General features: G+C 43.6%; 103 protein-coding genes and 2 riboswitches (2 of these 105 cut by a window edge). Of the genes, 26 read left to right on the top strand and 77 right to left on the bottom strand.

The window, feature by feature from the left end; all coding sequences use genetic code 11:
* The 4 genes from AB4Z45_RS10315 to AB4Z45_RS10300 all read right to left on the bottom strand — a co-directional run.
* On the bottom strand, positions 1 to 1,795 hold the 5' end (the start) of the coding sequence (locus AB4Z45_RS10315; protein WP_441909069.1) for a carbohydrate binding domain-containing protein. Its footprint begins 6,767 nt before the window's first position; 1,795 of the gene's 8,562 nt are visible here — the first part of the coding sequence; the start codon lies at positions 1,793 to 1,795; its stop codon lies beyond the left edge, outside the window.
* A gap of 164 nt (positions 1,796 to 1,959) precedes the next feature.
* A complete protein-coding gene (locus tag AB4Z45_RS10310) occupies positions 1,960 to 3,693 on the bottom strand; it encodes an extracellular solute-binding protein (RefSeq protein WP_441909068.1) in 1,734 nt (577 codons plus the stop codon).
* A 127-nt stretch (positions 3,694 to 3,820) separates the two neighbouring features.
* Positions 3,821 to 4,699 carry a carbohydrate ABC transporter permease gene (locus AB4Z45_RS10305; RefSeq protein ID WP_441909067.1) on the bottom strand — a complete coding sequence of 293 codons (879 nt, stop codon included), beginning with the start codon at positions 4,697 to 4,699 and terminating at the stop codon, positions 3,821 to 3,823.
* Between the two features lie 23 nt (positions 4,700 to 4,722).
* Entirely contained in the window at positions 4,723 to 5,577 is an 855-nt protein-coding gene (locus AB4Z45_RS10300; RefSeq protein ID WP_076268055.1) for an ABC transporter permease, read from the bottom strand.
* Between the two features lie 268 nt (positions 5,578 to 5,845).
* On the opposite strand from AB4Z45_RS10300, the gene AB4Z45_RS10295 reads away from it, so the two are divergent.
* The gene (locus tag AB4Z45_RS10295) at positions 5,846 to 7,579 is read left to right on the top strand and encodes a sensor histidine kinase (protein ID WP_441909066.1); all 1,734 of its coding nucleotides are present in this window, start codon (positions 5,846 to 5,848) and stop codon (positions 7,577 to 7,579) included.
* A gap of 186 nt (positions 7,580 to 7,765) precedes the next feature.
* The gene (locus AB4Z45_RS10290; protein WP_441909064.1) at positions 7,766 to 9,379 is read left to right on the top strand and encodes a response regulator transcription factor; all 1,614 of its coding nucleotides are present in this window, start codon (positions 7,766 to 7,768) and stop codon (positions 9,377 to 9,379) included.
* Here AB4Z45_RS10290 and AB4Z45_RS10285 read toward each other — a convergent pair.
* Together AB4Z45_RS10285 and AB4Z45_RS10280 are read right to left on the bottom strand one after the other, a co-directional pair.
* The gene (locus AB4Z45_RS10285) at positions 9,376 to 10,416 is read right to left on the bottom strand and encodes an MBL fold metallo-hydrolase (protein WP_441909063.1); all 1,041 of its coding nucleotides are present in this window, start codon (positions 10,414 to 10,416) and stop codon (positions 9,376 to 9,378) included. The two genes, AB4Z45_RS10290 and AB4Z45_RS10285, sit on opposite strands and share 4 nt — an antisense overlap.
* Positions 10,413 to 11,162, bottom strand: a complete 750-nt coding sequence (locus AB4Z45_RS10280) for a class I SAM-dependent methyltransferase (protein WP_441909061.1) — start codon at positions 11,160 to 11,162, stop codon at positions 10,413 to 10,415. The genes AB4Z45_RS10285 and AB4Z45_RS10280 overlap by 4 nt, the downstream gene beginning before the upstream one ends.
* Before the next feature lie 185 nt (positions 11,163 to 11,347).
* On the opposite strand from AB4Z45_RS10280, the gene AB4Z45_RS10275 reads away from it, so the two are divergent.
* The 3 genes from AB4Z45_RS10275 to AB4Z45_RS10265 are packed head-to-tail and all read left to right on the top strand — an operon-like array spanning position 11,348 to position 14,864.
* The gene (locus tag AB4Z45_RS10275; RefSeq protein ID WP_441909059.1) at positions 11,348 to 12,679 is read left to right on the top strand and encodes a spore germination protein; all 1,332 of its coding nucleotides are present in this window, start codon (positions 11,348 to 11,350) and stop codon (positions 12,677 to 12,679) included.
* Entirely contained in the window at positions 12,676 to 13,776 is a 1,101-nt protein-coding gene (locus tag AB4Z45_RS10270) for a GerAB/ArcD/ProY family transporter (protein WP_441909058.1), read from the top strand. Before AB4Z45_RS10275 ends, AB4Z45_RS10270 begins: the two co-directional genes overlap by 4 nt.
* Complete coding sequence (locus AB4Z45_RS10265) at positions 13,773 to 14,864, top strand: Ger(x)C family spore germination protein (RefSeq protein WP_441909056.1); 1,092 nt, start codon at positions 13,773 to 13,775, stop codon at positions 14,862 to 14,864. Before AB4Z45_RS10270 ends, AB4Z45_RS10265 begins: the two co-directional genes overlap by 4 nt.
* Before the next feature lie 73 nt (positions 14,865 to 14,937).
* Here the strand turns inward: AB4Z45_RS10265 and fni are convergent, their stop codons facing one another.
* Positions 14,938 to 15,993: a type 2 isopentenyl-diphosphate Delta-isomerase gene (fni, locus tag AB4Z45_RS10260; RefSeq protein WP_339207812.1), complete on the bottom strand. Its 1,056-nt coding sequence runs from the start codon at positions 15,991 to 15,993 to the stop codon at positions 14,938 to 14,940.
* Positions 15,994 to 16,485: 492 nt separating this feature from the next.
* Between fni and nagB the strand changes: the two genes are divergently transcribed.
* On the top strand, positions 16,486 to 17,211 hold the full coding sequence (nagB, locus tag AB4Z45_RS10255) for a glucosamine-6-phosphate deaminase (RefSeq protein ID WP_076267784.1): 726 nt from the start codon (positions 16,486 to 16,488) through the stop codon (positions 17,209 to 17,211).
* Positions 17,212 to 18,408: an N-acetylglucosamine-6-phosphate deacetylase gene (gene nagA, locus AB4Z45_RS10250; protein WP_441909054.1), complete on the top strand. Its 1,197-nt coding sequence runs from the start codon at positions 17,212 to 17,214 to the stop codon at positions 18,406 to 18,408.
* 68 nt (positions 18,409 to 18,476) lie between these two features.
* Here the strand turns inward: nagA and AB4Z45_RS10245 are convergent, their stop codons facing one another.
* The 7 genes from AB4Z45_RS10245 to citZ form a co-directional block, all read right to left on the bottom strand.
* Positions 18,477 to 19,259, bottom strand: coding sequence for a DeoR/GlpR family DNA-binding transcription regulator (locus AB4Z45_RS10245; RefSeq protein ID WP_441909106.1), 783 nt, complete (start codon positions 19,257 to 19,259; stop codon positions 18,477 to 18,479).
* A 2-nt stretch (positions 19,260 to 19,261) separates the two neighbouring features.
* On the bottom strand, positions 19,262 to 20,218 hold the full coding sequence (locus AB4Z45_RS10240; RefSeq protein WP_441909053.1) for a sugar kinase: 957 nt from the start codon (positions 20,216 to 20,218) through the stop codon (positions 19,262 to 19,264).
* A 49-nt stretch (positions 20,219 to 20,267) separates the two neighbouring features.
* Positions 20,268 to 20,690, bottom strand: a complete 423-nt coding sequence (locus tag AB4Z45_RS10235; protein WP_076267788.1) for a hypothetical protein — start codon at positions 20,688 to 20,690, stop codon at positions 20,268 to 20,270.
* Positions 20,691 to 20,910: 220 nt separating this feature from the next.
* Entirely contained in the window at positions 20,911 to 23,064 is a 2,154-nt protein-coding gene (recQ, locus tag AB4Z45_RS10230; RefSeq protein ID WP_441909052.1) for a DNA helicase RecQ, read from the bottom strand.
* A gap of 126 nt (positions 23,065 to 23,190) precedes the next feature.
* A complete protein-coding gene (gene mdh, locus AB4Z45_RS10225; protein WP_076267790.1) occupies positions 23,191 to 24,132 on the bottom strand; it encodes a malate dehydrogenase in 942 nt (313 codons plus the stop codon).
* 137 nt (positions 24,133 to 24,269) lie between these two features.
* Positions 24,270 to 25,565: an NADP-dependent isocitrate dehydrogenase gene (gene icd, locus AB4Z45_RS10220; protein WP_076267791.1), complete on the bottom strand. Its 1,296-nt coding sequence runs from the start codon at positions 25,563 to 25,565 to the stop codon at positions 24,270 to 24,272.
* A 124-nt stretch (positions 25,566 to 25,689) separates the two neighbouring features.
* Entirely contained in the window at positions 25,690 to 26,802 is a 1,113-nt protein-coding gene (citZ, locus tag AB4Z45_RS10215) for a citrate synthase (protein ID WP_076267792.1), read from the bottom strand.
* Positions 26,803 to 27,108: 306 nt separating this feature from the next.
* Between citZ and AB4Z45_RS10210 the strand changes: the two genes are divergently transcribed.
* Complete coding sequence (locus AB4Z45_RS10210) at positions 27,109 to 28,656, top strand: Ppx/GppA phosphatase family protein (RefSeq protein WP_441909051.1); 1,548 nt, start codon at positions 27,109 to 27,111, stop codon at positions 28,654 to 28,656.
* On the opposite strand, the gene ppk1 is transcribed toward AB4Z45_RS10210, so the two are convergent.
* The 9 genes from ppk1 to AB4Z45_RS10165 form a co-directional block, all read right to left on the bottom strand.
* On the bottom strand, positions 28,628 to 30,694 hold the full coding sequence (gene ppk1 / locus AB4Z45_RS10205) for a polyphosphate kinase 1 (protein ID WP_441909050.1): 2,067 nt from the start codon (positions 30,692 to 30,694) through the stop codon (positions 28,628 to 28,630). The genes AB4Z45_RS10210 and ppk1 overlap by 29 nt on opposite strands.
* A 168-nt stretch (positions 30,695 to 30,862) precedes the next feature.
* A complete protein-coding gene (locus tag AB4Z45_RS10200; protein ID WP_076267795.1) occupies positions 30,863 to 31,255 on the bottom strand; it encodes an FxsA family protein in 393 nt (130 codons plus the stop codon).
* A 97-nt stretch (positions 31,256 to 31,352) separates the two neighbouring features.
* Positions 31,353 to 31,820, bottom strand: coding sequence for an acyl-CoA thioesterase (locus AB4Z45_RS10195; RefSeq protein ID WP_441909049.1), 468 nt, complete (start codon positions 31,818 to 31,820; stop codon positions 31,353 to 31,355).
* 127 nt (positions 31,821 to 31,947) lie between these two features.
* Complete coding sequence (pyk, locus tag AB4Z45_RS10190) at positions 31,948 to 33,702, bottom strand: pyruvate kinase (RefSeq protein ID WP_076267797.1); 1,755 nt, start codon at positions 33,700 to 33,702, stop codon at positions 31,948 to 31,950.
* Between the two features lie 97 nt (positions 33,703 to 33,799).
* The gene (locus tag AB4Z45_RS10185; RefSeq protein ID WP_441909047.1) at positions 33,800 to 34,870 is read right to left on the bottom strand and encodes an acetyl-CoA carboxylase carboxyltransferase subunit alpha; all 1,071 of its coding nucleotides are present in this window, start codon (positions 34,868 to 34,870) and stop codon (positions 33,800 to 33,802) included.
* Positions 34,860 to 35,729, bottom strand: a complete 870-nt coding sequence (gene accD, locus AB4Z45_RS10180) for an acetyl-CoA carboxylase, carboxyltransferase subunit beta (RefSeq protein WP_076267799.1) — start codon at positions 35,727 to 35,729, stop codon at positions 34,860 to 34,862. Before accD ends, AB4Z45_RS10185 begins: the two co-directional genes overlap by 11 nt.
* 40 nt (positions 35,730 to 35,769) lie before the next feature.
* The gene (locus AB4Z45_RS10175; protein WP_076267800.1) at positions 35,770 to 35,961 is read right to left on the bottom strand and encodes a glutamate decarboxylase; all 192 of its coding nucleotides are present in this window, start codon (positions 35,959 to 35,961) and stop codon (positions 35,770 to 35,772) included.
* 95 nt (positions 35,962 to 36,056) lie between these two features.
* Positions 36,057 to 36,548: a phosphatidylglycerophosphatase A family protein gene (locus tag AB4Z45_RS10170; RefSeq protein ID WP_076267801.1), complete on the bottom strand. Its 492-nt coding sequence runs from the start codon at positions 36,546 to 36,548 to the stop codon at positions 36,057 to 36,059.
* A gap of 419 nt (positions 36,549 to 36,967) precedes the next feature.
* Entirely contained in the window at positions 36,968 to 40,639 is a 3,672-nt protein-coding gene (locus AB4Z45_RS10165) for a DNA polymerase III subunit alpha (protein ID WP_441909046.1), read from the bottom strand.
* Between the two features lie 141 nt (positions 40,640 to 40,780).
* Between AB4Z45_RS10165 and AB4Z45_RS10160 the strand changes: the two genes are divergently transcribed.
* The 3 genes from AB4Z45_RS10160 to AB4Z45_RS10150 all read left to right on the top strand — a co-directional run bounded on the left by AB4Z45_RS10160 (position 40,781) and on the right by AB4Z45_RS10150 (position 42,012).
* Positions 40,781 to 41,107: a YtrH family sporulation protein gene (locus AB4Z45_RS10160; RefSeq protein WP_076267803.1), complete on the top strand. Its 327-nt coding sequence runs from the start codon at positions 40,781 to 40,783 to the stop codon at positions 41,105 to 41,107.
* 3 nt (positions 41,108 to 41,110) lie between these two features.
* Positions 41,111 to 41,626: a hypothetical protein gene (locus AB4Z45_RS10155; RefSeq protein ID WP_441909045.1), complete on the top strand. Its 516-nt coding sequence runs from the start codon at positions 41,111 to 41,113 to the stop codon at positions 41,624 to 41,626.
* An 89-nt stretch (positions 41,627 to 41,715) separates the two neighbouring features.
* On the top strand, positions 41,716 to 42,012 hold the full coding sequence (locus AB4Z45_RS10150; protein ID WP_076267805.1) for a YtpI family protein: 297 nt from the start codon (positions 41,716 to 41,718) through the stop codon (positions 42,010 to 42,012).
* 8 nt (positions 42,013 to 42,020) lie between these two features.
* On the opposite strand, the gene AB4Z45_RS10145 is transcribed toward AB4Z45_RS10150, so the two are convergent.
* Positions 42,021 to 43,400, bottom strand: coding sequence for a DRTGG domain-containing protein (locus AB4Z45_RS10145; RefSeq protein ID WP_441909044.1), 1,380 nt, complete (start codon positions 43,398 to 43,400; stop codon positions 42,021 to 42,023).
* Between the two features lie 71 nt (positions 43,401 to 43,471).
* Positions 43,472 to 43,945, bottom strand: a complete 474-nt coding sequence (locus AB4Z45_RS10140) for a hypothetical protein (protein WP_076267806.1) — start codon at positions 43,943 to 43,945, stop codon at positions 43,472 to 43,474.
* Positions 43,946 to 44,176: 231 nt separating this feature from the next.
* Between AB4Z45_RS10140 and AB4Z45_RS10135 the strand changes: the two genes are divergently transcribed.
* Positions 44,177 to 44,530 carry a helix-turn-helix domain-containing protein gene (locus AB4Z45_RS10135; RefSeq protein WP_339207801.1) on the top strand — a complete coding sequence of 118 codons (354 nt, stop codon included), beginning with the start codon at positions 44,177 to 44,179 and terminating at the stop codon, positions 44,528 to 44,530.
* Between the two features lie 79 nt (positions 44,531 to 44,609).
* Here AB4Z45_RS10135 and AB4Z45_RS10130 read toward each other — a convergent pair whose 3' ends face one another.
* Both AB4Z45_RS10130 and AB4Z45_RS10125 read right to left on the bottom strand, forming a co-directional pair.
* Positions 44,610 to 44,894, bottom strand: coding sequence for a hypothetical protein (locus AB4Z45_RS10130; protein ID WP_339207799.1), 285 nt, complete (start codon positions 44,892 to 44,894; stop codon positions 44,610 to 44,612).
* Between the two features lie 90 nt (positions 44,895 to 44,984).
* Positions 44,985 to 45,320: a YlbF family regulator gene (locus AB4Z45_RS10125; RefSeq protein ID WP_441909043.1), complete on the bottom strand. Its 336-nt coding sequence runs from the start codon at positions 45,318 to 45,320 to the stop codon at positions 44,985 to 44,987.
* A gap of 236 nt (positions 45,321 to 45,556) precedes the next feature.
* Between AB4Z45_RS10125 and AB4Z45_RS10120 the strand changes: the two genes are divergently transcribed.
* Genes AB4Z45_RS10120 through AB4Z45_RS10095 form a run of 6 tightly spaced genes read left to right on the top strand, consistent with a single transcriptional unit; the run spans position 45,557 to position 52,323 of the window.
* Positions 45,557 to 46,927: a YheC/YheD family endospore coat-associated protein gene (locus AB4Z45_RS10120; RefSeq protein ID WP_441909104.1), complete on the top strand. Its 1,371-nt coding sequence runs from the start codon at positions 45,557 to 45,559 to the stop codon at positions 46,925 to 46,927.
* 11 nt (positions 46,928 to 46,938) lie between these two features.
* Positions 46,939 to 48,162, top strand: coding sequence for a YheC/YheD family endospore coat-associated protein (locus AB4Z45_RS10115; RefSeq protein WP_441909042.1), 1,224 nt, complete (start codon positions 46,939 to 46,941; stop codon positions 48,160 to 48,162).
* Positions 48,159 to 49,538 (top strand): YheC/YheD family endospore coat-associated protein, encoded by a 1,380-nt coding sequence (locus tag AB4Z45_RS10110; RefSeq protein WP_441909041.1) that lies wholly within the window; start codon positions 48,159 to 48,161, stop codon positions 49,536 to 49,538. The genes AB4Z45_RS10115 and AB4Z45_RS10110 overlap by 4 nt, the downstream gene beginning before the upstream one ends.
* Positions 49,538 to 50,692, top strand: coding sequence for a YheC/YheD family endospore coat-associated protein (locus AB4Z45_RS10105; protein ID WP_441909040.1), 1,155 nt, complete (start codon positions 49,538 to 49,540; stop codon positions 50,690 to 50,692). Before AB4Z45_RS10110 ends, AB4Z45_RS10105 begins: the two co-directional genes overlap by 1 nt.
* A 1-nt stretch (position 50,693) precedes the next feature.
* A complete protein-coding gene (locus AB4Z45_RS10100; RefSeq protein WP_441909039.1) occupies positions 50,694 to 51,191 on the top strand; it encodes a GNAT family N-acetyltransferase in 498 nt (165 codons plus the stop codon).
* On the top strand, positions 51,148 to 52,323 hold the full coding sequence (locus tag AB4Z45_RS10095) for a YheC/YheD family endospore coat-associated protein (protein ID WP_441909037.1): 1,176 nt from the start codon (positions 51,148 to 51,150) through the stop codon (positions 52,321 to 52,323). The genes AB4Z45_RS10100 and AB4Z45_RS10095 overlap by 44 nt, the downstream gene beginning before the upstream one ends.
* Positions 52,324 to 52,435: 112 nt before the next feature.
* On the opposite strand, the gene AB4Z45_RS10090 is transcribed toward AB4Z45_RS10095, so the two are convergent.
* Together AB4Z45_RS10090 and AB4Z45_RS10085 are read right to left on the bottom strand one after the other, a co-directional pair.
* Positions 52,436 to 53,113, bottom strand: a complete 678-nt coding sequence (locus AB4Z45_RS10090; protein WP_441909036.1) for an HAD family hydrolase — start codon at positions 53,111 to 53,113, stop codon at positions 52,436 to 52,438.
* A 116-nt stretch (positions 53,114 to 53,229) separates the two neighbouring features.
* A complete protein-coding gene (locus AB4Z45_RS10085; protein WP_441909034.1) occupies positions 53,230 to 53,526 on the bottom strand; it encodes a transposase in 297 nt (98 codons plus the stop codon).
* Positions 53,527 to 53,679: 153 nt separating this feature from the next.
* Here AB4Z45_RS10085 and AB4Z45_RS10080 point away from each other — a divergent pair, with 153 nt between their 5' ends.
* Both AB4Z45_RS10080 and asd read left to right on the top strand, forming a co-directional pair.
* Positions 53,680 to 54,450: a tryptophan-rich sensory protein gene (locus AB4Z45_RS10080; RefSeq protein ID WP_441909033.1), complete on the top strand. Its 771-nt coding sequence runs from the start codon at positions 53,680 to 53,682 to the stop codon at positions 54,448 to 54,450.
* 75 nt (positions 54,451 to 54,525) lie between these two features.
* Positions 54,526 to 55,314: an archaetidylserine decarboxylase gene (asd, locus tag AB4Z45_RS10075; protein WP_076267818.1), complete on the top strand. Its 789-nt coding sequence runs from the start codon at positions 54,526 to 54,528 to the stop codon at positions 55,312 to 55,314.
* 78 nt (positions 55,315 to 55,392) lie between these two features.
* Here asd and AB4Z45_RS10070 read toward each other — a convergent pair whose 3' ends face one another.
* Positions 55,393 to 56,178 carry a helix-turn-helix domain-containing protein gene (locus tag AB4Z45_RS10070; protein WP_076267819.1) on the bottom strand — a complete coding sequence of 262 codons (786 nt, stop codon included), beginning with the start codon at positions 56,176 to 56,178 and terminating at the stop codon, positions 55,393 to 55,395.
* 205 nt (positions 56,179 to 56,383) lie between these two features.
* On the opposite strand from AB4Z45_RS10070, the gene AB4Z45_RS10065 reads away from it, so the two are divergent.
* Complete coding sequence (locus tag AB4Z45_RS10065) at positions 56,384 to 57,688, top strand: aminotransferase class I/II-fold pyridoxal phosphate-dependent enzyme (protein WP_441909032.1); 1,305 nt, start codon at positions 56,384 to 56,386, stop codon at positions 57,686 to 57,688.
* A 106-nt stretch (positions 57,689 to 57,794) separates the two neighbouring features.
* On the opposite strand, the gene AB4Z45_RS10060 is transcribed toward AB4Z45_RS10065, so the two are convergent.
* The 9 genes from AB4Z45_RS10060 to AB4Z45_RS10020 form a co-directional block, all read right to left on the bottom strand.
* Positions 57,795 to 59,045: an ABC transporter permease gene (locus AB4Z45_RS10060; protein ID WP_441909030.1), complete on the bottom strand. Its 1,251-nt coding sequence runs from the start codon at positions 59,043 to 59,045 to the stop codon at positions 57,795 to 57,797.
* Positions 59,045 to 59,794: an ABC transporter ATP-binding protein gene (locus AB4Z45_RS10055; RefSeq protein WP_441909028.1), complete on the bottom strand. Its 750-nt coding sequence runs from the start codon at positions 59,792 to 59,794 to the stop codon at positions 59,045 to 59,047. Before AB4Z45_RS10055 ends, AB4Z45_RS10060 begins: the two co-directional genes overlap by 1 nt.
* A gap of 180 nt (positions 59,795 to 59,974) precedes the next feature.
* Positions 59,975 to 63,649: an S-layer homology domain-containing protein gene (locus tag AB4Z45_RS10050; RefSeq protein WP_441909027.1), complete on the bottom strand. Its 3,675-nt coding sequence runs from the start codon at positions 63,647 to 63,649 to the stop codon at positions 59,975 to 59,977.
* 163 nt (positions 63,650 to 63,812) lie between these two features.
* Positions 63,813 to 64,544, bottom strand: a complete 732-nt coding sequence (locus AB4Z45_RS10045; protein ID WP_441909025.1) for a hypothetical protein — start codon at positions 64,542 to 64,544, stop codon at positions 63,813 to 63,815.
* A 254-nt stretch (positions 64,545 to 64,798) separates the two neighbouring features.
* Positions 64,799 to 65,512, bottom strand: a complete 714-nt coding sequence (locus AB4Z45_RS10040) for an IMP cyclohydrolase (protein ID WP_441909024.1) — start codon at positions 65,510 to 65,512, stop codon at positions 64,799 to 64,801.
* A gap of 59 nt (positions 65,513 to 65,571) precedes the next feature.
* Positions 65,572 to 65,651: riboswitch (ZMP/ZTP riboswitch) on the bottom strand.
* A 196-nt stretch (positions 65,652 to 65,847) separates the two neighbouring features.
* Complete coding sequence (locus tag AB4Z45_RS10035; RefSeq protein ID WP_441909102.1) at positions 65,848 to 67,086, bottom strand: S-layer homology domain-containing protein; 1,239 nt, start codon at positions 67,084 to 67,086, stop codon at positions 65,848 to 65,850.
* Between the two features lie 112 nt (positions 67,087 to 67,198).
* Positions 67,199 to 68,617: a DEAD/DEAH box helicase gene (locus AB4Z45_RS10030; protein WP_441878912.1), complete on the bottom strand. Its 1,419-nt coding sequence runs from the start codon at positions 68,615 to 68,617 to the stop codon at positions 67,199 to 67,201.
* Between the two features lie 25 nt (positions 68,618 to 68,642).
* The gene (locus AB4Z45_RS10025; protein ID WP_441909022.1) at positions 68,643 to 69,416 is read right to left on the bottom strand and encodes an SDR family NAD(P)-dependent oxidoreductase; all 774 of its coding nucleotides are present in this window, start codon (positions 69,414 to 69,416) and stop codon (positions 68,643 to 68,645) included.
* 77 nt (positions 69,417 to 69,493) lie between these two features.
* Positions 69,494 to 69,955, bottom strand: coding sequence for a chemotaxis protein CheX (locus AB4Z45_RS10020; protein ID WP_054028542.1), 462 nt, complete (start codon positions 69,953 to 69,955; stop codon positions 69,494 to 69,496).
* A 166-nt stretch (positions 69,956 to 70,121) separates the two neighbouring features.
* On the opposite strand from AB4Z45_RS10020, the gene AB4Z45_RS10015 reads away from it, so the two are divergent.
* Entirely contained in the window at positions 70,122 to 71,132 is a 1,011-nt protein-coding gene (locus tag AB4Z45_RS10015) for a zinc dependent phospholipase C family protein (protein WP_441909020.1), read from the top strand.
* Positions 71,133 to 71,174: 42 nt separating this feature from the next.
* On the opposite strand, the gene AB4Z45_RS10010 is transcribed toward AB4Z45_RS10015, so the two are convergent.
* The 8 genes from AB4Z45_RS10010 to AB4Z45_RS09975 all read right to left on the bottom strand — a co-directional run bounded on the left by AB4Z45_RS10010 (position 71,175) and on the right by AB4Z45_RS09975 (position 80,971).
* Positions 71,175 to 72,173 (bottom strand): HRDC domain-containing protein, encoded by a 999-nt coding sequence (locus tag AB4Z45_RS10010; protein ID WP_441909019.1) that lies wholly within the window; start codon positions 72,171 to 72,173, stop codon positions 71,175 to 71,177.
* Between the two features lie 531 nt (positions 72,174 to 72,704).
* Positions 72,705 to 74,291, bottom strand: coding sequence for an extracellular solute-binding protein (locus AB4Z45_RS10005; RefSeq protein WP_441909100.1), 1,587 nt, complete (start codon positions 74,289 to 74,291; stop codon positions 72,705 to 72,707).
* Between the two features lie 124 nt (positions 74,292 to 74,415).
* A complete protein-coding gene (locus AB4Z45_RS10000) occupies positions 74,416 to 75,288 on the bottom strand; it encodes a carbohydrate ABC transporter permease (protein ID WP_441909017.1) in 873 nt (290 codons plus the stop codon).
* A gap of 10 nt (positions 75,289 to 75,298) precedes the next feature.
* Complete coding sequence (locus AB4Z45_RS09995) at positions 75,299 to 76,246, bottom strand: ABC transporter permease (RefSeq protein WP_441909016.1); 948 nt, start codon at positions 76,244 to 76,246, stop codon at positions 75,299 to 75,301.
* A 208-nt stretch (positions 76,247 to 76,454) separates the two neighbouring features.
* The gene (locus tag AB4Z45_RS09990) at positions 76,455 to 78,671 is read right to left on the bottom strand and encodes a helix-turn-helix domain-containing protein (protein WP_441909098.1); all 2,217 of its coding nucleotides are present in this window, start codon (positions 78,669 to 78,671) and stop codon (positions 76,455 to 76,457) included.
* A gap of 58 nt (positions 78,672 to 78,729) precedes the next feature.
* Positions 78,730 to 78,960: a hypothetical protein gene (locus AB4Z45_RS09985; RefSeq protein ID WP_441909014.1), complete on the bottom strand. Its 231-nt coding sequence runs from the start codon at positions 78,958 to 78,960 to the stop codon at positions 78,730 to 78,732.
* Positions 78,961 to 78,973: 13 nt separating this feature from the next.
* Positions 78,974 to 80,128 (bottom strand): Gfo/Idh/MocA family protein, encoded by a 1,155-nt coding sequence (locus tag AB4Z45_RS09980; protein ID WP_441909013.1) that lies wholly within the window; start codon positions 80,126 to 80,128, stop codon positions 78,974 to 78,976.
* A 156-nt stretch (positions 80,129 to 80,284) separates the two neighbouring features.
* A complete protein-coding gene (locus AB4Z45_RS09975; RefSeq protein WP_441909012.1) occupies positions 80,285 to 80,971 on the bottom strand; it encodes a GntR family transcriptional regulator in 687 nt (228 codons plus the stop codon).
* A gap of 125 nt (positions 80,972 to 81,096) precedes the next feature.
* Between AB4Z45_RS09975 and AB4Z45_RS09970 the strand changes: the two genes are divergently transcribed.
* Positions 81,097 to 81,393 carry a DUF3055 domain-containing protein gene (locus AB4Z45_RS09970; protein WP_179089790.1) on the top strand — a complete coding sequence of 99 codons (297 nt, stop codon included), beginning with the start codon at positions 81,097 to 81,099 and terminating at the stop codon, positions 81,391 to 81,393.
* A 50-nt stretch (positions 81,394 to 81,443) separates the two neighbouring features.
* On the top strand, positions 81,444 to 81,722 hold the full coding sequence (locus tag AB4Z45_RS09965; protein WP_076267837.1) for a hypothetical protein: 279 nt from the start codon (positions 81,444 to 81,446) through the stop codon (positions 81,720 to 81,722).
* 171 nt (positions 81,723 to 81,893) lie between these two features.
* Here AB4Z45_RS09965 and AB4Z45_RS09960 read toward each other — a convergent pair whose 3' ends face one another.
* Positions 81,894 to 83,249 carry a dicarboxylate/amino acid:cation symporter gene (locus tag AB4Z45_RS09960; RefSeq protein WP_076267838.1) on the bottom strand — a complete coding sequence of 452 codons (1,356 nt, stop codon included), beginning with the start codon at positions 83,247 to 83,249 and terminating at the stop codon, positions 81,894 to 81,896.
* 309 nt (positions 83,250 to 83,558) lie between these two features.
* A complete protein-coding gene (locus AB4Z45_RS09955; protein ID WP_441878929.1) occupies positions 83,559 to 84,335 on the bottom strand; it encodes a phytanoyl-CoA dioxygenase family protein in 777 nt (258 codons plus the stop codon).
* Positions 84,336 to 84,460: 125 nt separating this feature from the next.
* On the opposite strand from AB4Z45_RS09955, the gene AB4Z45_RS09950 reads away from it, so the two are divergent.
* Positions 84,461 to 85,348 (top strand): helix-turn-helix domain-containing protein, encoded by an 888-nt coding sequence (locus AB4Z45_RS09950; RefSeq protein WP_441909011.1) that lies wholly within the window; start codon positions 84,461 to 84,463, stop codon positions 85,346 to 85,348.
* 20 nt (positions 85,349 to 85,368) lie between these two features.
* Here AB4Z45_RS09950 and AB4Z45_RS09945 read toward each other — a convergent pair whose 3' ends face one another.
* The 7 genes from AB4Z45_RS09945 to AB4Z45_RS09915 all read right to left on the bottom strand — a co-directional run bounded on the left by AB4Z45_RS09945 (position 85,369) and on the right by AB4Z45_RS09915 (position 91,990).
* Positions 85,369 to 86,133, bottom strand: a complete 765-nt coding sequence (locus AB4Z45_RS09945) for a metallophosphoesterase (RefSeq protein WP_441909010.1) — start codon at positions 86,131 to 86,133, stop codon at positions 85,369 to 85,371.
* Between the two features lie 109 nt (positions 86,134 to 86,242).
* On the bottom strand, positions 86,243 to 88,048 hold the full coding sequence (locus AB4Z45_RS09940) for an ABC transporter ATP-binding protein (RefSeq protein WP_441909009.1): 1,806 nt from the start codon (positions 88,046 to 88,048) through the stop codon (positions 86,243 to 86,245).
* 24 nt (positions 88,049 to 88,072) lie between these two features.
* Positions 88,073 to 88,528, bottom strand: coding sequence for a lasso peptide biosynthesis B2 protein (locus AB4Z45_RS09935; protein ID WP_441909008.1), 456 nt, complete (start codon positions 88,526 to 88,528; stop codon positions 88,073 to 88,075).
* 15 nt (positions 88,529 to 88,543) lie between these two features.
* Positions 88,544 to 88,870 carry a lasso peptide biosynthesis PqqD family chaperone gene (locus AB4Z45_RS09930; protein ID WP_441909007.1) on the bottom strand — a complete coding sequence of 109 codons (327 nt, stop codon included), beginning with the start codon at positions 88,868 to 88,870 and terminating at the stop codon, positions 88,544 to 88,546.
* Entirely contained in the window at positions 88,871 to 89,806 is a 936-nt protein-coding gene (locus AB4Z45_RS09925) for an aldolase (RefSeq protein ID WP_441909006.1), read from the bottom strand.
* A 90-nt stretch (positions 89,807 to 89,896) separates the two neighbouring features.
* Positions 89,897 to 90,037, bottom strand: a complete 141-nt coding sequence (locus AB4Z45_RS09920) for a paeninodin family lasso peptide (RefSeq protein WP_441909005.1) — start codon at positions 90,035 to 90,037, stop codon at positions 89,897 to 89,899.
* Positions 90,038 to 90,052: 15 nt separating this feature from the next.
* Complete coding sequence (locus tag AB4Z45_RS09915; protein WP_441909004.1) at positions 90,053 to 91,990, bottom strand: asparagine synthase-related protein; 1,938 nt, start codon at positions 91,988 to 91,990, stop codon at positions 90,053 to 90,055.
* A gap of 330 nt (positions 91,991 to 92,320) precedes the next feature.
* Here AB4Z45_RS09915 and AB4Z45_RS09910 point away from each other — a divergent pair, with 330 nt between their 5' ends.
* Positions 92,321 to 92,653: a helix-turn-helix domain-containing protein gene (locus AB4Z45_RS09910; RefSeq protein WP_441909003.1), complete on the top strand. Its 333-nt coding sequence runs from the start codon at positions 92,321 to 92,323 to the stop codon at positions 92,651 to 92,653.
* A gap of 14 nt (positions 92,654 to 92,667) precedes the next feature.
* On the opposite strand, the gene AB4Z45_RS09905 is transcribed toward AB4Z45_RS09910, so the two are convergent.
* The 21 genes from AB4Z45_RS09905 to AB4Z45_RS09805 form a co-directional block, all read right to left on the bottom strand.
* Positions 92,668 to 92,829, bottom strand: coding sequence for an anti-repressor SinI family protein (locus AB4Z45_RS09905; protein WP_339207751.1), 162 nt, complete (start codon positions 92,827 to 92,829; stop codon positions 92,668 to 92,670).
* A gap of 18 nt (positions 92,830 to 92,847) precedes the next feature.
* Positions 92,848 to 92,929: riboswitch (cyclic di-GMP riboswitch) on the bottom strand.
* 198 nt (positions 92,930 to 93,127) lie between these two features.
* Positions 93,128 to 94,174 (bottom strand): UDP-glucose 4-epimerase GalE, encoded by a 1,047-nt coding sequence (gene galE / locus AB4Z45_RS09900; RefSeq protein ID WP_441909002.1) that lies wholly within the window; start codon positions 94,172 to 94,174, stop codon positions 93,128 to 93,130.
* A gap of 72 nt (positions 94,175 to 94,246) precedes the next feature.
* Positions 94,247 to 95,149, bottom strand: a complete 903-nt coding sequence (locus AB4Z45_RS09895; RefSeq protein WP_441909001.1) for a beta-1,6-N-acetylglucosaminyltransferase — start codon at positions 95,147 to 95,149, stop codon at positions 94,247 to 94,249.
* Positions 95,150 to 95,252: 103 nt separating this feature from the next.
* Positions 95,253 to 97,559, bottom strand: coding sequence for a right-handed parallel beta-helix repeat-containing protein (locus tag AB4Z45_RS09890; RefSeq protein ID WP_441908999.1), 2,307 nt, complete (start codon positions 97,557 to 97,559; stop codon positions 95,253 to 95,255).
* A gap of 50 nt (positions 97,560 to 97,609) precedes the next feature.
* Positions 97,610 to 99,190, bottom strand: a complete 1,581-nt coding sequence (locus tag AB4Z45_RS09885; protein ID WP_441908998.1) for a lipopolysaccharide biosynthesis protein — start codon at positions 99,188 to 99,190, stop codon at positions 97,610 to 97,612.
* A 109-nt stretch (positions 99,191 to 99,299) separates the two neighbouring features.
* Positions 99,300 to 100,487 carry a glycoside hydrolase family 88 protein gene (locus AB4Z45_RS09880; RefSeq protein ID WP_441908996.1) on the bottom strand — a complete coding sequence of 396 codons (1,188 nt, stop codon included), beginning with the start codon at positions 100,485 to 100,487 and terminating at the stop codon, positions 99,300 to 99,302.
* A gap of 20 nt (positions 100,488 to 100,507) precedes the next feature.
* Positions 100,508 to 101,689 (bottom strand): glycosyltransferase, encoded by a 1,182-nt coding sequence (locus AB4Z45_RS09875; RefSeq protein WP_441908995.1) that lies wholly within the window; start codon positions 101,687 to 101,689, stop codon positions 100,508 to 100,510.
* A gap of 9 nt (positions 101,690 to 101,698) precedes the next feature.
* On the bottom strand, positions 101,699 to 102,892 hold the full coding sequence (locus AB4Z45_RS09870) for a glycosyltransferase (protein ID WP_441908994.1): 1,194 nt from the start codon (positions 102,890 to 102,892) through the stop codon (positions 101,699 to 101,701).
* A 7-nt stretch (positions 102,893 to 102,899) separates the two neighbouring features.
* Positions 102,900 to 104,057 carry a polysaccharide pyruvyl transferase family protein gene (locus tag AB4Z45_RS09865; RefSeq protein WP_441908993.1) on the bottom strand — a complete coding sequence of 386 codons (1,158 nt, stop codon included), beginning with the start codon at positions 104,055 to 104,057 and terminating at the stop codon, positions 102,900 to 102,902.
* Positions 104,058 to 104,070: 13 nt separating this feature from the next.
* Entirely contained in the window at positions 104,071 to 105,105 is a 1,035-nt protein-coding gene (locus AB4Z45_RS09860) for a glycosyltransferase (RefSeq protein WP_441908992.1), read from the bottom strand.
* Positions 105,102 to 106,319 carry a glycosyltransferase gene (locus AB4Z45_RS09855; RefSeq protein ID WP_441908990.1) on the bottom strand — a complete coding sequence of 406 codons (1,218 nt, stop codon included), beginning with the start codon at positions 106,317 to 106,319 and terminating at the stop codon, positions 105,102 to 105,104. Before AB4Z45_RS09855 ends, AB4Z45_RS09860 begins: the two co-directional genes overlap by 4 nt.
* A 30-nt stretch (positions 106,320 to 106,349) precedes the next feature.
* Entirely contained in the window at positions 106,350 to 107,537 is a 1,188-nt protein-coding gene (locus tag AB4Z45_RS09850; protein WP_441908989.1) for a nucleotidyltransferase domain-containing protein, read from the bottom strand.
* Positions 107,538 to 107,667: 130 nt separating this feature from the next.
* Entirely contained in the window at positions 107,668 to 108,858 is a 1,191-nt protein-coding gene (locus AB4Z45_RS09845; RefSeq protein ID WP_441908988.1) for a DegT/DnrJ/EryC1/StrS family aminotransferase, read from the bottom strand.
* A complete protein-coding gene (locus AB4Z45_RS09840) occupies positions 108,848 to 109,564 on the bottom strand; it encodes an HAD family hydrolase (RefSeq protein ID WP_441908986.1) in 717 nt (238 codons plus the stop codon). Before AB4Z45_RS09840 ends, AB4Z45_RS09845 begins: the two co-directional genes overlap by 11 nt.
* Positions 109,554 to 110,546: an ATP-grasp domain-containing protein gene (locus tag AB4Z45_RS09835; RefSeq protein ID WP_339207729.1), complete on the bottom strand. Its 993-nt coding sequence runs from the start codon at positions 110,544 to 110,546 to the stop codon at positions 109,554 to 109,556. The genes AB4Z45_RS09840 and AB4Z45_RS09835 overlap by 11 nt, the downstream gene beginning before the upstream one ends.
* A complete protein-coding gene (locus AB4Z45_RS09830) occupies positions 110,536 to 111,144 on the bottom strand; it encodes a sugar transferase (RefSeq protein WP_441908984.1) in 609 nt (202 codons plus the stop codon). Before AB4Z45_RS09830 ends, AB4Z45_RS09835 begins: the two co-directional genes overlap by 11 nt.
* 33 nt (positions 111,145 to 111,177) lie before the next feature.
* Positions 111,178 to 111,918, bottom strand: a complete 741-nt coding sequence (locus tag AB4Z45_RS09825) for a glycosyltransferase family 32 protein (protein ID WP_441908982.1) — start codon at positions 111,916 to 111,918, stop codon at positions 111,178 to 111,180.
* A gap of 13 nt (positions 111,919 to 111,931) precedes the next feature.
* Positions 111,932 to 113,005, bottom strand: coding sequence for an EpsG family protein (locus AB4Z45_RS09820; RefSeq protein ID WP_441908981.1), 1,074 nt, complete (start codon positions 113,003 to 113,005; stop codon positions 111,932 to 111,934).
* Positions 113,006 to 113,025: 20 nt separating this feature from the next.
* Complete coding sequence (locus AB4Z45_RS09815) at positions 113,026 to 113,922, bottom strand: glycosyltransferase family 2 protein (protein WP_441909096.1); 897 nt, start codon at positions 113,920 to 113,922, stop codon at positions 113,026 to 113,028.
* A 16-nt stretch (positions 113,923 to 113,938) separates the two neighbouring features.
* The gene (locus tag AB4Z45_RS09810) at positions 113,939 to 115,036 is read right to left on the bottom strand and encodes a glycosyltransferase (RefSeq protein WP_441908980.1); all 1,098 of its coding nucleotides are present in this window, start codon (positions 115,034 to 115,036) and stop codon (positions 113,939 to 113,941) included.
* On the bottom strand, positions 114,999 to 115,343 hold the 3' portion of the coding sequence (locus AB4Z45_RS09805; RefSeq protein WP_441908978.1) for a glycosyltransferase family 4 protein. It continues 822 nt past the right edge of the window; 345 of the gene's 1,167 nt are visible here — the last part of the coding sequence; its start codon lies beyond the right edge, outside the window; its stop codon occupies positions 114,999 to 115,001. The genes AB4Z45_RS09810 and AB4Z45_RS09805 overlap by 38 nt, the downstream gene beginning before the upstream one ends.

The raw sequence follows: 115,343 nt of genomic DNA, 5'->3' as shown, positions 1-115,343 counted from the left end.
TTTCACCAGGCTCCCACTCTACACCGTAGGTGTGATAGTCAGTAATATCCGTTTCTTCTCCAAAAATGTAATCTGCACTTTTTGACTTGTTTGCCGGCCAGTTTTTACCGTAATGAATGGCTCCGCCGACTTTGTTCGGTAAGCGGCCGCGCGCTTCCATAATATCGAGTTCTCCAGATGAAGCCCAAACCCCATACTCGCTATCCTTCGGCATCATCCAGAAGGCAGGCCAAATGCCGTTGCCTACCGGCAGCTTCATGCGAGCTTCAAATTTTCCATACGTTTTATTGAAGGTAGGCTCCGTATAGAGTCTGCCTGATGTATATTTCTTGCCGCCAAAACCATCATCGTCAGCGGTGATCGTTAATTTCCCATCCGCTACTTTAATATTTTCGGAGCGATAATACTGTTCTTCATTGTTCCCCCAGCCATCAAGACCATATTGAGAGCCTGTGCCTAACTGATAACCCCATTTGTCGAGGTTAACGCCGTTTGTATCAACGTTGTCGCCACTTCCATCAAATTCATCATTCCATACAAGCTTCCATTCATCCACAGGTGTTGTTGTTGGTGTCGCCGACGGCGCTGTCGTTGGCGAAGATGTCGGTGAGTTTGTCGGTGCTGCTGTTGGAGTTGGTTGCGGAGTCGTTTGACCGCCACCACCGCTTTGACCTGAGCCAGTCAGTTGTCCTGTTTTTACAATTCCGTTCTGAACAGTGACATCACTGCTTTTGCCTAAGCTATTTCCATTTAATGTCGTGCTTGAACCTGTATTAATTATTTGATTTACAGTACCATTTACCTGAATTGTCGTTCCTTCAGCTGTATCCGAAATCGTAAGTAATTGACTGCTTGCTCCAGCATCAATTTGAATATCAGATCCCGTTTCCACGATGAGCTGCTGCACCTGCGAAGAGCCTGTGAGTACGACGCGTACTTTTCCAGCAGGTTTATTCACAATAAGCTTATTCAGCTTCGAATTTATAAAATGAATGCTGTTGATTCCGCCCCCATTGATGTAGACCGTTCCTTTCACATCCACATCCGTTAAAAAGACATCGCCTTCGCCAATTCCCTGCGTTAAGAACAAATCCTTATCGATAACAGTTTTGTTGATCTTTACTCCCGCTGTATTTACGACAGCATTTCCGGCTATTTTCAAATCCTCGTAGGTGCCGGCTGCATTAATGATTTCACCAGCAATTCGGTCAAGCAATGTGATGGCTTCTGCACGAGTAATCGGTTTTTTCGGCCGAATGGTTTGATCCGGATAACCCGTTATGTATCCTCCTTCCAGCAGCTGCTCCAACGGTACTTTTGCATAAGCTTGTACTTGATTATAATCCGTAAAGCTAGATAGCTGATTCCCATCTGCCGCAGCCTGCTTAAACAGTTCGGCTGTTATTTTCACAGCCTCCTGCCTCGTAAGTGGTGCGTCAGGCTTAAAGCTGCCATCCGGGTAACCGGCAATCACTCCAGCTTCCAACGCAGCAGCAACCTGCTTGCTGTACCATGCGTCAGCGGCTACATCTGTAAAGGTATTCGAGCCTTTAGCTTCAAACTGAAAGATCGCATGGACCAGCTTTGTAAATTCAGCTCTCGTTACTTGACGATCAGGCTGCAAGCTCCCATCCGGATATCCGCTAAGCATCCCCTTAGAAATCCATTTTTCCAACACTTTCTCGCCCCAATGCGCCGTTCCCTTCCCATCTGTAGCTGTCGCCGCACTGACAGCCGGCAAGCTGCTTGTGAGCATCATGAACACCAATATTATGGAGATAAACCGTTTATTCATGCTTCTCCTACATCCTTTCCGGATTATGAAATAAAATGATAACGCTTACTTGTCTTTTCAAGGAAACAGCCTGCCCCTTACAGCTAAATGATAAACTGCAACGTGACAGACTGTTTTCTCTATCTATTAAACTTTTACATGATGCCTCAGTTGAAAATAACTCCTTATTTTACGCTGTTGTACCAATCGTTAACTTCTTTTGTAATTTGTTCGCCGCCTGATTTTTTCCAGTTTTCAACCATCGTGTCGAACGAATCTACCGGTTGTTGCCCATATACGATTTTGCTGAACGTTTCATTAAGCAGCTTGTTCAGAAGCTCGTTTTTGCTTTGCATCGTTTCCGTCAAAGGACCCATGTAGTAGTTTTTCATACGGATCGAATTTTGGTCCATAACCACTTTCATCGCATCTGTATTCTCTTTTAGACGTGTATTAAACTCTTGTTTCTCGTATGGCGTTACCGGCTCTGCGCCGGCAGCAAGCTTAACATGCGTTTCTGCATAAAGAGTAGGAATACGAGCGCCTTCAAAAGTGAGCGTGTAGTAGAGCGGTGGTGCTGTTTGATCCTTCAAACCAGGGAATAGGTCTGGGTATTTTGCAATATCCGCAGTAATAGAGCCGTCTGGAAGTGTTGCATAATCATAACCTTCTGCGAAGCCCTTCTCGAACTCGCTGCCCGGCTGCGGGTTAGCCATATTATCGAAGAACCAGTTATAGTAGTGCAAAATAGCTTCAGGATTTTTAGCTTTTTTGTTTACGAATACATAACCGTTTGCTGGCGGGTTGCCGCCTGCGGAACCAATTTTGCCGTCTGGACCAGCAGGAATTGGATACGCTTTATATTTTGCGCCAGGAACGTTGTTCAGAAGATCTGGGAAAGGCCATGCTGGAAGCCAGTTTGGTCCAAAAATAATTCCCGCTTCGCCTTTCGTAAACAATTCCGAGCCCGTTGATTCATCAAGCAATGCTGAATCTTGTGAAATGTAGCCTTTGTCTAACCATTCTTTTAATTTTGTTAATGCATCTTTAGCTGCTGGATTGATCGAACCATGCGCCAAAGATCCATCCGCTGCTTGATTCCATTGACCAGGCATTGTGCCATAAGCACCAAACACGAAGCCGATATCAGTCATCCAGTTAGCGAAACCATTTTTGAAGCCCGTTGCAAGGCCAATTGTATCCGCTTTGCTGTCTCCGTCTGGATCATTCTTAACGAATGCTTCCATAACCGTTTCCATTTCTGCAAGCGTTGTTGGAGCCTTAAGGTTAAGCTTTGTCAGCCAATCCTCACGAATCCACATGACATGATCTGCATTGTAGGCATAATCAAGAATAGGCAAGGCCATTTTGTCAGCGCCCCGGCTAATTGGCAGCCAGATGGTTGGATCAAGATCAAGGCCTGCTTTGTAAGTATCATTCGCGTATTTGTCGACCAAATCGCCTACCGGCATAAATTGACCGGAGTCGATCAACATATTAACCGTTTCCATATCTCCGCGGTAAGTGACAACATCCGGCATTTCCTCACCTGATGACAGCATAAGGCGAAGCTTTGTTTTGTATGCATCATTCGTATTCGTTACAACCCAGTTGTATTTAATGTCAATGCCAAGTCTTTCTTTGATAAGACGAGTATGAACATTATCCTCAATGGACTCGCCTTCTTTGAAGATTGAACCATTTTGGTTAAGACCCCATACTGTCGTTAGCGTAATTGGTGTCGTATACTTGCCATCCGCAAAGCCTTCAGTGCTTCCTTCTTCAACCTTGGCTGGTTCGTTGCTCGCTTTGTTTGTTGCTGCCGGACTGTTAGTCCCCTTGTTCGTGTTGTTTCCAGAACAAGCTGCGATTGCGAGCATAAATGATAGTACCAATAAGACCGAAAGCGACTTCTTCATGCCTTTACCCCCGTAAGTTAATTTTTGTTATTATTAACGATATTTGTAATATCGCTTGTTACCAATATACAGCTCTCTTTACAGCTCCGAAAGACCATAATTTTGTTATTGATGCCTTTTTCTTGCACTATTCTTTGACAGCCCCCATGATGATGCCTTTCACGAAATATCGCTGTAAAAAGGGGTATACAAGCAGTATCGGCAATGTACCAATGAAGATTTGCGCGGATTTAACGGTACGCTGCGAGATATGCTTAAGCTCGTTGACATCGGGATTTATTTTATTAAAATCCTGCTGTACAATAATCGTTTGCAAGAAGGTTGCTAATGGATATTTTCTATAATCTGTAATATATAACAATCCATCAAACCATGAATTCCAATGTGTAACCATGGTAAACAATGAAATTGTAGCTAAAGCCGGCATTGAAATGGGTAAAAATATACTCCAAAGCGTTCGGAACTGTCCTGCTCCATCCATGAGCGAAGCTTCCTCCAGCTCCTTTGGTACTGCCCGGAAAAAGTTCATTAGAAGCACCATATTAAATACGTTGATCGCCCCTGGCAGAACAAGCGCCCAAATCGAGTTCATTAAATCCAAGTTGCGAATAAGCATGTACGAAGGAACAATACCACCACTGAATAACATCGTAAAGAGAAAATACCACGTATAGACCGAACGGCTCTTAAATGTCCGTCCATCTTTGGATAATGCATAACCTGCTAGAATCATCAAAGTCATGCCGACGAGCGTGCCGAGTGCCGTACGCTTAAAACCTACAAAAAGAGCATTGTGAAAATTATCGTTATTCAGCGTTTTGGAATAGGCTTCAAAGTTGAAGCCGATCGGCCATAGCTTGACCAGATTCGCGTTGGCTGGCGAGCTGGCGCTTAAGCTTACAGCTAAAATATGAACGAGCGGAATAATACAAGAAATACAAATGATCGCGAGCAAAATATAGTTAAATACTGAAAAAGCTTTATAACCTGTTGTTTTGTGATACATACTTTTTCTCGCCCCTCTCTTTCCTAGAAAATTCGATAACCTGCATATTTGTATGCCATTCGGTAAGAGAAGACGATCATGATCAAACCGATTAGAGATTTAAACAAACCAACAGCTGTTCCAAAGCTGTATTGACCATTCAATATCGCTGTCCGATAGACGAACGTATCGATAATGTCTCCCTTATCGTATACAAGCGAATTGTATAGATTGAAAATTTGATCGAAGCCCCCGTTCAAAATATTGCCGAGGGACAACGTGCCTACGACAACCGCGATTGGAATCATCGACGGAACCGTGATGTGCAGCGTCTGCTTCCAGCGCGTGGCGCCATCCACCTCAGCCGCTTCGTACAATGAAGGATTTACACCCGCCAGTGCCGCAAGAAACACGATGGTGTTAAAACCGAAGTTTTGCCAAATATCGCTTACGATAACGGTAAAACGGAACCAATCCCCGTTGCCAAGCCAAAATACGGAATCTATGCCGAGACTGTTGAGCGTCTGATTCACGATTCCTTTACTGCCCAGCATGTCAGTAAGGATCGCACCTAAAATTACCCATGATATAAAATGCGGCAAGTACACCAAAGTTTGTACCACTCGCTTAAACAGCATTTTTCGAACCTCATTAAGCAGAATCGCGAACGTGAACGGCACGATTAAGCCAAAAACGATCTTTAAGCCCGAAATGATTAACGTGTTCCAAATGACCTGTTTGCTATCTGGATACTCAAACATAAAGCGGAAGTGCTCCAGTCCAACAAGCTTCGAATGAAACATGCCGTTATAAGGTTTAAAATCCTGAAAGGCCATAATTAGCCCGCTCATTGGTACATAAGCAAATATAAAGGTAACAATAGCCGCCGGAAGCAGCATGAGATGCAAGGGCCAAGTACGGCTAAATAGTTCTCTCGCTCTTTTATCCTTTTGTTGTCTTTGTTTTTTTTCTTGCTGCAGCGGTTTGTTTAGCGCACTTTCCACTGTTCTGCCCCTTTCCAAACAAAATTTGATTTGAGTTTTTTCATCTCTCCTGTATGATTAATTTTACCAGCAGTCTCTCCTGTTCTATAGACCACGATCTTTGGAAGCATGCCATTTTGTTTACTTATGTATCATTATTTTCATAAAAAGAGAGGACTCCAGCATGCGTTTAAGAGAAAACACATTTGCCAAAATGATTACATTGATCGTCCTTTTGCTTATCCCGATCATTATTTTGTATACGCTTTCTATACGAACAAGCATCGGAGTTATCACGGAAGAAATGAAATCGTTGAAGCAGAAGGACATTACATTTCTAGCGAGCGAGGTTGATAAAAGCGTAACAACGCTATCGACGCTTGGCTTTCTGCTCAGCGAAGATATCCATATCCAGCAGCTGCAAAATTTACATTTAATTGAAAGCACATACCAGCGAAACGATGAGAAGCTGCGCATTCTCGAGAGGCTTCGCCTGCTCAATGTCGCACAGCGCTGGGATACGCAATACAGCATTACAGCGCCGGCAAGCAAGCAGCTCGTCTCAACAAATACGTATCTCTCGTATGATCTCGAATCGATCAAAAAAATATTGACCCCGACCTGGAAGTACGAGGAAATGACGATTCAAAACATAAAGCAAAATCGTTTCGTACGCCATATCGTCAAGCCAAAAAGCAAAATCACCGATATCGAGAAAGCCGGTATTATCGTTGAGATTTCTTTTCCAGAGGAGCATCTCATTAAAGATTTGGATACTTTCAAGCTGGCAGGCAAAGGCGATCCGTTTCTTGTCCATTCCGATGGGCGCATGATAAAAAATAAAACGGCTGATAAAGAAATGACCAAGAGCATTCAAGCGCTGCTCAAAAAAATGACCGTCCCAGAAGCGTCCAATCAAATTATGACGATAAATGGGGATGATTTTCTCGTCACCTCTGCGCATGTAAAAACGTTGGATTGGTATTTGATTGACTACGTACCGCTCGCAAATGTTTTGAAACCAATCGTCAAAAGCCAAAATTTATTTTACGGCTCCGTCGGTTTGCTGCTCATTATGAGCTTGCTCGCAGGTTATTTGCTTTATCGAAATGTACAGCGCCCAATCGGTTTGCTTATTCGGAGTGTGAAACGGCTGCAGGAAGGCAACTATTCCGCAAGAATAACGGTAAACCCCAAAAATGAATTTACTTATTTATTTCAAAGATTTAACGATATGGCTGCGAATACGGAACAGCTCATTCAGAAGGTTTATGTGGAGGAGCTTCGCAGGCGTGAAGCTAATGTAAAGCAGTTGCAATCCCAGATTAATCCGCATTTTTTATACAATTGTTTCGCGCTCATACGCAGCCTTGCTAGGCTGGATAAGAAGGAATCTGTCATGCGGCTTGCCATGCACTTGTCTACCTATTATCGCTATACGACACGGGTCGAGAAGCTGACCGCAACGCTGAGGGAAGAGCTGCAGCTTGTTGAGAGCTATCTGGAAATTCAACAATTTCATATCCAGCACCTGTCCTATCGCATCGAGGTGCCTGATTCGATGCTTGGTGCTCAGATTCCGCGTCTGCTCCTGCAGCCTGTCGTTGAAAACGCGGTGCTGCACGGGATTGAACGATTTGACGGTGATGGGCTCATCACCATTTCAGGTGTTAGCAATGATCGCTATCATACGATTATTGTGGAAGATAACGGGATGGGGATGACGGACGAAGCCCTTCGAAAGCTTGAGAAAAAAATTATCAATCCGCCTGATGATACGAGCGGCTGCGCGCTGTGGAATGTTAGGCAGCGGATGCTGTTCCAATTTGGATCTGAGGCTTCAATCAGCTTCCGAATTCGCGAAGAAGGCGGCGTTGCTGTGTACCTGTCTTGGCCGCATGAAAACTATGCCAACTAGGCGTGTCTGAAAACCCGTTCAGTGGCACCTTTCACCGCCTTTTCGCCCCCTGCTTCGTTCCGTTTGCTTGAAGTACCCCCGGTACGCCTTCACAAACGCGCCTTGCATGGAACGAAAATTCGGCAAAATTTGCTCTCCTCAGAACTCTCAGACACGCCTTAGATGAATGAATAGGAGCTGTTCACCATGTATCAACTTTTAATTGTCGATGACCAGCCTGATCTCGTAGAGGATTTAGCCAGTAATTTGCCATGGAGCTCAGTTGGCATTGATTCCGTCTACCTTGCACACTCTGGGCGGGAAGCGCTTGATATTATGCAGGCTACGCCTATTGATATCGTCATTACAGATATTCACATGCCCGGCCTCTCCGGCCTTGATTTAATCGAGCTAATCAAAGCTTCTTGGAGCAATGTGAAATGTATTTTATTGTCCGGCTATAATGATTTTGAGTATGCACAAAAAGCGCTTCAGTTCCAAGCAAGCGACTATTTGCTGAAGCCTGCTGAAGACGAAGAGCTGCTGCAAGCTGTTCGGAAAGCCGCTTCCCAGCTGGAAGAACATTGGAAGGAGGTCAGCTCGCATCAAAGCGCGCTAACCTCTTTGAAAGAAAATGTCCCTATTTTACGAAATCATCTTCTGCTCTCTCTTCTGAAGGGACAGGCCTACAGCGACGAAAAATTAAAAGAAAAGCTCGACATTCTGAACCTAACTTTTCATCCAAAAGAGCCATATTGTATGATGCTTATGCGAATGGAGGACTACTTCTATGAGCAAAGCGAACGTGACAGCTCGCTGCTTGAATACGCCGTGTGCAACATCGCGGAGGAAATATTTACAGAGGAATATAGGTTATGGCATACGAAGGACGAGCATGGCTACTTTGTATTTCTCATTATGGGCAAAGAAAATCAGCGCCAAGAACAAGCTTCCATGCTGCATCTCATTGAGCAAAAAGCAGCACAGCTTCAGCATTATGTGAAATTGTATTTAAAGGGGACCGTATCGTTAGTCATTACGAAGCAGGATGTATTTCCGCATGAGCTGCGCGAAACCTATGATTTCTCGCTTATCAACTTTAGACAGCGCATTGGCAGTGAACGCGGATTTCTCCTCACACTGACAGAGGAATCACAGCAAGGAGAAGCAAATTCTCTCTCTCATTTATACAATCCGCCGCTGCTTATTCATTTGCTTGAGGCAGGACAATGGGACGCGATCGAGGAGAAACTAAATCTTGCCTTTGAGGAGCTGGAGCTTAAATGGGGCGAGTCGCATGAGCATATTTTGGAAACCTATTTCATGATTGCAAGCTCGTTAAGTTTCTCCATTCATAAAAACAAGCTGTGGATGTCCGACATTATGGGATCTGAGTTCAATCAACTGCTTAGCGGTCCCCACTTTCATACGATTAAACAGCTTCGCACTTGGACGTCTGGCATACTTGATAACTATAGAAGCCATATGACTAGCAAAGTACAGCATTCTCGTTCCAGTACGATTCAGAAGGTTCAAGAATATGTTTCAAGCCATTTAGAAGACGCTTCACTGCAATCGATTGCTTCCCATGTTTTTCTGAATCCGTCCTACTTGTCAAAAATATATAAGCTGGAAACCGGCGAAGGCATAAGCGACTACTTATCCAGATTAAAAATGGAAACGGCAGCCCATATGCTTCGCACGACAACAGACAAAATTTACGAGATAGCAGCTAAAGTCGGTTATTTGAAAACGAGTTATTTCATAAAGGTGTTCAAAGATCGATACGGTATTACCCCGCAAGAATTCCGTGATCGTTAAGCGGTGATCGCAAAATAATTATAAATGCCATCTTTTTCAGTAGAAGAGATTCGAGCTTGACGCTCCAAATATACCAAATGCGCAAGTGTCTCCGACATTGCAAATCTCAGCTGATGCGCATTCCCGTTCAGACGATTGCCGAATAGAGCCTCGCACATGCCATAGGCGGTGCGGGGCTCTTCTTCGAGCATCCGAACCATTTTGTCTAGCCTCCGTATATGATGCTGCTGCAGCTCCAATATCCTGCCATGGAAATCGGCAAAAGGATCCCGATGTCCTGGAAAAGCCAATTGAACCTCATAATGAGCAAGCTCCTGCAAGCTGCCTAGAAATACTTCCAATGGATCGCCATCCTCACCAGGCACTATGCTCACATTCGGGGTAATATGGGGCATCACCTGATCTCCGCATACCATCCATTTGCGTTCTTTCTGATAGAAACATAGCTGACCATTTGCATGACCAGGCGCGTCAATTAGAAGCCAGCTCATTCCGCCAATTATGATTTGATCTCCCGCTTCGATATAAGTTACCTTCGGCTGAGGGGATACCATCTCCACAAAGGTTTCAAGATTTTGCGCAATAGCCTCTCTCTGTTGAATCGGCATACCGTGCTTCGCATATAGAGTCTGGAGCTGCTCGCCGAACTCGCTTTTTTCTCCCCACAGCCTAATCGCATAGTCATGTGCCCTGCGTGAAATAAAAACGGGCGCCCCGCTTCTCTCTTGCACATAACCAGCGAGTCCATAATGATCGGGATGCTGATGCGTCAAAATGATTCTTGTAACATTGCGCCACTCCAAGTTATGATGCTGCAAGACTTTATCCCATACTTGAATGGCTTCGTCCGTTCGCAGTCCCGGATCAATGAGCGTATATCCCTGTTCTTCGGGTATAAGATAGCTATTAACCCACTTGAGGGAAAAGGGAACCGGGACCTTTACCTGCAGCCATCCTTCCTGCCACGAAACCGTATGTAAAAACTCCTGTTCATTTGTAGACGGCCTGCTGCTTGAATCCTTGTTTTCAAATATCATTTTTTAGCTCTCCCTGTCATAATCATTCGCGGAGAAGCCTCTTGATCGTATTTCGAACCATCGTAATTGCCGTACAGCTTGTCTATTCTAAGACTGCAAGCATCTAGATTGTTTTCGAACCAGTCTAGATTGTACAGCCTTACCTGTTCTAAATACTGTCTTGGCTTCTCTTCTTTGTCCGGATTGAAGATTGAAATGCCCTTCTGCACCCAACCATTTGCAATGGATCTTGCCTCTTGTATAAGCAGACCTGTCTCCTCATCGATACGTTCCGATCGGGGCACTAAGGTTTGCGCCACATAAATAGGATTAAGGAAATCGATTAAAAAACAACCGTCTAAACGCAGCACTCTCCGAATATGCCGAAGCACGCTCACATTGTCTTCCTCTGCTGTGAAATAGCCAAATGAGGTAAATAAATTGACAGTAGCATCAAAACGCTCCGCCTCAAACGGCAGCTCTCGCATATCCCCTTTAACCCATTCAACAAGTCCATCTTCATCATGACGTTGAGCTTCATCAAGCAATGTAGTCGATAAATCCATTCCTGTAACGGTGTAGCCAAGGTTTGCTAAAGCGAGTGAATGCCTTCCCATTCCACAGCCTATATCAAGTACATGAGAACCTTCCGCCAGCTCTAGCCAAGCGATCATTTTGGATGCTTCTTTATTTGCATTTTCCCAATCGCGATGTTTATAGACAAGCATATAATCGGAGCCGAAGCTCTGTTCGTACCATGGTTTCATATTAATGCTCTCCTTCATCATGGTCATGCGAATTGCTTGCGAATGATGATCACTTAATTGTACTTGAATTCCAACATGCTGGCAAAATCGAATCAAATAAGCATAGTTTTCAAATTATACGTGCAAACTATGGAAGCTTATCCAGATCTTTTTGCAACTCAGCATCATTTGAAGGGGGAACCGGCATGAATGAACGTATTCGTTTATTATTTGCAGAAGCAGTCGACATCAAATTGGAAAATTTGAAAAATAGCGAAATGAGTATTGAAGTCGCCTATATCGAACCGTTATGCGAAGAGAAAAAAATAAGTGATTTCATTATCGTCCCTTTTATAAAAGAGGAATATTCGTTTCAAGCTCAGCTGGATACAAATCCCGATTATGAAATACTGGAAGATGTCGCTATGTGGCAAAGTCTTCTTCTGCGCGGCCATGTCCTGATTCAAGCAAATGGAGTCGTCTATTCATTCAAAGCTGAACGGGTCATCTGTATTGAGAATTCACAAACACAAGTGGAAAGTGCTATTCAGGGCCCTCAGATCGCATTAAGTGAAAATATAAATATATCACTCAATCTGATCCGCGGCATGTACCCTTCCCCCGATCTTTCGGTAGAAGAGCATACAATTGGAACATTGTCCCAAACACCCGTGTTCGCCTTATTTGATCAGAGACGTGTAGATCCTACCGTACTTGATAATGTACGTACAAAGTTAACAACGATTAACGTGGAAATGCTTCAATCCGCTGGTGAGCTTGAGAAGCTGTTAGTCGGCAATCGCAAGCATTTGTTTCCAACTATTCTTATTACAGAGCGTCCTGACCGCATTACCAGTGCGATTTCCAAAGGGAAAATAATCATTCTCGTAAAGGGAAACATGTTCGCTCTTATTTTGCCGTCAACTTTTTTTGATTTCATGCACGCAGTAGAGGATGATTACGACTCCTATTGGATGACTCGTTTTCTAATCTTCCTTCGTTACACATCAACTTTGCTCACAATCACTTTGCCTGCTCTCTATATTTCCGTTGTCTCCTATAATCCAGAGTTGTTTCGCGTGCAGCTTGCTTTCTCCATTGCAGGCAGCCGTTCTGCTGTTCCTTATCCATCGTTCATAGAAGTTTTTATTATGCTCTTTATGATCGAAACACTAATCGAGGCGAGCATTCGCTTGCCCAGGTACATCGGCTCCACGGCTACAACCGTTGGAGGACTTATTCTTGGACAAGCCGCTCAGCAAGCCGGTCTCGTAAGCAGCATTATGATTATCGTAACGTCAGTCGTAGCTATTTCGAATTTCGTTATTCCCGTCAATTCGCTGTCATTTGCTGTCCGTTTTTTAAAGTATCCGCTAATCGGAATCGCTATTTTCTTCGGCATCACTGGAGTAGCCGTTGGTTTGTTTATCTATATCACTTATTTATGCAGCCTAAGAAGCTTCGGCAAGCCATATATGCGTATTTTCGGAAAACTAAGGCCGTTAGAAGGCGATGTGGGGCAGGTGAAGATTGAATGAACCGTTATTTCTATTACAACTTTATACTCGTCAGTTTCATTAATCTATTGCTTTATGTTCCTCATATCCTTATTCAATATCGCTATACCGGAGCGGTATCTTCTATAGTGGTAGGTATAGTTATTGGCACGATACTCGTCTATATGTATACAAGCGCAATGGCTCGTTATCCCGGTAAGGGATTGCCTGAGATACTAAAGCTGCATTCCCCGCAGTGGCTGGTTACGATCTCTATGTTATTTTTTTCAATTATGTGGTGGTTTGCAACGACTATCGTTGTGGTTGCCTACGCCATTCTTATTAATCGTTTTTTCAATCCGGATGCGGATGCGAATGTTATTCTAGCCATGCTCGTCATTGCATGCGGTTATGCTGCCACACGTTCAACCCTCTCTGTCATGTTCATCATTGAAATCGGCATGATCGTCAATGCTCCAATCATTATCTTTATATTGTTTAAAGCCGTACGAAGCAATCAGCTTAATTGGGATGCGATTCATGTCGTAGCCAACTACATAACGGAAATGCCTACATTGACCTGCATTGCAGCCTCTACTTTCATTTTTACCGGTTATATCAATCTTTCATTGTTCAATCGGCTATTTCCGCCAAATTTCCGTTTTAAATTCCGCTTAATTTATCCGATAGCCGGCGCCGTTATATTATTGATTACATTTTTTGTACCCATTGGTTTTCATGGAACGGAAGGCGTAAACCAATACATTTACATCTGGAGCCAGACCGCTGATTCCCTGCTTATGCAATATGGTTTTATTGAACGTGTGTTGTTTCTTTTTCTAATCGTTTTTTTGAACCTGACTCTCGTTTATACGATGTCTGGCTGGCATCAAGCGATGGAGTTTGTGAAATCTTGTTTTCCCAGCTATAAACCGGAGTTTGATAGTCTCAAAACGCCGATGTCCAACTATGTCATCATCGGTATTTTTGCTTTGCTCTCCATCCTATATCTCATGCTGACAAACGAAAAGATGAACATGCTCATTACTACCTATTGGCTCATTGTCCGATTTTTCGTTGAGATATTAATCGTCGTTTGGGTGTTTGCGCTTAGCAAAAGGAGGTCTAAATCCATATGAGCATCACCCTTCGAGTCTTTTTGTTAATCCTCTCTCTTGGTTTGCTTGGCGGCTGCGGGTTCAAGGATATCGACAAACGATTCTTTGTGGTCGCTCTTGGCATAGATGCATCAGATAATGAGAAAAAACCTTATCGTCTTTCCCTGCTGCTTGCTGTTCCGTCTCCAAAAATCGAGCCTGGCGCATCGAAAACGCAGATCGAGACCATTGATACACAAACCGTCGCAGAAGGCATTCGAATGTTAAAATCCTACGTCGACAAGGAGCTGGATTTCGGACATTGCAAAGTGTTTCTCGTTGGTGAGAAGATCGCCCGTCAAGACTATACGGAGATATTGCAATGGATGTCGCGGAGAAGAGATATCCAAAGTGTCGCCGATATTGCTATCGGGAAACCGGATGCGGAATCACTGCTGAAAATAAAGCCTGTGTCAGAGCGTTACCCGGGCAACACGCTTTTTTTAAGCTTTGGAGCTGACGGAACCGAGTCTTCCTACACTTACGTAGAAACTTTATCAGACTTCGCAAGGCGTGCTTCCGAGGAAGGTCTCGATCCGCTGATGCCTGTTATTACAAAGGATGGTAAAAAGAGCTTCGTCATCAACCGAACAGCGCTGCTGGACAAAACAAAGGTCAAGCTTATATTGTCTCCAGCTGAATCGCAGCTTTATAATCAGCTCGCGGAAGATTTCACCAAATCTTCGATGCATGGCATGTTTGAAGGCTTGGATTTAGTCGTTGCGATTACGGATATGCACTCAAGCTTCCGACTCGGCAAGCAAAACGGCCAAGACACGATTACGCTGGATGTAAAGATCAAGGTCGTATTTGAGGAGGCGCCAAAAGGCATATATGAAGATCAGTGGCAGCCCATTGAGCAAAATTTAAATAAGGAATATGCAAAATCATGCCTTGCACTTCTCCAAAAAATCCAGAAAGCAAATGTAGACCCTATAGGTTTCGGACTGCGCTATCGGGCTACCCACCCTGGTAAGGAGGCTTGGCAGAAGTGGCAGTCCATCTACCCTAACGTTAAATTTATCGTAAATGCCAATATAAAAATTGAAGGTACAGGTATTATCAAATAGGGTTAGCACCGCAAACAAAAGAGGTGAGCCAGAAGCTTGTTGCTTCTGGCTCACCTCGAATGATATTTAACTATTATTTTAGGATCAATCGGTTTGTTTGACGCAGCTCATTAATCGTACCAACGCCAATACCAAACATCGCCGTACGCATTTCAAACTCAATGCGTTCGAATTGCTGCAGCAATTGCTCCTGCGAAATTTCCTTGCTGCTGCTAGCCGCTTGCGGCAGCAATACGCGTCCAAAGCCAGCAAGATTTGCGCCTAGCGCAATTGCTTTCGCAGCATCAACACCCGTACGCAAACCTCCGCTTGCAATAATATTAGCCTCGGGAAGCGCAGCGCGAATTTCTGTCACACTCTCAGCAGTCGGTATGCCCCAATCCGCGAATGCTTCAGCAGCTTGCCTTCTTAGATCATCGGTGGAGCGAAACTTCTCGACTTGGCTCCATGAAGTTCCACCCGCACCAGCAGCATCAATAAAGGAAACGCCTGCACCCACAAGCGCTGCTGCCGTTTCCGCATCAATGCCCCAGCCCACTTCTTTTACTCCAACCGGCACATTAAGCGACCTGCAAACCTGCTCAATCGAAACCAATAAATTGCGGAAATCGGTATCCCCTTCGGGTTGAAACACCTCTTGCATGCTGTTGAGATGCAGGACTAACGCATCCGCTTCAGCAATGTCTACAGCTCTGCGGCATGATTCTACACCAAAACCATAATTCAACTGAACCGCACCAATGTTAGCAATAACAGGTACGGTAGGCGCATCTTTCCGTATGGAGAACGAAGCTGCGAGCTGTTCGTTTTCTATTGCGGCGCGCATGGAGCCTAGCCCAATCGCCCAGCCCCTCGTTTCTGCCACAACCGCCAATCGACGATTAATAGCCCCTGCTTCATCCGTTCCTCCAGTCATGGAGCTAACGAGCAGTGGGGCTCCAAGCTTTTTGCCGAACCAATCTGTATTTAGGCTTACTTCAGCGAAGGAAAGCTCAGGCAGTGCATTATGCTTAAAACGGTACCGCCCCAAGCCCGTTTCAATGCCAACGCTGTTTACTTGCTCCTGCAAGCAAATACGTATATGTTCTCCTTTACGCTTTGCAGTTGCTGCTTGCTGATCTACTGACATGCTTGTTCCTCCCAAGCTTAAACGGCCAACGCCTTTTATAGCAGCGCCGCTCACGTTTCGCTTCTCTATCTTCTATTCCTGCGTTTACAACTTGTGAATTTCCTCATCAATAAGCTGAACATATATGTATCCATTAGGTCTGCTTGCACTTTACACTTCATAACTTTTTCAGCGTAGTAACTATGTACTAGTTTAGCACATTTTTTTGATTCACGCTCTCAACTCCACGACATTGACACATAAGCTGATCCATCCATTCTGATGCATGCGCTCTGGCGTCTAGAATAGTTCTTCTAATAAATGTGGCATTATAAAGAGACTAACCCCAATCCTAAAAATATGAGCCTGACCGATGAGTTAGAAGCGACGGCTAGTTCAGTAGACAAATGATTTTTACAATCATTTATTTGAATTTTACAATCATTTTATCTTGTTAAACCGTCGAAATTCATATAAAATATAACTAACAAAAGCCTTATAGGGGGACTAAACATGGAAATGATTATATTTGATACACAACAGGAATTAGATGCTTATGCTGCGGAATTATTTGTAGGTATCGTAAAAGAGAAACCAGATGCCGTACTAGGCCTTGCAACAGGATCGACACCCATCGGAATTTATGACAAAATAGTAGAACTGCATAAACAAAACAACGTTAGCTTTAAAGATGTGACAACGTTCAATTTGGATGAATATGTCGGAATCAAGCCTGATAACGACCAAAGCTACGCTTACTACATGAAGCAGCATCTATTCTCGCACATCGATATTCCCGAGAACCAAATCCATTTGCCAAATGGCATGGCTTCGGATGTTGAGCTGGAATCGAATGCTTACGATGCAATGCTAGAAGCAAGACCAGTAGATATTCAATTGCTTGGTCTAGGCCACAACGGTCATATTGGATTCAATGAGCCTGATGTTAATCTTTCTGGCGGCACTCACGTTGTTAAATTAAAAGAGGAAACGCGTGAAGCAAATGCTCGTTTCTTCGATTCTATGGATGAAGTACCTGAGTATGCAATTACGATGGGTGTTGGCTCTATTTTGAAAGCTAATACGATCGTGCTGGCTGTTCGTGGTGCTGACAAAGCAGAAATTGTAAAAGAAGCATTGACTGGTCCAATTACGACTAACGTACCGGCTTCATTGCTGCAAACTCATGCGCGCGTCATTGTTCTACTAGACCGCGAGGCGGGAAGGATGTTAAGTTAAATGACCCTAAACTCTGCAAACTGGTTCATCCACAACGTAAATATCGTGCTTGAAGATGGGATAGTTAACGGCAGTGTTTTTGTACAAGATGGGAAGATTGCAAAAATTGTTGCCCAAGATGATAACAAGGCAGCAAACGAGGCTTCAGATGCACAATTGTCTATCGACGGAAAGGGAGGCTGGCTGCTTCCTGGTTTTATTGATGTGCATGTTCACGGTGGATTTGGTGCAGATTTTATGGATGCCAGCCGTGAAAGCTTCGACACCATTACTAAATTCCATGCCTCACAAGGTACGACAGGCATGCTTGCTACAACGATGACTGCCCCTAAGGAAGCAATTGAAGACGTATTGCATGCCGTTGCAGATTACCGCAGCAGTGAAATGCCTTACGCAGCCTTGTATGGCGTACATTTGGAGGGCCCGTTCATAAGCGAGGCATGGCCAGGCGCTCAAAACCCAGCTTATATTAAAACACCTCAGCTGGAATGGATGAAGCAATGGCATGCCAAGTGGCCCGATCTTCTCCGTCAGCTTACACTGGCTCCTGAGAAAAGCGGTGCGATTGAGACCATCGCTTGGCTTGCTGAGCAAGGGATCGTCACAGCCTGCGGGCATACGGATGCTGTCTATGATGAAGTGATCTCTGCTGCTGATGCTGGCCTTACGCAGGCTGTTCATACCTATAATGCAATGCGTGGTCTGCATCACCGTGAGCCCGGAACGCTAGGAGCTGTATTGACCGATGACCGCATTGTGGCCGAGCTCATAGCCGATGGTATTCACGTCCATCCAGCTGCAATTCGATTGGTGCTCGCTGCTAAACCTTCAGATAAGGTTATACTGATCACAGATGCGATGGCAGCAGCAGGCATGCCCGAAGGCGAATATAGTCTCGGAGGCTTAGCCGTCATCGTAAAAAACGGCGAAGCAAGATTAAAAGATGGCAACGCCCTAGCAGGCAGCTGTTTAACGATGATTGGTGCCGTACGCTTTATCCATGAGCATACCAACCTATCGCTTTCTGAAATTAGTCGGTTGGCTAGCGGCAATGCAGCAAAACAGCTTGGCATCAACGACCGTACCGGTACAATTACGAGCGGCAAACAAGCTGATCTTGTATGGATTAACTCGCAAATGCAGGTTCAACAGACTTGGGCGCAAGGCCGTTCCATATACGAAGCTAAACAAGCGTAAAAAAAGCAAGAGGTTCCGTGCTCAAAGGTTAGATAACCTTTGAGCAGGGAACCTCTTTTTATTATTTGTTAATCTGTCACGTATACGGAAATACCGTGCAGCTTCATTTCAGCTGCAAGCTCTTCGGTGAGCGGAACATCCGTAATGACGCCTTTCAGCTCGGATAAGGATGCAATGGAAAATAACGAGGTGCGATCTGTCTTCGTATGATCGAATACGGCATATGCCGCTTGTGAACGCTTAATGAGTGCTTTAGCAATTTGCGCTTCTTGCTCGGAGTAGGTCGTGATGCCGCCAGCAGCAGATATACCATCAACACCGATAAACATCTTTCCGATATGCAAATGAGCGACCATCCCCTCGCCTAGAGGGCCGCACAGCTCAAAGCTGTTATGGCGCATAATGCCGCCGGTAACAACAACCTGAATATCGCTGCCTGCCAGCTCCATTGCGATATTAACCGCATTGGTCACTACCGTAATGCCCCGCCTCGATTTGATCATCTTTGCAATAAGGAAATTTGTTGTACCGCCAGAGAGACCAATCACATCGCCTTCCAAAATTAAAGAAGCAGCTAATTCCGCGATATGCTCTTTCTCCAGTATCGACAAACCTTCCTTCTCCGCAAAAGGCAAATCCCTTACTGAATTCATTCCATCGTACATCGCACCGCCAATTGTCCGAATAACCGGATAATCAGCTTCCATTTGCTCAAGATCTCTTCGAGCCGTCGCTTCAGAGCAGCCGAAGCGCTCAACCATTTCCAAAATCGTCACCCTGCCCTGCTGCTTCAAAAGCTGCAGAATAGCTTCACGGCGACGCTGACCCTTGTTACCGATCAATTCAGCCATTGTCAGCGCTCCACCCAAGCCTTGGCGGACATCCGCTGTTGGACGACACTCCATTCCGGCAAAGCTTCCCAGTCGCCACGCATTTGAACGACTAATGATCCATTAATACTTGCTAGGCGTACTGCTTCTACAGGGGATAAGCCCTTCATAATTCCTGCCAAGAAACCAGCGCAAAAGCCGTCACCTGCGCCTACAGTATCAACAACCTGCTCAGCCGGATAAAAAGGCAAGCTTTCTTCCTGCCCATTGTTTAGAACAATCGTCGTGTCGCCTCTGCCTTTAATGATCGACACCGCTTTTAATTGATTCAGCTGGCCTTTAATATGCTCATAATCGTCTGTTTCGTACAATAGCTTAAGCTCGTCCCATCCTGGCAAAAAGTAATCCGCATCTGCTGCAAGCGGCAGCAGTGCTGCACGAGCTTCTTCGATTGACCACAGCTTAAGCCGCAGGTTCGGGTCAAAGCTGACAAGCACCCCAGCTTCCTTCGCAATGTCGATAGCGCGGCGAACCGTCTTGCGGCAATCCTCGCTAAGCGCAGCTGTGATACCGGTTACATGAAGCAGTTTAGCACCGCGAATATAATTCTCGTCAAGATGCTCAGGCAGCATCCGACTAGCTGCCGAATGCTTTCTGAAATAATGAACGGCTGTTCTACCTGCTACATGCTCACGAAACATCATGCCCGTAGGAGCTTCCGAGCTAAGCTGCGCACGAGATACGTCTACACCCTCGCCCCGCAGCGTCTTCAAAATAATTTTGCCAAACGGATCGTCGCCGAGAGCGCCAAACCATCCAACAGAGGAGCCTAGACGTGCAAGTCCTATTGCGACATTGCTTTCCGCTCCGCCAAAGCTTTGTTCCAGCGTAGCGGCGCGTTCGATTGACTTATGCTCCTCTGGCATAAATAAAGCCATTGATTCGCCAAACGTAACAATTTGCGGCGATGATTCTAACACGTAAAAATCCCCCTATAGCGTTATATAATCGGCGTTATCCATTTTAGCTTTAGATCATCGGAAACTTCATGAAGTAGATAATAGCGATATATAGCACCAATACGATGATGCTCATCACGCGTGCTTTGTTAATGTGTGCAGTTGCGCTTTTGCCTTCTTGAATGGAAGCTACTACAAGCTTAAGCGGCTTGGAAATAATTCCGCCTAGTGCCGCAATTGCCAGGAACAGCAAAATAATAATGACCATCCATGCCACCTTGTAATCCGCTTGCGACATCAAATATCCACCTGTTAGCAGCTGCAAAACTAGAAAATATTGCGCAATTCGGTTTGCCGAACGCAGGCCGTCAGCTAATCCGCCTTGTCCAACTCCGGCAAGCTTAGTAGCTCTACCCAGCATGATTGGAAGAACGATATAGAAGCCCATACCTACTGCTCCAATCACGTGCAAAAATAACATTACTTTAAACATTTTAACTCCTCCTGTTTTGGTAAACGTAATCATCCATTCATTGATTCGCAATTGCCAAAATTAATTCTATAAATAGTTTATCAGAAACGAGATTTTTTTCAAATGACTATGCTCCTGAACCGAGGTTTTATACCCTTTTTTGTTGAATTAGCTCCGAAATCGTTCCCTAAATTTTCACACTTTAATTAGAAAGCTCATTTTAATCGATTTTCGGTTGGCTTTAAGCTTTAAAGCCGTATTTACTCATAACCCCATGAATTGCAAAATAAGTAACTTCCTCAGGCAAAGCATCCTTTATGGGACGCAGCTTATCGATTCCTTGCTCGCCAATCGCATGGACGATCAATTGCTCATATTCTGCTGGAATGATTCTGCTCCAATCGATTTCTTCACCTTCATCTGCACACCGTATGATATGTCCTTCAACGGTTACTTTCGTTAATCCGCGTTCCTTCGCTATTTCATCCGGTTCCAGCCCACTTTGAAATAACTCGAGCGTAGCATAGTGGCTTGGCTGCTCATCATTCGTTGCTGCCTTCTTGACGACTTTCGGCTCTCTAGCCGCAGTTGTTATCATTCCTTCGGCTTGACCTTCGCCTCCGAATGAATGAATAATCGAGAGCAGATCTTCTCCATACTTCTCCGCCTTCGCAGCACCAATCCCCTTCACGCTAAGCAATTGATTCTCGTTTTGCGGACGAGCCATTGCGATTTCTCGCAGCGTTGCATCAAAGAACAACATAAATGGAGGCACACCCTCTGTAGCTGCCTTTTCTTTGCGCCATTGCTTGAGCGCATCGAATAGAGGTGAAGCAGCTGCTGAATCGGAAGAGGCTGCTTGCCGAACCGTTGCTCTAACTCTTTGCATAATTGGTTCGCGGCCTTCCAGTACCGGCAGTGCGCTCGCAGTTAGCGAGACGACTGGATATTGCCCTTCACTAAGCTTTAAGTATCCTTCAGCCACGAGCCAATAAAGCCAGTCCGCTATTTCTTTCTCGGGCAAATGCCGCATTAAACCATAGGTAGTCAAACGATCGAGCCCAAATTCAAGCAGCCGTTTATCACGTGATCCCTTTAGTACCTTAGCTGCCATCGTAACACCGAAACGCCCTCTCATTCGACCTACGCAGGAGAGCGCCATCTTCGCTTCCTCCGTCCGGTTAACCGGCTCGCTCTTATCGAGACAGCTGCTGCATTTCCCGCATGCCACAACATCCGTCTCTCCGAAATAATCAACGATAAACTGCTGCAAACAACGCTGTGTTCGACTATAGTTCATCATGGTATGGAGCTTAGATAGCTGAATCGATTTACGATCTGAATCCCCAGTGCCCTGTTCGATCAGAAAGCGTTGCACCTGCATATCAGCCGGTTCAAACAAGAGAATGCATTCGCTCTCCTCTCCATCACGGCCGGCACGGCCTGCTTCTTGGTAATAGGATTCAATATCGCTAGTCATTTGCCAATGCAGCACATAACGTACGTTTGGTTTATCAATGCCCATTCCAAAAGCGTTCGTTGCAACCATTACACGAATTTCATCGAATCGAAACTTCTCTTGCGTGTCAGCGCGCTCAGCATCCGACAACCCACCGTGGTATTTGCCTGCTTGAATGCCTCTGCGTGTTAATTGCTCATATACATTCTCGACTTCTTTTCTAGTTGCTGCATAGATAATGCCTGATTGATCCTTACGCCCTGATATGAAGCTCTCAAGAAACTTTTTCTTATCCACGCCTGTAACGACGGATAGAGACAAATTTGGTCTCGCAAATCCCGTTACAAAAATGCTAGGTTCACGCAGCTTGAGCATTTCTGAAATATCAAGCGCTACCTCGTTTGTAGCTGTAGCCGTAAACGCCGCAACGAGCGGTCGTTCCTTCATTCGAGCAATCCAGCCTGCCAGCTGACGATAGCTTGGACGGAAGTCATGCCCCCACTGTGATACGCAGTGAGCCTCGTCTATCGCAATGAGCGGTATAGTGAGCGTCTCAGATAACGATTGAAACATCGGCGCATCAAGCCGTTCAGGCGCAACATACAGCAGCTTGTATTCTCCCATCATCGCGTTTCGCATCACATCTCGATATTCAGCTGCTCCTAGCGAGCTGTTAAGAAACGCTGCAGATACCCCGACTCGCCTCAGCGCATCAACCTGATCCTTCATGAGCGAGATGAGCGGCGAAATTACAAGAGACGTTCCCGGCAAAAGCATGGATGGAATTTGATAACAAATCGATTTTCCGCCGCCGGTCGGCAAAATTGCTAGTGTATCGCGTCCATTCATAATCCCCGATATAATGTCTTCCTGTCCTTTACGGAAAGAGTCATAGCCATATACCTGTTTTAAGGCTTGTCTTGCTTGTTCGATCAACCTGTACCCCTCCCATAGTAAACCTTTTCTTTTGTACCTTGAAAATAAACAAGAGGACCCTGGCAGCATTCTGTCAGGGTCCTCCCAAACGCATTCATTTATAAAAGCAGCAATTGAGCTTGCTTGCTAGCCTGTTACTACTTGGATAACGTTGCGTACGGATTGAGCAGATTTATCAAGCGCAGCCTTCTCTTCAGCAGTCAAATCAAGCTCAAGCACCTTTTCAATGCCGTCACCGCCAATGATTGTTGGCACACCCATGAACAAGTTATTATAACCGTATTCGCCTTCAAGCAAAGCGATAACTGGAATAATTCGTTTTTTGTCTTTAAGGATGGCTTCTGTCATTTGAACCAGCGAAGCTGCAGGCGCATAATAAGCGCTGCCGTTGCCGAGCAGGTTTACGATTTCGCCGCCGCCAACGCGAGCGCGTTGTACGATTGCTTCAATTCGTTCGGCTGATATAAGCTTCTCGATTGGGATGCCGCCAACATTTGAGTAGCGAACGAGTGGGACCATATCGTCCCCATGCCCGCCAAGCACAAAGCCGCGAACATCTTCAACGGATACGTTAAGCTCTTGCGCAATAAATGTGCAATAACGAGCTGTATCAAGGACACCTGATTGACCGATTACACGGTTTTTAGGGAATCCAAGCGTTTGGAATGCTGCATAAGTCATCGCATCCACCGGGTTGCTTAAAATAATAACATAAGCGTTAGGACTAGTTTCTTTAATGTTTTCGCAAACGGATCTTACGATTCCAGCGTTCGTGCTAACAAGGTCGTCACGGCTCATACCTGGTTTACGAGCAATACCTGCAGTGATGATCACAACATCAGAATCTTTTGTATCTTCGTAGTTGGCAGTACCGATAATGTTTGCATCTACTCCAAGCACCGGTGTCGCTTCAAGCATATCAAGTGCTTTACCTTTAGTTGGGTTTTCAAGCGGTGCGATATCAACAAGAACAACATCGCCTAGTTCTTTTTGAGCTAGCATAAGTGCAGTAGTAGCGCCAGTGAAGCCAGCTCCTACTACAGTAATTTTTTTACGCTTAATCGCCATCTGGTGTAAACCTCCTGTAACTTTAGTTAAAGGGGAGACCCCTCTGACCCCCTGTTTTCACTTGGACGCCATTCCCCGTGCGAAAAGAAATAGAATAAAAGATGAGGGGGGCATCTGCCCCCCTGCTTTTTATAAAACTACATGTTTTTGATGATTTCGTCTGCGAATGCGGAACATTTTACTTCTGTTGCGCCTTCCATCAAGCGAGCGAAGTCATAAGTTACTGTTTTGTTGTTGATCGAAGCTTCCATACCTTTATAGATAAGGTCAGCCGCTTCTTGCCAGCCTAGGTGCTCAAGAAGCATTACACCGGAAAGGATTACGGAACCTGGGTTAACTACGTCAAGGTCAGCATATTTCGGAGCTGTACCGTGAGTAGCTTCGAAGATTGCGTGTCCAGTCAAGTAGTTGATGTTCGCGCCCGGAGCAATACCGATACCGCCAACTTGTGCTGCAAGAGCATCGGACAAGTAGTCGCCGTTCAAGTTCAATGTAGCGATAACATCAAAGTCAGTCGGACGAGTAAGTACTTGTTGCAATGCGATATCCGCAATTGCGTCTTTAACGATTAGCTTGCCAGCTGCTTCTGCATCTTTTTGTGCTTTGTTAGCTGCGTCAGTGCCTTCTGCTTCTTTAATGCGGTCGTATTGCCCCCATGTGAAAGTCTCGTTAGCGAATTCTTCTTCAGCCACTTCGTAGCCCCAGTTTTTGAACGCGCCTTCTGTGTATTTCATGATGTTGCCTTTGTGTACAAGTGTAACTGATTTTTTGCTGTGTTTGATTGCGTACTCGATCGCTGCGCGAACAAGACGTTTCGAACCTTCTTTCGATACTGGCTTAATGCCGATACCGGAAGTTTCTGGGAAGCGGATTTTGTTAGCTCCCATTTCGTTTTGCAAGAACTCGATTACTTTCTTCACTTCTGCAGAACCTTCTTGGTACTCGATGCCCGCATAGATATCTTCTGTATTTTCACGGAAAATAACCATGTCAACAAGCTCAGGACGTTTTACTGGGGAAGGTACACCCGTGAAGTAACGAACAGGACGCAAGCAAGTGTAAAGATCAAGTTCTTGACGAAGCGCAACGTTCAATGAACGAATGCCGCCGCCGATAGGCGTAGTCAATGGTCCTTTAATTGCAACGATATATTCACGGATTGCTGTCAAAGTATCAGCAGGCAGCCACTCGCCGTATGTGTTGAAAGCTTTTTCGCCGGCAAATACTTCGTACCAAGCGATTTTTTTCTCGCCGTTATAAGCTTTTTCTACCGCTGCATCAAGTGCGCGTTTCGAAGCTTTCCAAATGTCGCGACCAGTGCCGTCGCCTTCGATAAAAGGAATAATTGGGTTGTTAGGTACTTGAAGAACACCGTTGTCAATTGTAATTTGTTCGCCTTCAGTTGGAAGCGCGAATTTTTCGAACTTAGCCATGAATAAAATCCTCCTTAGAATTGTACCTGCTTTATAGCAAGTATAGATGAAATATGATGTCTTTTTTTAAAGAACAGAGAGTGTAGAGCTTATCCGCTCTCTCTATTGTAACTTAAATCACGAATTAACGCTGTTCAATCGGAATGTACTTCGCATTAACCGGACCAACATAGTCGGCACGCGGACGGATCAAGCGGTTATCTTGATATTGCTCAAGAATATGCGCGCTCCAACCAGATACCCGGCTGATTGCAAAAATAGGCGTGAACAAGTCGCGTGGAATTTCAAGCGTTGTATATACAGACGCTGAGTAGAAGTCCACGTTAGGCTTCAAGCCTTTTTGTCCAGTTACGAGCTCTTCAATTTTAACAGACATTTCGTAAAGCTCCATGTTGCCTGTCAGCTTGCCAAGCTCGCGGGACATTTTTTGCAGATGCTTCGCGCGAGGATCGCCGTTTTTGTATACGCGGTGACCAAAGCCCATAATTTTCACTTTGTTTGCAAGCGCGTTGTTAATAAAGCTTTCAACGTTAGCAGTAGAACCGATTTCTTCAAGCATAACCATTACAGCTTCGTTTGCACCGCCATGAAGAGGGCCTTTCAAAGCACCAATCGCTGACGTTACGCCCGAATAAATGTCCGACAACGTTGCTACGGTTACACGAGCAGCAAATGTCGACGCATTCAACTCGTGGTCAGCATGAAGAACGAGCGCTTGATCAAGTGCTTTAACAGCAACTTCAGCCGGCTCGCTGCCAGTAAGCATATACAAGAAATTATAGGCGATGGATACGCCTTTCTTTGGAGCTACAGGCTCTTGTCCTAGGCGGATGCGTGAAAAAGCAGCAATAATTGTTGGCAGCTGCGCCTGCAATTTAATTGCTTTCAATTGATTCGCTTCAGGAGACATATCGTTTGCGGATTCATCGTACAATGCTAAGCTGGATACTGCCGTACGAAGCGCAGCCATAGAATTTGTATTTTTTGGATAAAGCTTGATTTGATCAATTACGCCTTCTGGAAGCGCTGCAAATTGATCCAATTGCTTTTGCAGTCCATCAAGCTCAGAACGATTCGGTAGTTTACCGTACCATAGCAGGTAGGCAACCTCTTCAAAAGTAGCGTTTTCCGCAAGATCATCAATATCAATACCGCGGTATGTCAATACGCCATCAATAATGGAGCTGATGGAGGACGTCGCTGCGACAATTCCTTCCAGACCTTTAGTTGCTGTCATCGTTCTCTCTCCTTTAACATGGTTATCGTAAACAATAAAAAGGGGTCGTTTTTGTACCATCGCCTTTAATCATAAATGATTTCGGCAATTATGTGAACAAATACAGACATAAAAATGCTTTATCAGCGTCATCAATAATTTTTTCGCTTATTATTTCTCCGCTTCACTTCGTATGCTCAAACTGCATTTTTCCCTATTCGCTCCAATTTTAGCCGCAGCATAAACTATTTTTACAGAAACGGATAAAGTGGTAAAATGTCAAAAAGAGAACTTACAGAGCAAATTTTGCCGTATTGGAGGCGCAACATGACAGGACAACGCATCGGAATTATTGACATAGGCTCCAACTCCGTCCGTCTCGTCGTTTACGAGAAGACAGCAAATGGTGCTCATCGTGTGGCGGATAGCAGTAAACGGCCTGCCAGACTAAGCGAACGTATTGATGAAAACGGATGTCTGCCAGGTGCAGCGATCGATGATCTGATCGACACACTGAATCATTTTACCATGATTTGCACACATAATCATACAAGCCATATTCGAGCAGTCGCAACGGCTGCTATTCGAAATGCAAATAATCGTTCAGAAATCCTTGCTCGTATTCATTCGGCCACAGGCTTAACCATCGAATTGCTCACCGGTGAGGATGAAGCCTCGTACGGCTTTCTCGGCATGATTAACTCACTAAATATTCGTGACGGCCTTCTCATTGATATCGGCGGTGGAAGCACCGAGCTTTCATTATTTCGCAACCGCGTTCTCGTTCATTCTGTATCCTTTCCGTTTGGTTGCGTAAGCTTCAACAAACGTTTCGGCACAAAAGGCACGCTCCAAGATGAAGACCTGAAGGCGCTTGAAGCCATCGTTGCAGAAGCGGCTCGAAACGAGACCTGGATTGGAGAAACAGCAGGACTACCGCTCGTCGGTGTCGGAGGCACGGTGCGTGCATTAGGAAAAATGCATCAAGCCGCATACAAATACCCTTTTCCGCAAACACATAATTATCCGATTACGAGCGAGCACGTTGATGAGCTCTTTCATCAAATGCGCAAGCTTCCGCTTGATAAAAGACGTAAACTTCCGGGCTTGTCCAAGGATCGTGCTGATGTGGTTGTACCCGGTGTCGCTATTTTACGCGTATTATTCCGTGCAACCAAAGCAACTTATTACCGAATTTGCGGTGCTGGACTGCGCGATGGCTTGTTCCATGCAACCAGATTCCCAAATCGTCCAAAACTAGATGATGTGCTCAAATATAGCCTAACAAATTTAAGTGCCCTGCATCCAGAAGCTCCAAAGCAGCATGTGCTGCAGGTCAACCGAATCTCTCTAGAGATTTATGATGTCCTGAACTATGTTCATCCATTGACACCTCAATCGAGAGTGCTGCTGGACACAGCGTCACAGTTGTTCCGAATCGGTGCATCCATTGATTATTACGAATATGCAAGGCATTCCTTCTATCTTATTGTTAATTCCCAGTTGAATGGGCTAACGCATCGCGAAATGATTATGACAGCAGCTATCGCATCTTACAAAAGCAAAGGCCGGGCTCGTCAGCACATTTCCGAATATAAGGAACTGCTTAACGAATCCGACCTTGAAGTCATTTATAAGCTTGGCTCATTGCTTCAGCTGTCGACTGCGCTTGATCGCGGGGAAACACAAGCCATTGCTCAACTAAATGTCCAATTATCCGGCATTCAGCTGCTGCTTCGCCCGATTCAGCCGCGAGGAACGCTTGTAGTTGAGCGCCGAGAAGTGGAAGAGCTCGCCAGCGAATTCAAGAAACTTTGGGGATTCACGCCGAGCCTCGACTTTTCGTCTACGCACGTCCCTTCCAAGACGCTATAACCTTTGCCTCGAATTGACTGCGGAACGGCTCTTTATCAGCACTAGTAAGATGCTCATAAGTACCGTTCGGCTGCAATTCACGGGCTTTTACATTATCATCGATATTAAGCTGAAGCATCTTGATCAATATTTGTCTCAAATTCGGATCAAATACGGGACACATAAGCTCAATCCTTCTTGTAAGATTACGAGTCATCCAATCCGCGCTCGACAAATATACCTCTTCTTCCCCGCCATTATGGAAGTACATAATCCGTGCATGCTCCAGAAAACGGTCGACGATACTAATTACCTGAATATTTTCACTGCGCCCAGGAACACCCGGCCGCAAGCAGCAAACGCCGCGAACGATTAATACGATTTTCACTCCCGCTTGAGAGGCTTCATAAAGCTTATCAATCATCTCTTGATTCGATAAAGAATTCATTTTGGCAATAATGCGAGCTGGCTTCCCGGCTGCTGCATTCAATCTTTCCCTATCGATTAACCGATATAGCTTTTCCTTCAAATCAGAAGGCGCAACGCCAAAAGCTTTCCACTCATAAGGTGATGAATAACCCGTAACCTCGTTGAACAAAGCCGAAGCATCGCCGCCGATTATTGGATGTGACGTAAAAAGTCCAATATCCGTATATAATGTTGCCGTACTGTCATTATAATTCCCTGTCCCTACATGAACGTAGCGGCGCAGCGTGCCATGCTCTCGTCTAACAACTAACAAGATTTTCGCATGTGTCTTCAGACCAACTAGGCCGTAAACGACATGGCAACCAGCCTTTTCCAGCTGGCGCGCCCAAGCGATGTTCCTTTCCTCGTCAAACCTCGCCTTTAGCTCTACAACGACCGTTACCTGCTTACCAGCCTCGCCTGCCTTAGCAAGCGCTTGAACGAGCGCAGACTGGCCGCTCACGCGGTATAACGTCATTTTTATCGCTAGCACGTCGGGATCATAAGCAGCCTGCATGACAAAGTCATTAACTGCATCAAATGATTCATAAGGATGATACATCAAAACATCGCGCTGGCGGATGACCTCAAACATATCGTCAGTGTGGTCAAATTCTCTTGGATAAATTGGCTCAAGCTTCTCATACCGCAAATTATCATTGCCCGGTACCGCTCCTGCAAACTTCATCAAAAAGCTTAAATCAAGCGGTCCATCTATTTCGAATAAATTATCTTCGATTTCGAGCTCTTCGGTAAGCATTTCGAGCGCATAAGGGTGCATCCCTTTGGAAACCTCCAGCCTTACAGGAATTCCCCAGCGGCGGCGGCGCAGCTCTTTCTCGATCTCCTCAAGCAGATCCTCGGCATCCTCTTCATTCAATGTAATATCCGCATCCCTTGTTAAGCGGAACGGGTTTACTGCGAATGGAATATAGCCGTTGAATAACGTATCGATGAACTTTTCAATTAAATCCTCAAGAAGCACAAACTCCGTTTTCTTGCTGTTAATTCGTCCTGGGACAGGTACAAATCTCGGTAATATAGAAGGTACTTGGACAATCGCAAATAACGGCTCCTCTTCAGACGGATCACTCTCTTGTCTAAGAAGTACTGCTAAATACAGCTCTTTCGTATGAACAAGCGGGAACGGTCTGCTCTGATCGACAGCCATCGGTGTAAGTACTGGAAATACGATTTCATGAAAATAATCCGAGACTGCTTTCGTTTGCGTTATATTAAGCTCATCCAGCGAACGAATAAAAATGCCCTCACGACTGAGGCTTCGGAACACTTCTCTGTATGTACGATATTGATCATGGACCATTTGGGTTGCTCGCTTAATCAGCCGCTTCCAAAGTCCAGAGGGCGTATAGCCCGTAAAATCAGTTTTGGATAAGCCGGCTCTCATCTGCATCTGGATGCCAGCAACTCGCACGCTCATAAATTCATCCAAATTACTTGAGACAATTGCCAAAAACTTTGCTCTCTCAAGCAGCGGATTGCTGAGATCCTGCGCCTCTTGAAGAACTCTTCGGTTGAATTCGATCCAACTTAAGTCACGATTTACATAGTTGGACAAAAGCTTGGTCATTTCTCACGCCTCCTGAGTAATTTTGCGAAATAAACCTGCTTCTCTAACATACGCTTCTTGCCTCATATCAAGAATGCTAATATAACGACAAGAAACGACTTATATCTATCTCATTATGAAGCATGACTATTATTGCCATGTTAACCTTTTGTAAATGTCACGTAAATATTAGAATCTTCCGATCTTAAAATTGCCGTTTCGTATTCTTTTCTCTAATTCACGCAGCATGATTAGTCTATAAAAGGTTCTTGTAAATGGAATAAGCAGCGTAATGCCTATGATGTCAGACAGAAACCCTGGCAGCAGCAGCAAAATACCTCCTGCTAGCACACATAATCCATCTAAAAGCGACTGGCCGGGAATTTGTCCAGCTTGCATTTGACGCTGAGCCTCGCCCCATACTTTTCGCCCTTCCATTCGGGCCAAATAAGCGCCTGCCAAACCCATGAGGATCAGTATAAAAAAAGTGTTCCAGCCCCCGATCCAGCCGCTAACTTGAAAGATTCCCCAAAGCTCAACTAATGGAACAACAATTAAAACTGCCAACAGCCATTTATACATGATTGGACCTCCTAAAAGTTTGCGTAGCAAACTTACTTCGTAAGCATAAGCTTGGTTTGCTAAGCTGCAAAATATCATCGCAATTTGCAAGACAAACTTACTTCGTACGCAGCAATTCATACAATTCAGGCATGACTTTGTTTAAGCGCGCTGGTTGCCATGACTCGTTGACCCATACATGCTTGGTTCCACCCTCAACAAGCAGCTCACCAGGCAGTGATTCACTTTCTGATACTTCTGACGCATGGAAATCATCCATTGATACTTTTCTAACCTGTGATTCAAAGGATACGCGCAGAGGGCTGCAATCAGCAATTCGAGTACAAACGACTACAGTATCGTCATAGCGAGCGGGTTGCACATAGCGGCATTGCAAATCTATAACCGGCAGCAGCAATCCTTGCTCTTCAATCGTTTTATAGTCATAACCAGCATTTCTTATCCATTCAGTACGTCCAATTTCGAACCAAGTTACATAATTCCCGTGAAAAACGACACCCATTTGATCGGTTTCCTGATAACGAACGCGCAGCGGGTGCAGAACCCAAGTGGAAGCTGACAGCATAAATGTCCCCCCATTTTTTATCAAAACGAACATGCTTTGACGAAATGATTAGCAAAAAGCGACGGTGAGATCACCATCGCTTTTTGTTTTTGTACTATATTGTTGTCAAAACAAAGGCACTGTTATATTACAGTACTTTTGATTGGCCGTGATAGATAACGCCTGTTTCGCCATAGATGGTAACTTCCATGCCATCTTGCAGCAATTCAGTTGCATTTTGGATGCCAAGAATAACTGGGATTCCAAGATTCAGGCCAACTACAGCCGCGTGGCTAGTAATTCCGCCTTGCTCTGTAATAACTGCACCAGCTTTTTCAAATGCAGGCATATATTCTTTATCTGTGGAGATCGTTACCAAGATTGAACCTTGAGTTGTTTTTGCAATAGCTTCCTCAGGTGTACGAGCTACTACAATTTTACCGATAGCTGTTTGGCTGCCGATACCTTGTCCTTGTGCCAAAAGCTCACCAATGTGGTGAATTTTGATAAGGTTTGTAGTGCCAGCGCGGCCAACTGGAACGCCAGCTGTAATAACAACTGTATCTCCCAAGCTTAGGAATCCAGTGCTCATTCCGCCTTTTACAGCATTTTCGAACATTTCATCCGTTGTATCCGCATCTGGACCAAGCACTGCAAATACGCCCCAAATGAGAGATAGACGACGCAATACCTTCTCATCAGTCGTTACAGCAATGATTGGAGCTTTAGGCTTGTACTTCGATACCATGCGAGCTGTAAAGCCGCTTTGCGTCGATGTGATGATCGCTTTTGCACCAAGGTCAAGAGCCGAGTTAGCAACAGCTTGGCTGATTGCTTCTGTAACGGATACTTGTTGTGCATTAGCTTGTTTTGTGAAAATTTCACGGTATTCCAAAGCGGCTTCCGCACGCTCAGCAATACGAGCCATTGTTTGTACGGATTCAGTTGGATATCTTCCCGCAGCTGTTTCGCCGGAAAGCATGATCGCATCTGTACCGTCAAAAATCGCATTTGCAACGTCACTCGCTTCTGCGCGAGTTGGACGCGGGTTGCGCTGCATGGAATCAAGCATTTGTGTTGCTGTAATGACAGGTTTACCTACACGGTTACCTTTTTTGATCATATTTTTTTGAACGAGCGGCACTTCTTCAGCTGGAATTTCAACGCCGAGGTCGCCACGCGCTACCATAAGACCGTCAGAAACCTCAAGAATTTCATCAAGGTTGTCTACGCCTTCTTGGTTCTCAATTTTGGAGATGATTTGAATGTGACCTGCATTATGACGCTCAAGCAATTCACGAATTTCAAGCACGTCGCTCGCTTTACGAACAAAAGATGCTGCGATGAAGTCTACGCCTTGCTCGATACCAAATACGATATCGTTAGCATCCTTTTCCGTAATACCAGGCAATGAAATTTTCACGCCAGGAACGTTAACGCCTTTTTTGCTTTTAATTGGACCGCTGTTTACGATACGGCAAACGATCTCAGTGCCTTTAACCTCTTCAACTGTCAATCCGATCAAGCCATCATCAATGAGGATAGTTGAACCAATTGTTACATCGTTTGGAAGGTTGTTGTAAGTAATAGGAACACGGTTGCGGTCACCCAAAATTTCTTCTGTAGTAAGCGTAACGATTTCACCTTGATTAAGCTCAATAGGCTCTTCTTTAAGCTTGCCAAGACGAATTTCAGGACCTTTCGTATCAAGCAAAACCGCTACCGAAGTACCAAGTTCTGCATTTGCAATGCGGATGTTTTTAATACGGTTGCCGTGCTCTTCAAAATCTCCGTGTGAGAAGTTAAGACGGGCAACGTTCATGCCTGCATTGATTAGCTTTTTTGTGTTTTCCAGTGATTCGCTGGATGGACCGATAGTACAAACAATTTTCGTTTTACGCATGTTAAGTTTCCTCCGTATACTGCCTGATATTCTTTACTATACTGACATGACAACCCACTGCTTGTACAGTGAAATAATCATTTTTACATATTATTCACTATTGAACGGTCGGAGTTGCTTCCGGCGCCTGTTCCTGAGATACATTCACCGCGTCCGCTTTTAGACCGATATTTGTATCAGCAACTGCTCCGTCTGCCACATCTCCGGGCTCTTCAACGATCTTGAATTGACCCACTTTACGGAATTTATTATACCGATCTTCGATAAGCTGTTCAGCACTCATTTTCATAAGTTCTTGTAAATGCTGCCACAGCTTTTCCTTAATTTGCTCCGCTTGAAATGCCAAGTCCTTATGTGCACCGCCCTGCGGCTCTGGAACTATATCCTCAATTACACCAAACTCTAACAAGTCTTTGGCTGTAATCTTCATGGCTTCAGCTGCTTGATCTGCCCTGGAAGCATCTTTCCATAAGATGGATGCCGCTCCATTTGGCGAGATTGCACTATAAATCGCATTTTCCAACATTAACACACGGTTTCCGACGCCTAAAGCGAGTGCTCCCCCGCTGCCGCCTTCACCAATAACGATACAAATAATAGGCACGCCGAAGCCGGCCATTTCCCGCAGGTTGCGCGCAATCGCTTCCGATTGACCTCGCTCCTCGGCGGTTTTGCCCGGATAAGCACCCTTCGTATCAATAAACGTGATGATTGGCCGCTTGAATTTGTTCGCTTGCTCCATGAGACGAAGCGCCTTGCGGAAGCCCTCAGGATGAGGACTGCCGAAGAAACGAGCAATATTCTCACGAGTGTCCTTGCCGCGCTGGTGTCCAATAACAGTAACTGGAACACCGTTTATCTTAGCAAGGCCACCAACGATGGCAAGATCATCTGCAAACAGACGATCTCCATGAAGCTCCATATAATCGGTAAATACCGTTTGAATGAAGTCTAACGATGTCGGACGCTGATGATGACGCGCCATATGCATCTTTTGAGCCGGAGTCAGCTCACTATACAATTCTTCTTCCAGCTGCTTGCACTTAAGCTCAAGACCTCGAATTTCTTCCGTGAAGTCGATACCCTTCTCCACGCTTAAGGTCTTAAGCTCAGTTACCTTCTGCCGCAAGTCATACAACGGTTTTTCAAAAGGCAGCTCACCCGCCATAGGATGTTTCCTCCCTTACGCAATGCATATCAAGCAGCTTTGCTAACGTAGGTTTCATATCTTTGCGGTGTACGACTTTATCCAATTGGCCATGCTGCAAGTTAAACTCAGCCGTCTGGAAGTCGTCAGGCAGCTTCTGGCGAATCGTTTGTTCGATAACAATTCGTCCGGCAAAACCGATCAACGCGCCAGGCTCGGCCAAATTGTAATCGCCCAAGCTCGCAAAGCTTGCCGAAACCCCGCCCGTAGTAGGATCGGTAAAAATCGAAATAAACAAACCCCCGGCACCTTGAAACTTTGAAAGTGCCGCGCTCGTTTTGGCCATTTGCATTAAGCTAAGAATACTTTCCTGCATCCGGGCGCCGCCCGATGTTGAGAAAATAAGAAGCGGCAGTTTCTTCTCATGAGCCGCTTCGATCGCTCTTGTAATTTTCTCTCCAACTACGGATCCCATACTGCCAGTGAAAAAATCAAAGCTCATGACTGCTACGACGACAGGAAAACCACCAATTGTACCTTCTCCTGTTACGACAGCTTCGCGAAGACTCGACTTGCTCTTCTGCTGCTCTAGCTTGCTCGCGTAACCTGGGAAGTTTAGAGGATCGATGGATTCCATATTGGCATCGTATTCTACCAGATGCCCATCATCAAGCGTTAATGCAATACGCTCCAACGCGCTTAGACGGTAATGATAACCGCAGGATGAGCATACCTTCAAATTCTTTTCCAACTCTTTGCTATACTGAATCGTGCCGCATTTGGAGCACTTATTCATCAAGCCCTCAGGAACTTCACGCTTGCGTGGTTCCGAAGGTATCGTTGCATATTTTTTCTTAGTAAATAAATCTTTTATTTGCACGTGTGACACCTCTCAAGGCGCAATAGTATAGAGCAGTCCATCATAATGGCCGCATAATGGAGTTGAATACTTCTTGAACTTCCTCCAACTCGCCTGACGGAACTAGTATCTCGTATTGCTGTTTGGACAGATTGACGGAGCGGATTTTCACCAGAAACCCTTCATCCGTTAGCCGCTTCTTGATGTTATCTGCAATTTTTGCTGTTGGTGCGATATAAATGACCGTCCACATCATGGTACCTCCTGAAAACTTTGCTTCCACAAAGCTCACTTACTAAGCACAGCTATCCCGGTAACAGGCCATATGATCTCACAATGATACCATAGTTAAGGCGAATCCGGCAAATCATATTGGATCGCTTTCGGGTCCTGATGTGCAATTCGAGCAGACGCGGCAGCGGCTAATCCAGCAACCAGGTCATCTAAAAAAACATGAATTCGTTCACCTTTTATATTTAGTTGACGAATAATACCGGGTTTTACTTTATCTAAATATCCGAAGCTCGTCAATCCAATCATGCCGTAAACATTCGTAATGCCGAGCGCAAGCGTCTCATCCACACCGTAAAGCGACTCATCATTTTCCATAATCGATTGCAATGGCTCTGGCAATAACTTCCGCTCAGCTAACTCATCAAGGGCCATACCCGTATACATGACATATTGAACCTCTCGTTTGCCAAGCACCGCCCTTACGCTTTCCTCACACTCTTCCATCGTCAAATCACCGTTATAAGGGCGCTGCAGCGTATAAACGATTTCTGTTACATCATCGATGGATACCCCTCGTTTTAAGAGCCATTTCTCGATTCCTGTCATAGGACTCATCCCTCCCGTAACTGCTTGTACGTTTATCTTGGAAACATAGGCGTGAGCAGATGACATTGTCCTCAGGCGGCGCTCGCACTCTCCGAGCCCCATAGCCATCTTCACATGTATCTCTAAACATATGCACAGATAGGCTCTGATGTGCATACGAAATGCCGTTGCTTGCAAGATAAAGCAGAAGGGTAGAAATCCTATTGCATCAATACCAAATATTCATGGAAAAAGAATAATTTTCTCTTTTTTTTTTTGCATAATCTCACTATCGAAATAATTACAAACCACGGTTTGCTCAGCTCAAACCTTTCTCGCCATTGCATATTTTCAAGCTTAAAATTAGCATCTAATTTCTGATTTACCAGAAGCGAGAAATAGATTGCAGAAGGTCTCGCATCAGCTTGTTTATGTCGTTGTCATTTGACGATGATCGAGCCTTCACCCAAGAGCTGCTCAACGGCTGCGATAAGCTCAGCAGATGGTTTAACGCGATAACTATCGCTGAGAGCAATCGATTTTTGTCCTTGTACATAAAATAACACGGTAGCGAGCTGTCCGGAATGACCAGCCAAAACACTTTTCAGCTGTTCAAGGACAGCAGGCTGTTCATTTTCAGCCACAATTTTTATATATACGCGCTGCGGCTTGCGCTCATCAGATGCAGGTGTATTGCGGTTATTTCCGGACTGAGGGCTGGATTTAACGCTACTATTATCAGCAGCCTTAGTCTGGAAAGCTGGCCGATTGCTAGGTGACGTCGTTCGGTTAGCTTGGCCTTGCGTTTTCTGAGTACTGCCCGCAGAAGTATAGCTGCTGCCACCCGTTCTTGCCGCGCGAGCCTTCGCCTGCTTCTGCAGCCGTCCTACGTGATCCGCGAGCTCCATCTCCGCATGTTCAATCGGTACACAATCCTCAACGATGAGCTTATAATCATCATCCTGCTGCTGAACCGTTGCTTGTATAATGGCTAAGCCGCCCTTTTTGAGCTTGCTTTCGATTCGCTTCCAGATCGTCGGAAATACGACAGCTTCCACACGCATTATGCGATCTTCAAGCTCGAGGAAACCCATGGACAGACCTTTCTTATTCGTGAAAGGCTTGATGGATACGACCATAATTCCGACAATAGCAATCGCCCCGTCCTTTGCATCAGACAGCTCAACCAACCGATCAAGACCTAACGCCGACAGCTGCTGCTCGGCAGCATCCAGCGGATGGCCGGATAAATAAAGCCCCAGCAGGTCCCTTTCAAAATCAAGCTGTTGCCCTGTCGTGTACGGACGGATATCGGGCAGCTCGACATCCCAGTTCTGCACCTCATCTAAACCAAACATTTCAATTTGCAGCTCTTCACGGTCTTTGCGCCATTTGATTGCTGTCTCTACCGTCTCCTCCAAAGCAGCTAGTAGCTGAGCACGGTGTCCTGGCAACGAATCAAGAGCTCCCGCCTGAATGAGCGACTCCAGCACCCGCTTGTTCACAACCCGCAGGTCTACACGTTGGCAAAGATCCAGAAGACTATCGAAGAGCCGATCCTTTCGCTCTTTTAAGATCGCTTCAATGGCTTGTGTCCCAACATTTTTAATAGCTGCCAGCCCGAATCGAACCGCTTTCTCAACAGGTGTAAACGATACGCTGCTTTCATTAACGTCAGGCGGCAGCACAGCAATGCCCATTCGCCTGCATTCATCCACATATTCAGCGGTCTTCCGCTGATTTCCTGTAACTGAAGCGAGCATCGATGCCATAAACGGCACAGGATAGTTAGCTTTAAGCCATGCTGTCTGAAAGGCGAGTACTCCATATGCTGCTGCATGCGCCCGAGGGAACCCGTAATCGGCAAATCGAACAATCATGTCGTAGACATGATTGGCATCCGTTTCTGAATACCCTTGTGCAAGACTTCCTTTCACAAAGTGAGCCCGCTCTTCGTCGAGCACCTCGCGCTTCTTCTTGGATACTGCTCGGCGCAGCAAATCCGCTTCACCAAGAGAGAAGCCAGCCATCAAGGAGGCAATTTGCATGATCTGCTCTTGATAAACAATAATGCCATACGTGTCAGAGAGAATAGGCTCTAGCGACGGATGCGGATACTCAACCGTTACGAGCCCGTGTTTGCCTTGAATGTATTTAGGAATAAACTCCATCGGGCCGGGACGGTAGAGTGCAAGAACGGAGACGATATCCTCGAATTCCGTTGGCTTCATTTCCTTCAGCACTCGCCGCACACCGGCAGACTCGAGTTGAAAAATTCCGGTCGTGTCGCCGCGGCTCAGCATGGCATACGTTGCCGGATCACTATCGCTAATGGTGTGGAAATCGATCACTCTGCCGTGCTGCTCCTTAACCGCGTGCAGTGCACGCTCTAGAATGGAGAGTGTACGCAGACCGAGAAAATCCATTTTCAGAAGTCCAATCGCTTCTAAATGCTCCATTGAATATTGGGTGAGCGGTATTCTCTCGCTTCCTGTCTGTATGGGCGTATAGTGTGTCAGCGGCTCCTGTGAAATCACAACGCCCGCAGCATGAGTGGAGGCATGCCTTGGCATGCCCTCAACCTTCAAGGCCATCTTCAGCATAGCCGCCGTCTTCGGCTGACGCTCGCTTGCTTCGCGAAGCTCGTTGCTCATACGAAGCGCTTCCTCAATCGTAATGCCCAGCTGGTTTGGAATAAGCTTAGCTGCTCGATCCACCTCTTGAAACGGAACGTTCATAGCTCTGCCTACATCTCGAACTGCTGCCTTGGCAGCCATCGTTCCGAATGTAATGATTTGAGCAACATGCTCTTCGCCGTATTTGGCTGCCACATAAGCAATGACCTCGTCACGCCGTTCATCATTGAAGTCAATATCGATATCGGGCATGGAAATTCGCTCAGGATTAAGAAATCGCTCGAACAAAAGTTTATATTTCAGCGGATCAACATCCGTTATTCGAAGCGTATACGCAACAAGGCTGCCCGCGGACGAGCCTCGTCCAGGTCCCGTTCTAATGCCTGAATCATGAGCGAAGCGAATAAAATCCCAAACGATCAGAAAGTAATCGCTGAATCCCATCTTCTCGATGACAGACAGCTCATATTCGAGCCGCTGCTCCGCCTTTTGTCTATAATCAGTATCCTGAACCCACTCTGGATTACCGCCATATCTAGCAACTAATCCGTCGCGGCATAAAGTAATTAAGTAATCGGATGAGCTCATACCCGATGGTACCGGCCGAAAAACAGGAAGCGCTGCGCGTCCAAGCGTCAGCTCAAGCTCACATTTATCCGCAATTTCAACCGTATTCGCAATCGCTTCAGGCACATGTCTGTACAGCAGTGCCATTTCGTCCGCACTCTTCAGATACATCTGATCTGTCAGCATGCGCAATCGATCAGTATCCTCTGTCGTTTTGCCCGTACCGATGCAAATAAGAACATCCTGCATAGCAGCGTCCTCAGCCTGCAAGTAATGCACGTCATTTGTAGCGACCAGCTTAATACCTGTTTCCTCTGCAAGCTTTATCATATCAACAGCTACTTTTTTCTGATCCAGAAGACCATGATCCTGCAGCTCTAAATAAAAGTCATCTCCGAAAATATCTTTATAACGCAAAGCGCTGCTTCGCGCTTGCTCCAAGCGGTCATGCAGCAGATGCTGAGAGATCTCGCTCCCCAAACAAGAGCTTAAACAAATCAGCCCTTCAGAGTACTCACGCAACATCTCCAAATCAACGCGGGGTTTATAGTGAAAACCTTCTAAATGTGCTATGGAGCAGAGCTTCATTAAGTTTCGATAACCCGCTTCGTTTTTGGCAAGCACAATCAAATGATAGATTGGATTTTCCTTGCGCGACCCTTTCTCAAAGCGAGAACCAGTCGTCATATATAGTTCGCAACCAATAATCGGTTTTATTCCTTGTGCACGGCATGCCCGGTAAAAAGGAATAGCTCCGTACATGACTCCATGATCGGTGAGCGCAAGTGCCTTCATGCCGAGGTCCGCAGCTTTAGCTGTCAAATCTTTAATTCTGGCGGCGCCGTCGAGCAGGCTATATTCGCTGTGGACGTGCAAATGCACGAAAGATTGTTCATTATGGCCGCTCATCGCATCGGTTCCTTTCCGCTTCGTCCAAAAATAAGATAATTCTATTTTATCATAATAGCGATGGACACGCCCATAGAATGGTAGCAGAGCATACAAGCATGCGGTGTTAATCTATAAGACTATATTTTTGGAGGGATACGGGTGAGCTATTTTTTGTCCAAAGCAGGACTTGATTTCTTTATCGCATTTGGCGTTGTGTTAGGTGGATCTACGCTTGCAGCAGTGGGATCAGTGTTTATGCTGATGCCGCCAGCCCATACAATGCTCGATACAGCCATAAAACTGAAAATATGGGCGATCGTCGCAGCAATCGGGGGGTCGATTGATCCCGTTCGAGTCATTGAAAGCAACATTATGGATGGTCAGTTATCGCCGGCAGCCCAGCAAATTTGCTTTATTATTATCGCCTTTCTGGGTGCGCATTTAGGCACAGAGCTAGTGCGGCTGATTTGCAAGGGGGCCACCTAAGCGATGCGCGTGCCGCCGTTTAGCCGTTTCACGAGAGGACTGCAAATGGTAGGAGTATTCACACTCGGGATGATCATTGGCGCAATTGTGTACAATTCGCTTTATTTGGCGCAATTTGAGGCTTTAATCACTTTGAAGAGTGAGCTGGAGGTTAAGCTGGAGCAATACGAAACGGATTTAAAACATTTAAATGAATTCAAGAATCAACATACCGTTATAAAAAGCATCCTGCCCCGTGTAGAGAAAGAAGCCGGCCAAAATACGGGAAGGCCCCATCTCGATCAAGTTACCGAGGCGTTGATTATTAAGCGGATAAAGGGGGATTTGAGCGTCTTCCTTGGGCAAAGCATTTATGAAATTGACTCTGACGCAAAATTCGCACGCAACCTCCTTGAGAAGAAGGTCTATATGGATGTGAACAGCAAGGACTATACCATTGAGGTTAAGACTATTCTTGTCGTTGATAATGTTCTGCATGTCTGGATCAAGGTACGTGATTATGYAAAGCCTCCTTCTTAAGCATACAGCTGCGATTCGTGATACAATAGAGCCTGTCTATTCACAAGATCGAAGCTGTACATACGTAACTTAAAAGGAGTTGCTTTTCCATGGATCAACTGATGCAATGGCTGCTTGTGCCGGGCATCCTAATTACACTCGTGCTTTCGGCTGTATTCAGCTTTAAATCACGCCGCTCCACGGATGCGAGAACCCGTGGCCTCTTCACAGCTAGAATGAATATTAGCATGGGAGCCATGCTGCTGTTTATCGCTCTCGTTCAGTTGTTCTTGTCCGGAGAATCTACGCTTCGCATCGTAATTGGCGCTATATTCCTTGTAATTGGCGTATTTAATGTATTTGCTGGTCTTCGCAATCTCAGCGCGTACAGCTCGACAAGAAATTAAATGTGCAATTAATACGGATCAATCATTTGGGCCGTCAGCATCGCTTTGGCGGCCAAGCCTTGTTTGTCCTTCACTTCGATTTCTAGCTTCGTAAACTTCCGACTCATCTCAAGCGCTTTAGGAATGATCGTAACCTCACTGTCAATTTGAACCGGCCTAACAAAAAAAGTCGTCATACTCTCCAGCAAATAGTCACGCTTCGCCGTTTCTCGAATCATTCTGCGAGCCGCTTGCGTCATTAGCGTAGAGAGAAGTCCTTCCGACACCATCCCAAGCGCACCTGACATTTGCGGTGTAATGATTCCCTTATAAGCAATGCCCAGCTCGTCCTGGCCAATGACATTATCATTTGCTGTAGCCATAAAGCCCGTCCACATTAAATCTTCAAATGTCTCTCCGGATTCCGGCTGCTTTCCTGCAAACCGCATCGCATCAAGCACTTCTTGCCTCGTCACAACGCCTAACAGCTTGCGATGCCTGTCAACGATAGGCAACAAGTCAATACCTTCCGCAGCCATCGTATGAGCAGCCGAAGTGACCGTTATATTTGGTGCCGCTGTAATCGGATTTTTTGTCATCACTTTATCTACCGCGCTGTCCTCAGGCGATCCCACAGCATCCTTAGCCGTCATCATGCCAACAACCTTGCCCCTTACATCGACTACCGGAAATCTGGAATAACCCGTTTCCCGCGATATCTTATGGAAGTCCAAAACCGTTTGCCCGATTCGCATCACATCAGCGGGTTTGCTGAAGGTTACGATGTCTTCGATCAGCATGATCTTCCGCTTAATAAGCCGGTCGTACATCGCACGGTTGATCATGGAGGCGACTGTAAACGTATCATGCCGCGATGAGATGATTGGGAGAACGCGCTCGTCAGCAAGCTTGATTACTTCCGCGCTCGGCTCAAAACCGCCTGTAATCAATACGCCTGCTCCCTCCTCTAGCGCGCAGCGATGCGCCCCGATACGGTTGCCGACTATTAGCAAGCTGCCCTCGTCAATGTAGCGCAGCATCGCATCCAGCTCCATTGCACCAATGACAAATTTATGCAGCGTTTTATCAAGGCCGGCTGCTCCGCCAAACAGCTTGCCTTCTACGATCTCGGCAACCTCGCCAAATGTAAGCTGATCCAGCGCTTCCCGCCGTTTCCGATCAATTCGCACCGTTCCGATGCGTTCCTTCGTACTGACAAGCCCTGAGCTTTCTGCTTCTTTAAATGCTTTATAAGCCGTTCCTTCGCTGACGCCTAATTCCTTGGCAATCGCGCGTACGGATATTTTCGTTCCAATCTTCAAGCTTTGTATATAATTCAAAATTTGTTCATGCTTCGTGCTAGTCTCGTTGCCTGGTCCGATTGAAGCCACCTTATATCCTCCGTCCACTTGCCTTTGTTTCTCCCTATTATAGGAGAAAGCGAGGAACAAGTCATGCTTACCCTCGAATCGGGCCTAATCTAGAGCTGCCATTGAAGCAGAACTTGATTCGTACGCAGCCTGCCATCGATCAGCTGACCCTCCAAGCCTTTAAACCGCCATTTCTTGAACAGCTGCTGTACCGTTTGAACGTTGATGGCATCTTCAGCGCCTGACATGATAAACGCTTGCCAATCATATTCAATCGGAATCGGATATCGCAGTGATTGGATAAGGAATTGATTCATTTCTATCACTTGTGATGGAATTTCATCGTATATGCTAGAGAACAAAAAAGAGCTTTGCTCGCTGTGCGGCCGAGAAATAGGATCAGATTTTAAGTCAAGCACATATTCAACGATTTGGGTATGCGGGTTAACGCGACAGCTGAATGAGCCACGAGCAGCCAAAGCCTTATCGACACGGTGAGACAAGCGGTATGTGAACTGAACAAGGAATGGAACATTGTTATAATATGCGCGAACTTTTCTGAAAAATTCGAATTCGTCAACCACTTTGCATCCTCCTCGTGTCCACTGATTTTGCCCTTATATATCCTACCACTTTTATTTAAAATGGTAAATTGATCCTTTAAAGGCAATGATATTATTAGAATGATACTTTTTTACACAATTATAGTAAAGAGACCATCTATTAGTCAATGACTATAGTCACTCTTTTTAATATGCTCTATAGAATGTTGTTGATAGACTAGTAAAGTTTTATCGTTAGGCTGAGGTGAATCAATGAGTGGGATTGCAGGACTTGTAGGAGAGAACATTCGACTGCTGCGCAAAAAAAGAGGGCTTAGTCAAGAACAGCTTGCTCTTCGCGCTGATATAAATGCTTCCTATATGGGACAGGTTGAGCGGGGAGAAAAAAATCCAACGATTGATGTGCTAAGCAAAATCGCGTTTGCCCTTCAAACGCCGCTCGAGAGAATCGTGAACGTTGTTCCAAGCCCCGATGCTGCAGATGATACTGACGATGAAGGATATGCCACGAAGGTTGCCCACCAAATGAACGGCTTAAGCTTAAAGGAGCAGGAAGCGGTATATAAATTCGTTAAGCAGCTTGTTCAATTTAAAGAAATTCAATAAGAAGGTTTCGTCAAATATGATTATAAACAAGAAAAAGATCCATCGGTATAATACCGACGGATCTTTTTCTTGTTGTATGCTAACCTCGGGCTCTGCGGGCAGTTGTCGCCTTCTGAACAAGCTTCTGTTCCCATAACAGCGCCTTCGCTCTCTTAATGCGCGCGAGCTCCTTCCGTCTCTCATCATTCATAACCAGCGCATTGACATGTGACGTTATGATGATTAAAGAGAACAAAATCCATACTAATCCGAATACACTCATCAAGCTCCAAGGCGCATTCAGCTCGAGACGCGGAATCGCATATACAAGCATCGCCAGCGCAATAAGCAAATACAATACATGACGGCCTTTTCCAGCTAACATTCCCTTCAGCTCCTTCATACGGTCATAAGCGGCTTATATTCTTGTCCGCATATTCATTCTATGAAGGAAGGACAGGGTATATGTCTCCTATTAGTCTACAATCGACTTCAGCACATCGGACATAATGCGGTTAACATCCTCAAACACAACGGCAAACCGGCGCTCCGCATCCATCAATTTGCCTATCAACGGATTAAGTGTAATTACTTCATAGAGCTTGCTCATCTTCTCCATATCTTCGGCAGAAGGCTCTTCACCAGCCATCATTTTTTGCTGTAAAAAGTTTTGCCGCTCGCGAAAATCATCCAGCATTGCCTTTGCATCTGCATCAGCTTCTGCTTCCAGCTTCGCAGCCTTTAATAGCAATGCCTCTTCGCTTTCCTTAAGCGCCTTCGCTAATTCATAAGCTTTGTCATAAATGTTCATTCGTCTCTCTCCCATTCTTATCGCTCTCATTTGGTATTCTATACGTCCAATCATACCCGTTATTCTATCCAAGAACCAAATCCTTAATGGAAAAGCATGCTAAAACAACACAAGCTTCAGAACCGTTTCTGATTCACAAAGGAATAGATGTCCTCATATGCTGAAGTAATTCGTGTAAAACACCTATAGGCCGCTAACCTCTTATCGTCATCCTCCTGCTTGGAAGGAGATTTATGATGCTCAAATCGAAAGTAGCCGTACAGGTGATCAGCTCCGGCATGCTTCCGGAGGATACGCTCATGCTTGGCGAAGCACAAGTAAAGCAGTGGAAAATCCCTCAAGGCCAGCACATTCTCGTAAAGTTTGGTGCTTTTCGGCAGCATGTAAAGGTTATTCCTGTCGCAAAGTACGACGGAATGAGGATCAGTCAAAGTTTAGCCAGACAGATGGGATTAACAAATGGCACATCGATCCGACTGCAATACAAAGCCAGCACTGCCACACTCGTGTTTGGGCCTTTAATCGGCGTTCTCATTAGCCGAGATTATCCGCATATGCCGGATAAACCCTTTGGTTCCATTACTATGTTTTGCAGGGAGCTTGTTGAAGCCTGTACAGCGCAAGGCGCGTACGTTTATTTTTTCACACCTAATCAGATCGGCACAAGTATCGACAACATTGATGGCTGGATCTATTCCGACGGCTGGCGGAAGCTTTCGATGCCCGTTCCTGACGTCGTTAATAACCGTCTTACCTCACGAAAATTGGAGAACAGACCCAGCGTACAACATTTCTTGAAAGAAGTAAAACAGCACCATCAGACTACCGTTTTCAATGAAAAGTTTTTGGATAAAACCGAGGTTTTCGATGCGCTTAAGAAAGATGAAAGCTTAGTTCGCTATTTGCCTGAGTCGCATCTGCTGCGCAACTATACGATGCTGAAATCAATGTGCTCTCGGTACAGCAGCGTTTTTCTCAAACCTGTTCGCGGCAGCTTAGGAAAAGGAATCATTCGGATCACTCATCTTGATTCGAGCAATTATCAAGTGATGTATGCGACTTCGGCTGGTACTCGAAGGCAGCAGTTTACGAGCTTAGTTAAGCTCTTCTCGACGATTTCCGCGAAGATGAAAACCGTGAGATACCAAATTCAACAGGGATTGCAGCTCATTGAAATCCAGAAGCGGCCAGTCGACTTCCGTGCACTCGTCCAAAAAAATTCGAGCGGTAAATGGACGATCACATCCATTGTAGCCCGTACAGCCGGAACTCATCATTTTGTCTCAAACTTAGCGCGCGGCGGCACGCTCAGCACGGTTGGAGAAGCTGTTGCAAAATCAAATCTGCAGGCAGGGGTTAGCAGGCAGGAAGCAGCGCAGCGGCTCCAACAGGCAGCGCTAAATATCGCGCGCGGCGTTGATGCGCAAATACCAGCACATTTCGGTGAGCTTGGCATCGATCTTGCAATGGATACGGCAGGCCGCGTATGGCTGCTGGAAGTCAATTCCAAACCGTCAAAAAATGATAACACACCGCTAAATGACAATAAAATTCGTCCATCCGTCCGCATGATGATTCAATACTCCCGTTTTTTAGCGGGCTTTTAACGGAGGCTTCTATGCAGAATCGAAAGGTCAAACTTGCCATTCTCGTGGCCTCAATCAACGTTAATGCCTCAGAGCATGCATCGATTCCGGTAATGCCAGAGCCTTCCTTCTATCGTGCGCTCAGCATTGCCGGCGAGCAGCTTGGCATGGATGTTTATGTAGTTACTGCAGAAGACTTTCAGCAGCATACAGAGTCTCTCGTTGGCTATCGATTGGAGAACGAGCATTTTGCTAAACAGACCGTCCCACTTCCTGACATCATCTATGACCGCTGTTTCTTTACTGAAGCCAATCAGCGAATAAACTGCCGCCGCATGCTCAGTTCCCTTGCTCAAGTTAAGCCTTACCAGCTTCTAAACGGAAAACTTCCTGGGAAGCTCGATGTGTATGAAGCACTCAAAGAAGACCGTATGCTGAGCAGGCATTTGCCGCTTACTCTTCCCATGCAAACGACACAGCAGCTTCTTGAGCTCGCCGATCGTTTCCGAGGAGGCATCATTCTTAAGCCTTCCTCAGGGATGCAAGGCAGAGGCATCATCCTTGTGAAGCGCTGCCCGTTTGAGCAATCACTGCTCATAAAAGGTCGAAACCGAAGAAACCATTCCTTCTCGGTCTCCTTTAAGGAGGATTTAGCTTTTGAGCGATGGATTCATCGTTTCATAAGTGGAACCTCCTATTTGATTCAGCCCTATTTGGAGCTTAGCGGCAATGACAACAAACCATTTGATTTACGAGTGCTCATTCAAAAGGATGAGAAGAGCAGATGGTCGATCTCGGGAGTCGCTGTGCGCACAGGGCAAGCGGGCTCCTTAACATCCAATCTTCATGGCGGGGGCGGCGCCGTCCCGGCGGCAATGCTGCTGTCAGCCAAATTTGGCGAGTCAAAATCCGAACGTTTGCTAGAGATGATCCATACAATAAGCAAGCAAACGGCAGAACGACTGGAAAGCAAATTCGGCAGATTTGCCGAGCTCGGGTTAGATTATGGCATTGATCAGAGCGGCCGAATATGGCTGCTCGAAGCAAACTCGAAGCCTGGCCGCTCTTCCTTTGGAATCATAAGCGATCATGAGGCCGAGCGGCTTTCCATTGAAAGACCGCTTCTATATGCACGAATGCTGTCTAGGCGACTATCACCGTCCTTTGTAGCCAATGAATTCGCAAATGGCCGTCGTCATCATTCAAGTTCTGACAACCAATTACGGCCTTTCAACGTTCAGGAGGTTCATCGATGAGTTTGACAACTTGTAACGTACATTTCTCACAGCAATCGAATAAAATTGTCTATTTATCCAGCCCACTGCTCAAACATCTCAAGCTCTCAGGCAAAAAATCGGTTCACCTCAAGCTGGGCAAAGAGGTAATCGTAGCTGAAATCAAGCCATTGAAGCGGCCGGGCAATCATCTGTATTTATCAACTGCCATCCGTCAATCGATTAAAGTGCCGAAGTCAGGCAACGTTTACGTGCTTAATTCAGGCGATAATGAGGTTCAGCTCGGACCGCTGGTCGGCATACTGAGCGACAATTCGACACGCTCTGAGAGCAATCCTTTTGGTCCGCGTACCGGATTTATCAAGCAAGTCATTAAAACAGGTGAACATAAAGCTTACCTTTTCGGCTTTACACCAAGCGACATCAACTGGCAGCAAGAAACGGTCAATGGCTATTTCCTTAACCCACAGGGCGGCTGGTATCGCAAAATCGTTCCGCTCCCGGACGTCGTGTACAATCGTCTTCCGAGCCGCAAAGCGGAGACATCTGCATCCATTAATTCACTGCGCGAACGCTTCGTGCGCCGCAAAATCCCATTTTTTAATTGGAGCTTCTTCAACAAGGCCGATGTCTACAAGCTGCTTGATAATGATCCTGAAGCGCTGACTCATTTGCCTGAATCGGTCTCTGGTCCATCTTCCGAAAAAATTAAGGAAATGCTGGAGAAACATCAATTTCTATATTACAAACCTACGGCAGGCAGCCTTGGAGTAGGAATCTACCGATTGACCTATCACCCGAAGCGCGGGTATTTCGCCCGCTATCGCAAGGGCAGCCAAAATGTGCTGCTTCGATTCACGCAATTCAGCAGCTTAATGCGGATGCTTCAGGCGAAGCATGGCAGCAGCTTGAATCATTATGTCGTTCAGCAAGGCATTCGCTTAGTTGAGATCGACAGCTGCCCGCTCGATTTCCGCTTTCACATGCATAAGAACGGCAGCAACGAGTGGGTTCCTGCTGGAATCGGAGCCAAAAAAGCAGGCCGTGGAAGTGTAACGACGCATGTGAAAAACGGCGGCTCGCTCATGACGCCTGAGCAAGCGCTTGGCAAAACATTCGGCACGCAAGCAGATGCTGTTCTTGAGAAAGCAAAGCTGGCTGCGATTAAACTATCAGAAGCGATCGAACGCAACTACCCTCATAGACTCGGTGAGCTGGGACTGGATCTCGGCATCGATAAGGATGGAGAAGTGTGGATGTTCGAAGCGAACGCCAAGCCCGGACGATCAATCTTCAAGCATCCGGCGCTTCGCTCTGAAGGCCGCGCTTCGCTCACTTATATCTTAGAGCATTGCTTATATCTCAGCCGCTTCAAAGATGAGGGAGGTAACAGCTGATGGATAGCTTACTTCCCGATGAAGCAGACGTTAGAGAGCAGCGTGCCGGCCGAACCGTATTGGCCATTTTGACGATCGATGATGATCTCCAGCTCTTTCGGGGCAATCGAAGTAATTTTGTCGATTTGATTAGAACGGGTCAATCGATGGGTTTCATCGTTTATGTCCTCACCGTAAAAAACCTGCTTCTGACCAGAAGCAGCTTAAAGGGATATGTCTTCAATGAAGCTGAGGACAGCTGGCAGCAAAGATTGCTGCCCTTTCCCGACGTGATATACAACCGGATTCCGCTGCGCGAAGATGAGATCCAACCGGCTGTAAGGCAAAAGATCAACGCCTGCCGCAAGCATCCGCGAGTCACGCTGTTTAATCCGGCTTTTTTCAACAAATGGGATTTATTTGAATGGCTTCGTTTGTCCAAACTGACCAAACCTTATATCCCATTAACACGAAAACTCGTTTCGGTTACGAGCCTGGAACGGATGATGCGAAAACATTCCTATCTTTATTTAAAGCCGGAAAGCGGAAAAGCAGGAAAAGGCATAATGACGATCAAGGTTCATGCTGAGAAGCAGCTTCCTTATCGATTAAGAATACAAGAAAACAAAAAGAGTACGACTTACAACTGCTCCACCCTTCATAAACTTTGGAGTCGTATTCAGAAACAAAGCGGCAATGAGGCTTATATCGCTCAACAAGGCATCAAGCTCGCCTCCTTCCAGGACCGAAGATTTGACCTGCGAGCGCTTGTTCAAAAAAACCAACGAGGGCAATGGGATATTACTGGAATAGGTGCCCGAATTGCAGGCGCATCCAGCATTACGACCCATGTTCCTCGCGGCGGTATGATTGAAGACCCTGAGAAGCTGCTCATAAATTCATTTAATGAAGAGCAGGCGCGTAAACTGCTTATAAAAGCAAAAAATGCGGCCGTTCTTATCGCTAAGCAGATTGAACGCGCCTCAGGCCAGCAGCTCGGCGAAATGTCGTTGGATTTAGGCGTGGACAGCGTAGGGAATATGTGGTTTTTCGAAGCTAATTCTAAGCCTATGAAATTCGACGAGCCTCATATTCGTCAAAAATCGTTAGAGCGCGTATTTCATTATGGAGCTTATTTAGCTAGAACAAAATTAGAAAAAGCAGGAGGCGCATAACGTGGATCTAGAGCTGCTTACACCCGAAGCATGGTTAGCGGAACAAAAAAGACTCATTGGCTTTGCCATTCGCTTCGGAGATAAGCGGCTTGCAGTTTCGACTATTCATGCGCTCCGAAAGCTTGAACCTTCATTGCTAGAAGATGGAGTGAGCCGTCCATGCGGCGCGGTTGCTGCTGTTGCTAAGCAGGGCAACCGCGTCGTCGGCTTCGGTTTTGCAGAGGACGGCGGCGAGTCTGCGTGCATGGTCGTCGTTCATCCCGAAGCTCGAAGCCTCGGGATTGGCAGTTCACTCGTTCAAGCCATGATTCAACGTTTAGGGAAACTCACTTGCAATGTAGCAACGGACAATACGGCAAGCATGGCTTTATGTTTTCGTTTAGGCATGACAGCCGTTTCCATGCATAGAGGTCCAACAGGCAAACCGACGCTTCGCTTTGAAAGGGGAACCACGAATGAAACAGCCCGTCCTAGGCATTCTGACTCTATATCTCAATGAAGCCGGACATCTGGAGGAACGTTCCATCTATCAGAAAATGACTTCCGCTGGACGAAAGCTGGGACTAAGCGTCTTCGTGTTTACGCCAAAGGACGTCAATTATATTAACAACAAAATTCACGCGCAGTTCTACAATCTTGACACACAAACATGGTCACGAAGGTGGACCTCGTTTCCAAATATGATTTATGATCGATGCCGAATCCAACGTACCTACCGCTTTGACCAGCTCAAAAAGTTTCGTGAACGCTATGGACATCTTACGTTCCTTAATCGCCCGCTTCGCAACAAATGGACCATCCATCGCATCCTCTCGAAAGATTCTCGATATAAAAGCTATCTGCCTGCCACGAAGTATGTCACCGATAATCAAGATATTACCGATATGATCCGAAAACATCCGCTTGTGTATCTCAAACCGATTAATGGAACCGGCGGCAGAGGAATTTTGCGAATCGAGCGGCGCAAGGATGGTCAGCTTCACATACAAGGCCGGGATCAATCAAGGAAAATTATACGACCGCAATATATTTCCACTGCAGGTTTAAACAGTTATTTGGCTCCTTGGAATTTAAAAGGCAATCGCTACATCGCCCAGCAGGGCATTCAAATAAAGCTTGCTAGCGGACGTGTGCACGATTATCGGATGCTTGTTCAAAAAAACGGAGAAGGCAATTGGGAAGTTACCGGATGCGCTGGAAGAATCGGGGCATCCGGCAGCATTACCTCTAATTTACACGGCGGCGGCAATGCTGCTACGATGAGCAGCTTGCTCAAGGAATGGCTTCGCGATGATGCGAAGGTCGCGCAGGTTAAGGAAGAGACAGAGAAGCTTGGGGTCGGCATTGCCGCTTACTTAGAGCAAAATTACGGCAGACTTTGTGAGCTTGCTCTCGATTTGGCAATTGATCGAAAAGGCGGGATCTGGCTGCTGGAAGTAAATCCGAAGCCAGCTAGGGAAGTATTTGCACAGGCCGGAGAGAAAGAGGTTTATCGCAATGCGATTATTAGACCTCTGGAATATGCCATCTGGCTTTATAACCAGAAGAAGCGAAGGAAAGGTAAAGAGAAGCAGGCTGCCGTATCAGATACCCGTGTGGATGAGAACTTCATTTCTGATAAGGAGCTGTGATGCGGCTGAGCATTTGAAATCCATAGCAAAAAAAACACCTGTTAGGGCGGCGCCATCTCCCGGCCTCCCTGACAGGTGTTTTTTTTGCAACGCACTATATTCAAGCTGCTTATTATTGTTCCAATAAAGGCAGGAGCTCGCGGAAATCGTTAATCAGCACATCCGCTCCCTCAATTTCTGAAGCACGACCATATGTAGCATACGCACAGCCGATCGTTTGAAGACCGTTGCCTTTGCCCGCTTCCACATCCGAAGAGCGGTCTCCTACCATCCAAGCCGATTGGATATTGTGATCCTTAAGCAGGCGAGCAACTAAGTCGACTTTGGTTGAAGTCTCATATTCTCCCGCACTGTATAAGCCGTCAAATAGAGGCGCAATGCCTTTGAATTCAGCAACGCCCTTCACATATTCCTCAAGCCCATTGCTGGCTACAAACAGCTTAATCCCACGTGAATGCAGCTCACGCAGCGTTTTCTCGACAAATGGGTACAGCTCGCCTTCGCCTCTTTCCAAGCCTTCGCGCTCGTACTGAAGCAGCAAGACATCAGCCCGCTTCCGAGCAGCCTCTGTACTATCTGGCATAACCTTCCGCCAAATATCCTCCAGCAGCATGCCTAAGCAGCTTAGCAGCCGTTCTACAGGCGGCGTTTCATGCTCGTAAAGCCCTTCTTCCCTTAGCGTCTCAAAAACGCGGTGGTGAACAGGCACCAGCAATTTATCCGTTTCAAACAACGTTCCATCCATATCAAATATGACAGCCTCAGGCTTTCGCAGCTTATGTACGCTCATAGTTGAAACCTCCTTCAAAGTCTGCTCTTATCATAACGGAATATAGGAAATGATCGCAAGGCTTGATCAAGGTTAACCGTTCATCACTTGCTTCATCAACTACAGAGATTCTATTGTCAATTTCGCCTATGCATAGCGGAAGACTGCAGCGCTATTCTTGCCAGCGCATAAGGGCCAAGATAAGCGCCGCTTATTAAAAAAACGAAATTTTCGAGTACACGATGCACTTCCGTCATAAACACCGTATCATCCATGAGAGTCTGTGTTATGGCATCCGCTGCGGTTACAAAAAATAAAAAGATGGCCGTAACTGCAAGCCCATCCAAAACGCGACTGACTGTGGCACTCATTCGACTCAACCAGCCCATGAGAACGGCGCCAACAGCTAATGCCGCACCAATTAATATCATCATTTGCCATCACCTCTTGTGATAGGTTCGGTCATTTGCTGCACACTTAAACCTTACATTTTTGGATGGAATGTGAATATTGCGAATAAAAGCGACCAAGCTTGTTTACATATGATAAAGAAGTCCAATAAAAGTAACATTTTGGAGGAATGCTGTATGAAAAATCTTATTCCCTGGTTAAATGCTGCCGGTCTCGCCGCCGTGCTTGCAGTTAATGGACTTGCGCAGTGGCTTCCTATCAATGGGAAAACGACTGGAGAAATATCCGCCAAGTACCCTGTGCTTATCACTCCTGCGCCATATGCCTTCTCCATTTGGTCTATTATTTATTTGCTGCTGATTGGTTTCGTCATTTATCAGTTCAAGCCACGTGCAGTCAAAAGCAAAAATGTGCAAAACATCGGCCCATGGTTCATCATAAGCTGCCTGGTCAACGTCGCTTGGATTCTCCTGTGGCACTATGAGAAACTAACCAGCAGCGTATTCATTATGTTCGCTCTGCTGGTCTCGCTAATCGTTATTTATAGCGCAATTCGAAAGGATAAGCAGCCTCCTGCTCCTATGGAACAATGGCTTGTACGGCTGCCTTTCAGCATTTACTTAGGTTGGATCTGCGTAGCTTCTATTGTAAATGCAGCTGTCGTTTTGTACGCTGCCGAGTGGAATGGCTTTGGTTTATCTGATGCTGCTTGGACCATTATTTTATTGATTGCAGCCAGTTTGCTTGCTGTTGTCATCGGTTTTAGGTTTGTGGACTCTACCTTTGTTCTTGTGTTTGTTTGGTCGTTTATTGCTATTGCCGTAAAGCAGGATCAGCAGCCCGAGGTTAGTCTATCAGCCAGCATCGCTGCTGGTATCTTAATGATTGCTGCCATTGTTATTTGGTTTCAGGCAAGGAAAGGAAAGCAGTTGCATATTGAAAAATAGAACCGGATATGTCACACTGTTTGATGTGTGTGAGGACGAAAGCCTCCTTGCAGGAAAGGACGTGACGGTTCACGTATGATAAAATGGCTGCTTCGTTCCATGACAGAATTAAGCTCGCGCAAATGGATATCTCGCATAACCGGAAAATTCGCTCAATCGGCTGCCAGCCGTCGATTTATTTCCCGTTTTGCTGCGACATATGGCATTAAAACTGAGGAAGCTGAGAAACCTCTAGCCCAATATAAAACGTTAAACGAGTTTTTTACACGGCGATTAAAACCCGGTCTGCGTGATGTGCATGCAGATGAGGACTCGCTTGTCAGTCCTGTTGATGCTCTCATAACCGGAGCTGGGCCAATAAGCAGCGGCACGATTGTTAACGTAAAGGGGCAGGACTATACGATTGAGGAGCTTCTTAATCGGTCTCCGCGAACTTCCAATTATATGAACGGCTATTATTTCGTTCTTTATTTGAGCCCAACCGATTACCATCGTATACATACGCCAGTCAGCGGTCGTGTTGTAGAGCGTGAGCATATTGAAGGAAAAGTTTATCCGGTTAATGACTTTGGTCTTCGCCATATGCGCAGAGTGCTTAGCCGCAACGAGCGGCTGATTACCTATATGCAGCATCATGCAGGGGAAACGGCCGTTGTCAAAGTTGGCGCAATGAACGTAAGCAGCATTCAGTACGTACAGCCCCTTAAGGAAGAAATGTTCAAGGGTGAAGAACTCGCCTACTTTGAATTCGGTTCTACTGTAGTGCTGCTGCTTGAAGATGGAACCTTTACTCCGCGTGACAACGACATGCTTGGATCTAAGGTGCGTATGGGTGAGAAGCTCGGATCGCTCCACGAAAACTAACTGAAGCAGACTTAGCTCAAAACGAAAAACCCCGAATTTCTCAGCGATGAGTGAATTCGGGGCTTTTCGTTTATTAGCCTATCTGATCTCCGAGGGGCTTCGCCCCGTATATTGCTTAAACTGCCTGCTGAAAAAAAAGATATCCCGATAGCCCAGTGCATCTGCTACCTCGGTCACATTCATCCCGGCGTGCATGAGCAAATGCTGCGCCCGTTCAATTCTCGTGCGAATCATGTAGGTTTGCACCGACATGCCGATCAGCTCTTTGAATTTCATTGAAAAATATCGGGGCGACAGCTGCGCCCGCATCGCTAGATCCTCTACACGGTGCGCAATGCTTGGATTTTGCCGAACAAAGTTTGCCACCTCATGAATGGCCTCCGTCAATTGATTGCTTGCCTTCTTCTCAACTGGCAGCTGCTTGTCCTCTCTAAGCAAATGAATCATCAGCTGCTTAAGAACAAGCTGCGCCTCCTCTTCCGCTGCATACGTTTTTACAAGAAACAGCCTTACATAACGTGAGAGCATATATTCAAAGTCGACCGTGTCATTCAATTGCCTATACCGACTCGGCACAGCATCTATCGTTTCATTAATGGCAAAGTGAATATAGGATAATACGAGCGGACGCTGCGGGTTATGAGTGGAGCTTGTGTAGTCGCCCGGACGAAACAAGAAGCAGCTTCCCGGACCAACCTCATAGTGAGTACCGTTGACTTCAACTTCCCCTTCTCCGCTCCAAACATAAAATAAATCAAAATTGGCCATCGGCTTCTCGCGTCTAGCCCATCTCCAACCCGGCTCACATACGATTTTGGCAAACGCAGGTAACAGGATGAACGAATTAGGCGAAATGTGCAGCATAAGGAAACCTCCTGTACAAATCTATGCCGTCATCATACAACAGGGAGAAACTATTGCGCAAGCCACATGAGTTACGAAAAAATTTGCTTTGTGAATGGTTTCCATCTCAAAAAAAATGTTATAATAGCACCCGACAAGAATAAACGGCTAACGCCTAATTATACTAAATTCAAATGAATGATTTCGGAAGGATGGAATAAAGTCCATGAACCCACTTGCTCAGCAATTAAACGAGACGTTACAAGCAGAAAGCCCTAACGTTTATGCGATGTTGTCAGACTTAGGCAAAGCGATTTATTTCCCGAAGGAGGGCATTCTCAGTCAGTCCGCCGAAGCGAAAACGAAAGCAACTAAATTTAATGCTACTATTGGAATTGCAACAGAAGGCGGACAACCGATGCACCTAAAGGTCATCCAAGATACCCTCTCTGCTTACAATCCGAAAGATATATATGAATATGCGCCTCCTGCAGGAAAGCCTGAGCTTCGTGCTGCTTGGCGTACAAAAATGATCAAAGACAACCCTTCCCTTGAAACAAAGGGCTTTGGTACGCCAGTCGTTACAAATGCATTGACCCACGGTCTTAGCATCGTAGCTGACCTATTCGCTAATGCGGGTGACGCTGTAATCATCCCTAATAAAAACTGGGAAAACTACGAATTGACATTCGGAATCCGCCGCGGTGCTGAAATTGTAGAATACCCGCTGTATAACGACCAAACTCGCTTCAACAGCGCTGGCCTTCGCGAAGCCTTGCTGGCTCAGAAGGACAAAGGGAAAGCCATCGTTGTGCTGAACTTTCCAAACAACCCTACTGGCTACACGCCTGGTCCACAGGAAGGCGATGAAATCATTGCTGCCATTCACGACGCAGCGGAAGCTGGCATCAATGTAGTTGTTGTAACAGACGATGCTTATTTTGGTTTATTTTTCGAAGATTCCATGCAAGAATCACTGTTCTCCAAGCTTGCTGATCTGCATCCGCGCGTGCTTGCCGTTAAAGTTGACGGTGCGACCAAAGAAGAGTACGTATGGGGCTTCCGCGTAGGCTTCATTACGTATGGTTCAACTTCTGCGGCTACTTTGAATGCGTTGGAGCAAAAAACAATTGGTATCATTCGTGCCACGATTTCCAGCGGCCCGCATCCATCACAAACATTCGTATTGCGCGCTTTGACTTCACCTGAATTCGAAGCTCAAAAAGCGGAGAAATACGATATTATGAAACGCCGCGCCAATCGCGTAAAATCGTTGCTCGACAGCGGCCGTTATGGCGATGTATGGGGCTATTACCCATTCAACTCCGGCTACTTTATGTGTCTAACACTAAGCGGCGTTACAGCTGAGTCCGTACGTGCACATCTGTTGAACCAATACGGAATCGGTACGATTGCTCTAGGTGAAACAGATCTTCGCGTTGCATTCTCTTGCATCGAGGAAGAAAATCTTGAAGAGCTGTTCGATACGATTTTCAAAGCGGTTAACGATTTGATTGCGCAAAAAGTATAATAAACACTCGCACTTCATTCGCGAATAATTGCAATGAACCCCTGAGTCAGCATTTCTTTACGAATGCTTCTCTCAGGGGTTCTTTTTTGTATTCCGTCTTCCCTGCTTAGTCTTCATCCTCATCTTTCGCAAGCTTCTTGCGCAAACGCGCTGGACGAATGCCAATATACATGGCGGCAAGTACAATAGCTATGAGCGAAGGGATGTAAACGCCGCCCGCCAAAGCCAGCGGCAAAGCAACAAACAGCCACAGCAGCAGCGTGCATAGCACCATCGCCAAACGATCGATTTTCAAATATTGCTCGATTCGCTGTTTTTCCGGCAATGGGTACACATGCTTCCAAACCGAATAACGATGGATATGACGCAAGCCGCCTAATTGAACTGCAATGAGTCCCATAAAAATAAAAAATACGAGAACACAGCCATAACCAGATAGCGATACGGCCTCAGCAAACCAATAGGTGATGAGGCAGCCGAGAATAAGCAGCCTTAGTATAATTCCGCCCATCTCGGTTCTAAGCATGGATGCCGTATAGAGATATACGAATGTATTGTGATTCGAATACGGTATCGTACGCAGAATCCAGCTTAAATAAGATCTTCTTGCGATACTCGATGGGAGTGTAGGCACATCGATAAACAATCCAAAAAAAACATAATACCGTTTGCGTGTCCTTGCTTCCTCTTCAATCAGCCTCTCCCAAGGAAAAGGATGTTTTGTTGGAAGACGATAAAGCAGCATAGACAATATACCGATGAGCAGCGTAAACCCCGAAGCCTGCCAAGCGGTACAAGTAAGCCAAGCAGCCAGCGTCAATGCTGTCATTGCCCAGCGCAGCACACGCATGAGACGTCGCATGCCAGCCCAAGTCATTCGGCGCTCTTTCCATGCTCCCCATACATTGCCCGCCTTCAGAGCGGCAGCCACGAGTGCAAGCAGCAATGCGCCGTTAATGGCTGGGCCTTGGTTATAGATCGGCAAATAGAGAAGAAACACAATGGCAGCTAGTATCGAACAAGCAATTGAAGTATGACGGAACGATAAGCGTAAATAACCGGCCATCTCTGCCTCACGCGGCATCATAAAGACGACGTCTCCGGCCGCAAGCCACGTACGAAGCGGACTCCAACACAACACTAACGTTAATGCAATCACACCAACAGTCGCAAAGGGAAAGCTGGCTGGCATATGTCGAATTAAATTTATGTATCCAATCGTGGAGGAGATCAAGATTAAAGACATAAAAGCTGGGAAGCCGCTTTGCCCCATATACCGAAAATAAGGCAGCGTTTCCCCGCGGAATGCCTTTGCTCTTTGCTGCCACATCAGCTCCAGCTTGCTAATATTGCTCATCAAACATTGCCCCCAGTAACGAGCTTATAGAAGGCATCCTCCAGAGAACCGCTGCGCATGTCCATGCCTGCTGCTTGTCTAATATCATCGAGCTTGCCGATCGCAACGATTTTGCCGTGGTGCATGACGATAAAACGATCGCAATATGCTTCCACAGTTGAGAGGATATGCGAGCTCATAAGGATGGCTGCTCCCTTTTGTTTTACTTCAACCAGCCGCTCCAGCAAGGAACGAATGCCAAGCGGGTCAAGCCCTAGAAAAGGCTCATCGATGATGTACAGCGGCGGCTCAGCGAGCAGCGCGTTCATAATCATGACCTTTTGTTTCATGCCTTTGGATAAGTGGGCTGCAAAGGCTTTACGCTTTGGCGTCATCTGGAACTGCTTCAGCAGCTCGTCCTCACGATCACCATACTGCTTGTCCTTTACGCTATAGGCCATCCCCGTTAAGCGCAAGTGCTCTTCAACGGTCAGCTCATCAAATAGAACCGGCGTCTCCGGCACATAAGCAAATGCGCTTCTGTAACGCTCCGTTTCTTCCTCCAGCGTAACGCCATCAACCTTTACTTCCCCCGCCTGCGGCTTCATTAAACCTAAAATATGCTTAATGGTTGTGCTTTTTCCAGCGCCATTCAGACCGATTAATCCTACCATCTCGCCCGCTTTTACCTCAAAGGAGATATCATGCAGTACTGGTCTTCGTGGGCTGTAACCGCCGATTAAACCATTCACCTGTAAAATAGAATCCATCCTATCACCTTCAACTATGTAAATTAGTTTATCTAGTAAACAGCATACCGAATTATCGGACTAATATCAAAGAAAGCAATGATTTGTGTACAAAAGCAAGGAGCATGCACGAAAACGAAAAAAAATGGGCAGCCATTGGCCGCCCATTCTTTAAACACTATGATTTGCCTTCATATCGTATTACTTTGAAAGCAGATTATAAAGCACTTGTGCCACTTGAGCTCTCGTAGAAACATCTTTAGGGCTCAGCTTTGAATTGTTCCCCGTAATGATGCCGCCCTCAACTAGCACCTTGAAAGCGTCGGTTGCATAGCTCGCGATTTGAGCGGAATCACTGAAGCTGGACACCGCAACATTTGTCTCTGCTTTAGGCAATTCACCAAACACTTCAAGTGCACGATACAAAAGCGTAAATAGATCTTGACGTGTAATTTTGCTATTAGGGTCAAACGTATTGCCTTCTACACCTTTCGTAATACCCAGGCGCTTAGCAGCTCCCAAGTAATTCGTATAGTAGGTATTCCCTGCATCATCAAAATTAGCTGTCTCTTTCTCATTAGGCTCGATGCCGTATGCTTTCAATAACAAGACGATGAATTGACCTCTCGTCACTGTCGCATTCGGGCTGTAATGGTCCTCGTCTGTACCTGTTGTAATGCTTCTTGCCGCAAGGAATAAAACGGCATCCTTATACCAAGCTGCATCCGATACATCTTTAAAGCTTACTTTATTGTATCCTACAATGTACTGGGAGAAATGTGTCGTAACAAAGTTTACCGTTCCTGTACCCGCGTTGTATTTCCCGCGGATCGTTTCCAAGCTGCCGGCATCCGTTACATAGTAGACCACTACAGCATTTGGATCTTCTCCGGCTTTTAAAGAATAAGGCACACTAACTTGCACATTGCTGCCGCCAAAGCTTGTAAGCTGGGTAGTTCCTGCGAATACGGAGAAATCATATACCGGTCTGTCACCCAAAGCCTCCTTGCCTTCGTCAGTTAGCTCTACTTTCGTAATAATAATGCTGATGTCACCCGCTTCAGCCGAATTGCTGATGCTTTCAATTGCTTTTGCGTTAAAAACGACAGTGCCAACGCCAAGATTGGCCTTCACACCCGCATTTGTGCTTGAAGCTACTTCATTAAACGATTTTCTTGGAATGCTCAGCTCTACAGATTTAGTTTGAGCTGTTGCTTCAACCTTAAGCTCGACGACAGAGGTTTTGCCTGCTGCTTCCGCTTTCTTAGCAAGCTCAACTAAGCTTGTAATAGAAGCTGCGGTTGCTTTCGCTACGGTTGCTCCTGTCGCAGCATCGGTTGTTGCTGTTATCGTTACTGTTGGTGCTGTACCATCATCGTCTCCACCTGCTGGAGGTGTAGGTGTAGGCGTTGGATTTGGGCCATTGTTTCCACCACTTGGAGGGGATACATAATTAGGTACAATGACATCTAGCACTGCGCCGGCATTATAGCCTTCCTTAGCCGCAAACCTCACGTTGTAAGTTCCAGATGATAAGCCAGTAATAGATGGCGCTGTTGCCGCTTGATAGGACTCAGCTCCTGACAGCTTGTATTCAAGTGCTGTCGTTGTTCCTGTAATTTGTCCATCATTATTAGCTGAAGAGGTAGGAGCTACACCCGTCAAGCCTGATGGTTCCGACTGCTCTTGTAGAGCAAACGCTTTGATAACGATATCAATTGCTGGGCTTGCACTGAATCCAGGTTTAGCTGCAAATCTGATATTGTAGGTGCCTGCTGCGAGACCAGTGATCGCTGGTTCTGTTGCTGCTTGATAAACATCCGTTCCATCTAATCTGTATTCTAGAGCTGCAGTCGTTCCTGTAATTTGTCCATCGTTATTAGCAATCGTTGTCGGTGATACGCCTGTTAAGCCAGTCGGCGCTTCTTGCGCTTCCTCGCCGTAAGCCGGAATAACAACCTCTACTTTAGGGCTTGGGCGATATCCTTCTTTTGCCGCGTAACGAACATCATAAGTACCGTAAACAAGATCTGTAACAGACGGTTCTGTTGCACGAATATAATCGGATAACGAATTAGACAGCTTGTATTCAAGCGCTGTCGTCGTTCCAGTAATTTTACCGTCATTGTTAGCTGATGTCGTTGGTGCAACACCTGCCAGCCCTGTTGGTGCAGCTTGGTCTTGAATAAAGGATGGCACCACTACGTTTACAGCTTCGCCCGCTTTGTACGAAACAGCTGCGGGAATTCCTGCTGTATGAGGACCATTGTATCCAAGCTTGGATGCATATCTAACATTGTAAGTACCTGGCACTAAGTTAGTTATTGCATCACCAGTTACAGCCTTGTAATCCGTTTCATTTTCAAGCTTGTATTCAAGCGCTTTGCCTTTCGTTCCTGTAATTTGACCATCATTTTCATCGGATGAGGTTGGTTTAACCGCTGTCAGCCCTGTAGGTTTGGCCTCAACTCTTGCAAATAGGCTGTTCAAAGCATTTGTATAATTTTTGTAATTCACACCAAGTCCGCCGCTGCTTACATAATCAGGTTGAATATTGGTCCAAGAATACATCAATTCAATATGCCCAAGAATTGGAGCTCTGTTGCCATCAACATCCTTGTTGTCTTTGTTATATTGAAAGAGGTATGGAACTTGCGCTTTGCTTGCGATTACTTCAACGCCGTTCTCATTCGTATACTTTACATTGTCTTTTGTTTTTACGTATTGTGTTTTAATATCAGGCAAATATTTGTTAATCAAATCTACATACAGATTGGCGTAAGGATGATTCGTATCTCTTGTTTGAAAGAATGTTCCGTTATGGGGGTCAGCGTTCGGGTCTTTATAAAGATCCAGGATCGAAATTCCCGAATCCAGCTTGGTGTCCCAAAAATAAACTTTATCAATGTTATTTTTTTTCGCATATTCGTTAACAAACTTAATGGCTGCTTGTGTATTCGGGCACCAAGAGCCGCCGAACAAGATCGTATAATTCCCTTCGCTCTCGAGAATCTTCGTCAATTGGTGATAGGTTACATGTTCAAATACGAGCTCTCCGTCCGATTCGTCAAAAATAACCGTTTCTTTTTTGTTAATGATTGATCCGTTTCTATTGAAAGCTGCTTTGATGGAATTCGAACGGTTAATCGTATCAAATGAAGTGATTCCTTCAAATACTTGACTCACTTTTGCTTTGTAAGCATCTACTTTGCTCGCGTCCAAAACGCCATTAGTTAAGTAATCGCTCCACACATTTGTTGAAGCCAAAGAGGAAACAATTTTCTTTTTGTTATACACAAACAGGAATGGTGCTTCAATTTTTTTCGCTGAGCCTTCTGAAATTACTGCGCCCTTGCTGTCTTTTTTCGTATAGCTAACGATATCTCCTGCTGGAAGTACTTCATCGAGGTTCGTTAAATATTTTCTGACCAGCTCGACATACGCTTCTGCAAAATCAAAAGTGTTGTTGCCAACTTTGATTTCTTTCGTTTGCGTTTCAGCAATCTCTAGTGATTTGCCATCTAACCTTGTATCAAAGTTATAGATGGTTTTTACACCATATTGCTTTGCCACCTGATTAATAAAGCCAATATTCGCTTGTGTTTTATCGCTCCAAGCTCCGCCAAACAACACAACATATGTGCCTTCGCTGTCAAAGAGATTAATAATATCTTCATACGTTACCGTTTGAAGAATATGGTTCTCATCATCCAAATGATCATACACATTATTAAAATAGTTATAATGGCTGGCGCCGCTATTTACTAGAGTTTCCGAAGCTGGATTGGCATTAACGATATTGGCAGCTGGCAAAATTAATAATGCAGCCAATATAAGAGCTAACCATCTTTTGGATGTATTAAATTGTAATTTCATGTTCATTCCTCGTTTTCATCAAATTTTGTCGATGTGCCAAGTGTGAAATATGTATTCTCCACTAGTCGCTTCAAGATCTCGTGCAGGGAGCCGGTCATAAGAGGCTGATCTGCCTCTTATGGCCACCCCCATTTCATAATTCATGAATACGTATTTCTTGTTTCTAGCAGATTTCTTCTTCCGTCGTCGATGGTGCTGGCTGTTGACCTTCGGAAGACGAAGATGATGATGAAGAGGAAGAAGAAGGAGCCTCTGAGGATGATGGTGCTTTCGGCTGTACCGTATCTTTTTTCACAAATGAGACCGATTTAGATGGCTTCTTTTCTTCTTTTGCAGCTGGCTCTGCTGGTTTCGATTGTGTTTCTTCTTTCGCAGCAGGTGCTGCTGCTTTTGGCTCTTCTTTTACAACGGCTGCAGCTTTAGGCTGGCTTTCTTCTTTCACCGTCGTTGCTGCTTTAGGCTGGGCAGTCTCTTTCGGCTGAGTCGCTGTTTTTTCAACCGATGTATTTGCTTTAGCCGCAGGCTCTTCCTTTGCTGCTGCCGCTTTAGCTGCAGGCGCCTCTTCCTTCTTATCTACAGCAAGAGTAACTTTGGATTTATCTTCTTGTTTCGCATCTTCTTTTTCTGCTTCAGGTTTATTAGCCTCTATCGTGTCCGCCGTTTTTGCTTGCGGTTGTTTTTCGCCTTCTGCTGCAGCTGTGTTTACTTCTGATTTTTTCTCTGTGTCAGAAACGGTAATGATTTTGGATTGATTCTCTTCTTTTGCTTCGGTAACAATTGCAGCGTTGTCCTTCACCGCAGGCGCACCTTGCGCCTGTTTGGCAGATACGACAACATAGGTTAGAGCTGAGAAGGCTACTGTTGCAGAAATTAATGTTAGTGTTAGTTTTTTCATGATTGTAAACATCCCTTTCGCTTCGCTCTTTGAGCTTTTTTGTTTTTTTGGATAAAAAAAGGAGACCCAACAAGGCGCAGAACTGCGCTCCTATTGAATCTCTGGTGGTCCAGTAGATTATCTTCTTTTGTCATCCTACAAAATGGTTTTTCAACTCACTTTGAATATATTCCTATATTATTCCTCAAAAACGACCCTGTCAACGATTATTTAAATTTTTCCCATCGTTTTTGTCGGAATTAATTATAGAGACACTAAAACGTCTGATTTTTATTTATTATTTTAAATTCCACCTTACGATCATCGGTATGAATAAACTTCACAAGCAATGAAATTTTATGATCTGCGTTTATGCTGCTCCAGTAAAATTGAGCCGTTTCATCCATTGAATCAAATAAAGGAACCTCCAGCGGTTCACCTTCAAAAGATCTCAAAATACCATTTTCTTCACCTTTATAAGTGTGAATGCAATGACCTATCCCTTTTGTAAAAGAGTCGTAATGAAAGAAATGACGGATGCAAAATGACGGATCGTTTTGCCTTGTTTTCAAAATGGACAAGCTGTACAAAGCTGATTCAGTATCAATAATACCGGAAATACGCGGTGTATAATGGGGAGCATCCGGTTCAAACTTTCTGCTTTTTAATGCATCTTCAAACGTTGCACTTTTGCCATAAGCTTCATAGATGGTTTCAGTCTGATCTCCATTGGAAATGATATGCATCCCATTCATACTCTTTATCGGATCATAAATAATCAATGAAGGGTCTTCCATTTTTGCCGCATCATATGCTATGTTTCTTACAAACTGCTCATTGCGCTCAAAGATTCGGTTGCGACTGTTCGCGCTTCTGCCCATTATCCAATACACTTGAACAAAATGTTTTCCTGACGGGCTCATCCCCACGATTATTGTTCTACCAGGATACGGATTATTAAATAACTGATCTTCATAGGACTGCAACATACTCACCTCAACCTTTTTATTTTATCTGAAAATAAAAAAAGCATTTGATCATCGATCAAATACTTTGCCCAGGCGCACGACATATGAAATAGGTGCTCCCTCGTGGTCATCCACGTTTACGCCAGTTGCACCTACCTGAAATTTACATTTATTATAGTTCGATATCGCAATTGAAATCAAGCTCTATTTCTAACGAACTGTTTCGTGCTTATTATGCAGAAAACTAAGCGCTGCTGGATTCGTAAGCTATTATATTGATTGTTGAGCAATGGAAAAAGGGCTGTTCCAAAAGTAGAAAAATCTACTTTCAGGACAGCCCTTCTCTTATTTAAACCTTATTTCACTTCAATTGATTTAACTGTGCCATTGTCGCCTTTTACTTGTACATATTGACCAACCTTCAGCTGCGAGGAGTCACCTGTGATGACTACACTTGGATCAATGCTGAATGTTGTGACAACTGCCTGTGAGTTTTCATATCGAGTAATGAGAGAAACCGTCGTCAATTTCGCCTGATTGTTGAACGTTAATGTATTAATAATTCCGTTCTCCGAGAAAGCTGTACTAACAGGAGCCGACTTCGTTACTTCAATAAATACGATACGATTGAGATACGTACGAACGAGTACCTCATCACCTGCTCGGAGTGAGCTCACTGGCGATTTTTTATCATCTCTGAAAATAAACACATTCGAATCTAATGCTAGTGAAACCTCCGTGTTATCTCCTTTAACAACCGTCAGCTTGCCATCAGCAGGAGCTGCTTTTAGCTTGCCTATAATGGCTTGTGCATCATGATTAGGCATTTCCGTATCTGTACGATCGAGAAGCGCTGCCAGCTCTGCACGGGTTACTGGTTGATTAGGACGGAACGTTTTTCCATTCTTATCATTGTAGCCGGTAATAATGCCTTTCTTCAAAGCAAGAGCTACATAACCTACTGATCCAGCAGGGATCTCTTTTGCATCCTTAAAGTCAAGCTTCGTATTATTGAGCGCCTTCGCTTCGTCTTCCAGTTTAAGCGCTTTTACGAGAAGAATCGTAGACCATAGCCTTGTCGCGTTTGCTTCCGGTTTCACTTCCGATTCAGTCTCAGAGAATAGATCGTTCTCCAGCGCTACTGCAACGTAACCAACAGCCCAAGGGTATTTTTTTGCGATTTTATCCCCGTCATTAAATTGCAAATCCGTTTTCATTTTATCTGCTGATTCCGCTTGTGAGCGAAGACCCATCAATCTGACAGCAGCAGTCAACGTTTCAATACGGTTGATTTTCTGATTAGGCTTAAATGTACCATCCTCGTAGCCAGTAAATACGCCCTTTGACGCTAACCGCATAATGTATTCCATAGCCCACTTCAGATCGTCCTCATCTTGGAATTGCCATGTTACTTTATGTTTATCGTCCTTGTCATACTTGTCATCCTTGTCCTCATGACGGCCTTTATCATCATTACGATCGCCATCATGCCCTTTGCCTTTACCGCCATCTGCAAAAGCTGACGTCGCACCGCCCGCAAGCATCAGCAGCGCAAGCGAAGAAATTGCTGTCTTTTTCCACATTGTTTGTTTCATCAAGAAAGCCACACTCCTTTTTCGATTGCGGGTTTTGCCGCATTTTTTACCTTCGCCCATACGTTTCGGGAGAGGCAGATCGATTTAAGAGGGTGGCTTTCAAAATAAATTTTTATGATTGTTCCTTATCGGCCTCGCGTTTAGCTTTCAGCCACTTAGGAGCACCTTTGTTTTTACCTTCGCGCTTTCGCTCCACTTTCTTAGGAGCAGGCTTCGCTGCTGGCTTTGGTTTCGGCGGAGCAGTTACTGCTTTCGTCTCTACAAGCTTCGTTTGTTTCGGAGCAGCAGCTGCACTTTTATTCTCTGCAGCTCGCTTCGTTTGCAACGCTTCTGAGCGATCTGCAAGCTTTGCTTCATGACGAGCCGCAAACGGTTTTGTTGCTTCTCGCAGCTCTTCCTCGCTAAGAAGCTTTCCTCTGAACATTGTCCGTTCTGTCAATTCGATGCCCAGCTGCTTGCGGAATTTCTCCATAATAAACAGCTCCTGCGGCGTAACAATGGAAACGACTGTACCAGGACGTCCCATACGGCCCGTGCGTCCTGCACGATGCACATAGTGATCCGCATCCGATGCAGGATCAAGCTGAATGACGAGCGGCAGACCTTCAATATCAAGGCCTCTAGCCGCAACATCCGTCGCTAGCAGCAGCTGGCAGCGACCCTCGCGAAAACGTGTCAATGTTGCTGCACGGCGCTGTTTATCCGCATCCCCATACAAAGCCTCAACAGTAAAGCCTTCATAGCTTAGTTTCGATTCCCAGTTGGAAATGTTGTCGGTATCATTTAGGAAAAGCAGCGCAGAGGCCGGGTTCAGCAAGCGAACAAGTCTTCTTGCCGTATCGGTTTTATCACGCTTATCGCTAACGATAAAGTAATTATCGATCGTTTGTGATACGGTATGCTCCGGCGTAACCTGAATGCGTTCCGGGTTTTTCATCCAGCGTCCTTCAAAACGAGCCATTTGATCTGGATATGTCGCGGAGAAAAAAGCAATTTGGTGTTCTTTACCGACACTATGCAAAATGATCTCGACCTCTTTTGTCGAGCCGAGCTGAAATACTTGATCCGCTTCATCAACTACAACATTTTTCACATCATTCAGCTTGAGCTTGCGCAGCTTAAGCAATTCGTGAATTCGCCCTGGTGTACCAATAACCAGCTGCGGGCGCAGCTTCAATTTCTCTACCTGCCGCTTTAATGCAGCTCCGCCAATCAATTGCTGAACGCGAATGTTCAGCGGCTCCGCGTACACTTCTGCTACACGAACAATTTGCATCGCAAGCTCCTGTGTTGGAGCCAAAATAATCGCTTGAATCGCGCTTGAATGCGAATTAAGCTTCTGAAGAAGCGGCAACAAATACGCAAGCGTTTTACCTGTGCCCGTCTGCGACCTCGCTGAAACGTCGCTTCCTCCAAGCAGTATTGGAATCGTATTTGCCTGTACATCGGTTGGTTCAATAATTCCATTTGCTGTGAGCTTATCCGACAGCAGTTCATTAATTCCTATTTCATACCATGTGTGCTTACTCATTTTTAATCCTCTCTCATTTAAACCTTTATTTTCGATTTAACATACCGCCGAATAGCCGATCAATGGTTCGCGGCAGCATTTGATATAGTTTAATACCAAAAGCTGCGGTTTTCGGCAGGTCAAGCTCGGCTTTTCTCCGCTCGATTAAACGAATGATTTTTTTGACTACATATTCTGGCTTCATCATAAACCAATTGACATTTTTAACGTAAGAGCCGGAAGGATCAGCCAGCGAGAAAAAAGGCGTATCTATTGGACCTGGATTAACCGCAGATACCTGAATTCCCTGCTCCCGAAGCTCCATGCGAAGCGCATTAGTAAAGCCAAGCACAGCATGCTTTGTGGCTGTGTAGCTGGTTGATTTGGCAGTGCCTATTTTGCCTGCTAAAGATGCTATGTTTACAATATGTCCGCTTCCTTGCTTTACCATATGAGGAACAACTGCCTTCGTGCAGCGTACGATGCCTAGGTAGTTCGTGTCCATCATTTGCTCAAAGCTTTCCACATTCATGCTCATAAAATTCTCGAATTTGCCGTAGCCAGCGTTGTTCAGCAATACATCTATTTTACCATATTCCGCAATGACAGCTTCTACTGTTCGCTTCACCTGTTCATTATCGGTCACGTCCATCTGATAGAACGAGCTTTTCCCCTTTATTGCAGCGGAAATCTCCTTTAGCTTCGAGATGTTGCGTCCAGTCAAAACTGGGATCGCCCCCCGCTCAGCCAGCATTTTAGCCATTAACGCTCCGATTCCGCTTGATGCACCGGAGATGAAAATCACTTTGCCTCTTAACATCCATCATCACCCATTTACAATTTTACTTGATTGGTATTGCAGACGCAAAAAAAGCTCCCTAAGGAGCCATTTCTATGCTAAGATGCGATTAAAACTTGGATGTCGAGTTCTCCAATGCCTTCCATTATCAGTGGAATCGTCAACGCTTTTTGTGCGGTGAAGCCAGCTGATTGAGCAGACTGGATAACCTTCGGCGGTGTAATATCTACTCTCACCCCTTGATTAAACAGCATCGTACTCGCATTTCCGCTAATCATATTGCCAAGCTCAGAAATAGCACTCTTCACGATTTCGTCGATTTCAGAAATTACGTATCCGCCCATCATCGCAGAAACCATTTTCATAGCTACCTCTTCGCTAAGCCCGAATACAATGTCACCGTTCATCTGTCCGTTGAGCCCAATTTGAATCCAAATATAGTTCTCTACAAACTTGATATCCTTGAGACCTAGTTCTCCAGTCGCTGGACGTATTTGAACGACTTGCTCAATCACGATTTTTGCAGATTCAAGAAACGGGTTAATGTACTCTGCCTTCATAATGAAGATACGCTCCTTTTCGACAAAATTCGCGCTTTGTCTTGTTTAATTTATATTATACTTAATTCACTAGGACAAGTATACTATAAATAAAATATATGTATCTTTAGAACTATATTTTAAAACGAAATCTGTAGAATATTGATAGGAATGGAGGTCCTCTTCTATGCCTAACGTATGGGCTCACTTCATTTTTGGACAACTTGTATTCGAGCGGCTTAGCGAATGCGCACTAATTGAATCAGATGAGAAAAAAAATATATTTAACATGGGATGCCAAGGACCTGACTTTTTGTTCTATCATCGTTTTTTCCCTTGGCAGCGCAGCATAGCCTTAAATCGTTTAGGAACGGAAATGCATAACCGCAATTGCGGACCGGTACTTGTCGAAATGCTGGATAGTGTCGTCGGCAGACCCGCCTGCCCTAAACGTCCTGATTCTTCTATCCTATACACACTGGGATTCGTATTGCATCACATTCTTGATCGTAATCTTCATCCTTATGTATTTAGCAAATCAGGCTTTCGCAAATGGGATCATCAACGTTTTGAAATTATGATGGATACGATAATAGCGCGTGAGCTTTGGGGAATTGAAACGTGGAAAACTCCAGTCTGGAAGCATATCGATACGAAGGGAGCATTTCCAACAACCGTAGTGGACGCTTTCGAGTCGATAGCTGCCCTTTATTATGAAGAGCTGGCCCCGCTCATTAAACGTGAGGATTGGAACCAAGCGAATCGTGATTTCACTGCCGCGCAGCGTTTATTTCATGATCCGACCGGCATACGAAAAATACTAACATTTGGACAAATCGAGCCTTTTACTTATAAAAGAGGGGTTATGCCCTTTGACGTATTAAATGTAGAGGAGCAGCCTTGGCTTGATCCTGTGGACGGCGCCACCTATCACAATGAGAGCGTTTGGCAGCTATGGAATCAAGCGTTAGATGATGCGGCCGAGGTTGTAAGCGCTATCCTCATTTGGCTAAGAGCCTATGAGCAGCCGCAGTTTACAAAAGAGGAGCGTTATCATGTACGTCTCCTGCGAGAAGATGCCATCGCCCTTATAGACAATCGTTCCTATGAAACTGGACTTCATTGCGACTTTAATACTACAATCCGTTTTGCAGACACGGTTTGGACTGACCAAATCGGAATTATGAAGGCTCCTTGAGTAATGAAGGAGCCTTCTCCTGTCTTTCTTTTTCTAAAAAAACTATACAGCCTTACTTGTCAGGCTTCTTCTAAAACGCAGCCTTATGAGCCTCAAGCGCTCATAAAGGACATCAACAGGCTTATTCAATTGCGAAGCTTCCAAAGTGCCATATACTTGCTGCAATACCGGCTTCAAATATTTATCGCCGACCAGCGAGAGAGCATCCCATACCAGCTGCTGCTCATCATCTGGCATCTCAACGAGCTCCCGCGTAATCAGTGATTCCATATCGTAACCCTCTTGTTCTAATTGCTCGATTCGATCCATTAATTCGCGCCTTGACAGTTCTAGCTCCACGCCAAGCTGTTCAAGCGATCCACCCTGCTGTACCGCCGTCAAAATATGTTTTTTTGCCTGCTGGCGATCCATCTGAGATTTATATTTTGTTTCCTTTTGCTTATAAAGCCACTGCGTATAGGCGATTGAATCTAATTTGTCACTTACCCATTGCAGCGGAAACTCCGTTTCACGGTCAGCCTCACTTGTAATCTCCAGCACTTCTAATCCATAGGATGCATGCTTGGCGCTTCCCCAACCGGGAATTTGTGCTAATTCATCTGCCGTCTTCGGAACAAAGGCGCTGATCATCCACAACATGCGATTAGTAGCGACAAGATAAGCCGAACGCTTCTCAGCAATTGCTTTCGTACGCCGCCATTCACGAAGCTTCTGAAAAAGTTCTTGATTGGCATGAAGCTCGCCATAGCATTGAAGCATAGTTACGAAGCTGCCAGTTGTAGAACGGCGATCGTCCAGCATGCCATCGATAATAGGCGCGTACCCTTCCCCCATGACCCTTGCAATGCCATGACGGAATGCCACAATCATTTCCTCCCATGACGTTCCTTCAAACCAAGTGATCGGATCTTCGCTCTCCTCATTCAGCTCCACCCACAGCACTGCCCAAATGCCTTGATTCTCACAGATAGATAGCTGCGCGCTATCAATGCGCTGGCCTTCTCCAAGCTTCTCGAACGTGTTCAAAAATACGATTTGCATGTTTCTCATTCCTCCAATAAATAGATGTGGTCGCGAATCGGTTGAAGGCAAGGAAAGCGTCCGAACAATTAGGGAGAATGTCGGAAAACAACAAAAAGCACCTCCTCTGCCTGCGGCAAAGGAGGTGCTTCCTCACGTTTAATGATTCGATTGCTTTCATGCTATCATATTGATTTCTTTATTACAAGCATTTTGTTGCTGCAAAATCATGCTCTCAAGCTTCCTTCATAAGACCAAACCTTTAATAATTACAGTACTCTATAAACTTTATAGGGTAGGAACTCTGAACGATACAAGGTAAAGTTTTGGTGAAGTCAATTTCTCAGACATTTCCATGCAGTGAAAATTTAATATAAGGGGAGTAATACAGGCGACCGACGCTATTACGACAACTGCCTCTATCTGTTTGCCATGCTTGCGCTTAGCGGCAGCTTTAAAATTTATATGCCAGCTGTATAGCGTTTTTTCTCATCGTAATTGAAAAAGAACGGCCACCACTCCTTAATGGAGGGTAGCCGTTCTTTTTTCTCCTTACGGATTCTCAGCTTTAAACGCTGCTCGCTTCTCTTCCATTACTTCCTTGCCGCCAATTTTCATATAATCCGCTACTTCCTTATCGTAAACCTTGTCAAAATCCGCTGGTTTCGCGGTTAACACTTTAACAAATATTTCGTCGTCCTTTTCCTTCAGCGTTGTAGCGTACTTGATCTCCGCTTGAATCGGCGTCACCACACGAGGTTTAATGATTCCATCCTTCGATCCAGTCGCGATGCTTTCCACCGTAAAATCCTTGAAATTCGGATCGGACGCATTTGCCGTAATGTTCAGCAGCTCATCAGTTGTACTGACATATTTTCCGTTAAGAATGATACAGTAATCAAAATAGTTATATAAAGTCTGCTTCGCCTGATCGTTATCAAGCGTGATTGGCACGCCATCCTTCATCTCATAAGTTACGCCTTCCGTACCGTTCTGAAGGGCAATTATATTGTCCGTTTCAGCCATCCAATTCAAATATTTAATGGCCGCTTCAGCATTTTTACTTGCTTTTGGTACCATGATGTATATGCCATTAGGCGAATAAATAGGCTTTGGTGTCTTGCCGTCCGCGCTTGTGAACGGGTCGATTAACGCCAGCTTTGCATTCGGATCATTCTTTTGCAGCTCGGCATAATAGCCCATATAAACCGGCTCGTTGGTATTTGTTGTTGCTGAACCAATATACCCGTTCAGCAGGTTCTTCTGAAACTGCTGCGTATCCTTGCCCATATGGAGCGGAAAATCCGGATCCATAAGTCCCTCGTTGTACATCTTATTCAAGAAGCGGTACGCTTCCTTATTGCCCGGAATGAGCCACTCCGCTGATGCATAGAGATCCTCATCTGTGATTTTGTCCCATTCCCAGAACGAATATTGAATCGGATGCATATGGAAATAGTCGATCTGACCATACGGAATCGCTTTATCACCGGATTTGCCAGGCTTTTTCTCTTTAAAAGCCTTCATCGTCTCATAGAACTGCTCCGTTGTTTTCGGCAGCGGCAACCCGAGCTCATCCAACCAATCCTGCCGGATAAAAGTCGAGCTCTGAGGCTGAAGAACGCGCTTAGCAGGAATCGTATACTGCTTGCCATCGAATACACCGTAGCTGAGCAGCTCCTCACCCAATACTTCCTTCAACTTTTGTCCATGCGCATCCAGCAGCGGACCAAGATCTGTCAGACCGCCGTTTTTTACGTATTGCTGTACCGTCGGCTGATCATAAGTAAATACGATGTCAGGAGCCTGATTCGCAGCCATAAGCACGTTCAGCTTGTCTACCTCCTCTGAGCGAGGAACCGTAACGAATTCGACAGTAATATTATTCGGTTCACCAAAATTTTTCTGAATGTATTTTGTCATATCGTTGTCGGTAATTTTCGGAGCGCCTGCCGGTGTATTGTTTCGGTCAAACAGCTCGATTCGAAGCTTAATTGGATCTCCTTTCGGCTTCTCGGTTGCTTCAGAGCCTGAATTGCTCGGTTTATTGCTTGCAGCTTCCTTTTCTTTGACAGGCTCCTTATTTCCGTTTCCGCTGCTGCACGCAGACAGCATGGATGTGATCAACAGCACTGCCATAAAGATTATCGTGAATTTACGCCTTGCTCTCCTCAACGCATTCAACTCCCTTTAATCATTTTTTAAATCTATAGCAACTCCATGAAACGGGAGCTTTCGGCTCCAGCCTGTCCGGGAGTGACTATCAACCTTTGACGGCACCGATCATCATACCCGAAATAAAGTAACGCTGAAGCGCCGGGTATACGAGCAAAATGGGAATGGTTGCGAACATGATCGAGGCAGCTTTAAGGCTTTCCGGTATCGGTACCGAGGCATTAAGTCCCTCTGCTATCGCCATATCGTTAACCTGGCTGTTGATGACCATTTCGTACAGCTTCAATTGAAGTGGATAAAGCTCCGATTTGGTAATGTACAATAAGGCATCCATAAATCCGTTCCACCTTCCCACTGCGTAAAACAAGCTAAGCGTGGCCATGACCGGAAGCGACAGCGGCAGGACGACATGCCACAATATTTTAAAATAGTTGGCTCCGTCCATCCGCGCCGACTCTTCCAGCTCTACTGGAATGGAGGAGAAAAAGGTCTTTATGATGAGCAAATAAAAGGCATTAACCATCCCCGGCAAAATGAGCGCCCAGATCGAATCAAGCAAATGCAAATTTTTTACGAGCAAATATTCCGGTATCATGCCTCCGCTGAAAAACATCGTCAGGACGATAAGGAGAAGAAAAAAGTTTCTTCCCTTTAGGTTAGGCTTCGTCAAGGGATAGGCTGCCATAATGGTCATCAGCATCGCTATAGCCGTGAACAAAACAACTAGTCCAATTGTAAAAAGCAAGGAATGGATCATCGCTGCATTGCCGAAAACAGCCTTGTAAGCAGAAAAATCGATTTCTACGGGGAGTATCGTAACTTTTCCTGATAAAATCGGCCCGTTGGCGCTTAAAGATAAGGCAAAAATATGAAGCAGCGGCAGCAGGCAGAAGAGCCCCGCCGTTATGATTACGACCATGATCATTGCATCTACGATTTTGTCATTTCCATACGCTCTCATATCTGCCCTCCTACCAAATGCCTTGATCGTTAACTTTTCTGGAAATATAATCGGCCGACAGCAGGAAAATAAGACCTACAACCGCTTGGAAAAGACCGATAGCCGTTGCTATTGTATACCGTGCGGACTGAATTCCGATTTTGTATACATACGTGCTTATAACCTCAGACACATCGGTGACGAGAGGATTGCTAAGTACAAACGGTCTATCAAATCCAATGCTGGCCATATGTCCAATATTAATAATGAGTAGAATGATAATTGTCGGCTTGATGCCCGGCAGCGTGATATGCCAGATTTTACGCATTCGGCTTGCACCATCCACATCTGCAGCTTCGTAAAGATCCTTGTTAATTCCCGTTAAAGCAGCGAGATAAATGATCGTTCCCCACCCGGCACTCTGCCAAATACCTATGCCTAAATATGTAAGCACCCAGTAAACAGGCTCCGTAAGGAAAGGAATGACCTTCATTCCTAACGACTTCAGCAGATTGTTGACAATACCGTTATTGGTCGCCAGCAGCTGAATGGCCATCCCGCCGATGATGACCCATGATATAAAATGAGGCAAATAAAGAATCGTCTGCGCGCCTTTTTTGAACCATTTTATACGAAGCTCATTTAACAGTATCGCTAGTGCGATTGGAATTGGAAAACTTACGACAAGATCCAAGAAATTGAGTAGAAAGGTGTTGCGGAGCGCATTGTAAAAACCATCCATCTGAAATACTTCCCGGAACGTTTCGAAGCCGACCCAGGGGCTTGCTAAAATGCCTTGAAACATGTTGTAGTCCTTAAATGCAATGACGACGCCCAGCATTGGTGTGTACTTAAAAATAATAAAATACGCCAAGGGCAGAATCAGCAGCAGGTATAACTGCCAATCCCTGTACAGCGCTTTCATACGAACGCGCGGCACGGTTTTGACCTTCCTCTGACGTTCCGTTGCAATCTGCATGGATGACCTCCTGACTCTTATTGGAAGCAAATATTTCGGCTTGGTTCCAAATGTAGCACGCGATTAAGAAATCGGATATTAACAAGAATCAGAGGCTTAGCATAATCGGAAATCCCGCTATTCACGCGGACTTTACCATTTTCCGACGATTAACCTTTACGGAAGTAAAAAGAAAATCTGCCGATTAATTCGGCAGATTTGTTGCCATTCATTCGTTTAACCGATAAATGGTTCGATATTCACCTGGCGGTAGATTAAACAATTTTTTGAAAGCACGGTGGAAGGAAATGACGTGTGTATAGCCCACCTGTTCTGCAATCCATTGGATAGGCTCATCTGTTTCAAGCAGCATGTTTTTCGCATGTGCGAATCTTACCTTAAGCAAATAATCGATAAAATTTTCACCATGCTCCTCTTTAAACAAATGACTAACGCTTCTCGCGCTTAGACCAAGCTTCTCGCTGACTTGAACGAGAGACAAGCTCGGATCAGTGTAATGCTGGTCGATGTATTCCTTCGTTTGGAGGGCGATCGTATGATTTTTGCCAGTCAGCCTTTTCTTATCCCTATCGCCCGCAAGTTCAGTCAAAACAGCCGCAAGCTGAATCTCAAGCTCGTCGATCGTTTCAGCATGCTGGGCAATTTGCCTGAACCTGCTTCGGTATTCGCTGCTCCATATCGTCTCGATATCACTTGGCAATGCTTCCATATCTTTCTCTAGCTGGCGGATTAGATTATGAATGAACGCTTCAATATCCGCGCGCGAGATTAACATGCCTTTCAACTTAAGAAAAATTCGGCCCAGCTTAATCTCCCATTGCCCGTCGTCCATCCGGCAAGAGCGTGACAGCTCCAATATGGATTGAAAGCAAAGAAGTGTCTCTCCAGTTTGTTTTGTACATCTTAACCGGTTGTCAATTACGCTGTTTGTCCCAAAAACAGCTTTGTAGGATACATTCTCAGCAGCGCTGCGGTAAGCGGCAGCAATATCATGAATCGAATGGACGAAGTCTCCAATTCCGCAAGATACGGTTAACTCCAAATGCTCGTTCATCCACTTGCGGAATTCCTCGCATACTTGTACCAGCCTATCTTGAATGGACTCTGAGCTTTGCTGAAGAAAGACAACAAAAGCCATTCGCTGAGGCTCTGTCCATACGTGTTGGATCTGCAATTCCTTCTGCTGCATAAGCTCTCGAAAAGCAGATTCAATAAGAAATTTCAGCAGGTTTTGATCACTGGCTTTATATTTATCAGTAAATGCGGCAAAATGGTCAATTTCTAGAGCAATGACGCCAATCCATTCATATGAATGCGGCAAGCCAAGTACCGATGCCTGCTTTTTCCATTCCTGATCGGTCAGCATGGATCGTCCAACTAGCAGCTCCTGAAGGAGATTCCGTTGACGGAGCAGCAAATCCTCTTTATGCAGATGCTCATAATCAATCGATTTTTTTAATAAATGATCAATGGCGGTTTCGATGAATTTGAACTCATTTCGGGGCATCTTAATGCCAAGCTCTTGGCTTTTGCGAGCCGCATATCCGTCGATTTTACCCATGATGGTCTGGATCGGCTTGTAAGAGACATGCGTAATAAAGGTAAACCATATTAAGGCTAATATGATGATGATAAATACGATAATGAACCAAATGTTGGAAAACAAAGAGAGGGCGGAAAATTCGTTGGCATGCACGCTGCCTGCATAGAATTGCCAACCGGTGTATGGGGAGCTGGCATAAATACCGCCTTCCTTGGCAGAAGGCAAAGTGGACTCAAACGGCTTCTTCTCCCAATCTAGAAGTTGAATCGTGCCGCCGTATCCATTGAATTGATTCATAAAATCGATGATGGAGCTTACATTAAGATTGACGACCACCGCTCCCTGCTTATCAGACGCGAATGGGTAAGCCTTTACCAGTGAAACAACCTTGCGAGTGGAATCGTCAAGGATAGATTCACTATACTCTCTTGGGCTCGTCCAGCCCATTGCAGCCGATCTTGATTGATGCGAATCGAAAAAAGGTTTGTCCTTAAACGCCTCGAGCTTGACCATCCCTGCTTCGGATAATACTTTTCCAGTATGATCACTGTAAATATAAATGGAATTAACGAACGGCAAAGATGAGGATATTTCAACTAACTTTTTTTGAATTACGAAGTAATCATACAATGACTTGGGCTTTTCATAAAAAAAAGCTTGCAGCGTTTTGTCCGTCTGCATTTCCCTAACAACATTGCGCTCAATCAGTTGCAAGCTCGCGTCCACATTTTGCATCGTCTGCTCCACGATCGCTTGATTCGTTTCCAAATACTTTTTCTCAGACGAATTATTTAACGTTGAAAAAAACAAAAAGATAACTGATGAAATAACAAAGAAAAATATCGGTGTATACGACAGCATCATCCGGTAATACCAGTTCATCTTCAAATGAACCAACCTCCCGTCCATTTATGAAGCGCTTACAATTAGAAAGATGTTTCTAGTTTCTGCTTCTAGCCAACCTCTTCCTGCAAAGGAAAGAAACCGCGAATACGCGGCCTCCTCCGTGCAGTTGTTGATTATGCCTTCGTCCATGAAGTGCGTATAGGTTACAATTTCCTGACCATTCCAAAAGCCACTTAAACGTCGTTTCTTCCATTTCTACTCGAACAACGGCTGGAAGCGGAGTACCTGCATGAATGGAAAGCTGCAGTGATTCGTCGAACGTCATATTGGATCCCCTCCTATTTGCTTTCTCCGCTTACCGTAATTTGATTGCTGATGAACGCTGCAACGGAGTTTTTCTTCTCATAGAAGTGGGTCGCTGACGCCATAATCCCTTCCCGTGTATAAAAAGGGCTGTCTGGTCGAATAGGCAGCTCAACAGTTGTCCCTGTGCTGGAAGCTTGATAAATAGCAGTAATAAGCTCAAGCGTTTTTCTTCCTTCCACTCCCGTTACGAGTACTTCACTGCTGCCGTTTTCAATCGCGGTTATAACATTATCCAGCTGACCTTTGTGCCCTACATAGGTTAAGGAAGCTGTACCATCTGCAACAGCTGCAATTTGCCGCTCCAATTCCGGGTTTTCTATAGGAAAACCGTTCTCCTGTGCAGATGAAGCGGTTAGCTGCCATGGCATGGATACTCGCGCTTTCTCACCTTGGAAAATAAGCTTTTGCTCTTGTCCGTGATGAACGACGGAGCTTGTGATTTGAGCAATCGCACGCGGATAGGACAAAATCGCTACCGACAAATCCTCAACTTCTGCATTATCATGGGAAGTATTAGCCATAATGGCCGTCACTTTATCCGGCATACCCATCATCCATTGGAACATATCAATATGATGAACAGCATGATTTAGCGTGCAGCCTCCGCCTTCCTTCTCCCAAGTTCCGCGCCACCACAAATCGTAATATGTATACCCTCGCCACCAAAAGGAATCAACCTGCGCATGCACGATTCGTCCTGCAAGCCCAGAATCAAGCACGCTCTTAAGCTTCATGACCGCATCGCCAAATCGATTCTGGCTTATAACGGAAAGAATTTTTCCTGATGCTACCGCGGCTTCGTTCATTCTATCGCATTCAGCCAACGAAGATGCCATTGGCTTCTCGACAATGACATGTTTTCCTGCTTGCAGGAAGTCTACGGAAAAATCAGCGTGTGTATAGGGCGGTGTGCAAATCGAAACCAAATCGATATCATCACGCGACAGCAAATTATTGTAATCGTTTACAATTTCACAATTCAATTGATACTTCTTTTTTTTGTCCTGCGCGCTTGCATCATGAATATCGTATAAAGCAACAATACTGCAGCGGTTCCCAAGTGCCAGATAAGCTTCGATATGAGCAGACGATATAGAGCCGGTTCCAATAATCGCAACACGAATCATATAATTCCATCTCCTTAGTCATTTTTCTTAACTGATAATACTAGTATACAATTAATTCAGACAAGTGCATATGCTTTTTTATATGAATATATATAGCAAAATCAAAAAAACAGCTGACACCTCCTATGAGGCTGCCTGCCGTTTCATTGTACATGATTACTTAAAATACGCGGGGTGTTTCTCTTTCAGCTCATCCTTCTCCAGTTGAAATCGATTCAAATGCTCATGCATCACTTTTTCCGCTGCATCTGTGTCCTTGTCCTTAATTGCCGCTACGATTGCACGGTGCTGGCTCAAAATGATGTGCCAATCATCGTTTGCAGCAAGGCGCAGCATCCTCACCCTCTGGTAATGGGCGCTAAGCTCCTGAAGCAGCTTCCATGTGCGGAGCTTCCCACATCCAATGATAATCGTTTTGTGAAACTCGTCGTCGAGCTCAAACAATCGCTTATAGTTTTTTTCTTCGATACAGAGCTCTTGCAGGGCAATCAAATTTAGCAGCTGCAGCACTTGTTCAGCCTTAAGCTGCTCGCATGCCAGCCTGACGATCGTACTTTCCAGCGTTTCCCGCACGAAGCGTGACTCTTCCACCATATCCAGATCAATGAGAGAAATAAATGAACCTCGCTGGGGTATCGTTTCAATAAGCCCCTCTTGCGAAAGCTTAACGAATGCTTCTCTAATGGGTGTTCTGCTAACCTTCAGCATTTCAATTATATCTTTTTCTGAAATAAAACGGCCCGGCTCCAGTTTCAAATCCAATATATCTGATTTCAGCTTATCATATACGTAGTCACGAATAGATCCTTTTGCATCACGCGACGATTCAGAATTGTAGTTCATATCATTGCATCCCTCCTGATGGCACTGCTATTACTAATGTACCATAGCTTGTATAAACTGCAATAAGCCAAAGCAGAACATAATATTGTATAATGATTGTATTAATGAATTGGAGGCTATACTTTATGCTGTTGCCTGATTTTGATTTTATGTCCGATTCCACGGAAGAAACGTCAACAAGATACGTCACTTTTATTGGACCTAGCTTGAAGCGATTCGACCTTGCTATTACTTCCACTAGCCGTTTTTACGGCAAAAAACTAATTACTGATCTTCAATTTGGCAAAACAGCGATTATCGGTCCTGATGACCTTGAAGAGGAAGGTTATCTTGAACATACGTTTAAGCTGACAGAAGAAGAAGCGGCTGAGCTCGCTCAATTCTTATACTTTGTTGTTGGAACGGTGCATTTTACCGATTAATCAGGGTACACTGAAATGGTAAACTAATACCATTTGAGAGGAGTCTGCTGATGGATCGATTTGTTCCTGAAAATCGCCAGCCCTATACAGATGTATCAACAGTAGAATCGCAGCGCAACGATCTCATTCCGGAGGAGTTTCCGGATGGACCGTATGGCTCTGATCTGCTGATGGAATCGCTAGGAAAAAGTACGCCTTGGAGAGTGGATCAGCGACCATCCAATCGCTTCGCTTATGAGAATCGAGCGCTTCATGCAGGATTGCCTCGTGACTATCCGGGTGAAGATGAATACGACCATGATTTTCCTGAAGTACATGATGAACCTTAAACCAAGCAAAAACGCCTTAGGCGTCCTTAGACGCTGAAGTAGTTTTGACGGTGAAATATAAGATAAGTATGAGAAAATTATATACTTTCTTATATTTAAACAAAGCCCTTGGATAACACGTCATATCACGTGTTTCCAAGGGCTTTTTTCCAAGCTTATTTATAGGTTGATTTATGCAGGATTAAGCTCTAGGTCATCTTCGTCACCGCGGTTGAATGCTTCACGATCGAATTCGCCTTCGGAATCTGCTACAAGCAATGCAGTAACCGTAGTACCCGTAGCATTAACAGCCGTACGACCCATATCAATTAAAGATTCAACAGCAACAACGAGTGCAATACCTTCTAGCGGTAGTCCAACTGCTGTCAATACAACTGTTGTCGAAATGGAAGCTGGACCTGGTACGCCCGCTACACCGATTGATGAGATTACGCTAACAAGTACGATAAGTACATAATCTGTTGCAGTAAGCGATACACCGTAAACTTGTGAGATGAATACCGCTACAACAGCCGGCCAAACCCCGCCGCAGCCGTTAAAGTTCATTGTAGCGCCAAGCGGTGCTACAAAGCTCGCGATTTTTGGTGAAATGCGAAGGCGCTTCGTAATAACTTCAAGATTGACCGGAAGCGTTGCAAAGCTGCTGCGTGTTGTGAACGCTACGGCTACCGTAGGATATGCTTTTTTGAAAAACTTCAAAGGATTAACCTTAGCGACAAAAGATACAAGGCCGCCAAAGACAAATACAAAATGCAAGAGCAATGCGATATAAGTTACAAGAATTAACATAGCAAGCGGTTCGAGTGTTTCCCAACCATATCTAGCAGCCATAACTGCAATCAAGGCATACACACCATACGGTGTAAAGCGAAGAACGAACTTAACAACCTGGTGCATAATTACGGTTGCCGATTGAATGAACGCTTTGAACGGTTGAACAGAATCTGGATTTTTTGCTCCTACCTTAACGATTGCGATAGCAATGAATAGTGCGAAAATAAGAATAGGCACTACTTTACCCTCTGCAGCATCGTTAATCGGATTCGAAGGCACTTGATCCAATATCACTTTGAAAAAGCTTGGAACTTCACGCGCTTCAAAATTTTCAGGTGTTTTAAGCTCAAAGCCTGCACCCGGATTAATAGCAGATGCTACTAGAAGTCCGATAATTGCGGCTACACCTGTCGTTGCAAGAAACCAACTGATTGTCTTAACGCTAAGCTTGCGTAGAAACTCAAGATTCGTAATCGAGATAATACTGTTAATAACGAGAACAAATACGAGCGGAATAACGATCATCTTAATTAAATTAATGTAGATGGAGCCAATCGTACCTACGCCCTCAGTATCTAGTTTAAAGTTGTTAAAAATGATACCTGCCACAAGGCCAAGGCCAAGTGCGACCAATACCCTCGTTCCGAAGCTTACACGTTTTTTGGCCATAAAATAAAGACCGCCAAGTATTATTGCTGATACAACTAAACTGATCCAGTTTGTTTCAATCGCTGTCAATAAATTATTTTCCATAATACAACAATCATCCTTTCTGTCCACACATTATGATTAATAGCAAAAATTAACTCTTAAAATCATATTCATTTTAATTCCGATAAGAATACTCTACTTTGCAGAAACAAATATATCATCGTTCTCAAACTTATGTCAATATGATTTTCCCACAGTTTCCAGAGAAATATTCGTTTAGTTTTTTTGAGTTTCGATACTATAAATATATAGGGCTCTTTCAAGTATTGCTTCGCACAAAAAAGAGACGTACAACAACCTTTTGAATCTGGTTGTATACGTCTCTTTGTGGCGTAACTTCAGTATAATAAGTTACTCCGTAATTTCAAATTTTGGTTTAACATTGTTGAAATCAAGATTTTCTCCGCTAACCATAAGGCCCATGCCCCAATCAAAATGAGTATTTACAGAAGGCTTGTCGGCTGCATCACGATATTGGAACAAAACGTTTCTTCTCGTTCTGTCACTGCGGTTAACATCCGATCCATGAATCGTCAAATAGTTGAAGAACAGCACATCCCCTGCTTTCGCCGGGCAAAGCGTACCAGATGAAATTGGATATTCCTTATGGTTGAGATAATGTCTTCCCACATGATTCAGCGGTCCTTCCAAATGAGAACCAGGGATAACCGCTAAGCAGCCATTTTCTGAATCGGCATCATCAAGATGAACGCTTGCAGCAAGCATCGAATGGTCGTTATGAGGGAAATACGGATAATCCTGATGCATAGGAAATGCTGCTCCATTCGCAGGCGGCTTCACAAGCATTTTGGAGTGATGAAGCTGTACATTGGGACCGATGATTCCATTCAGTACGGATACCATATTCGGATGAATGACTGCCTTAGTAAAGGAGGCATCATGATAATGCACATCATGGAAGCCTTTTAGAACGAGCTTCTTAAGCTGCTCTGGCGGGAGAAAATCTCCTTGCCATGCGTGGTTATGATCTGCCTGAGCAAGCGCCGCTCGTTGAATAACCCGCTCAACAGCCGCTCTCATCTCTACTACTTCCTCATTGTTAAACACGCCTCTAACAAGCAAGTAACCATTTTCTTTATAAAATTGCACATCTTCATTAGTAATCATGTTCATTCCCCTTATCGTATAATTAATGTGAATATGGTTTAATTATAGATAGGATATAGTGCAATCGTATTTACCTGTTAACGACATAATTTTGCATTATTACGCCATAGGAGCTGATCGTTCATATGTACGTTTGGTCAAAAAGCGAAGAACGCTTAAATCGATATGCAAGATTGCTGCAAGGTGAGAGCTTGACCATCCATGTTTATTATTGGGGAGCGGTACCAAAGCTAGTTGCAAATGCTGTTCATAAGCATTCTTTTTTTGAGGTTTGTTACGTGGCTGGAGGTACGGGAATTTATGAGGAGGGCGGAACGGCTTATCCTCTGCATGAAGGCGTGCTTTTTTGCTCGCGGCCAAATATCCGTCATCAAATTAGAGATGTAGATCAATTGGATTTATTATATGTTGCCTACGAGCTCGATGAGAAGCTTTCTAAGCCGGATGAATTCGAATATTACAATCAGTCTTTAAACAGCGGCCCGATTTGGATGGAAAACCAGCAGCATTCTCCAACAGCTCAAATTTGGAAATCGCTGCTCATTCCAAGCGAAGAAATGTTCGCTGTGCCAATCGCCTTGCTGAATCAGCTGGCACATGCCTTGATCCTAACGTTTCCTACAATTGTAGGCGGGAGGAACAAAAGTACAGAAATCATTTTGCCCGCTTCCAATGCAGCTATCCTCATTAGCCGCGCAAAGCTGTACATACGCGATAATTTAGGCGCTAATTTGAGCTTATCGGAGGTTGCCCGCTACATTAATGTGTCGGAGCGCCATCTATCTAGACTTTTTTCGCAAAGCGTTCATGAATCGTTCTCCATGCTTGTTAGACATGAGCGAGTCCGCGTGGCGGAGCAGCTGCTATCACAAACAGCAACGCCGATTAAAACCATCGCTGAGCGCTGCGGCTTCTCATCCGTACATTATTTCTCCCGAACGTTTGCCGAAGCCAAAGGTATTCCTCCAGCTGCCTTTCGCGAGGCCAGCCGCAGAAATACCGATGATGACTAGATGCATCTCAGGTTCATTGATTATAGGTCATGAATCGTAATCTCGCTTCTGACCATAAACCTTGCGTTAACGCCTGCTTGACCGATCCCTTTGGAAATGTAAAAGGAGCCATCTTTATTATGATGAAGGCCTTTGTAGATTCCTTTCACGGACAACGGGCCCTTTGGCTTTAATGCAAAAAAGAACGGCACGTTCAGCTGCTTCCCATGCAGATGACCGGCCATTAAATATTGAAAAGGGCGATTAATTTTTAGAACGACATTAGGATCATGCGTCATAATGACGACAGGCTTGCTATCATCAATACCTCTAAATGAAGGTAAGATTCGGCTATGATGAGAGCAATCATCGTCAATTCCGACAAGCTGAAAATCATCGAGCATAACATTCTCGTTACGCAGCACCTTAATGCCATAAACGCCAAATAGATCGAGCAATTTCTTTAAACGAGGAAGCTCATAATCATGGTTTCCGAGCACTGCATAGACAGGTATTCCGCTGTCTGCAATAGCTTTAAGGTAATAGCCTACCCGCGTCAAATAGTGTTCTTTATACGTATAATCGCCGGTCAGAAAAATGTAGTCAGGCTGCACGGAGGCAATGACATGCTGAATTCGCTTTGCGCTTATGCGCAGCCTGTCTACATGCAAATCGCTAATTTGCAATATGCGTTTGTTAATGCCAATGGGATGTGTAATTTTTTCGATTTTCAACCACTGGGTTGGGAGGATAAAGAGCAGGTACAAGAGAAGCACGGTTATTCCGAGCGTTAGTATAATAGCCAAATGTGTCCTCCTAATCATTGAAACCAATTCTGAGTTAATCTATCCCAAGGAGTAAATGCCTGTCCCTGTCATGAACTTTACTACTCTAATTAGTATAGTAAAGTTACGACTATAAAGCTACTTGCAGCTGGTTGCCTAACAAACGGCTGAACAGTCCTTTTTTATCCTCAGCGAGCATGATAAAATGACCCGTTTGCACGATTTTCCCATTTTCCAACACGATAACCTGATCTGCATTCCGAATGGTCGATAAGCGATGAGCAACGACGATAACGGTCATTTTTCCCTTAAGCCGCTCTATGGCTTCTTGAATTTTTGTCTCGTTCAAGCTGTCTAGTGCACTTGTAGCCTCATCCAAAATAAGGATTGATGGCTTTCTTAATATTGCTCTAGCCAAAACGAGTCTCTGACGCTCCCCGCCTGATAAACGTATTCCACGATCACCAATAATCGTATCGATTCCATCCGGAAGTTTACGAACAAATTCAGCTGCAGAAGAGAACTCCATCGCTTCCCATATTTGATCTTCCGTCGCATTCGGATCGATTAATATTAAGTTATCTCTAATCGTCCCATGGAACAGAAACGGCTCCTGCGGGACATAGCTTATCGATCTTCTTAACGACAACAGATCCTCATCTGTAAGCGTCTTGCCGTCAATAAGCACATGACCAAGTTCTGGCTTCATGAGTCCCATCATTAGATCGATTAAAGTGCTTTTCCCCGCGCCTGACTGTCCAACAATGGCGGTCATGCCATTAGCAGGGATGCTCAAATTAATAGCTTCCAGCGTGTAATCCGGCTGCTCCTCGTCATACCGAAAATAGACATGGCGGCATTCGAGCTGGTGCTTGAGTCTAACGCTCTCATCCTTATCTTTTTCGTATAACATGACATCTGCTACTTCCTGCGCTTTCAAACATTCTTCCTGTAGATCCATTAACGTTTTGAAAGCAGGCATGGATGAAGCAATTAATTCTACATTAGATTGAATGCCAGTGAATCTCGGCCACAGTCGCGCAAACATGGCGATAATTAGCAATAAATAAGCGCCTTCTTGCTGGAACATCGTTACCGAGAACAAAATAAATACAGCAATCATAAGTGAAGAGGTCAGTTTATAAACAAGCTGAGAATTATTTCTTATTTTACTGCTGCTAATTCGCTCATCCGCTTGTTTTCGAGTCCAGTCCTGCATCCAGCGATAACGCGAAATCTCCAGTGAATTGCTTTTAATATCTTTCATCCCATTGAAGTGATCCGTAATACCGGCCATATATCCTTGATAAAGATCGATCGCCGTACTTCCAAGCTGCTGTGACTGTTTAATGAATCGACGAGATAGAAAAATGACAATGAGCCCAAAGCCAAGGACAAATAACGTCATCTTAACTGAAATTACAAACGCAATTCCAATCTGAATCATCGTAAAAATTAATGATGCCATAAATTGAAGAACAAGGTAAGCGCCATTAGTCACACGCCCTAATTGATCCGTTAATGCGGCGATTAGATCCGTTTTTCGTTTTCGTATAAAGAAGGTCCAATGTGTCTGCAGTAATGTTCGATATATTTCTAACCTTACACTGTTAATATAACCAGTCAAAATTCGTGTTTCACGAATGCTAAGCATACGGCTGACAACACTTTGACCGATAACTAACGTTAAATATACTGAAAGGATGATCATTAAGGCTTGCAGCTTTGGCATATTTTGCAAAAATTCGAAAAATCCCAATCCAGGTATGGAGTGAATTTGGAAATCAATAATTCCGATAACGGATAATAACGGGACTAATAACAGCATTCCGGCGCCATCTAACAAACCAATGATCATCATTCCAAATAAGTTGAAATAAAGCATCTTTCCCGCATAGCTATGTAGTTTTTTTGTGAAATATATGATGTGATTCATTGCCTCATCACTTTCCATTCCTATTCATTGAATGAACTTAGCGAACTTACCCGTTACGGTAAATCGGCTCATCTCTTCTTCACCTGTAACGTACAAGGAACCGCTCCGCAGCCAAGCATGGGCAATCAGCTTTCCAGACTCGTCCTTCGCTGTTCCTAAATACAAGGTGCTCTCAATTTGGCGTCTTTCCAGCATTTTCATAGCGGTAATCGCTCGAACCAAACACTTTGTCTCCCAAAACGTATTTCTGCCCATGACTTCAATCGCGTTGTTTACTCTCGAAAGTATGGCATGATTATTTAATATGTAGGTAGAGTCCGTTTCTTTCATAGAGCTTCCTAATGTTGGTGCTAGTTTTGAAAAAGGAAAATACAACAGCTGAAATCTAATCAAACCCATATAAAAAGCAGCTTCTATAAAAAAGAATAACGTCTTCCGATCCAGGGATAGGAACGTTTTGCATTTACTTATCATTCCCATAGGTGCACCTTGACCTTATACTCGGATGTGAATTAATTTTTCTTCTGACAAATGCAGCAAAAATGGAAGCACTTGCTCTTCACAAACGTTACGCTCAACGTCATACTGCTCAGTTAATTGTTCAATTAGCTGTTCAACAAGAATAGGCTCTTGAATAAACTCCCATATTTGACTGCCCATAATGCCGAGATTGTAATACTTACCATTCTTTACGCTTAAAATCACTTTTTCCTCGCCCATATCGCTAACGATATTATCATTATCTCGAACGATATTTGCTCCTAATAATGCTAATCGACTCGGTTGTTCCGATGAATGGCTTTTCGTATCTGCTTTCATCATTTATTCCTCCATAACTATGGTTTTTAATATTAGATCAACAAGTTGTGGTGCCGAGAACTCATTAGACGAGCGCTTAAGTCTATAAATTGGCAGCCGCTCTCCGAGCTTCGAGGAAAAACTGAAATGCCAATTCGTCTTTGATAGTTTTGGAATCAAAAATTGTCTGTACGTGTGCTGAAAAAGCAATTGCAAACTGGCAAGCTTACTTGCCTTTTGAATACTTATTCCATCTTCCTCAGTCTTCTCTAGTTCAAATATGCCTGCAAGCCGCATCGGAACGGAACAATATTTATCCTCCATACCTACGCAATACTTCGTCTCCCGGCCATATATAGAACGTAAATCCGTATGATTGATTCCCAAAGCATCCAGGCTCTGCTGCCACAACTTTTGCTGCGGATAAGAAGGCGTTACAAGCGGATAATGTTCCGACTCTGTGAAAGAAAGGGCTACAATATCATCAGTGAGCAGTGTATGACCACGCTCGGCGAAAGCAGAAGCAAGGGTGGATTTACCAGCTCCAGATTCACCAACAAAGGCATATGCTTTCCCATTAACGACTACGGCGCTGCCATGCAGCGGATATAACGACCTTTGCATCAGCACAATCCCCATACACGTACCAAGAATGTACAATCGAATGATATCTTCGTATGCACTCGCATAAGGTGAGACAATGATTTGGTTTCCGTTGCTTACTCGAAATACTCCTGCATCGGGCATCTGGAACGTTACAGTTCCATGATCAACGATAAATTCTACAGAGCCAGTGCTGAAACCATGCTTTAAGTAGGGATCAACTACAATTTCAAGTTCAGGTTCTATTGAATCAAGACCCTCATTAATAGACATGAGCTCATGGAATGGAATTTCACTGGATATAGCTAATCCAAAAGCAGTATAGATTGTTTTGCTTTTTACACCTGTGTTCAGCACCTTATCCACTCCAATATTGTTTCAATTAAAAATGAAAGCCCTTATACCACTTCCGTATAGGGGCTTTCATATGTCGCTATTATTACTAGATTAGCTTTTCCAAAAAATATCTGGTTTAGGAGTATTCGCAGGATATGTAGCATCCGTATAATACCCGTCACGCAAATGCAATTCTGTCATGCTTACTTCAAGAACTTCCAATTCAGGCTTAACCCATTGTTTTAAAGTCATTCATTTCACCTCCTCTCAAAAATTTTGTTTTAGAAACCGATAAACGATTACGCTCCACATCAAGTCACGCAGTCCAGCTTCCCCAGCCAGCTCTGGCTGGATCACATCCTTGAACCTGGCTAGCGCCGTCTTAATAACACCGACATCAATAAATTCTGAAATCTTTGAATCATTGCTCATCTCTTCTGCTTCCCTCATAAATGACTGCCATTCAGGTCGCATTCGATGAATCCAATCCGCTCCTTGCACGCCGCGTATATGCTGATTAAGCCTTACTTTATCAGGCAGGATATTAGCTGTTGCTCGGCGTATAAGCGCCCGGTCATAGCCTTTATAAACAAACTGTTCCTCCGGCACTGATAAGCAGAAACGGATGACTCTAATGTCATTTGTGGGATCGCGGCTCAACAAGCCGTACGGTAACGAAAATTTCGAACTTACTGTGTTCGATGACACCCAGTGCATCGGATCTTCAAAATGCTGTTTTCTTAATTTGTAAATGTTTCCGCTAGAAAACCAGCCCGATTCATCCATACCATGTTCTCTGAGCTCTTCAAATACTTTTGTCCTATTAGCAAACGCTGGATTAATGATAGGTTTATAAGGATTTTCGACTTGAACCTTATTTCTATTAAGCATAGGCATAGCCTGTTTGGTCATTAGCGACAACAGGTKAGCACGTCCAGTCCCCATATTGTAACTGTAGGCTTTCAACTCATTTTGCAGCCGAATCCATCTTAATTGTTTAAAGAGCAGCAAATAGTTTGTTAATGCATCTCCCCAAGAGATCGTCAGATTGCCGCGAGCACCCGTTAGCAGTACGCCTACGTCCTGCTTGGCAGCCTTCTCAAATATGCCTCTAATCCAGAAGGAATTCGCAAAATATTTATAAGGCATCTCAAGTACATCTAGACAAGAATCAATTTCTGAATAAGAGCTTCTATCTGCAAAATCAAGGTAATTCGGTGAAATCCCCCCAACATATTGAACCGTTGAGTTTATATACGGCGTTTCATTAGCAATTAAATTACGTGCCGTATAATCGTCAAACTCATTTGGAGGTATATAGCTATAGGTATGTATCTGCTTGTTTAAGGGTCGAAGAGTTTTTGCGGCAAAGCCGACTACCGCCCCTGAATCCAAACCTCCGCTTAGCTGCGACCCCACCTGTCGATGCGTTCGAAGTCTAGCATTTACAGCCTCTTGAAATACGTTTTGGAAGGCTTCAACATATTGCTCATCCTTTTTGAATCGAAGCCTCTTGCCTACTGTAAGTGAAAAATACTTCGTTACCTTCAATCGACCGTTTTCAACGATTATGTAATGTGAAGGCGGCAGCTGCCAGATATCCTTATACACGCTTTGGGTAATATCAACAGCATCAACGACTGTACTAATGGCCAAGTACTGTGCCATCCATTGCTCATTCAACCGTTTAGGAACATCCGGCAGCTCCAGCAACGGCTTCATCGTCGTGCACATCGCTAGACGGCTTCCGTTCCAGTGATAATACAATGTTCGACAACCTGAGAAGTCTCTGGCAGCAAACACTCTTTGTTCTCTTTCATCCCATATCATAAAAGCAAAATCACCGATCAGATGCTTGGGTGACTCAACCCCCCATTTCGCATAGGAGAGTAAAATCAGTTCGGCATCAGTGATTTGCACTCTACGGTCAAGCTCTACATTTAATGCTTCAAACAGCTCAATGCGGTTATCAATAATTGCATCGGCACTTATGACTAAGCGTCTTTCCGAATCATAATAGGGATTGCATTCCCCGACAGACTCTGGTGTAATCCATTGATTATGGCATCCAACAAACACATTGTTCTTATTCCATGCTTGAGCTGTATTGCAAGGAAACCGTGATAATTGCTGCATCAGTCTATTCCCCTGATCTAACACATGGGCTGTCTGATCAACTTCATAAACGACTGCTATTGCGCTCATTCGTGCCTCCGATTTAGATAGCCAGCGTGTTCTTCAATCGAACGAGATGCGAGCATCATTGAATGTCTTTTAGTTCTTAATAAAGAACATATTTGAATAATACACTTGAAAACAGACGTTGTCAATCGTTTTTTCACCAAAATATCACAAAATAAAACGAAACATCGTTCTTTTATAAGAACAACATTTCGAAATGGGTTTAACCTTATTTTTTTCTAATTTAGACGTCATTTTATTTTTTATTCGTTAAAACTTACAAGCTTTCGCAATTAAGAATTATTCGTTATAATAGTGTTAGTCTACAACGAAGAGATAACGGGGGAGTTTGCTATGATCGGAGAACGTATTCAGATGCTGCGCAAGAGAAAAGGCCTATCCCTAACGGAGTTGTCGCAACGGGCAGGCGTCGCAAAATCTTACTTAAGCTCTATTGAACGAGGGCTTCAGCAAAATCCTTCGATTCAATTTCTCGAAAAGGTAGGCGCAGTATTAAACGTAACGGTTGAAGAATTTTTAAATAGCGATGAAAACAATGATCGTAAAACAAACAATCTAGACACCGAGTGGGCCGATCTAGTTCGAGAAGCAATGGCTTCTGGCGTAAGCAAAGATCAGTTTAAAGAATTTTTAGAATTCAATAAATGGAAAATAAAGCGAGAGTAGCGCTTTATTTTCTTTTATACGGCTGTTTCTTGTATATCATCTTTCTTGCTTTCTTCAAGACATAGTAATACCTTTCTAACATCTTCCTTGCTAAACCCCAAAGAACGTGCATTCATGATTAATGCTACCCATTCCATATCTAAATCCTGATTATCCTCTGATTTTGTAAGTACCATTTTCCCATGTCCCCCATTCAATTTGGGACGGTTGCACCACTGACTCCATGCGTTTAAGGTGCCCAGATACTAAACGCATTTCAACGTCTCCCTATGCTTGTCATTCGTTTATAGATGTATTATAAATCACTTTAATTGCGTATGCTGTCGCTTCCTGTCTCACAAAAATGAAAGATAATTACATTTTTTGTCGAATTTATTTAATGATTGTTAAAGGGAGCAGGGGAAGGAAATAGAGCCCGCCAGATCAAATTAGGAGCTCTAAAATGTTGCTTTATTAAAAGAGCTATCCGGTATATTATTTTGCTGCAAGTTCAGATTTCAACAGTGCATCTTCTTCATAACCATTCGGATTTGAAAATTGCCATCTCCACGTATCGCTGCACATTTCTTCTATTCCTTTTGTTGCAAACCAATTCAATTCTACATTTGCCTTCAGCGTATCTGCATAACAAACAGCAATATCGCCAGGTCTGCGACTAACGACCTCGTATGGAATGCTTTGACCAGTTACCTTCTCGAAGGCTGCAATCATCTCTAACACACTGTAGCCATTCCCAGTGCCAAGATTATATATATTCACATTTGATTTTCTACTCATCTTTTCCAGTGCCTTTACATGCCCCTTTGCTAGATCTACTACATGAATGTAGTCTCTCACTCCAGTGCCATCCACAGTTGGATAATCATTTCCAAACACATGCAACTGTTTAAGCTTGCCAACAGCTACCTGCGATATGTAAGGCATTAAGTTGTTTGGCACGCCATTTGGATTTTCTCCAATTCGACCACTTTTATGGGCGCCAATAGGGTTGAAATACCTCAATATCGTTATTCCCCAGCTGTTATCTGAACTAGCTAGATCCAGTAAAATTTGTTCTAGCATGAGCTTAGTCCGGCCATATGGATTAGTTGCTGAGAGCGGTGAATCCTCAATAATCGGAACTTGTTCGGGCCGTCCATAAACAGTAGCCGAGGAACTAAACACTAATTTATGAACACCAAATTTCCTCATGACTCCACAAAGAATTAAAGTGCTCGTTATATTGGTATGATAATAAGATAATGGCATTTGAACAGACTCTCCGACAGCCTTTAACCCAGCGAAGTGAATAACGGCATCAATAGCATGATTCGAAAATACATGCTCGAGCCCCTTTTGATCCATAAGATCCATTTGATAAAAGGTAAAGGTTTTATTTGTAATCTCTTTTACCCTTTCTAAAGCGATATAGCTGCTATTAGACAAATTATCAACAACCACTAATTCATATCCCGCTTCAAGAAGCTCAATGCAAGTATGACTTCCTATGTACCCCGCTCCGCCTGTTACTAAGATTGCCATTTTATTTACCCCTCTCAATAATTCTTAATAAAGAACAACTAAATCAAAAAAAACACCTCTCCGATGCTAAGCTCACATGCATACCTTTTCGCTGTAATAATTTATCATTGCTGCATCTTCTCTTTCATCGAATTTTCTCGCAAAGTATTTATTCGATTTTTCAATAGAATCAATATCTTTAAAGCTTAGATTTATGGGGTGATTACTATTGTTATATTTTTCTCCCCATTTTAAATAAGTTAAATTATCATTAGTGACCTGATCCGCATATTTCGAGTTCATAACTAAGGTTTGAAAAAACCATTCATCTGGGCACAGAGCATATTTGAAATATTGATAATACCATTTGTTTTGGTCAAGAAAATCTATGATAAATCTTGCAACTTCAATTGGCATGCAGAACCACGAGGAGCCATGATACAACAAATAATTGTTAGGCATTAACTGACGGTTAGGGAAAAGAACTAAACCTTTCTTATACATTTTCAGCATTATGCTTCTGAAAACTCTAAGCGGGTGGAATGTATTGTATTGTCTTCTTGCTGAATCAAACCATTTCATATTTACATGTGCAGCAGAAATATCACGATCATGAATAAATTTCGCAGACATAAATATTTTATTGGGATTTTCCATTAAATGAACTTTAAGACCATTTTTAACGAGTAAATCCTGACCGCTCCTTAAGCATACAAAGTCATACTCTACTTTTGAGGTTAATACCTTCCTTAGCAGCATGATCGTTGCATCCACTTGGCTAATATCTCCCCATTTCACATTACAGCTTTCCTCCAACACGTTAATGCGTGGGGATCTATTAATTTTAGGTGATACCTCATCGTAATTTTTTTTATCAATATGAACATATACATCTGCCGTATCGGTTGCAGTCAATTGGCTAATAAACGTATTTACTTGGGCTGGGTTTTTATGAATTTGCAATATGTAGGCAGTTGAGGGTAAAGCTGACTTCATTATTTCACTCCCCTTAATTCTCAATAACGAACATTATATTTTAAAATAGTCCCTGCCTCAACTTGTAAGTGACAGGGATCTATTCTTTTTTTAAAGTTACAGGCTAGCTGCTGCTAAGATCAGTGTTGTCAATCCATCGGACATATGGGGCGGTTCCTGTTACGGTTACACCGCTAAATGTAGATTTAGCGATAGTTACGGATTGATTTTGCCGAATCCAATTTAAATTTACTTTCGTGTTTTCAAGATAAGATTGTGAAAATACAGCTTTGTTCGTATTGTCCGACTTGCCAATAGCTGAATTTAAAAAGGTGGTGCCTGAAACGATTGAATTGCCATCCACCGCGATACCAGAATTTTGTAGCAACGATGATCTCAGCGTAACTTGCCGAGTGAACTTTGCATCGGTCGAACCAAGCTGAACGTCACTTGCCCCCATAACCGTACTTTTAGCTCTTATAAATTCACTATTGCTAATATGAGATGCCTCAAATTTTGCAGAACCTTCGATAACCGTCATGCCGTTAATCATGTTTGGGCGTCCTACATAATCTTGAGGAACGTTTATTAATACATCGTAATTCTTTACCGTAACATTTCTAATGACAGCACCAGCTGCTAAAATATTGAAGTTTCGTGCTAAAGCATTGTCGTTGCGCCAATCTCGTTCTATTGTGATGTTGGATAAATAACATCTTCCGTAATTGAATCTGCTAATGTTAAACCCAGGCTGTCCAGCGTCTTTAATAACAACTGGTGGACCTCCCTTCGTTTCAGATACCTGAAAAGCTACAGAAGAAATATTCACTGTGTAATATAATTTATCAATGCTAATTCCTGTCGGAACCTTGCCTACCCATTGTTCAAATGATATTTGTGCTCCATTGCCCATGCCATGTGGAGTACTATACGTAAAAGTTCCTGTAGTCACATTAACTGCAGGTGTCCCAAAATAGCCATAAACACTGGAGCCACTAACCATTCCATCTTTAATGACACAATTTTGTACGACTGCCCCTCTTACATCATTAAGCTTTAAATTCCCTCTCAGAAATACTGCATCATTCACAAAATTATCACCTTGCACAATTAAATCACAATCCGTAAATGAGTTGTTTATATATGCTACTAATGGGTAATTTGAATATGAGCTTACTCCACCAACATTTTTGCCTTCAAAGTTATTTCCAACCAAGTTAATCTCAGTACCATCAACATTAACAAAATGTCCTCTTGCGTTGCTGTAGATATAATTGTCTGTAATATAAATTCTATAATTCAATTCAAATCCTGACGGATTAGTCGCAGACTTAACTGGTATGTTACTTTGGCTTACAAGGGACTCAACATCAATGCCAAACATTGGAGGCGTTCCAGTTCGGAAATTTGATGTAACCCCATCATCGTCATACCCAATATGATGAATATGATTGCGGTATACATGCACATCATTTGAACCGCATAATGAAATACCTTGTCTGCGGCAATGATGAATATTAGTGTCATGAATGAGTATTTGGTTCCCCATCTGTTCCTGCGTATATAAAGAAGGATCATCATAATATTGTTCCCAGCCGGTAAGAATCCCGTCACCTGTGCAATCAGAGATCTCAATATCACTTATTTCAATATGGTTGGAACCAAAAATTCCAATACCAAAACCACTTTCGTGGGTATAAGCTGCATTATCAACCTTTCCTCGAAGCGCACTAATCTGACTATCAGTCATAGGAGAAGGCAATGAGATGGCAAATATCATTTTGTTGTTCTTACTTACGTCTTTATCCTCATTTAACAGCCAACCTCTTCCGGTTGGATTAGCTGGAGCAAAAGCACCGTTTGTTCGAGATCCAACAAATGTAGCCTTAGATACAGTATCTTTATATTGATAAAATGAATAGTTCGTTGTATTAACGCCTGTCATGCTCCATAGTCTAAAATTTGTAAGCAGTCCTGGATTCGCGTATCGATCGAGCACTTCACTTCTAATCCAATTCGGATTATCGTTTAGTGTTCCGTCAGCGTTAACTCCACCTCTAGTGAAGTTAACATAAATCTCGTACACATGCGTTTTCTTGTCACCCGTTAATTTCCCGCCGGATAACTTGGCATGAGTAATTTTTCTCATTTCAACGATTGAATAACTCGGTGATGAATTTGTTTCCATTTCAATGGAGCAGCCTAGTTCCAACTCTAGATGAATACCGCTTAGTAGTTTAATAGCAACTAAGGAACTAGGATCCATTCTTACGCAATAAGTTCCACTGGGCAGAATAATATGTTGATAGCCCTCAGACTTTGCCCATGCAATAGCTTCATTTATCCCACTTGTTGTTGCGGCAGCATTCGATCTGTCATTGCTTATATTAAAACGATCAAGTTCAATTCGGTATGACCCATATTGCTGCATAACTTTCACCTCCGTTTTACTCTTAACATATGTAGCTTGTCAGAGAAAGGTTACTTAGTTCCGCCAACTTCCATATGACGTTTGCGTTTAATTGTCTTATGATAAATTGTGCTTACTTTCGGCAGCTTAAGCAGCAATGAACGAGCAACAACGAATAAATATTTAAATTCCGCCGTTCTATAAAAGAGTGCAACGTAAATAATATTAACTAGAATAAAGCAAAGGACGCTCTGAAAAATTAGCTCTAATAGTGTATTTGAAGGTATTAGTTTAATAACTCTAGTAGCAATTAGACATGTAACAGCACCAATAATTGTATAGTACACATAACTGCGATAATAGAGGCCAACAGGCTGATGGAAAACCTTCTTATAAACTAACCAAGGCGTATACCAAAAAGGGATCATTAATGCACTTATTACGGATCCTGCAAAAATACCTGCGATACCCCATAATTTTACAAAAATTAAAGAAACACCTAAGTTAATCACGGCTTGAAACATTGGGGAAAACCGATCCTCATGAAATATGCCTGCAGTTATTTTTACTGCACTTAGTGAATTTCGCATTCCTCTCTCATAAAATGCGATGACAAGTACAAGAAGTACAATGTTCGTCATCTTAAACTCAGTGCCTATCCAAATATCGATGAATGGCTCAACCATCAGATAAAGCATGATTGATAACAATGAATATAACCAGAAATTAAGTAGATAAGTGACTTTGAAAATACGATAAATAGCCTCAGCACTTTCTTTCGCCACTAAATTGCCTAAACTATGATAGGTATTCGTAAAAACCTGATTCAAAAATGTCCGGCATATATCAATCAACATTTTATAATTGGAATAGAGACCAACGGCAGCAATACTTACAAATGAAGAAATAAGAATGCTATCTACGCCAAAAATAAAGTAATTCCCGACATTTTGAAGAATGATAGCTTTCATATTTTTTATGAAGCTAGCTTTCGTTTCTGGATCTAGTTTTCTCTTTATCTTTTCTCTAAGGAATGGATACATTTTATCGACAATATAGGCTACTATAATAGAGGTAATTATGGACAGGATACTCTCGACTGTTAAGTAGAGTAAGTAGTTTTCTGTGAAATAGAGGATTGCAATTTTCATGCACGTAGAAATAATGGCAGAAATCGAGAAAACGATCGTTACAATATAGTTTTTCTGATTAACATTTAAAAAAGAATTCTTGTATACAAACAAATATGGTGCTGCTGTATTAATAAGAAAGAGCACATAAATAAAGCTAATATTTTCAACGCTTGTTTCCTTAATAAATAGATCAAGAAATGGCATAAGTCCCAGACCCAGCACCAGAACTACGCCTGCAATGATCTGATAGGCTTTCTTATACAATTGCATTAAAGCTAAAATTTTTGGTCGATCGTTATCAGCTACTGGCTTGTATAAATTATAGATGATGCTTGAGCCAATACCCGCTTCAGCTAATGTAAGCATGGAGAGAATACTTGTAAACAATCCATTTATCCCCAAGTATTCAATTCCTAAGCTGTTAATGAAGACGGTACGCGAAATAAAACTTAATGCCGTTATAATAATTTGATTGCCTAGCCCAGCCGAAATATTAAGGAGTGAACTTTTTATTCTCATTTGAATCTCCTATCTGACGAAGCCCATTGTAACAACAAATCTTGATACTAAATATCTTTATACACGGCTGATTTGTTTCTGGTTTGCTAATTTCCATTTTTCATCCTTTTTATGCAACCCTCGAATGTTTATAATGGTTTATAATTCGTATACAAAACCCTTGTGTAAACGGGAGAACATTAAACAGCATAGAATAAACACCAATATCCTTTGTATCACCTTGTGAGAAATCTACAGCTCCATTTCTTCGAGTAACCTTCATTAAATATTGAATGGCTCGCTCTGTACCTTCCATACATTCATCCGCTATTTCCTCAATTTGAGAGGCTTGCAGCAAGAACCACCCTAAAGTAGCAGTTGCAGAAGAATCTGCCCGTGACTCACGACGTGTGACTGTCCAGTTCCAATTCCCATCTTTTCCTTGAAAAGTTAGAATAGACTTAGCAAACTTTGTTACAAAATGCTCTAGTCTAGGCTTATACTGATGTGTTTCTGGAAGTTCATGCCAAGCATCGATCAGCCCAATTGCCAGCCAACCAAGACCTCTTCCCCAACCATAAAGTCCAAGCGGCATTGCATTATCCATATGGTAAGCATGACTTGGAATATAGTGGTCATCAAGCATGCCATTTTGTTGATATTGCTCCAGCTGCTTTACCGCTAGTTCAACACATTCCGGCTTGTCATATTTTAATCCGTAGGTAACTAGGAATGGGCAAATGAATCCAATCGTATCGACATACCGATAATTTTTCATAAAATTACGATATTGAACAGTACCATCCTCACCAATGTGAGACTGAATTAATAACCAAGTACTATCATATGCTGGCTTGAACCTCTCGATATTGATACCTTCAAGCTTCATAACTCCATAAGCAAGAATAGCAGAATCAATATTTGATGGTGCATTCTTCCAATTTCCATTTGCATCAAATTTAGCATTTAAAAATTGTTCTATTCCGTTTTTCAAACTTTTATCCTCGTTATTTTTAAGGCATTCATTTAATCCAAGCAATAAGGATGCCTCCTGCCAATGCTGGATGACACTCTTTGAATAATTCCCTTTTAGCATGTCTATTGCAATAAGCCTCGTATTATCTGTTACCTTTATTTTCGGTGTATGATTAAGCCATTTTACGCCCACTTGCGTAATGGATTGATTCCATTCCTGTTTATTCGTATACCTTCCGATATAAATTCTGCTTAACCAATCCTTGCTTATCGGCAAGATGTCTATAAATGCGATAATAATCGTCACAACGATGAATACAATAGCGATAATTTCTAACATCATATACTCTCCTTCGTTCTAACCTAAGTTAACGCATAAAATTTCTCTATCTCCGATTCCGTTCCCAAACTTTCCTTCGATAAACATTCTATTAATGAGTCTCTTAAAGCCTCACTCTCCATTACTTCAATAATACCTTCGGATATTGCAGTTGAATTCATTTCTACAATTAACCCATTCTCATAATGTGTAATTTGGTCTTTTGCTGTACTGAAGTTGGTTACTACAATTGGTTTATTCAAAATTTTCGCTTCATCTATTGCAATCGATTTCCCTTCAAAACGAGAAGGCTGAACATAAATGTCTGCTTCTCTGATATAAGGATATGGATTATCTTTAATACCAATCAAATAAAAATGATCACATAGCTGATACTCATTAATCATCAGTTCAAGCTTGCTTCGCTCCTCTCCTTCACCAATGACATACCACCTAATGTCATAACCTATCTCCACTAGTTTTTTGCAGGCTTCTACAGCCATTTCAAAGCCTTTCTGTTGATTCAGCCTACCTATTGATAAAATAGTTGTGCTTTTATTGTTATATACATTGCTGCTCTCAAGAGACATCTCGTGGATAAGCGTAGGTGACACAATATTTTGAACGACTTCAACTTTCCTCTTAAATTGAGGAAATCTTTGCTCCAATACTTCACCACAAATGTCTGAAACCGTTACAAGATGATCCAAATACTCAAAATATTTATTATCAATATTTGAATCCATTTGAAGTTTATTATAATCATTATGAATATAACCAATCTTTTTCTTGGCCTTTACCTTTTCTATACCAAAATAAACAGGGTTTTTCTCCAGATAACCAATTGCTGCATCATAAGTTCCTGATAATGCAGGCATTGTATAAGATAAATATTTCCATACGCGTTGTTCCCGTCTTGCTGCGTTTTTCTCTGTATAAAAGATGTAACCCGCAAGCAGTCTAAACAGTGCAACTGAGAATTTGCCATGCTTTAAACAATCCATAATAGCTGTCTTGATAGACATATCGAAGTACCTATAGTGATGAGGCTCTTCTAACATATTTACTTGCTTTGGGAGCTTGCTCATAAAGATTCCTTCATGCTTGAATAAAAATAGATCCACATCATATTTGGAATAATCTATCGTTTGCAGCAATGAAAGAAGTGACTTCTCAGCTCCGCCGCAATTTAAATTATTCATAATAAATAAAAGTTTTTTCTTCATGCCAACCACCTATCCAAGTAAGCTGTACAGCTTATTTATCTCCTCTTCCGTGCCTAATTGCAGCTGTGACAAATGCTCGCTCATCTGTTTGCTTAAACTCTGGTTTTGAATAAGTCTGGCTATTCCATGCGCGATTGCTTCTGCATTCATGTCTACAATTAGTCCCTCAACACCATCCTCAAGTTGATCCCTTGCTGTACTAAAATTGGTAATCAAAATAGGTTTGTTTAATATTTTCGCCTCGTCGATTGCAATAGCCTTTCCTTCAAAACGCGATGTCTGAGCATAAATATCTGCTTGTTTTATATAGGGGTATGGATTTGATTTCAAACCTAAGAGCTTCACATGCTGCTCCAAACCGGCTGCATCAATAAGCTCTAAAAGATTTTGTCTCTCTTCCCCTTCACCAATAATGTTCCATTGGAATGGAATTCCCCAAACCTTCATTATGCCGCAAGCTTCGATAGCAAGCTCAAATCCTTTCTGTGTATTAAGCCTACCAATTGAAAGAATGACAGTTTCTTTTTCCTTTCTCCCAAATACATCATGAGATCCTTTTTCCGAAAGCTGTTTTATTACTTTTGGTGACACGATATTGTGAATAACCTCAACTTTATTATTTTGATTTGGAAATCTACGTTTTAAAATATGTCCGCACTCCTCAGAAACCGTAACGATATGATCCAGCTTCTGAAAATAATCCAAATCAAAATCAGGATCCATTCCTAATTTATCGTAATCATTATGTACCCAGCCTATTTTCTTAGAAGCTTCTACCTTCTCAGTGCAGAAATAAATAGATGTTTTCTCCAAGAAAGCAATGGCAACATCATACTTCTTATCCATTTTTCCAATGGAGCTCGCCATGTATTTCCAGCTTTTTTGTTCTCCAATACTTACATTATTAGATGCTCTATTCTTATAACTGAACATGATTCTGTTAAAAGCAAGCATCGCATTCTTATCCAATAAAAATTTCGATACAGCACTTCGTATGGGCATGACAAAATGGCTATAGTTCTCCGGCAAAGGCAGTACATGAACGTCTTCAGGAATTAACTCCATAAAAAGACCCTCATGGTTGAACATAAATAAATCGACCTCATATCGTTTAAAGTCTAAGATAGCTAGCAAATTAATCAGGCTTCTTTCTGCTCCTCCTGCGGTTAAGCTAGGAATGACAAACAATAATTTTTTCCTCATCTTCACCTCATGCTAGCTCGCTTAAATAATTAACCGCTTTATAAGACATTTTCTTAATTTCAGGGATGGCTTGCTTAAGCCTATTTTTCAGTTCTGCCTCTTCTCCAACCATTTCATCGAATTTCCCGATCAAACGCCGGCTATCTGATATTTCATCAATGCCTAAAACAAGCTTTTCTTCTCCAAAAATATCTCTAGCGATACCTTTTGATTTAACACTATATCCTAACACCATCGTTGGTACGTAATTGGAATATGCTGCAATCGTTGCATGTGTCCTTGCACCAATAAAAAATCTCATTCTAGCAATATATCCTTTGTATTGAATGGCTGTTAGGTTGTCAGGCAAGAGCACTACTCTGCCAGTATCCTTGTAAGTTTCGTAATAGCTGCTCAGCACCTCATAATCATTATTACCTTGTATAATGACATGTGGGGTTAAAGCGATCGTCATGTCTGTAGTTTTCAAAATATGCTGAATCAGCTCATCAACTGCAGCTTGAGACTTCTTATTTCTCTTCCACACTAATGGACTAAAGTTTAGTCCCAGCGTATTTCCCTCCTGCCAGCCTTTAGGGAGCGCAAGCTCTTCCTTCTCCATTGTGAAAGCTGGGTCAGCACATAACTTAACATTCTTCAGTCCCTTGCTGACCAGCATGTTGTAGGTTAGCGACTCCCGTGAAAGAATTAAGTCAAACAGCTGCAAATCCTCCAATTTTCTGGGAGTCATATCTTCTTCTCCGATCGAGCATCCCCAAAGAACCAATTTCTTACCTTGAGCTTTAACGCGCTTGTCAATTTCATACCATCCAGGCTGCTCGCCATAGCAGTAATTATCCCCGCCAATAGATAGACAAACATCCATATCCTTTATTTTTTCAATAATGTTATGATGAATCACTCCAAGTGCATAGGACTCATCTTGAAATAGCTTCATTTTTAGCGATGACAATAACCAATCATATGAGTATCTTTTTATGGAACGTGTGGAACCATCATAAATTCCGTCCAGTTTGGAAATCACCTTATCGGTTTCCGGCTGCGATGAGGCTAAATATACTTTAGCACCTCCTATTTTCTCCTTTAAAATGGCTGTTGATGAACGAACAATCGCTTCACACCCTCGATTGAGACTACTCTCATGGGCAAACATCATAATCTTCATAATAAATCCCCCGCTACTTCTTATTTCTGAATCTGCTGTAGGACGTAAGACAATACAAGCCTAATATCGATTGCTTATTCATTAAATGAAGAATTAGTTTCTGATAGCGTCCGAGTACAAGCTTCATTTCCTTCTTATAGATAGGCAATGCATTTCTTACATCATCATTTGCTATCATTTTACGAACATAGCTAAACTGTTTATTCATGCTTAAATCTTCTGTTGGCCTTAAGTAAATATGGATATATGCCATAACACTATGTATTAATTTAATCGATTTCAGTTGTTTAATCGTATCTAGGTCCAATATCTGCGCATAATATACTGGCGGGTCAGAGCCAAAAACCTCCAATGCTCTCTGAAAATAATCCTTCTGAATCACATTTCTAGTTGCACTCCCGCTGACTTCACGGTAATGATATCCGATATAATCAAGATATTTCATACTGATTGCAAAACTGAAAAATATCATATTAAACATGCCGTCTTCACCGAGAGCTACTCGTTCAGGAAAACGTATAGCATGCTCTTTAATTAATGCATTTCGGTAGAGCTTATTGCATGCTGTATTCAACGTTTCTGTTTTCAGAAAAGCAGGTAAAACCTCTTTCCGAATAAATTCCGCTGTTAGCAAAACATCTTTGGGAAAAGAGTAATTCGTTATGACATGATTGCCCTCAATCTCGCTCTCAAAGTTCGAAAGCACTACATCACAGTTCTCTTTAATTGCCGCCGTATAGAGCCGCTCATACATATCTGGTTCAACGTAATCGTCCGCATCAACAAACCCAATATATTGTCCAGTTGCAATCATTAGACCAACATTTCTTGCAACACTTACACCTTGATTTTGTTGTTGAATGAGGATAATACGTGATTCTAAGTTTTGATAGCTCTCTATAGTAGCTGCGCTGTTATCCGTAGACCCATCATCTATAAATATGAACTCCATTTCACTAATTGTCTGAGACAGCAGGGAATCAATACATTCCCTTAAATAAGGTTCTGCATTGAATACAGGTACAATTATGCTTACCTTTACGTTCACCTACTGCTCCTCCCTCCAGTTGTAATGAGCTCATAGAGCTTATCCATCTCATTTCCGTTACTATAGTTAGAATGTCTACAATTAGTAGAAAGACTCTCTCTGAGGGCTATATCACGAAATAGCGTTTCAATTCCAGCAGCAATTCCATTAATCGACATATCAGTTATGTAACCATCTATACCGTGGTCAACTTGACTTGGAGCAGTAGGGTAATTTGTTATGACAATTGGTTTTCCAAGAATTTTGGCTTCCGTTACTGTCACCGCTTTTCCTTCATATCTAGACGGCTGCACATACAAATCGCATTTGCTCACATAAGGATAGGGATTGGTTTGTTTACCGAGTAAAATAAAACGACCCTCTAGCTTGTTTTCTTCGATAAGCTCTCGCAGCATCGCTTCATCATCGCCATATCCTACTACATACCAGACCATATCGTTATAACCCTTATCTACAAGCTGCTTAAATGCTTTTATTGCTTGATCGAAGCCTTTTTGATGGCATAATCTTCCCACTGATAACAGCTTAAACCTGAAGTCATTATCCATAGGATTATCCATTACTGTTTCCTTTGCCAATGTTCTTACAAGTTCAGGAGAGATCATATTTTCAATAACTACAACTTTATCCTTTAGTGAAACATAACTCTCCAGAAAGGAATCTCTACATGCATCTGAAACTGCGATTATATAATCAAATTTTTCCCACATCTTTAAGTCCTGCTGACGATTAGTTACTACAGTCGAGTAATCCGTATGGATCCAAGCAATTTTTTTTCCTGCTCTTACCTTATCCGCTACAAAATAATGTGGCCATAAGTAGCTGATTGCAACATCGTAATCTTTCTCGCATTCAGGAAGAAAAGGAAGTGCATATTTCCACATTAACTGCAGTTGATAATATCCCATTTCTTCTATGCCTTTAACTTTTCCTAATACAGCCGAATGAGCCTTTGCGAGTACGCGAGAGGCGCCTATCCTTAGCTGTTTTTCATTTAATGTTTCACTGATTGATTTGCGAAACGATGCATATTGAGGAATTTCACCAAGTAAATTAGCTTTGCCTGACAATAAACCCATAAAGTCTCCTTTATGGCGATATAACATAAGATCAATTTCATATTTGTTATAGTCAAACTCATCCAGCATGCCGGCAAGACTTCTTTCTACACCGCCGACCTCCATATCATAAGAAGCAATTAATACATTTCTCATTTCGTTCTCCTATTCAATAGCAGGATTACCCTACGCCTTTCCTTGCTTTCTTATCTTTCTCCAACTCCATAAAAATGGACGTAGTGGAAAATACAGAAAGTGGAGAGATTTTGGCAGCGGTAACGTAATGGCGTCCTTTGGGTATGGGTATAGAAAACTCGCCATAAATAATAGTTTTTGTCTTGTCGTCAAAAGCCCAAACAAATATTTTTTATGATAGCGATCTACTTCCTCCGGTATGGGCGGAGTATGCAAGTTTATGATTCGATGAACATAATACATTGCGTCCTCTGCTGACCATTCGGCTTTTCTATCCGTTATTAGTGGCTTCATTTCTTCACGTAAGGGAGTTGCCATTAATCTAGCTACTAATAGAAGTGCTTGCCCCCCGATATGAGCAAATTGATGCTTCCTCAGCAATCGAATTAATTTCGGCCAATCTACTTTTTGATTTACCAGTTGTTTAATATCTAGCAGCCAACGAAGTCTGGACCAACCATGGCGAGCGCCGTGAGATACGAGAAACATAAATAAATCTTCTCTACCGAGATAATAGATTGGTCTTGAAATGAGTGAGCTCTGTCTTCTACGCTCCCATAAATCATCAAATTTCGGTTCCTTTGCAGGTGCAGGATTAAGTCGCCAATGAACCTCAACCTTAATCGCTTTGTCTGGATGGACAAAGGCCGTATGATGATGACGCCATTTCCAGTCATTTAAGACCGATTCGATATAATCATCTTTTACATACCCGAGCGATACGAGCAAAGCTTCAGCACGTTCTAAATCCTTGATTGGAATTAGGAAATCCAGATCACATGATGTACGAAGTGATACGTCTCCATATAAGTCAGCAGCAATGACTGGCCCTTTAAGAAAGAGCGAACGAATGCCGTTCTCAGAGAACACCTTAGCCAGCTGTTCCATCTCTCCGCTGAGTGCCAGCATCTGCAGAGTGTTGCGATAATAGTCGCGATGAAACATTTGAGTTACAAAAGTAGGGATATCGGTTGACTTCATTTTTTGCAGCTTGAGATTGAGAGTGGGAAAAACACGATGATGTCTTGCTAACTCTATAAATTTGTCCCAATCCGTCTTATGGAGCAGCTCCTGTATATCAAAAGTTATTTTAGCTCCATGATCCATAACAAGGATCGAAAGAAGCAGTCTCAATTCGTCAGACAGTTCTTCCTTTTGGAGTGAGACGTCGTTATTCATGAATTTCTCCTTCATATTGATGAACTCACAGCGAACAAAAATCTTATTTTTGTTCTATAAAACGAACACAAGTACAGATTATCACCTCTTCAGTCGGTTGTCAATCTATTTACCGCCTGACACTGTGAAATTATGAAACATTAACATTGCTATGTTGATAGGTAATAGACGCTTCAGCATATACAGATTGAATACAATTGATCACTCGCGATTGTTCGTCCTCCGACATACTTGAACCTGAAGGTAAACAAATACCTGTTTCAAATAGCTGCTCCGACACGTTGATGCCTTCTTCATGCGAGTAATAAGTGTTTTCTTTGAATAAAGGCTGCAAGTGCAACGGCTTCCATACATGACGCGCTTCAATCTTCGCTTTACCAAATGCCTCTAGTAAATAATGCACGGAAATACCTGATTCTTGCAAATCCAAGGTTATCGTAGTTAGCCATCTATTTGATCTGGTGTTCTCTAACTCAGGCATAAACTGAAGCCCTGGCAAATGGCCCAATTCTCTTTTATAACGGTCAAAAATGTTTCTCCTCGCTATTACTCTTTCATCCAAAACTTCTAATTGCGCTCTTCCTACACCAGCAAGCAGGTTGCTTAATCGGTAATTATAACCCATATCACTATGCTGATAATGAGGAGCTGCGTCTCTCGCTTGCGTTGCCAAAAACCGTGCTCTTCGCAACACTTCTTCATCATCCGATACCAGCATTCCGCCACCCGATGTAGTTATTATTTTGTTACCGTTAAAAGAATAAATGCCAAATTTTCCGAAAGAGCCGCTCTTTTTCCCCTTATAACTTGATCCAAGAGACTCCGCGGAATCTTCAATGATAGGAACCTCATATTGATTGCATAAAGCGATAATTTCATCCATTTTGGCACTTTGCCCATACAGATGAACAACGACAACTGCTTTTGGCAAATTCCCTTCCTGATTAGCCTTCTCTAAAGCTCGCTCTAGCGCTTGTGGTGACATATTCCATGTGTCAAACTCCGAATCGATAAATACAGGTTCGGCTCCAACGTACAAAATCGGATTAGCACTCGCTACAAAAGTTAAGCTTGAGCAAAATACGAAATCGCCTTTCTTGACATGCAGCAAACGAAGCGCCAAATGAATCGCTGCCGTTCCAGAGCTTACTGCAACTGCATCTTTAACGCCAGCATATGCAGCCATTTCTTTCTCGAAGGCATCAACATGGGGACCGAGCGGTGCTATCCAATTCGTAGCGAATGCTTCGTGGATATATTGTTGTTCAGTTCCACTCATATGTGGCGGGGAAAGATAAATAAACTTTGGCTCAGCTAACATGAACAGATTCACCATCCTTAATAAACATATGTTTGCAAGCGTAAAGATCAGGAAGCTTTCTTAAACTATCAATACGGTAATGTGCCTCATACTCCGGCGTAACATTAGCGTTTGCGTATTCGCCATTTCCCCTTTGAATATGGACCGTGGTCCATCCCAGCTGCTTCGCGGTTACGAAATCCTTTTTCACATTATCTCCAACATACATGCATTGATTGTGATCGATCTGCAGTTTCCTGCTGACCTCTTCGTAAACTAACGGGCTTGGCTTCCAATTTTCTCTGCCGTATTCATCTGACAAAACAATGACTTCAAATCTGTCTGCCAGCTTTAAAGCGTGAACCTTTTGCTGTTGAGCATTGAGATATCCGTCAGAAATAAGAGCTAATTTGACCTCTGATGATAGATGCTCCAGCACCCACTTCGCGTCTTCTGCCAAATGAATTTCTGGTATATGAGATCGATAACAATTGATTAATATTTTTATAGTAGAATCCCCATACTCTACTCCAAGCTGATCAAGAACCTTATTAAAAATGAACTCTCTTATTCCGGAATGAAATAATTTAACCGCTGATTCAAAAAAACCAGTTACACCGAATTGTTCAATAATATACTGATCTACAGCTTTAAAACCACTGATGACATACTGCTTCTCTTCATATAATGTATCATCCATATCAAACACTATAGCCTTAATGGTCATAGGAGATATCCTTTGTAAAAATAGCCTCATCGTATCGAAGCATCGTCAGTTGATCGCACCAGCTATTATCCTGTCCCTCATCAAGCGTTTCCCCGCGACCCAGCCTAATGGTCCATAAAGGGAAATCCGCGCCTGCTTCAATAGCTAGTGGAACGCCTCCACCAAAACGAGGATTGATTTCTATAAAAGTAATCTCACCGTTTGCTTGTTTAAAGCATTGCAATGTTATACATCCTACGGGACCTGGCAATGCACGTACGACATGCTCGGCTGCATTTATGACATCCTGATTTTTCATCGTAATCCCTTTGCTTACTTCTCCTGCTCTTGTTTCGAGCCGAAGTCTAGGCACAATTGTTTTTATATTCCCAAAGAAATCCACCATGACGTCGATGGTATATTCCTCGCCGGTTACAAACTCTTGAATCATCGCATTAGGTATGTACTCTTTAAAAAAATGGAGCTCCTTCTCATTTTTAATTTTTGTGACGCCTTGGCTGGAGCTGCCGTTTCTTGGTTTAATCATTAACGGAAACTGATAGTTTTTTTCGTGAATCTCATCTTCGCTGTATACTTTAGGCGTCCGAATATCGTTTTCAGAGAAAAACCGATAGGTCTTCTCTTTATCAAACGTAATTTCATTTAATTCACTGCTGGATAAAAGCAATTTCACACCTATTTCTTCAAATAAAGAACGATTAGCAGCTAGCAGAACGAGCTCTGAATCAATTAATGGAATGAGAAGATGAATATTCTCATCCACGCAGATCGCAAGGAGTGTCTCCAAATAATGCTGTTCAACTACTCTAGGAACTAATACATGCCGATCACTCATAAAGGCTGTTGGCGCAGTAGTCTTAACATCAGCCGTTACAATTTTCCCATTAATACCGTGAAGCGCATAAGCCTCTTTAAATTTCTTGATGAGTGATACTCTTCTACCCGAACTTGTAAATAAAAGATTCAATTCATTAGCCTTCATGATTCGAGACACTCCCTTTAAACATTGGCATCGTTGCATGATTTGCATTACTTATCCCTTCCGGACGGACAACCTTTAAGAAGGTTTGAAACAGAATTTTCAAATCAAGCAAAATGCTCCAATTCTCAACATACCAAACATCCAGCGCAAACTTCTCTTCCCATGAAATTGCGTTTCTTCCATTAATTTGAGCCCAGCCGGTTATACCTGGCCTTACTTGATGCCGCCTTGCTTGTTCCTCTGTGTATAACGGTAAATACTCCATAAGAAGCGGTCTTGGACCAACAAGACTTAAATCGCCCCTTACTACGTTAATAAGTTGAAGCAATTCATCAAGACTAAACTTCCGTAAGAAGCTCCCGAAAGGAGTCAGCCTAATGTGATCCGGCAGCAACTGACCGAGGCTGTCCTTCTCATCTGTCATCGTTCTAAATTTGTAAACAACAAAAGGGGCACCGTGGAGTCCTGGACGCTGCTGCTTATACACAATTGGTGTTCCTAGCTTAACGCGCACCAATATTGCAGTAATTCCAATGATCGGCAGCATAATGAGTAAGATTATACTCGAAACAAAAATATCAAATAATCGCTTTGTCATAGATAGGTGCTCCCGTAGCTCGTTTAACTGCTCTTAGTTTGAAGATAGCAGCTTTCGCATTTTTGAAATAACGCTTGGACCGACAATTCGGCTTGCAACTCTTTTCAGTTTGCTATTCATACGAACATGAATAGGCAGCCAAGACTTTGCAAAATGGTGGATTGTAAAGCTATTTTCCGTTATGTAGTTTCCTCCGTTAATATAATCATATGGACTAAAGAAGGTTCTTGGATAAAAGGTAACTCCATTGGGTAACACTTGAAATTCCCCATTCAAAATCAATCCGTCTTTTTTACTGAGTTCTGTAATGACAGCCGTATTTGTTGTTGTGTCATAGTTGCCACCTGGCAGTAGAAAACTTCTTCTGGCATAATCTATGAGCAGCTCCTTTATCCATGGATGGCCTTTAACAGCCCCCATCGTAGCCGATTGCAAATATGTTTCATCTTCAAAACCAGTAAACGCCTTATGATGAAGTAAAGTATCAAGTGGCCTCAGTACCTCAACATCCGTATCCATATAAATGCCTCCGAGATGAAATAAAGCATGTAGTCGCACATAATCACTTACAAATGCATATTTCCCAGCTACGTAAGCCTCTTTCACATAACGGTTTGAGTTGAGATCAAAATTATCCTCATTCCACTCTATTATGGTGTAATCACTCAAATGCTTTTGCCAACTATCCAAGCATTTTTGAATTTTCTTTGATTTCTCTCCACGCCCAAACCAACAGTAATGCAGTATACGTGGAATTTGTTCCGTTTTTCCCACTACTCTACCTCCCTTACAATGGCCAAATTAAGTATTTACTTAAATAATAGATATTGAGTACGATAAAATTTTCATAAAAGAAATAAATAAAATAAAATGCTATGATCGCCAAATATACAAGCTTCTGATCTTTCTCCCGAAACAGCTTCACGATCCAACCAAACAAAAGAAGCTGGTATAAGCTGAAATAAATACTGAGTCGAGCAAAAATCCAGTTCTGAGTCGATATAATCATGAGCACGACGCCGACAATAGAAAGATTAACTACGATGTCACCATGAGGAAAGATTTTTCTTAGCTTCTCTCTGCCAAAAAAGGCGATAACGACCGGAATCGAGCAAACAATTACTCGTATAACGTTAGCCCCGCCCTCCTGAAAACTTTCATAATGGCCATATTGTGTGTCTTTAATTGCCGTGAATAATAGCGTAGAAAACTGGTTGAAGCCTGCAACAATCAGAACAGCTAAGGAAAGAAGAGCAAAAGTCATCCCAGTCCATGCTTTTCTTCTTACAATAAAATAAATCGGAATCATGACTAGTGCGCTTTGATGGAATACCGATCCCAACAACACCAGAGCCATATAGCGTTTCCAGCTGCCTTCAAAAATAAATTTGGTTGCAGAAAAGACAATAGCTGCCGCCAAAAATTGTCTTATACCATTCATCGATACAATGAATGCTCCTGTTGTTATATACAAATACATGCTCAATTCAAAGAGCCTTGCATATTTAAAGAACACTCCGGCAATAAGCAAGTTTGTTGCCAGAGCGGTAAAAAAAATAAGTATTTGTGGATCATCCGATATTTGCTTCAATAACAATTGCAGTATATTGAATCCCTTATCTCTCTGCTGCAATATCGACTCCCACGAAAAATCACCAATTTCGTAGCTATGTACATAAAGTGATGTATCACCAATGTTTTGTCTAAGTCCTGAGACGATGACGAGGGATGAAGCTGCGAGAAATGCTAAAAATTTATTCGGACTAATAAATATGGGAGCCTTTACTGCTGCAACAGAAAAATATCTGGCCATCCATGCAGTTATTGAAACAAGAATTAACGTAAACCAGAGGATCGTCATTTCTCTGTTCCTTTCTCTAATTAATTCGATTGCTTCATCAATGTTCGTCTACTCGTATTTTGTATATAGAGATAGAGCATAATCCCAAGCGGAATAGCAAGCAGCGTTGTAAGTTTACGAGGAGATTCCACTAAGAATCTTCCATTCCTTAACATGATACTGCTTGAGACATAATGGGTAGCTTCTCGAAGTCTATCTTTATAAGTCGGTGAATAAGCCATAGCTGTTTTTCGGAAAAATGCGAAGCCTTGTGGATTCTTCCGATATTGATTAATAATGTTTAAGCTAGAGCCATCTGCCAAATACTCGACGTAACAAAGAACATGATTCAAAATGAGAAGCGGTTGTTCTTGATCGATAAGAACGTATTTATAGGACAAGGGACAATATTTTTCTCCTGGAAAGAGTGGATAAGGTGCCACTTTTTGGGCCAGTTCAGTTCGATACACAATTTTTTTATCGCCTTTTACATTGTGTTTTACATATAGATCTGTGAAAGGAGAATCCTTCATATCACTAGGTAATAAAGTTCCGATGACTTCTCCGTTATGGTAGGCATCTAAACCAATAATTCCAGCGTAGCGATTACTGCCTTCCTTCCTCCAGAAGGTCGTAATTTTTTCAACTGCATCGTCTGCCAAATAATCATCCGAATCGATACAGACATTAAGCTCTGTCTCAATATGTTTATAAGCCGTGTTGTGTGCACCATGCATTCCCTGATTTTCTTGATAAACATATTGAATCGGTAATTCAGCTTCATTGATCCAACTCTCAACTAATTCTCTAGTATTATCCGATGAGCCATCATCAACAATAAGCCACATAAAATCTTTGCATTTTTGCCTCTTTAAACTTTCGTAGCATAGGTGGAGTGTATAAGCTCGATTGTACGCAGGAGTAAATACAGTCAACATCGGTTTTGAACTTCCACTAACCGTTTTCCGTTCCAAGTTTTATTCCTCCTGTATTTTTTCTCCGTATCCAATTCATACCTAATAACATAAAGTAGATAGCTGACGAGATTTTTAGCTTTGCGCATAAAAAAAACGTCTTCCAAATTAGTGGACAATACTCCAATTGAAAGCGCCTAAGTGAATAACTTGTTTTTTCATTGTTTAACAATTTTTTGATTAAACGCAATCTTTCTCTCATGGATAGATTCGATTGATGATTCATTATGTTTAATCCTTGACCTAGTACATTCATGCTAATTCGATTATTTAGCGCTAGTCCAAAATCATTAATCAGACCTTTTTCCGTCAAAAAGCTTTGTATTGCCGCGTATAGCTTTTCAAATTTCTCAACTAACAACGGATTGTATTGGGATGTGATGGAGGCATCGTTTGTTCGCCAATAATGATAAAAAGGACGATTCAGAAACAAAAAAGATTCGGCATTATAAAAGACATGAATGTTGAAGAGTGTATCCTCATTACTGCCTATGATGCTGAGATCTTTAAATTTCACCTTATTGTCTTTCAGCAATGATGTACGATAAAGTTTTGACCATACCGTCCCCCAAGCATCCAGATATTCGGGATTCGCTACCTCTTCCTTTAATGGACCTACAAGCCGCCTTAGCATAGTCGTTTGTACCTCATCCATAAGATACAATTGCTTGTCAGGCATGTTGAACCGCTTTTCCTTCGAATGTGTCCCAAACTCCCTAATATACGTACACATCACAATATCAACGTTTTGTTCCGCAGCGCACTCGTACATTTCTTCATACATTTTTAAATTTACCCAATCATCTGGATCAACGAATCCGATGTACTCCCCATTTGCTGCCAGCACACCATCGTTTCGTGCAGCGGACACACCTTCATTTTCTTTATTAATAACAATGATTCGTGAATCCCGTTCCGTATATTCCTGAAGAATGCTTAAGCTGGAATCCGTAGATCCATCGTTTACTGCAATAATTTCTATGTCAGATAAGCTTTGTTCTAGCAAGCTATTCAAGCATCTATCCAAATACAGCTCCATATTAAATATAGGCACGATGATACTGACTTTGGGATTCATTTTGTTCCCCCAACATAAAGGACTTGTATATTTCATTAAGCTCTAGCTTCACTTGAAGCAAACCATATTTCTGTACTATTTGAAGGCTAAACGCCCCCATCCGCTGCCTCATCTCCAGCGATTCACTCAGCTTCCTTAACCGGTCAGCAAATAATGCCATATCGGTTGGCTCCAGCACGAATCCATTCTCGCCATCTATAACGAGCTCTGAATGCCCTCTATTCCGCGTGGCAACAATGGGCAGCCCACAGGCCATGGCCTCCATTAAATTGACGGGCAATCCCTCACGCAGACTGGATGCTACTGC

Origin of the sequence: Paenibacillus sp. MCAF9, from assembly GCF_052114265.1 — a bacterium.
In the GTDB taxonomy this organism is placed as follows: Bacteria; Bacillota; Bacilli; order Paenibacillales; family Paenibacillaceae; genus Pristimantibacillus.
Note: the sequence above shows the minus strand (reverse complement) of the source record. Positions and strands in the feature narration are given on the sequence as shown.

What these genes read in the sequence shown, in the direction of transcription:
- AB4Z45_RS10310 (WP_441909068.1), bottom strand. Translation starts at nt 3,693, where the DNA reads ATGAAGAAGTCGCTTTCGGTCTTATTGGTACTATCATTTATGCTCGCA.
- AB4Z45_RS10305 (WP_441909067.1), bottom strand. Translation starts at nt 4,699, where the DNA reads ATGTATCACAAAACAACAGGTTATAAAGCTTTTTCAGTATTTAACTAT.
- AB4Z45_RS10300 (WP_076268055.1), bottom strand. Translation starts at nt 5,577, where the DNA reads ATGCTGCTTCCGGCGGCTATTGTTACCTTTATATTTGCTTATGTACCA.
- AB4Z45_RS10295 (WP_441909066.1), top strand. Translation starts at nt 5,846, where the DNA reads ATGCGTTTAAGAGAAAACACATTTGCCAAAATGATTACATTGATCGTC.
- AB4Z45_RS10290 (WP_441909064.1), top strand. Translation starts at nt 7,766, where the DNA reads ATGTATCAACTTTTAATTGTCGATGACCAGCCTGATCTCGTAGAGGAT.
- AB4Z45_RS10285 (WP_441909063.1), bottom strand. Translation starts at nt 10,416, where the DNA reads ATGATATTTGAAAACAAGGATTCAAGCAGCAGGCCGTCTACAAATGAA.
- AB4Z45_RS10280 (WP_441909061.1), bottom strand. Translation starts at nt 11,162, where the DNA reads ATGAAACCATGGTACGAACAGAGCTTCGGCTCCGATTATATGCTTGTC.
- AB4Z45_RS10275 (WP_441909059.1), top strand. Translation starts at nt 11,348, where the DNA reads ATGAATGAACGTATTCGTTTATTATTTGCAGAAGCAGTCGACATCAAA.
- AB4Z45_RS10270 (WP_441909058.1), top strand. Translation starts at nt 12,676, where the DNA reads ATGAACCGTTATTTCTATTACAACTTTATACTCGTCAGTTTCATTAAT.
- AB4Z45_RS10265 (WP_441909056.1), top strand. Translation starts at nt 13,773, where the DNA reads ATGAGCATCACCCTTCGAGTCTTTTTGTTAATCCTCTCTCTTGGTTTG.
- fni (WP_339207812.1), bottom strand. Translation starts at nt 15,993, where the DNA reads ATGTCAGTAGATCAGCAAGCAGCAACTGCAAAGCGTAAAGGAGAACAT.
- nagB (WP_076267784.1), top strand. Translation starts at nt 16,486, where the DNA reads ATGGAAATGATTATATTTGATACACAACAGGAATTAGATGCTTATGCT.
- nagA (WP_441909054.1), top strand. Translation starts at nt 17,212, where the DNA reads ATGACCCTAAACTCTGCAAACTGGTTCATCCACAACGTAAATATCGTG.
- AB4Z45_RS10245 (WP_441909106.1), bottom strand. Translation starts at nt 19,259, where the DNA reads ATGGCTGAATTGATCGGTAACAAGGGTCAGCGTCGCCGTGAAGCTATT.
- AB4Z45_RS10235 (WP_076267788.1), bottom strand. Translation starts at nt 20,690, where the DNA reads ATGTTTAAAGTAATGTTATTTTTGCACGTGATTGGAGCAGTAGGTATG.
- mdh (WP_076267790.1), bottom strand. Translation starts at nt 24,132, where the DNA reads ATGGCGATTAAGCGTAAAAAAATTACTGTAGTAGGAGCTGGCTTCACT.
- icd (WP_076267791.1), bottom strand. Translation starts at nt 25,565, where the DNA reads ATGGCTAAGTTCGAAAAATTCGCGCTTCCAACTGAAGGCGAACAAATT.
- citZ (WP_076267792.1), bottom strand. Translation starts at nt 26,802, where the DNA reads ATGACAGCAACTAAAGGTCTGGAAGGAATTGTCGCAGCGACGTCCTCC.
- AB4Z45_RS10210 (WP_441909051.1), top strand. Translation starts at nt 27,109, where the DNA reads ATGACAGGACAACGCATCGGAATTATTGACATAGGCTCCAACTCCGTC.
- ppk1 (WP_441909050.1), bottom strand. Translation starts at nt 30,694, where the DNA reads ATGACCAAGCTTTTGTCCAACTATGTAAATCGTGACTTAAGTTGGATC.
- AB4Z45_RS10200 (WP_076267795.1), bottom strand. Translation starts at nt 31,255, where the DNA reads ATGTATAAATGGCTGTTGGCAGTTTTAATTGTTGTTCCATTAGTTGAG.
- AB4Z45_RS10195 (WP_441909049.1), bottom strand. Translation starts at nt 31,820, where the DNA reads ATGCTGTCAGCTTCCACTTGGGTTCTGCACCCGCTGCGCGTTCGTTAT.
- pyk (WP_076267797.1), bottom strand. Translation starts at nt 33,702, where the DNA reads ATGCGTAAAACGAAAATTGTTTGTACTATCGGTCCATCCAGCGAATCA.
- AB4Z45_RS10185 (WP_441909047.1), bottom strand. Translation starts at nt 34,870, where the DNA reads ATGGCGGGTGAGCTGCCTTTTGAAAAACCGTTGTATGACTTGCGGCAG.
- AB4Z45_RS10175 (WP_076267800.1), bottom strand. Translation starts at nt 35,961, where the DNA reads ATGTGGACGGTCATTTATATCGCACCAACAGCAAAAATTGCAGATAAC.
- AB4Z45_RS10170 (WP_076267801.1), bottom strand. Translation starts at nt 36,548, where the DNA reads ATGACAGGAATCGAGAAATGGCTCTTAAAACGAGGGGTATCCATCGAT.
- AB4Z45_RS10165 (WP_441909046.1), bottom strand. Translation starts at nt 40,639, where the DNA reads ATGAGCGGCCATAATGAACAATCTTTCGTGCATTTGCACGTCCACAGC.
- AB4Z45_RS10150 (WP_076267805.1), top strand. Translation starts at nt 41,716, where the DNA reads ATGGATCAACTGATGCAATGGCTGCTTGTGCCGGGCATCCTAATTACA.
- AB4Z45_RS10135 (WP_339207801.1), top strand. Translation starts at nt 44,177, where the DNA reads ATGAGTGGGATTGCAGGACTTGTAGGAGAGAACATTCGACTGCTGCGC.
- AB4Z45_RS10130 (WP_339207799.1), bottom strand. Translation starts at nt 44,894, where the DNA reads ATGTTAGCTGGAAAAGGCCGTCATGTATTGTATTTGCTTATTGCGCTG.
- AB4Z45_RS10125 (WP_441909043.1), bottom strand. Translation starts at nt 45,320, where the DNA reads ATGAACATTTATGACAAAGCTTATGAATTAGCGAAGGCGCTTAAGGAA.
- AB4Z45_RS10120 (WP_441909104.1), top strand. Translation starts at nt 45,557, where the DNA reads ATGCTCAAATCGAAAGTAGCCGTACAGGTGATCAGCTCCGGCATGCTT.
- AB4Z45_RS10115 (WP_441909042.1), top strand. Translation starts at nt 46,939, where the DNA reads ATGCAGAATCGAAAGGTCAAACTTGCCATTCTCGTGGCCTCAATCAAC.
- AB4Z45_RS10110 (WP_441909041.1), top strand. Translation starts at nt 48,159, where the DNA reads ATGAGTTTGACAACTTGTAACGTACATTTCTCACAGCAATCGAATAAA.
- AB4Z45_RS10105 (WP_441909040.1), top strand. Translation starts at nt 49,538, where the DNA reads ATGGATAGCTTACTTCCCGATGAAGCAGACGTTAGAGAGCAGCGTGCC.
- AB4Z45_RS10095 (WP_441909037.1), top strand. Translation starts at nt 51,148, where the DNA reads ATGAAACAGCCCGTCCTAGGCATTCTGACTCTATATCTCAATGAAGCC.
- AB4Z45_RS10090 (WP_441909036.1), bottom strand. Translation starts at nt 53,113, where the DNA reads ATGAGCGTACATAAGCTGCGAAAGCCTGAGGCTGTCATATTTGATATG.
- AB4Z45_RS10085 (WP_441909034.1), bottom strand. Translation starts at nt 53,526, where the DNA reads ATGATGATATTAATTGGTGCGGCATTAGCTGTTGGCGCCGTTCTCATG.
- AB4Z45_RS10080 (WP_441909033.1), top strand. Translation starts at nt 53,680, where the DNA reads ATGAAAAATCTTATTCCCTGGTTAAATGCTGCCGGTCTCGCCGCCGTG.
- asd (WP_076267818.1), top strand. Translation starts at nt 54,526, where the DNA reads ATGATAAAATGGCTGCTTCGTTCCATGACAGAATTAAGCTCGCGCAAA.
- AB4Z45_RS10070 (WP_076267819.1), bottom strand. Translation starts at nt 56,178, where the DNA reads ATGCTGCACATTTCGCCTAATTCGTTCATCCTGTTACCTGCGTTTGCC.
- AB4Z45_RS10065 (WP_441909032.1), top strand. Translation starts at nt 56,384, where the DNA reads ATGAACCCACTTGCTCAGCAATTAAACGAGACGTTACAAGCAGAAAGC.
- AB4Z45_RS10060 (WP_441909030.1), bottom strand. Translation starts at nt 59,045, where the DNA reads ATGAGCAATATTAGCAAGCTGGAGCTGATGTGGCAGCAAAGAGCAAAG.
- AB4Z45_RS10055 (WP_441909028.1), bottom strand. Translation starts at nt 59,794, where the DNA reads ATGGATTCTATTTTACAGGTGAATGGTTTAATCGGCGGTTACAGCCCA.
- AB4Z45_RS10050 (WP_441909027.1), bottom strand. Translation starts at nt 63,649, where the DNA reads ATGAAATTACAATTTAATACATCCAAAAGATGGTTAGCTCTTATATTG.
- AB4Z45_RS10045 (WP_441909025.1), bottom strand. Translation starts at nt 64,544, where the DNA reads ATGAAAAAACTAACACTAACATTAATTTCTGCAACAGTAGCCTTCTCA.
- AB4Z45_RS10040 (WP_441909024.1), bottom strand. Translation starts at nt 65,512, where the DNA reads ATGTTGCAGTCCTATGAAGATCAGTTATTTAATAATCCGTATCCTGGT.
- AB4Z45_RS10035 (WP_441909102.1), bottom strand. Translation starts at nt 67,086, where the DNA reads ATGAAACAAACAATGTGGAAAAAGACAGCAATTTCTTCGCTTGCGCTG.
- AB4Z45_RS10030 (WP_441878912.1), bottom strand. Translation starts at nt 68,617, where the DNA reads ATGAGTAAGCACACATGGTATGAAATAGGAATTAATGAACTGCTGTCG.
- AB4Z45_RS10025 (WP_441909022.1), bottom strand. Translation starts at nt 69,416, where the DNA reads ATGTTAAGAGGCAAAGTGATTTTCATCTCCGGTGCATCAAGCGGAATC.
- AB4Z45_RS10020 (WP_054028542.1), bottom strand. Translation starts at nt 69,955, where the DNA reads ATGAAGGCAGAGTACATTAACCCGTTTCTTGAATCTGCAAAAATCGTG.
- AB4Z45_RS10015 (WP_441909020.1), top strand. Translation starts at nt 70,122, where the DNA reads ATGCCTAACGTATGGGCTCACTTCATTTTTGGACAACTTGTATTCGAG.
- AB4Z45_RS10010 (WP_441909019.1), bottom strand. Translation starts at nt 72,173, where the DNA reads ATGCAAATCGTATTTTTGAACACGTTCGAGAAGCTTGGAGAAGGCCAG.
- AB4Z45_RS10005 (WP_441909100.1), bottom strand. Translation starts at nt 74,291, where the DNA reads ATGGCAGTGCTGTTGATCACATCCATGCTGTCTGCGTGCAGCAGCGGA.
- AB4Z45_RS10000 (WP_441909017.1), bottom strand. Translation starts at nt 75,288, where the DNA reads ATGAGAGCGTATGGAAATGACAAAATCGTAGATGCAATGATCATGGTC.
- AB4Z45_RS09995 (WP_441909016.1), bottom strand. Translation starts at nt 76,246, where the DNA reads ATGCAGATTGCAACGGAACGTCAGAGGAAGGTCAAAACCGTGCCGCGC.
- AB4Z45_RS09990 (WP_441909098.1), bottom strand. Translation starts at nt 78,671, where the DNA reads ATGAACTGGTATTACCGGATGATGCTGTCGTATACACCGATATTTTTC.
- AB4Z45_RS09985 (WP_441909014.1), bottom strand. Translation starts at nt 78,960, where the DNA reads ATGACGTTCGACGAATCACTGCAGCTTTCCATTCATGCAGGTACTCCG.
- AB4Z45_RS09980 (WP_441909013.1), bottom strand. Translation starts at nt 80,128, where the DNA reads ATGATTCGTGTTGCGATTATTGGAACCGGCTCTATATCGTCTGCTCAT.
- AB4Z45_RS09975 (WP_441909012.1), bottom strand. Translation starts at nt 80,971, where the DNA reads ATGAACTACAATTCTGAATCGTCGCGTGATGCAAAAGGATCTATTCGT.
- AB4Z45_RS09970 (WP_179089790.1), top strand. Translation starts at nt 81,097, where the DNA reads ATGCTGTTGCCTGATTTTGATTTTATGTCCGATTCCACGGAAGAAACG.
- AB4Z45_RS09965 (WP_076267837.1), top strand. Translation starts at nt 81,444, where the DNA reads ATGGATCGATTTGTTCCTGAAAATCGCCAGCCCTATACAGATGTATCA.
- AB4Z45_RS09960 (WP_076267838.1), bottom strand. Translation starts at nt 83,249, where the DNA reads ATGGAAAATAATTTATTGACAGCGATTGAAACAAACTGGATCAGTTTA.
- AB4Z45_RS09955 (WP_441878929.1), bottom strand. Translation starts at nt 84,335, where the DNA reads ATGATTACTAATGAAGATGTGCAATTTTATAAAGAAAATGGTTACTTG.
- AB4Z45_RS09950 (WP_441909011.1), top strand. Translation starts at nt 84,461, where the DNA reads ATGTACGTTTGGTCAAAAAGCGAAGAACGCTTAAATCGATATGCAAGA.
- AB4Z45_RS09940 (WP_441909009.1), bottom strand. Translation starts at nt 88,048, where the DNA reads ATGAATCACATCATATATTTCACAAAAAAACTACATAGCTATGCGGGA.
- AB4Z45_RS09935 (WP_441909008.1), bottom strand. Translation starts at nt 88,528, where the DNA reads ATGGGAATGATAAGTAAATGCAAAACGTTCCTATCCCTGGATCGGAAG.
- AB4Z45_RS09930 (WP_441909007.1), bottom strand. Translation starts at nt 88,870, where the DNA reads ATGATGAAAGCAGATACGAAAAGCCATTCATCGGAACAACCGAGTCGA.
- AB4Z45_RS09920 (WP_441909005.1), bottom strand. Translation starts at nt 90,037, where the DNA reads ATGACTTTAAAACAATGGGTTAAGCCTGAATTGGAAGTTCTTGAAGTA.
- AB4Z45_RS09910 (WP_441909003.1), top strand. Translation starts at nt 92,321, where the DNA reads ATGATCGGAGAACGTATTCAGATGCTGCGCAAGAGAAAAGGCCTATCC.
- AB4Z45_RS09905 (WP_339207751.1), bottom strand. Translation starts at nt 92,829, where the DNA reads ATGGTACTTACAAAATCAGAGGATAATCAGGATTTAGATATGGAATGG.
- galE (WP_441909002.1), bottom strand. Translation starts at nt 94,174, where the DNA reads ATGGCAATCTTAGTAACAGGCGGAGCGGGGTACATAGGAAGTCATACT.
- AB4Z45_RS09895 (WP_441909001.1), bottom strand. Translation starts at nt 95,149, where the DNA reads ATGAAGTCAGCTTTACCCTCAACTGCCTACATATTGCAAATTCATAAA.
- AB4Z45_RS09890 (WP_441908999.1), bottom strand. Translation starts at nt 97,559, where the DNA reads ATGCAGCAATATGGGTCATACCGAATTGAACTTGATCGTTTTAATATA.
- AB4Z45_RS09885 (WP_441908998.1), bottom strand. Translation starts at nt 99,190, where the DNA reads ATGAGAATAAAAAGTTCACTCCTTAATATTTCGGCTGGGCTAGGCAAT.
- AB4Z45_RS09880 (WP_441908996.1), bottom strand. Translation starts at nt 100,487, where the DNA reads ATGATGTTAGAAATTATCGCTATTGTATTCATCGTTGTGACGATTATT.
- AB4Z45_RS09875 (WP_441908995.1), bottom strand. Translation starts at nt 101,689, where the DNA reads ATGAAGAAAAAACTTTTATTTATTATGAATAATTTAAATTGCGGCGGA.
- AB4Z45_RS09870 (WP_441908994.1), bottom strand. Translation starts at nt 102,892, where the DNA reads ATGAGGAAAAAATTATTGTTTGTCATTCCTAGCTTAACCGCAGGAGGA.
- AB4Z45_RS09865 (WP_441908993.1), bottom strand. Translation starts at nt 104,057, where the DNA reads ATGAAGATTATGATGTTTGCCCATGAGAGTAGTCTCAATCGAGGGTGT.
- AB4Z45_RS09855 (WP_441908990.1), bottom strand. Translation starts at nt 106,319, where the DNA reads ATGAGAAATGTATTAATTGCTTCTTATGATATGGAGGTCGGCGGTGTA.
- AB4Z45_RS09850 (WP_441908989.1), bottom strand. Translation starts at nt 107,537, where the DNA reads ATGAATAACGACGTCTCACTCCAAAAGGAAGAACTGTCTGACGAATTG.
- AB4Z45_RS09845 (WP_441908988.1), bottom strand. Translation starts at nt 108,858, where the DNA reads ATGTTAGCTGAGCCAAAGTTTATTTATCTTTCCCCGCCACATATGAGT.
- AB4Z45_RS09840 (WP_441908986.1), bottom strand. Translation starts at nt 109,564, where the DNA reads ATGACCATTAAGGCTATAGTGTTTGATATGGATGATACATTATATGAA.
- AB4Z45_RS09835 (WP_339207729.1), bottom strand. Translation starts at nt 110,546, where the DNA reads ATGAAGGCTAATGAATTGAATCTTTTATTTACAAGTTCGGGTAGAAGA.
- AB4Z45_RS09830 (WP_441908984.1), bottom strand. Translation starts at nt 111,144, where the DNA reads ATGACAAAGCGATTATTTGATATTTTTGTTTCGAGTATAATCTTACTC.
- AB4Z45_RS09820 (WP_441908981.1), bottom strand. Translation starts at nt 113,005, where the DNA reads ATGACGATCCTCTGGTTTACGTTAATTCTTGTTTCAATAACTGCATGG.
- AB4Z45_RS09815 (WP_441909096.1), bottom strand. Translation starts at nt 113,922, where the DNA reads ATGTTGACTGTATTTACTCCTGCGTACAATCGAGCTTATACACTCCAC.
- AB4Z45_RS09810 (WP_441908980.1), bottom strand. Translation starts at nt 115,036, where the DNA reads ATGAATCCCAAAGTCAGTATCATCGTGCCTATATTTAATATGGAGCTG.